Consider the following 115343-nt stretch of genomic DNA (forward strand, 5'->3'; position numbering starts at 1 on the left):
AGGAGCACCACGACCGCGAGCTGGCCGACGAGGAGCTGCCGCGCCACGCTGCGACGTCGCCGGGTGTTCGTGCTGCTCACGGGGTTCCTCCGGGTTCGACGGTTCTGCTCACGACGTGCGCGTGACCGCTGTACACATGAACGAAATGAACTCATTGGTGACTCGGGTCACGCTCATGGACCACCATTCCATTCAGACAAGCGTGATCCACCTCACGCCACGATCGTAAGGACAACCATGACCGCCAGCATCGACGCCGAACCGTACGACGCGACCCCGCCGCCCAAGAAGAAGCGGGACAAGACCCACTGGCTCTACATCGCCGTCATCATCGCCGTGATCGGTGGTGTCATCGTCGGTCTCGTCGCACCCGAGGTCGGGTCGAGCCTCGGCGTGCTGGGCACCATGTTCGTCGATCTGATCAAGATGATGATCAGCCCGGTCATCTTCTGCACCATCGTGCTCGGCATCGGGTCGGTCAAGGCCGCGGCCAGCGTCGGCAAGGTCGGCGGCCTCGCCCTCGGCTACTTCATCACGATGTCCACCTTCGCCCTCGCCATCGGCATGGTGGTCGGCAACCTGATCCAGCCCGGAACCGGCCTGAACATCGAGCCGAACTCCGGCGCTGTCGGCAAGCTCGTCGAGACCGCGGAAGGTGCCGGCGGCACGCTCGACTTCATCCAGGGAATCATCCCGACGTCGCTGCTGTCGTCGCTCACCGAGGGCAGCGTGTTGCAGACCCTCTTCGTCGCACTGCTCGTCGGCTTCGGCCTGCAGGCCATGGGCAAGCAGGGTGAGGGCATCCTTCGCGGCATCGGCTCGATCCAGAAGCTCGTCTTCCGCATCCTGGCCGGCATCCTGTGGCTCGCCCCGATCGGCGCGTTCGGCGCCATCGCCAAGGTCGTCGGTGACACCGGCTTCGAGGCAGTGGTCCAGCTCGCCACCCTCATGCTCGCCTTCTACCTGACCTGCACCATCTTCGTCTTCGGCATCCTCGGCACGATCCTGCGCTTCGTCTCCGGTGTCTCGATCTTCAAGCTGGTCAAGTACCTGGCCCGTGAGTACCTGCTCATCGTCGCCACCTCGTCCTCCGAGTCGGCCCTGCCGCGCCTCATCGCCAAGATGGAGCACGTCGGAGTGCAGCGCACCACGGTCGGCGTCGTCGTCCCCACCGGTTACTCGTTCAACCTCGACGGCACCGCGATCTACCTGACGATGGCCTCGATCTTCATCGCCGACGCCATGGGCAACCCGCTCGGACTCGGCGAGCAGATCTCGCTGCTCGTCTTCATGATCATCGCCAGCAAGGGTGCGGCCGGCGTCTCCGGCGCCGGACTCGCCACGCTCGCCGGTGGTCTGCAGAGTCACCGCCCCGAGCTCCTCGACGGCATCGGCCTCATCGTCGGCATCGACCGGTTCATGTCCGAGGCTCGCGCCGTCACCAACTTCTCGGGTAACGCGGTCGCCACGATGCTGGTCGGCACCTGGACGAAGACCATCGACAACGAGCGCGTCAAGGACGTTCTCGGCGGCAAGCTTCCGTTCGACGAGACCACGATGGTGGACGACGGGCACGGCGAGGCCCGCGATCCGGAAGCCAAGCCCGACCTCGTGAAGAACTAGCTCCACACGCACGGATCGACCGCGGGCGCATCCTCCGACACCGGAGGGTGCGCCCGCTCTCGTGTTCACGGGTTACCGGCCGGTACTGTGAGCCCATGACAGAACTGCAGAACGTCGGCATCAGCACTCTCGGCGGCGCTCCCACCTCGCTCGAGGAGTACAGCGGCCGCGCGGTGCTCGTGGTCAACGTCGCCTCGAAGTGTGGCCTGACCCCGCAGTACACGACGCTCGAGAAGCTGGCCCGCGAGTACGCGGACCGCGGACTCTCGGTCGTCGGTGTTCCCTGCAACCAGTTCGGTGGCCAGGAGCCCGGCTCGGCCGAGGAGATCGAGACGTTCTGCTCCACGACGTACGACGTCACTTTCCCGCTGACGGAGAAGGTCGACGTCAACGGCGAGAACCGGCATCCGCTCTACGAGATCCTGACGCAGACCGCGGACTCCGAGGGCAACGCCGGGGACGTGCAGTGGAACTTCGAGAAGTTCCTCGTCTCGCCGGACGGTGAGGTCGTGGGGCGCTTCCGTCCTCGCACCGAACCCGACGCCCCCGAGGTGCTCGCGGCGATCGACAAGGTACTGCCCGTTCCGACTCTCTGACGTCGCCCGGCGTTCACGCGGGACGAGACCGTCGTACACCTCGGTGTGCGACGGTTTCTTCATGAGTGCACGTCTGATCGTGTCCGTGTCCGGTATCCGCGACGAGACCCGCGACGCCGCCGCCGAGTTCGCCGCGGAGATGGATCGCCGCGACATCGAGCTGTCCCTGCTGGTGGCCCCACGATTGAAGGACAAGTACCGCCTCACGCGCGACGCCGAGACGCAGGAGTGGCTGCGGGCGCGTCGGGACCATGGTGACGCCCTGGTCCTGCACGGGTACGACCAGGCGGCCACCAAGCGGCGTCGAGCCGAGTTCGCGACCCTCCCCGCTCACGAGGCGCAGCTGCGGCTGCGCGCCGCGGACCGGGTCATGGAGGAGATCGGCATGCGTACCCGAGTGTTCGCGCCGCCGCGCTGGGTCGCCTCACCGGGCGCGGTCTCGGCGCTACCCACGGTCGGGTTCCGCGTGTTCGCCGCGCTCGCCGGCATCCAGGACCTCGAGCGGGGCACCACGGTGCGCGGTCGAGTGCACGGCATCGGAGAAGGCTTCGGCACCGGATCCGGCGGTTACGTCTGGGAGCCCGGTTCCACGGAACCGTGGTGGTGCCGCGCGCTCGTCATGGGTGCCGGCCGTACGGCTCGCCGCGGCGGCGTCGTGCGACTGTCGGTGAGCGCCAAGCAGCTCGGCCGTCCGGGTCCTCGTGCCGCCATGCTCGACGCGGTGGACCTGGCGCGCTTCCACGGTGCGACGTCGGCCCGTTACGAGTGGGTTCCGCGTTCACGCACCGCTGTCGCCTGACCCGGCCGCGACCTGCGCGTCGTACAGGTCGTAGGGATCCGCTATCGACATCCCGAGGGCGTCGGACAGGGTCTCCGCCGACCAGCTCGTCCCCTCGACCTCGGTGTTCACGGCGCCGTCCGAGGTGAGGTTCGACCGGAAGATGCCCGCGGCGGATGCCGGCAGGAAGTCCTCGTAGACAACAGGTTCGAGACCGCAGGCTGTTCTCACGTAGTAGGCCAGGCCCCGCTCGGCCAGCTCCTCGTCGGTGGCGGGGAAGTGCCGCGCCCACTCCCGGGCTGCGGCCTCGCCGGACATGCCGTCGACGCGTGCCATCGCGGTGTCGTAGACCTCCCGGCCGCGGCGGGTGAGGGCGACACCCCGTGCCTCCACCTCACCGAAGCGCACGCGGAGCCGATCCGAGAACGTGGCACCGGACGCGTCGCGACAGAGTCGAGGTTCGGCGAGAGCGCGGAACGACGTCTGGCGCAACAGCACCGGCGGTCCGGCCCACCGCGGGGGCCCCTGGATGCGGTCGATCATCTCGATGCCGCGATCGACCATGCGGCGGTACAGGTCGTCGATGTCGAGCACCCGCGGCGTGAGGTGGTTGACGTGTGTCGAGCTCACACCGCCGATGTCCGCGGCCACCGAGGACACGGCCTCGAGTTCGTCGTACCAGGCGCGATCGACAGGATCGGTGCCCAGTTCGAAGACGGCGACGGCGTCGTTCACCAGGGTGGTCGCCTCCGGTTCCGGTGACCCGCCGTCCTCGGCGGCTCGGACCGCGAGGCGCACCAGGTCGGGTGGGACGAGCGTGCGCGCCTCGAGTGCATTGGTGAGTCGCCGCTCCAGATCGGCACTGAAGAACCGGCGGTCGTCGACGACAAGCATGGAGCAGAACACCCGAAACGGGTTGCGGGCGAGTTCGACCGGATCCACGGGCCGGAATGCTGTGGACACCACCGGGATCGGGGTGGCGGCGTCTCGTAGGTCGTAGAAGCCGACGGGGTGCATGCCGAACCCGCCGAACAGTCTCGCCACGTCCCGCATCTCGGCGATGGTCCCGACTCGGATCGCGCCGTGCCGTTCCGCCGTCACGCGGTCGAGGGTGCCGAGGCGCTCGGCCTCGGCACCCTCGCGCGCCACCACGTCCGCGTTCACCGCGGTCGCCACCTCCACCAGCGTGGTGTAGGCCGGGACCTCACGCCCGTACATCGCCGACAGAGCGGCTGCGAAACGAGCGCGGAGATCGGACGCCGGGATCATGCGTCGACGCTATCGCTGTACGACCCGTTCCGGCACCCGGACAGCAACCAGGATGTCGTCGGAGACGTGCGGGGTTCCGGGTGCCGCGTCCACCAGGCGAGGACGTGTCTCGTCGACCGTGACTGTCCACTCGGCCGGGTCGAGGGACTCGGCGACGGAGTGCGGGCTGTGGAAGTCCGCCGGATCGAAGCCGGCCCACCGGTGCCCCGGCGACGGGGTGTGGCCGACCATGAGCAGCGTGCCGCCGGGCGCGACGGTGTCGACGAGGCGCGCGAGGCCTTCCTCCGGGCCGGATCGCAGGATGCCGAAGTAGTGCAGGGTCAGCAGATCCGTGGAGTGCGGCGGCAGCGGGTCGGTCAGCAGGTCCCGGGCCAGCCACGTCACACCGTCGTGCAGTCCGCGTGCTCGCTCGACGGCCACCTCGGAGATGTCGACGCCGGTGACGGTCCAGCCGCGGTCGGCCAACCACACGGCGTCGGCGCCCTCGCCCGATCCGACGTCGACGGCGCGCCCGGGGGAGAGGTGTTCCGCGTACTGGACCAGTGTCGGGTTGGAGTTGCCGCTCCAGCGCTTGTCCGACTCCCGGTACAGCTCGTCCCAGAAGTGTCCGTCCAGGGCCGGTCGGGGGCGCGTTGCCTGGACCGCCTGGTCGAACTCCTCGCTGATCAGGCTCGCGTTCACGTGGGCACCGGCGAGGGCGCCCTGGGCCGTCGCGGCGATCACCGTGGCCGACGGATCCGCGACGTTGCCCGCCGCCCAGATACCCGGAACCGTCGTGGCTCCGAAGGCATCGACCTCGAGGACATCGCCCAGGCCGGTGGCATGCGGCACTGTGGTGAGGCCGAGTGACCCGAGAAGTTCACTGCGGGCGGTGAAGCGCAGTCCCACTGCGAGAGCGTCGACCTCGACCTCACTGCCGTCGGCCAGTCCGAGCGCACGGAGTCGATCGTCGTCGACCAGCACCGCGGTGACCTTCTCCTCGACGATCTCGATGCCGCGCGCGGTGAACTTCTCGCGGTCCTCGTCCGTCAGGGGTCCGCCGTCGGTGAAGAAGGTCAGATTCTCACTCCACTGCCGCCACATCGAGGCGTGATGGACGCTGAACGGCCCGGTGCTCAGGACACCGATGCGGCGATCCTGGATCTCCCACCCGTCGCAGTAGGGGCACTGCACCACATCGCGGCCCCACCGCTCCGCCAGACCGTCGACGGGCGGGAGCAGATCGGTGAGTCCGGTCGTCACCACGATGCGCCGCGCCGAGAAGGTGCGTCCGTCGTGCGCGTTCCGACCGTCCTCCGGACTGCCCGCAGTGGTCGCGGAGAAGTGCCCGACGTGACCGCCGAGTGCGGTGACCGTGGCGTCGACGATGGTCACGTCGTAGCGCTCGAGGTCGGCGCGCCCGTTCTTCAGGTAGTCGAGTGGCGAGGTGTGGTCACGGCCCAGCACCCCGTGCATGTGGGAGGCGGGTGCGTTGCGCGGAGTTCCGTTGTCCAGAACCAGGACTCGCCGGCGGGCACGGCCGAGCATGAGCGCGGCGGACAGTCCGGCGGATCCACCGCCGATGACGATGACGTCGGCGTCGACGTGGTGGTGTGAGGTCATGCGGACACTGTGCACCCGAGTCTGCGGATTTGACAAACAAATTTGCGGAAACTGCAATATGTCGCATGGACGACTTCGACGGAGTGATCAGTGCGATCGGACCGCGCCTGCGCGCTCTCCGGGTCACGGCGGACGTGACTCTCGCGGCGGTGTCCGAACGGACGGGCATCCCGGTGAGCACCCTCTCCCGGCTCGAATCGGGACAACGCAAGCCCAGTCTCGAGCTGTTGCTGCCGTTGGCGAAGGTGTACGACGTCCCGTTGGACGACATCGTCGACGCCCCCGAGACGGGAGATCCGCGGGTGCAGTTCACACCTGTCACGACGAATGGCGTGACTGTCGTTCCGCTGACGCGCCGGGCGGGCGGGTTGCAGGCGTTCAAGCAGATAGTTCCCGGAGACCGCTACGAGGAGAACCCGCGATTGGGGTCCCACGAGGGGTACCACTGGATCTACGTGCTGAACGGGAAGCTTCGACTCATCCTGGGAGACAAGGACTTGGTGCTGGGTCCGGGAGAGGTGGCCGAATTCGACACGCACCTTCCGCACTGGTTCGGTAGCGCCGACCGTCGGCCCGTCGAGTACCTGGGAATCTTCGGACCGCAAGGCGAGCGGATGCATGTGAAGGCGACCTATTCGGGGCGCTGAGGGCCCCCGTGGTGGGGGACGTGCAGGAGGCGGCCGACGACCTCACCCATCAGGTGCGGAGGCACGATGCCCGGCTGGGCGAGTTCCTCGACGGCCAGACCGTTGCTGAGCGCCAGGATGACGAACGTGACCCACTCCGCGGGAACGTGCAGCTCCGCTCCGGAGCTCTCGGTGACGCTGACGACGGCGTCGGTGACCGCCGCACGGACTTGCGCCCGGTGCTCGGCGAAGCGGGCGCCCACCTCCGGATCACGCAGGGCCCTCGACCAGTAGTCCATGAACAGCAGGTGCCAGTCGCGGTTGCTCGAGATCGCCTCCGTGAGGCGGATGCTCAGCACGCGCTGGGCGTCCCGCAGGTCGGAGGGGAGCTCGGCGAGGAGGTCGACCGACATGCGGGCCCTACCGAGCACCTGCCGGTCCATCAACTCGTAGAACAGCCCTTCCTTGGAGCCGAAGTTCGAATAGACCGCGCCCTTGGTGAACCCGGCCTGCTCGGCGATGGCATCGAGGGTGGCGTCGGCGTACCCGCGTCGACCGAACTCTGCCATCGCAGACTCGATGATCCGCTCGCGGACCTCGCTGCGAGGGGGGCGGGTGGTCGGCTCGGTGATGTTCGGGTCGGGGGTACTCACTCGGGAATTGTACCGCTCGATACCGACGGTATCGAAAACGTGGATGTCCGTATACGGTGAGGTCATGGGGATACGAGAGTGCGATGTCGTCGTGGTCGGTGCGGGTCTCGCCGGACTGGTCGCGACCGCGGAACTTGTCGAGGCGGGCAAGCGGGTGATCCTGCTCGATCAGGAGAACGAGGCGAACCTCGGCGGCCAGGCGTTCTGGTCGTTCGGCGGACTGTTCCTGGTGGACAGTCCGGAGCAGCGTCGTCTCGGCGTCAAGGACTCCTACGATCTCGCTCTGCAGGACTGGATGGGATCCGCCGGCTTCGACCGTCCCGAGGACGCGTGGCCGCGCCAGTGGGCCGAGGCCTACGTCGCGTTCGCGGCGGGGGAGAAGCGCTCCTGGCTGCGGGAGCGCGGCTGGAAGATCTTCCCGGTCGTCGGGTGGGCCGAACGCGGCGGCTACGGCCCCACCGGGCACGGCAACTCCGTGCCGCGGTTCCATCTCACCTGGGGAACCGGGCCGGGACTGGTCGAGATCTTCGAACGCATCGTGCGGGACGGTATCGACCGCGGCAGCGTGATCCCCGCCTTCCGGCACCGGGTCGACGAGGTGGTGGTCACCGACGGTGTCGCGACCGGGGTACGCGGCGCCGTCCTCGAGCCGACCGACGTCGCTCGTGGCGTGACCTCCTCCCGCACCGTCGTCGGCGACTTCGAGATCCGGGCCGGCGCGGTACTCGTGACCTCCGGTGGCATCGGCGGCAACTGGGACCTGGTGCAGAAGAACTGGCCGAAGCGCATGGGCCGCACCCCCTCTCACATGCTCTCGGGCGTACCGGCGCACGTCGACGGTCGGATGCTGGAGATCTCGCGTGCCGCAGGCGGGAACATCATCAACGAGGACCGCATGTGGCACTACACCGAGGGCATCACCAACTGGGACTCCGTGTGGCCGAACCACGGCATCCGCATCCTGCCGGGTCCCTCGTCGCTGTGGCTCGACGCGTCGGGTCAGCAGTTACCGGCGCCGCTGTTCCCCGGCTTCGACACGCTCGGCACTCTCGAACACATCGTGTCGACGGGACACGACTACACGTGGTTCCTCCTCGATCAGAAGATCATCGAGAAGGAGTTCGGACTCTCCGGGCAGGAACAGAATCCGGATCTCACTGGCCGCGATCTGCGCAAGCTTCTCGAGCGAGTTCGTCCCGGCGCTCCCGGCCCCGTCGAGGCCTTCAAGCAGAACGGCGTCGACTTCGTCGTCGCCGACACGGTGGCCGAACTGGTCGCCGGCATGAACAAGATCGGTGACGTCGCGCTCGACGCCGCCGACGTGGAGAAGTTGGTCGTCGCGCGAGATCGCGAGATGGACAACGACTTCAGCAAGGACCTTTCCGTCTCGGCGATCCACGCGGCGCGCCATTACCGAGGCGATCGCCTGGCGCGCATCGCCACGCCACACAAGCTGCTCGACGAGACCGGGCGTGCCGCAGCTGGTCCGCTGATCGCCGTCAAGTTGCACCTCCTCACACGGAAGTCGTTGGGCGGGTTGCAGACCGACCTGAACTCCCGGGTGCTCCGAGCCGACGGCACGCCGTTCCCGGGGCTCTACGCGGCCGGCGAGGTGGCCGGCTTCGGTGGCGGCGGCGTGCACGGGTACCGCTCGCTCGAGGGCACGTTCCTCGGGGGGTGCATCTTCTCCGGACGCGCTGCGGGACGAGCCCTGCGGCGCTAGGCGTACTGCAGCGAGGGGGTCATCCCAGCGACCACTGCACGTTCACCGAGACGCTGACGGTCTGCTGTCCCGGCTCGATCGGCACCGCGGACGAGGCCGAACTTCGATCGAAGCTCGGCGCCGACTCCTGGCCGGTGATGTTCTCGGTGATCGACAGGACCTTGCCGAGGTCGCTCCCCGCCAGGGACGCGTACTGCTCGGCTCGGTCGCGAGCATCCGCGAATGCCCGTGACCGAGCGTCGGCGATGAGGTCGGAGTCGTCGTCGATGCGGAAGGACACTCCGGACACCCGCGTCGCATTCCCACCCGCCCGGGTGGCGTCGCCCAGCACCGTCGACGCTCGCGACAGGTCGCGCACGGTCACACCGAGGGTGTTGGACGCCCGGTAGCCGGAGATCGTGGAGGTGCCGCCCCCGAACCCGTCGGCATACTGCGGGTCGATGGACACCTGGCGGGTCTGGATGTCCGCGCGGTCGACGCCGGCAGCGGCGATCGCCTCGGTCACCGCCGTCACCGCGGTGTTCGCCTCGTCGATCGCCGTCGTCACGTCGTCCGCCGTCGTCTCGACACCGATCTGAGCGGTGAGAGTGTCCGGGGTGCCCTGGATCTCGCCGACCCCGGACACGGAGATCCCCGGCGGTGTGTCGGTGGCCGACGCACCGGACTCCCCGGTCCCGCATGCCGCGGTCGCCGCCACGACGGCCAGCAGGGCGGCAGATCCGATGGCCTTCGAGGTACTCCTGGTCCATGTCATCGGGTCAGTGTCCACGACGGTCCGGGAATGTCTAGAGCGACGTTCCCGTCTCCTCCTCGAGGGCGCGGAACTCCGTCCCCTCACCCGCGAGGCCCGACAGCATGCCGTAGTAGATGCCGCGGGCGTCCGGCGCGACGATGGCCTGGTGGATGGGAACGGCCAGTCGCGGAGAGACCGCGCGGAGGAAGTCGATACCCTCGCCGATCTTCATCCACGGGGCCGCTGCCGGAAGTGCCAGCACGTCGATCTCCACGTCGGGAACGAACAGCGAGTCGCCGGGATGCATCAGCTGCCCCGGCTGATCCGGCGTGCCGAGGAGATAGGCGATGTTGTCGATCAGCGGGATGTCCGGGTGGATCGTGGCGTGCGTGCCGCCCGCACCCGTCACCTGCACGCCGCCGATCGAGAAGACGTCGCCCGCGTTCACGGCGGTCCATCTGTTCCCGAGCTGTTCGGCCGTCTGCGGGTCCGCGTACAGCGCCGCGCCGGGGTTGGCCTCGAGGAGCGCCGGCAACCGATCGGTGTCGACATGGTCCGCATGCTGGTGCGTGATCAGGATGGCGTCGAGGCCGGTGATGCCCTCGAACCCGTGCGAGAAGGCGCCGGGGTCGAACAGCACCGTCGATCCCGCCATCGACACCTGAATGCACGAATGTCCGAAGTGAGTCAGCTCCATGGTTCCCAAGTATGCGCCGGATTCGTGGAGTGGTTCGGGACTGGGTAAAGTGCCTGCTGGATCTGCCCTCTTAGCTCAGGAGCTCTCACGTGGCCCGTGTGGTTGTCGACGTCATGCCCAAAGCGGAAATTCTCGACCCCCAGGGGCAGGCCATCGTGGGGGCGCTGCCGCGACTCGGGTTCGCCGGTGTCTCCGACGTCCGTCAGGGCAAGCGGTTCGAGCTCGAGGTCGGCGACGACGTCGACGACGCGACGCTCGACCAGATCGCCGAGACCTTCCTGGCCAACACCGTCATCGAGGAATGGAAAGTGACCCGGCTGTGACTCGCCTCGACAACCGACCGGCCTCCGGCCTGCCCGCCCGGATCGGTGTGATCACCTTCCCCGGCACGCTGGACGACATCGACGCCTCGCGCGCGATCACGCTCGCAGGTGGTGAGGCCGTCAGCCTCTGGCACGGCGACGCGGACCTGAAGGGTGTCGACGCCATCGTCGTCCCCGGCGGTTTCTCGTACGGCGACTACCTGCGCGCCGGCGCCATCGCGCGCTTCGCGCCCGTCATGGGTGCGGTCATCGACGCCGCCAAGGGCGGAATGCCGGTGCTGGGCATCTGCAACGGCTTCCAGGTGCTGTGCGAGGCGGGGCTCCTGCCCGGTGCCCTCACCCGGAACGCGAACCTGCATTTCACATGTCGTGATCAGTGGCTCACGGTGGAGAGCACGTCCTCGGCGTGGTCCTCGCGGTACGAGTCGGGCGCCGAGATCCTCGTGCCACTCAAGTCGGGTGAGGGTCGCTTCCAGGCGTCCGAGGCGGTCCTGGACGAGCTCGAGGGCGAGGGACGCGTCGTGTTCCGCTACTCGGGTGACAACCCCAACGGTTCGCAGCGGTCCATCGCAGGCATCTCGTCCGCCGACGGACGCATCGTGGGACTCATGCCGCACCCCGAGCACGCCACCGAGGCCCTCACGGGCCCCAGCGACGACGGCCTCGGCCTCTTCTACTCCGCGTTGGACGCGATCGTCACGGCCTGACGGTCTCGGACCCGGGGAGACGTCACAGAGAGAATTCGGCGATCTCTGCGTAGTGTCACAGCGATGAATGCTCTCGCTCTGCGATCGCGTTCCCCGGGGGGGATCCGTGCAGCCTCGTTGTGTCTGACGCTCGCCGTGGTGACGGCGCTGCTCTCGCTCGTCGCGTCCGGGCAGTCACCCGCGCGCGCGGACGACGCGACCGCCGAACCGCATGTCACATCGTTCGAGCGCGTCGAGCGCAACCGATGGTCGCTGACCGTCTTCTCGCCCGCGATGGGCCGCGACATCCCACTCGACGTCCTCCGTCCGTCGTCCGGTGGGTCGGCGCCGACGCTGTACCTGCTGAACGGGGCCGGCGGCGGGGAGGACGGCGCGACGTGGGGGGCTCAGACCGACGTGGAGTCCTACTTCGCGGACGAGAACGTCAACGTGGTCGTGCCCGCTCGAGGACTGGGCAGCTACTACACCGACTGGGTCTCCACCGATCCGCTCGTCGGTAAGCCGATGTGGCGTACGTTCCTGACGCGCGAGTTGCCCCCGGTCGTCGACGAGCTGTTGGAGACCACCGGCCGAAACGCCGTGGCAGGTATCTCGATGTCGGCGACCTCGGTTCTCGACCTCGTCGTGTCCGCGCCCGACGTGTACGACGGGGTGGCATCGTTCAGCGGGTGTGCTCGCACCAGCACCATCGAGGGCCAGGCCGCTGTTCGAGGCGTGGTCGCGCTCGCCACCGGCGCCGACGCCACCAATATGTGGGGTCCGTGGGACTCACCGGAATGGATCGCTCGGGATCCGTACGTACGGGCAGAGATGTTGCGTGGCAAGGAGATCTATCTGTCGAGTGGCTCCGGGCTGCCCGGCCCGTTCGACACTCCGGATGCGCCCCGTCCGCCCGGGTCGCCCCCACTGGAACAGCAGCTCGTGGTCGGGGGTGCGATCGAGGCGGCCGCGCGAGGGTGCACCGAGGCCATGGCCGGACGACTGTCGACGCTGGGCATTCCGGCCACGATTCACCTGCCGCCGTACGGAACACACTCGTGGTTGTACTGGCAGGACGAGCTGCATCGGGCGTGGCCGCTGTTGCGTGACGCGCTCGGACGAGATCGTGTTCCTCCCGCGATGCCACGATGACTCCGACGGTGGTCGCCGTGGTGACGGCGTTCGACCCGTCGTCGTCGCTTCTCGACACCTGTGACGCCGTCGCGCCGCAGGTGTCCCGCGTCGTCGTCGTCGACGACGGTTCACCGGGTGACGTCAGCGCACTGCTCGAGGACTGTCGCCGTCGGGGCCATCTCGTGCTCGAGTCGGCGGTGAACTCCGGAATCGCGCACGCCCTCAACCGGGGTGTCGAGGCCGCGCTCCGGGAAGGCGCCGACGCGGTCCTGACTCTCGATCAGGACACCGTGGTGGCGGACGACTACGTGCGACGGGCCGTCGATCATCTGATTCTGGCGAGGTCTCTCGGACTCGACGAGGTCATGCTCTCCACCGCCACCATGAACGGGCTCGTGGCCCCGTTCTGGTTCGCGGAGAAGGGATTGACGCTCGCCTTCGAACCGATCCAGTCCGGGATGGTGGTCACCCGGTCGCTGTTCGACGCGGTCGGTCTCTTCGACGAGGGTCTCTTCATCGATTGTGTCGAGACGGAGTTCTATCTCCGCGCCAGGGCGCACGGGGCGCATGCGCTCGTCGTCCCGGGAACGTCGATGACACACAGCATAGGACGTCCCATGGTGTGGGCACCGCGTTGGCCGGTGCGGCTGGCGCTGCGGCGATCGGCCGGGCGTGTCGAGTTCCACGGTGACGCAGCGTTCCGGCACTACTACATCATGCGAAATCGGTGGATCCTGTACCGGCGGTACGCACGTCGCGAACCACTGTGGTGCGTGGTGTCCGTACTCAAGGACACGCTCGCCCGGGGCGGACTGTTCCTGATGGGTGACCACCGCCTCGCTCGTGTCCATCTCACCCTCAGTGGACTGCGGGCCGGCATGCGCGGCGAGACGGGGAAGATCCCCGACCGTGTCCTGCGGCGCGCGAGACTCGGATGACCGAAGGAGATTCGGTCGGAGTGTCGGTCATCGTGCCGACGCGGAACGCGGTGTCGACCATCGACGATCAACTGGACGCGCTGTCGAGGCAGACGTACGACCGCCCCTTCGAGGTGTTGGTGTGCGACAACGGTTCGGTGGACGGCACGGTCGAGCACGTGTCGTCCAGACCACCGACGGACGCCTACGTCTTGCGGTGCATCGACGCGTCCGCCGTGTCCGGTGCGTCGTACGCACGCAATGCCGGCGCGGCTGTCGCGCGCGGTGACTTCCTGGCCTTCTGCGACGCGGACGATCGGGTCTCGCCGGGGTGGTTGGCGGCGTTGACCGCTGCCGCCCGGCACGCCGACGTCGTGTCCGGAGCTCTGGAGACCGAGACCTTGAACTCGCCTCTGGTCCGCACGTGGCGAAGCGCACCACCGCGCGAGACCCGGCAGGAATGGCCGAAGTTCCTGGCGCTGATGACCGGGGCGAGCTTCGGCGTGACGGCCACGGCCTATCGCGCGGTCGGAGGCTGCGACGAGTCCTACGTCGGCGCGGCGGAGGACACCGATCTCGCTTTTCGTCTCCAACTCGCCGGCTACACCCTCGTTCACGCTCCAGATGCGGTGATCGCCTATCGGTTACGGGGCACCATGCGGGGACTGTGGCGACAGTCGGTGACCTGCGGTCAGGGTGATGCGCGCCTGTTCCACGATTACCGTGCCTACGGCATGCCGCGCCGACACCCGATCACGACCGTCGATGTCATCGCGCTGGTGGTGCTCCGTAACCCGTTGCTGCCGACCTGGATCACGCGACTGGAGCGCGGCCGGTGGGTGTTCTGGGCGGGTAATCTCGTCGGCCGGATACGCGGTAGTCGGTCGCACCGGGTGTTCTACGTGTGAGCAGCTAGGTCTGCGACGCTCGCCGGTAGCCGCGAACCGCCGGTACCGCGAAGACCGCGAGGATTCCGATGCTCCACGCCGCGGTCGCGAGAAGAGGCTGCGCCACCGACGTTCCGGTGGCGACACCGCGCATCGCGTCGACAGCGCAGCTGAGCGGTTGCCACCGGATGATCGGCTGCAGCCATGCCGGATACGACGCGACGGGAACGAATCCCGAATTGAAGAAGAGCGCCACATTGGTCCCGACCGCCGTCCACTCGACGACCTTGGTCTTGGACCCGCGCAGCGCGAGAGCGGTGACCATGATCGAGAAGCTCGTGCCGAACACGAGGGCGATGATCAGCACCCCGGCCAGGCCGACGGGACCAGTGGTGACGCGGAACCCCACGATCACGCCGACCGCGAGGATCAGGGACACGGTGACGGCGACACGCACCAACTCGGCGCACAGACGACCCACCATCGCCGACGCCCGATGAGCGGGAAGGACCCACATCTTCGCGAGCTGCCCGTTGTCACGCTCGCGTTGCAGTCCGATTCCGCTGATGGAGGCGCCGGACATCGCGCCCACCAGGGCCACCATGGGAACCATGCCCGTCACCGGTGACGTGCCTGTCGCCTGCGACACGGATCGGTCGAGCACGAGCCAGAAGAGCAGCACCATCAACGCCGGGTAGAGCAGAGCCTGCGCGAGTGTCACCGGATCGCGCAACCACTTCACGAGTATCCGCGAACACTGCAGTCCCGATCCACGCACCAGCGAGGCGACGGACGATTCGCGGAGGTAGCCGTCCCGCGCCGCGAAGGCGACGGCGAACGACGTCACAAGCTCTTCCGTTGCGCTCGAACGGCCAGGGGGACGAAGACGGCTGTGAGACCCGCGAGCCAGAGCGCCGCCGGTAGGAAGGTCGAGAGGTGGGGGGTTCCCTGCGCCAGCTCACGGAGTGCGGCGGCGAAGTGCGAGATGGGCTGGTTGCGCGCGAACGGTTGCGCCCACTCGGGAAAGCTGGACTCCGGGGCGAATCCGGTCGACAGCAGTCCGAGCACGAGTTGGGGGAGCACCAGGAGTTGCGACGTGGCTTCGGGATTGCGGGCGAGCAGCCCCAGAGCGTCGGCCCCGAGAGAGAACACCGCGCCGACGAGGAGGGCGAATCCCACGAACATGACCGGGTCGAGAACGGATCCGCCGAAGCGGAAGCCCAACACCGAGCCGTACAGCACGGCGGCGACGACCGACACGATCGAGCGGACGGTGTTGGTCACCATGCGCGACGTCAGTGGGACGAACGACCGGACCGGCATGACGGACAGCCGACGATTCATTCCTCGCATCGCGTCCAGGGCCGACCGCTGTGCCGCGCTGACCGCCGTGAACGCGGACGTCTGCAGAACGATGATCGGCACCAGGAACTGCGCGTAGTCGAGGCCGCGTTGTTCCATCACGGACTTCAAGGGCAGGTACAGGCCGAGTGCGAACACCGCCGGCATCACCACCGCGATGAGGAACTCGTTCTCCACGCGCGCCGATCGGACGGCACGTGCCGTCATGGCCGCACACTGACGCCATCCCGCCGAGCGTGTTCGCGAGTTCGGCGCCTCGTCCGGCCACTGCAGGTGCACCCCGGCGCGGTCGTCCGTCGCCGCAGCCGACGTGCTCACACCGTGCCTGCAGTGTCGGCGGGACGAGCACTCGGTGAGGTCAGTGCCAGGAAGACGTCGTCGAGAGACGGAGTGCGCAGCCGTGCGTCCTGCAGACGAATCCCGTGTCGGGAGGCGACGGCGAGAACGTCCGCGAGTGTGTCGACACCGGCGACGGCGCTCAGTCGGACGGCGCCGCTGTGCACCGTCACCTGCAGATCCGGCCCCCATTCGTCCGAGACGGCAGCCGCCAACCGCTCGACATCGTCCAGCGTCTCGGGAAATGCCTCGCAGACGGTGTCACCGACACGAGCTTTGAGTTCCGTCGGGGTTCCCTCCGCGACCACCCTCCCGTGATCGATGACCACGATCCGATCGCTGAGCTTGTCCGCCTCGTCGAGGTACTGCGTGGTGAGGATGGTGGTGATGCCGTCGAGTTTCAGTGATTCGACGAGATCCCACACGCGCTGTCTGCTGCGCGGGTCGAGGCCGGTCGTCGGTTCGTCCAGGAACACGACCTCCGGCCGGGCGACCAGCCCGCACGCGATGTCCAGCCGCCGACGCATGCCGCCGGAGTAGGTCGACACCGGGCGATGACCGGCCGCGGACAGATCGAACAGATCGAGCAGGTACCGCGCCCGCTCCCGCGCGGAGGCTCGCCGGAGTCCGACCATGCGGGCGAAGAACACCAGGTTCTCGCGTCCGCTCAACGTCTCGTCGAGCGCCGCGTACTGGCCGGTCATGGAGATCCGTTCCCGGACGTCGGCGCCGCGGGACACCACATCGAAACCGCAAACAATCGCATTCCCCGAATCCGGGGTCGAAAGCGTACACAGGATCTCGATCAACGTGGTTTTCCCGGCGCCATTCGGGCCCAGAATGCCGAGAACGGACCCGGGCGCCGCCGAGAAAGACAATCCGTCGAGAGCGGTGACGGTGCCGAAAGTCTTGCGCACATTCGACACCACAACTGCGGAACCGAGCTCGGACGGGTCGGCCATTCGACGGACAGCACTCCTGGGTCAGGGATCGGCGTCATCACGGTGCCGAGGACATATCTCACTGTGCCACAGTCAGCTTCGCAAGGTGCATCGAGGACGGTGTCGAGTTCGGTGGGCACCGTACCGGTTCTCGGAGAATGCGCGGTCGGAGGGCGGGCGCATTCGGTTCCACCCGGTGTCGGCGATATCCCGGTGTTACGCTCTGCGCCGTGTGCACGTGGGTGGGCTATGCAATTTCGAGCAGGGCCGTCACCGATTCGAGTGAGCGTTCAGAGAATGCATGAATCGGACGACCGGAGCTTCCCGCTCTCTGCGGCTCAGCGCAGTATCTGGTTCGCGCAGGAACTCGATCCCGAGACGCCACTGAGCATCGCGCAGTACGTCGACGTTCACGGTCCCCTCGACACGGCCGTCCTGGAGAAGGTCGGGCGCCTCGTCGCACGCGAGTTCGACACCGTGATGGTGCGCCTCGTGGCCGGCGACCCGGAACCGCGTCAGATCGTCGACGATTCTCTCCGTGACACGATCGCGCACCTCGATTTCCGAGACGAGACCGACCCGGTCGCCAGTGCCACGGCGTGGATGCGGACCGAGGTCGCGACACCCGTGGACATGTACGAGTCCCGCCTCATGGAGGTGGCGACCCTGCGTGTCGCCGACCAGCGATGGTTCTGGTACACGCGAGTGCATCACGTCCTCCTCGACGGGTACGGCGCCGCGGTGTTCGCCGATCGTGCTGCCGAGCTGTACGACTCCCTCGTCACGGGTGCCGGCGCGTCCACCAACCGCGCCGGCCGCGTCGCGCAGATCGTCGCCGACGAAGCCGCGTATCGAGCGTCGCCGCGTTTTCTGCGTGACGCCGAGTACTGGACCGAACGGTTGGCGGGACTCGGGGACCCGGTGCGGCTGGCGGAGGCGAGTGGGCGACGAGACGTGCGATCCCTCGTGGTCGGGGAGTCCGTCGACGTCTCCTTGCTCGGCAGGATCGAGAGTGCGTGCGCCCGGTGGTCGACCTCGACACCGGCCCTGATCAGCGCCGCCACCGCGTTGTACTACGCCCGCATGGCGGACGTGACGGACGTGTCCCTGTCGCTTCCGGTGTCCGCGCGCACGAACGCTCTGCTGCGCCGCTCGGGTGGCATGGTGTCGAACGTGGTGCCTCTCCGGGCTCACGTGGGCCCCCGCACGACGGCGTCGCAACTGGTGAACGCGATGGGTCGCGAGATCGTGGGGGCGTTGCGTCATCAGCGGTACCGCTTCGAGGACATGCGGGACGGCGGGTCCGCCTCGACGGGAGGTGCGGGTACCGGACGCGGCTTCTTCGGCCCACCCATCAACATCATGACGTTCCGCAACGACACCGTCCTGGGTCCGTGCACCGGCCGCGCACACATCCTGACGACGGGGCCGATCGACGATCTCGCGGTCAACGTGCACACCGGTGGCGGAGGTCTGCGCATCGATCTCGAGGCCAACCCGACGGTCTACTCCGTCGACGAGGTCGCCGACCATCGCCGTCGGCTCCTGCACCTTCTCGGATCGCTCGTCGACGCGGGCGACGACGATCGGGTGCTCGATCTCGATCACGGTCTCCGTGTCGTCGGAACGGTGTCGGGCGAGCCCACCGCGGAGCCGGTCGCGCTGCCCGACGTCTTCGACCGGACGGTGCGCCACCACGGAGATCGGACTGCCATCGTCTCCGACGATCGGCGATTGACGTACCGCGAGTGGGACTCTCGCGCCAACCGGCTCGCTCGCATGCTGGTGGCCCGCGGCGTCGGCCCGGGGACCTTCGTCGCGGTCGTGCTGACGCGCGGCATCCATTCGGTGGTGGCCCAGATGGCGGTGAGCAAGGCGGGCGGCGCCTTCCTGCCCGTCGACCCCGCGCTTCCCGACGATCGCATCGACTTCCTGCTCGCGGACAGCGGTGTGACGCTGGGCATCGTCGACGAACCGCGCCCCGACCACGACGTCGTGTCCTGGATCGACATCGGCGCACGCGACGTGGTCGACGAGTTCTCGCGGCAGTCCACCTCGTCCGTGACCGATGCCGAACGACGTCGGCCGCTCCGCATCGATCACCCCGCGTACATGATCTACACCTCCGGGTCCACCGGATCGCCGAAGGGTGTGGTCATCGGCCACCGCGGCATCGCGTCGCTCGCGGCCGAGCAGATTCGCCGCTACGACCTCGACAGTCGCTCTCGCACCCTGCATTTCGCCTCGCCCAGCTTCGATGCGTCCATCCTCGAACTGCTGTTGGCGATCGGCTCGGGCGCCACGATGGTGATAGTGCCTCCCGACGTCTACGGCGGCGAGGAGCTCGCTCGGCTGCTCTCGAACGAGCGGGTCACACACGCCTTCGTCACCCCGGCGGCTCTCGCGTCGGTCGAGCCGGGGGACGCGTCCTACCCGTCGGTGGTGATCGTGGGCGGAGAGGCCTGTTCGCCTGCGCTGGTGGGGAGATGGGCGCCGGGTCGCCGGATGTTCAATGCGTACGGCCCCACCGAGTGCACCGTGATGGTGACACTGGCCGGTCCTCTGGAACCCGGGCGACCGGTCACCATCGGCGGTCCGGTGACGGGGACGAGCGTGATCGTGCTCGATCACCGTCTCCGCCCGGTGCCGGAGGGCGCTGTCGGCGAGCTCTACGTCGCGGGGTCGAGCGAGGGCCTGGGATACCACGATCGCGCGCCGCTGACGGCGACTCGCTATCTCGCGAATCCGTGGGGAGAGAGTGGTTCCCGCCTGTACCGGACCGGCGACGTCGTTCGGACGAATGCCGATTCGACGCTGTCCTACCTGGGCCGATCGGACCACCAGGTGAAGGTCCGTGGTTTCCGGATCGAGCTGGGTGAGGTGGACGCCGCGCTGCACGGAGTGCCCGGTATCGCCCGGGCAGTGTCCGCCGTACGTGAGGTGGCGGGGCACCCCGCTCTCGTGGCGTACGTGCAACCCGTCGCCGCCGACGTTCGCCGGAGCGAGAGCGCGGTGGCGGAGGACGTCGTGTCCCGACTGCGCGACCTCCTGCCGGCGCACGCCGTGCCCTCCTTCGTGATGGTGCAGGACCAGATCCCGTTGACCTCGTCCGGGAAAGTCGACAGGACTGCCCTGCCGACGCCCATGGTGCGGGCATCGGTGCACGTCGCTCCTCGCACTGCCACCGAGGTGATGGTCGCGGACGCGTTCGCCACCGTTCTCGGTCCGCGCACCGGACCGGACGGCGCCGGATACGGCACCGGCGATCACTTCTTCGAGCTCGGCGGAAACTCGCTGATCGCAACCCGATTGACGTCCGTGCTCGGAGCTGCCGCGGGTACGCGGGTGCCGGTTCGCGCCGTGTTCGAGTCGCCCACCGTCGGTGCTCTCGCGACGCGGGTGGACGCGGCCGTCGACGAGGCCCCCCGGGTACCGCTGACCAGGGTGGCCGACGACTCGTCGGCGATTCCGCTCTCACCGGCGCAGCACCGCATGTGGGTGCTCAATCAGTTCGACATCCACCTGGCGACCTACAACGTGCCGATCGTGCTGCGGCTGCGGGGGACGGTCGACGTGGAGGCGATCGGCGCCGCGGTGTTCGATCTCGTGGCGCGACACGGCAGCCTGCGCACCAGCTATCCGGACACGCCGGACGGACCGATTCAACTCGTGCACGACATCGACGAGATGCGTCGGATGCTCGACGTCACTCCACGAGTGATGACGGCGGCCGCGGCCGCCGATCGGATCGTCCAGGTGGCGTCCACCGGGTTCGACGTGAGTGCGACCGTCCCGATCCGCGTCGAGATCCTGCAGGTGGCCACCGATCACGTCGTTCTGGCGTGCGTGGTGCACCACATCAGTGCCGACGGTTCGTCGACGTTGCCGCTGGCGCGCGATCTCACGATCGCCTACCGGGCGCGGACCCTCGGCGTGGCGCCGCAGTGGGATGAGTTGCCGGTCCGCTACATCGATTACACCGTCTGGCATCACGACCACATGGGCTCGGACAGCGACCCGGGGTCGGTGACGTCCCGCCAGCTCGCCTTCTGGTCCGAGAGGCTGAGCGATCCACCGGAGCGGCTGGACCTCCCGTTCGATCGTCCGCGGCCGGCGGTGTCCTCGCTCGCAGGGGGCCGAGTGGTGCGCTCGGGCGGCCCGGAGACGCCGGCGAGACTCTCGGCCGTCGCGGCCGAGCACTCCGTGACTCCCTTCATGGTGTTCCATGCCGCCCTGGCGATCCTGCTGGCCCGATGGTCGGGAACGGTGGACGTCTCGGTCGGGACCCCGGTCGCGGGCCGCGACGACCCCGCGACCGAACATCTGGTGGGGATGTTCGTCAACACGGTCGTCCTGCGTACGCGCGTCGACGGCCACACACCGTTCTCGCACTTCCTGCGGGACGTCCGAGACCGCGATCTGGAAGCGTTCGAGAATGCCGACGTCCCGTTCGACCGCCTGGTCGAACTCGTCAATCCGGTGCGCACGGCCAATCACCACCCCCTGGTCCAGTACGGGTTCTCCTATCAGAACCTCGCCCCGACGGTGTTCGATCTCGACGGCGTGAACGTCGAGGTGGTCGAGCCCGAGATCGCGGTGGCGAAGTTCGATCTGCATCTGACGGTGGTGGAAGGTCCCGCAGGACCGGAGATGCAGTGGGAGTACGCGACCGACTTGTTCGATCGAGACACCGTCGAGCGCATCGCCGACGACTTCGAGTCCGTTCTCGATGCCGCGCTCCGAGCATCCACCACCCCGGTGGGCGACCTCGCCGTGCCGCGACTCTCCCCGATCCACCCCGCCCCGTTGCCTACCGCCCTGTCGCCTACCGCCCTGTTGCGTACCGCCCCGTCTCCCGATGGTCCCGTGGGCACGGTCGCGGATCTCCTGGAGTCCGGACTCGCGGCCGGCGCCGACGACGCCGTCGCTCTCGTCGAGGACGAGTCCGCGCGTCGATGGACGTTCGAGGAGACGCGCGGTCGCGTCCGGAGACTCGCGCGACTCCTCATCGCTCGGGGCGTGGGGCCGGACACTCGTGTGGTCGTCGCGATGCCGCGGTCGGCCCTCCTGGTCGAGACGCTGTGGGCGATCGTCCTCGCCGGTGGAACCTATGTACCCGTCGACCCCGAGGCCCCCGTCGATCGAGTGGCCTCGGTGTTCCGGACATCCGGCGCCACCATGATTCTGACGACCACGGCGGAACAGCCGGGCCGTGAGGGCGTCGACGTGGTGGACGTCCGGAACCTGGACACGTCGTCGTTCGGCTCGGGACCGATCGTCGACGCGGAGCGACCCTGGCCGCTGCGCGAGGCGAACGGCGTCTACGTCATCTACACCTCGGGTTCGACAGGTGCGCCCAAGGGCGTCGCGCTCTCGCACGGCGCCGTGGCCACTCAGCTGCGGTGGAAGCGCGAGCGGCACCCGATGACGGCCGGGGAGTTCGGTGTTCTCCGGACGCCCGTCACCTTCGACCTCTCGGTGTGGGAGCTGATGGGACCGGTTCTGTGGGGAACCGGGACCGTGATCGCGCGCCCGGACGGACACCGTGACCCGCGCTATGTCGCCGACCTGATCGGACGTCATCCGGTACGCACCGTCCACTTCGTCCCGTCGTTGCTCGAAGCGCACCTGGACACGGACCCCACCGACCTCGATCGCGTCCTCTGCATCGGTGAGTCCCTCGCGCCGCGCACGGCCGAGCGAGCAGCGCGGTCGACCGGTGCCGCGGTGGAGAACCTCTACGGACCGACCGAGGCAGCGGTCGCGGTCACGGTTCACTCGTGGCGTTCGACCGGATCGGACCGCGACGACGGGTTCACCCGCGGCAGCGACCCGTCCGTCCCCATCGGTCGGCCGGTGGCCGGGACCGGCATTCACGTCCTGGACCGCCGGCTCCATCCGGTGCCTCGTGGAGTGCCGGGCGAACTGTATCTCTCGGGGCCACAGCTGGCCTCGTGGTACGAAGGGCGTCCCGACCTCACGGCGGAACGTTTCGTCGCCGATCCGGCCGACGTCGGCGGACGCATGTACCGCACCGGCGACCTGGTCCGGGTGCTGTCCTCCGGTGACCTGGAGTTTCTCGGGCGCAACGACTTCCAACTCAAGCTCCGCGGACAACGAATCGAACTCGGGGAGATCGAGGCGGCGCTCTCGAGAGACCGACGGATCGCCTCGGTGGCCGTGGACGTGCACCGAGGTCAGCACCTGGTGGCCTACGTCGTCGCCGCTGCGGGCGCGGACACCGACACGCTCACACCGGAGTCGATGACCGCGCCGCTCTCGCAGTGGTTGCCGGGGTACATGATTCCCTCGTCGGTCATGCTGCTGCCGGCCTTGCCCACCACCGTCAACGGGAAACTCGATCGCGCCTCCCTGCCGGAACCTGCAGCGCTCGTGCCCGGCTCCGCCGCCCCCACCACGGCGACGGAACTGCACGTGGCGGCGGTCGTGGCATCGGTGCTCGACACGGATGCCACGATCGGCGTCGACGACGACTTCTTCCGGCTCGGCGGCAACTCGCTGGCGGCCACCCGTGTCGCGGCCAGGCTCGGCACCGACTTCGGTGTGGACGTGCCGGTGTCGGCGGTGTTCGCGGATCCGACGGTACGTGGACTGGCCCGCGTGGTGGATGCCGCGGGCCGTCTCCCGCGCCCGCCCCTGACTGCCGGGCCACGTCCGGCGGTGCTCCCGCTCTCGCGCAGTCAGTTCCGCATGTGGATCATCAACCAGCTCGACACGGGATCCCCGCTGTACAACCTGCCCCTGGCGATCCGACTGACCGGCGAGATAGACGTGGAGGCTCTGTCGGATGCCGTCGGCGACGTGATCGAGCGGCACGAGGTGCTGCGGACGGTCTACCCGACGACCGACGGGCAACCAGCACAGCGTGTTCTGGCCGCGTCGGTGGTGACACGACACGTCGGCGACGCGGAGACCATGGTGAGCAGAGGGTTCGACCTCTCCACGGAGCCACCGGTCCGGTGGACCCTGCGCGTGGACTCCTCGGACGACGTGACCCTGGTGATGGTGGTGCACCACATCGCCGCCGACGCCGGGTCCTTCCGGCCCTTGGTCGCGGACGTCGTCTCGTCGTACGAGGCGCGGGTGCAGGACACCGCGCCGTCGCTCCGTCCCCTGCCGGTCCAGGTCGCCGATCATGCACTGTGGCAACAGGATCTGCTCGGCGGCGCGGGCGGCGAGCCCCATGCGAGCATCGCTCCGCACTATCGGTACTGGGCACATGCTCTCGCCGATCCACCCGGTCCCCTTCCTCTTCCCACCGATCGCCCACCGCTACCCGTTCCCACCCGGGCCGGCGCCACCGTGCGTGACGAGGTGAGTGCGGACGTTCTCGAGGCGGTACGCGATGCCGCGGCGGCCGAGCGCGCGACGGTCTTCATGGCCGTGCACACGGCACTCGCCGTGACGCTCGCCCGCGTCACGGGAGCGGACGACATTCTGATCGGGACGCCCGTCGACGGGCGGGGGCGCCCGGAACTCGACGACCTCGTCGGCATGTTCGTGTCCACGGTCGTGCTGCGCACGAGGATCGATGTCGACGCGCCGCCGACTCGGCATCTCGCGCAGTCGAGGGACACTGTCGTCGCTGCGTTGGCAGCGTCGGACGTTCCCTTCGAGGACGTCGTCGCGATGACCTCCGTGGATCGGTCGAGCCCCGACCACCCGTTGTTCCGAGTCATGCTGGGCGCGCAGGACGCACTGCCCACCGCGTGGGAGCACGCGGGTCTGCATCTCGAGGTCCGGCCGATCGACCTGCCGGTGGCGAGGTTCGACCTGCACGTGACGATCGACGAGCCGCCGTCCGGGAGTGGCAGGCCTCTCGGTGTCACCTGGACGTACGCGACCGACCTGTTCGACGAGTCGACGATCGTGCGGATGAACGCGACGTTCCGGCAGGTGCTGGACGCGCTCGTCCGCCGGACGCCGGTGGCGGTCGGCGACCTCGAGGTGATGACTCCCTCTCGGCGCGCTCTGATCGACGTCTGGACCGAGGGCCCGCCCCGGACCGGACAGGACGGCGAGAGTTCGTCGGAGACGGTGGTCGACCTGCTGGACCGGGCAGCGCACCGTCACACGGGAACTCCGGCGATCACCGTCGGGGCGACGACGACGGAGCGCTCGGCCTTCGCCGCCATGGTGGCACGCGCTGCCAGGCACCTGATCTCCGTGGGCGTCGGCCCCGAGACGGTGGTGGCCGTCGCCCTACCGCGGTCCCTGGAGATGATGGTCGCCCTGCACGCGGTGGTCACCGCAGGCGGCGCAGCGCTGCCGCTCGATCTCGACCAGCCGGCCGCGAGAGTGTCCGCCATGCTCCAGCGGGCACGGCCCCTCGTCGTTCTCGCGGACGACCCGTCCGCGGTCCCCGGAACGTTCGGCGCACGGATGCTCTCCGGATCGGACCTGATGACGGTCGAGCACTCGGATCGGCCTGTGACGGACGAGGATCGACTCTCTCCGCTCCGGCCGCAGCACCCGTGCTACGTCATCTTCACGTCGGGCTCCACGGGCGAACCGAAGGGGGTCTCGGTGCCGCACGCGGGCATCGTGAACCGTCTGCGCTGGATGCAGGCCTCGTACCCGATCGGTGTCGGCGACACCGTGCTGCACAAGACACCCGTCACGTTCGACGTCTCGGTGTGGGAGCTGTACTGGGGGTTGATCACCGGTGCTCGGACGGTCGTGGCCGAGCCGGACGCCCATCGCGATCCGGCACGGATCGCGGCTCTCGTCGACGACGAGAGGGTCACCGTCGTGCATTTCGTACCGTCGGTTCTCGACGTGTTCCTGGCCTCGACCGACACCGGCGCTCCGTCCCTGCGCCTCCTCTTCACCAGCGGCGAGGCGCTGATGTCGTCCACCGCGAGTCGCGCTCTCCGCCGGATGTCCGCCTCGATGCACAACCTGTACGGGCCCACGGAAGCATCCGTGGACGTCACGTCACATCCGGTGTCGGATCGTTCGACGGACCACCTCGAGTCCGGTGCGGTCCCCATCGGTCGGCCCGTGACGGGAACCCGCACGTACGTCCTCGACGCCCGACTGCACCCGGTCGACGCGGGTATCGCCGGTGAGTTGTATCTGGGGGGAGTGCAACTCGCACGCGGTTACGTCGGTCGAGGGGCGCTGACCGCCGCCCGATTCGTCGCGGACCCCTGTGTTCCCGGCGAGAGAATCTATCGCACAGGCGATCTCGTTCGCTGGTCGACGACGGAACCCGGTGTGCTGGAGTTTCTGGGCCGCACGGACTTCCAGGTCAAGATCCGGGGGCTGCGGATCGAGACGGGGGAGATCGACGCCGCGATCAGGAGTCATCCCGCGGTGTCGCAATGCATCGTGGTGGTGCGAGACGAACTCGTCGCCGCGGGTGAGCTGGTGGCGTACGTGGTCGCCGAGCGCGGCCGCCACCTCGACCACGAGGTCGTGATCGGGCACGCGCGCACCCTCGTCCCCGATCACATGGTGCCCGCACGCACAGTCGTTCTGCAGGAGCTTCCGACCACCTCGGCCGGAAAGGTCGATCGCCGTCGACTCCCCGTACCGGCGAGGACCGCGCGTACTCGCACGGCACCACGTACGCCGACCGAGGCCGTCGTTCTCGACATCCTGCGAGTTGCCACGGGCGACGTTGCCGAGGACCTGGGTGTCGACTCCGATTTCTTCGACGTCGGTGGCAACTCGCTCACCGCCGCGACGGTCATGTCCGCCGTCTCGGAGCGGCTGGGCGTGTCCGTCGGGCTCCGTGCGATCTTCGAGAAGCGCACGGCGTCCGGGATCGCGGCGCTCGTCGATTCCCTCCCACGCACCCGAGTCGACTCGGCGGTCGGCGCGGTGGCGACGAGCCCGGACCAGGAGAGCGGATCCGATCTCATGACCGCGGCTCAGATTCGGATGTGGGTCCACAACAGACTCGATCCCGCGTCCGCCGCCTATCACATCGTCCTTCCCGTCTCGCTCGACGTGGTCGCAGCGAGCAGTGTCGATGTCGCACACGTTCGATCCGCCGTGCGCGACGTCGTGGCGCGGCACGAGGCCCTGCGCACCGTGTATCCCGACACCGGAGACGGGCCGCGCCCACGACGGGTGAGCGCCGAGGTGTGGAGCCGTGCCGAGATCCTTCGGGACGACGTCGCCGCAGCCGACGTGACGGCGCGCGCTCTGGAGGGTTTCGATCTGACCACCGATCTGCCCGTCCGGGTGGTCATCGACGCGCAGGTGTCGATGCTGGTGCTGGTGGTCCACCACATAGCTGCCGACGGGTGGTCCATGCGCGTGCTGGCCGAGGATCTCGGACACGCGGTCGCTGCACGACAGCGCGGGGAGGAGCCCACGTGGGATACGCCCGCGCCGACCTTCGCCGACGTTCTCCTCCGGCGACATCGGAGGTCGGAGCACTCCCGCCGGGCGCACCTCGATCACTGGGTCCGGGTGCTGGCCGGAGCGCCCGCACTGGGAGTGCCCGCGCCCGACCGACCGCGACCCGATGCGCCCTCCTACCGCGGCGCCGTCGTCCGCACTCGCGTGCAGGGAGTCACACGAGCCGCACTGTCCACGGTGGCCGCACGCGCGCACGCATCCGCGTTCTCCGTGTTCCACTCGGCGCTCGTGGCGACCCTGGCACGGTCGGGTGCCGGTGACGACATCGTGATCGGGCTCCCGACGGCCGGCCGGGAGGACCCCACCGCTCATCGCACGGTGGGCATGTTCGTCACCATGCTCGCTCTGCGGACCCGGTATCGCCCGACGAGCACCTTCACCGAGGGCGTGGCCGAGTCCCGCGACGTCCTCCTCGAGGCACTCGAGCACGCCGACGTCGACATCGAGGACGTGGTCGATGCCATGGCCGCCACGCGCGAGCCGTCGCACCACCCGGTGTTCCAGACGACCCTCGATGTGGACGACTCCGATCCGCACGCCACGTCGTCCGCGAACTCGATGGTGTCCTCGATGGCCGAGATGGATGTGGCCGTCGCGCGCTTCGATCTCGAATTCACCGTCCACTTCCGCGGCGACGAGGTCGAACTGACCGTCGTGCACCGGACCGACATCTACGAGACCGACACGGTCCGAGCGCTTCTCGATCGCTGGGCGCTCGTGCTCCGCTCGGCGGTGGCGATGCCGGATCGACCGCTGCGCACTCTCGACGTCCGCCTTCCCGACGAGCTGATCGAGTCGTCCGGGGGAGGGTACGACGACCTCGTACCCGTGCGGTCGATCGCGGACATCTTCGCCGGTGTCGGCGATCTGGTCGACGGCGGTGGCGGGGAAGGGCTGTCCGCGGAGGAGGGTCGCGCCGCAGTGCATCGACTGGCCCGACTGCTGCGTGGTCGAGGCATCGGCGTCGGAGACGTGGTCGCAGTCTGTGTCGGGCGGTCGATCGACTCCGTCGTCGCCGTTCGCGCCGTCGCGGACGTGGGTGCGGCCTTCGTCCCGATCGATCCGTCGACTCCACCGGACAGAATCGCGCTCATGGTCGCGGATTCGGCCGCGCGGGCCGTGCTGACCACCTCTGCCGTCGCTGCCGGATTCGATCCGGAGTCGACCATCGTCCTCGACTCCTCCGACGTGCAGCGTCTGCTCGCCGGTGCCCCGTCCGATCCGTCGACCGACGGTGCCACGCCCACACGGGCAGATGCGCCCGCGTATCTGATCTACACGTCCGGCTCGACGGGCACTCCGAAGGCAGTCGTCGTCACGCATCGCGGACTCTCGGCGTTCACCGAGGAACTCTGCGACCGTCTCGATGTCCGACCCGGGCATCGAGTGCTGCATGCCGCATCGCCGAGCTTCGACGCGTCGATCCTCGAGATGTCGATGGCCGCGGGACGCGGTGCCCATCTGGTGATCGCACCGCCCGACGTGTTCGGCGGGGACGAACTGATCGCTCTCCTGAACCGTCAGCGGGTCACGCACGCGTTCCTCACACCCGGTGCGCTCGACACGGTGCGAATCGAGTCGCGGTCCGCGCTGCCCCACCTGCAGGCCGTCGTCGTGGGGGGCGATGCCTGTCCTCCAGAGCTCGCCCGACAGTGGATCGCACTCGGCTTCCGTCTGTACAACGCGTACGGGCCGACGGAGATCACGATCGCGGCCACCCTCGCGGGGCCGCTCACGACCGCCGACCCGCGGGTGTCCATCGGAACGCCGATCCGGGGAGCCACGGTGCGCGTTCTCGACACGAGCCTGTGCGAGGTCCCGCCGCGAGTGGTCGGCGAGATGTACCTGGGTGGGGTCGGTGTGGCGGCCGGCTACCACGGTCGGCCGGCGCTGACGGCGAGTACGTTCGTGGCCGACCCGGACGGGCCGGCGGGGTCGAGGCGGTTCCGCAGCGGCGACCTGGCACGTCGCGGGCGTGACGGCTTCGTCCATCACGGTCGGATCGACGCCCAGGTCAAGATCAGAGGGCACCGTGTCGAGATCGGTGAGATCGAGACGACGCTCCGTCGCATGCCCGAGATCGAGTCCGCGGCCGTGCTGGTGCGTACCCTTGCCGCGACCCCCGACATGTCGAGCGCTCGGGAGGTACTCGTCGCGTACGTGACCGCGGTCCCGGACGCGACCATCGACGCCGATCTCGTCCGGAGCCGACTCGCGAAGTCGTTGCCGCGCTACATGGTTCCCCCCTCGATCATGTGCCTGCCCACTGTTCCGTTGACCGTCGCGGGCAAGATCGATCGCGCCGCTCTACCCGAACCGGCCATGCCGGCACGCACTCGAGTGTCCCCCGAGGGTGAGTGGGAGATCCTCGTCGCGGCGACCTTCGCGGACGTTCTCGGGCGCCACGACGTCGGGGCCCTCGACGACTTCTTCGACAGCGGCGGCGATTCGCTGTCCGCGACCCGCGTGGTGTCGAGGATCCGAACGCAGACGGGCCGGGCCGTTCCGGTGCGCGCGTTGTTCGATGCCCCGGACGTCAGGTCCTTCGCGCACACGGTGTCGGAAGCGGCGCACGGCGACGGCCCGGAACCCGGCACCCTCCCGTGGCCGGACCCGATTCCGCTGTCCCTGGCCCAGCAGCGGATGTGGTTCCTCAACAAACTCGATCCGTCGTCGACGACCGAGAACATTCCTGTCGTGCTTCGCCTGGTCGGCGTGCTGGACGAGGCCGCGTTCGAGGCCGCGCTTCTCGATCTCGTACGACGACACGACGTTCTGCGCACCGCGTACCCCGACTCGGTCGACGGTCCGCGGCAGGTGATCACTGCGCGGGAGAGCGTTGCGCTGAAGCTCTCGACGCAACTCGCGACCTCGGACTCGTGGAAGACCCTGCTGCACAGAGTCGTTCATTCCCCGTTCGACGTCAGTTCGGAGCCCCCGGTCCGAGCGGAACTGGTGCGCATCGAGGATCCCCGCGATCCGGCGGTGCCGGAACACGTCTGCGCCATCGTCGCCCACCACATCGCGGTCGACGGCGTGTCCGTCGTGAGGCTGGCCGCACAGCTGGCCGAGGCGTACGCGGCGCGTGTCGCCGGCGTCGCGCCCACGTGGCCCCAGGACGATCTGCGCTACGTGGACTACGCGCTGTGGCACCGTGCGACACTCGCCGACGGATCGGCCCGTTCGACCGAGGAGGCGCGGTACTGGCGGGCCGCTCTCGCGAACGTGCCTGCGGCAGTCGATCTCCCCTTCGACCGGCCACGGCCGAGTCGGCGTTCGGGGCAGGGCGCGAGTGTGGCCTTCACCATGGACGCGGACGTCCATCAGCGGATGGCCCGGTTCGCGTCGGCATCCGGCTCGAGTGTGTTCATGCTCGCGCACACCGCACTGGCCGTCCTGCTGGCGCGGGTCGGGGACAACGCCGACGTCGTCATCGGAACGCCGGTGTCGGGCCGCGCGCACGACCGTTTCGACGAGGTCGTCGGCATGTTCGTCAACATGCTCGCCCTGCGGACCTCGATCCCCGCGGACGCGACGGGCAGGGAGGCGCTCGCGCTGGTACGTGCGGTGGACCTCGATGCCTTCGCGCACTCCGAGACGCCGTTCGACCGTGTCGTCGCGATGGTGGAGCCGCCGCGCACCCGCGCACACCATCCGGTCTTCCAGGTCGCGCTGTCGTTCCAGAACATCGGCTGGACCGGTGTCGAGCTACCCGGTCTCACGATCGAGGTGACGGATGCCGACACCGAGGTGGCCGAGTTCGACCTTCATCTCACACTCACTCCGGTCCCCGACGGCACTCTCGACGCCCGCATCACCTACGCGACGGACGTCTTCGACCGATCGTCCGTCGTGACGCTCGCCGAGAGGTACGAGACGGTGCTGAGGACACTGCTCGACGCTCCCGACCGGTCGGTGGGCGATCTGGACGTCGTGGGCGCGGCGGAGTCGGTGGTGCACCACGCGTCCGACCACGTCGGCTCGGCCTCGACGCTCGGTTCGGGTTTCGTGCACCGTGTCGCGGTCGCGCCGGACACGATCGCCGTCGTGGACGGCGATCGTGCTGTCACCTACGGAGAACTGGCCTCTCGCGTCGGGCGGATCGTGTCGGCTCTCACCGAACGCGGAGTGGGCCCGGACTCGACGGTCGCGGTCGTGCTGCCGCGTGGCATCGAGCAGATCGCCGCGCTGTACGCGGTGGTGCTCGCCGGCGGCGCCTACGTGCCGGTGGCGCTCGGTGACCACGCGCGCGCCGCCACGATCCTCGGGGTGGCGGATCCGCTGGTGGTCCTGACGTCGACGACGCACGTCCACGCACCGGAGCTGCACGGACGAACGGTCGTCGCCGTCGATGCGACGGCGGCGACGTCCGCGGACCCGACCCCGGCCGCGGTGTCCTCCGACGCCCTGGCCTACGTGCTGTTCACCTCGGGCTCGACCGGGGTGCCGAAGGGCGTCGGTATCACGCACCGCGCGGTGTCGACGCAGCTGGCGTGGATGCAGAGCCGGTTCACGCTGACGGCCGACGACGCCGTCCTCCTGCACACGTCGGCCGGTTTCGATCTGTCCGTGTGGGAGTACTGGTGGGCCCTGCAGACGGGCGCCCGCCTGGTGGTGGCTCCCACCGGGACCGAACGCGACGCCGACGCGACGATGTCGGTGATCACCGAGGGCGCCGTCACGGTCCTCTGTGTCGTACCGACCGCACTGGCGATGCTGGTCGAGCGCGGATCGTTTCCGGCGTCGGTGCGGTTGGTCCTGTGCATCGGTGAGGCGCTGCCCGCCGATCTGGTCCGGCGACTGGCCGCGGTCTCGGACGCAGCGGTACACAATCTGTACGGACCCACGGAGACCGCGGTCAGCGTCACGTCCCACGAGGCCGTGGACCTCGACGAGGCAACGAGCGTCGTTCCGATCGGACGGCCGCAGCCGGCCGTCGGGATCCGGGTTCTCGACCGCCGACTGCGCCCCGTTCCGACGTCGGTGGTGGGCGAGCTCTACCTGACCGGTGTGCAACTCGCCAGGGGATATCACGCCGCGAGCGCACGCACCGCGGACGCGTTCGTGGCCGATCCCCTGGCGGAACCAGGATCGATCGGGACGCGGATGTACCGCACGGGCGATCTGGTGCGTCGACGCGCCGACGGCGAGTTGGAGTACGTCTCTCGGGTGGACCGGCAGGTCAAGATCCGTGGGTTCCGCATCGAACCGGGGGAGATCGAGGCGGCCCTGCGCGCCTGCGACGGAGTCACCGATGCCGTGGTCGTCGTCGTCGAGGCGGGAACTCCGGGAGCTCGCCTGGTCGCCTACGTGGCGGGGTCGGACGTCGACACGGAGGCTCTGCCCGACCGGATTCGCGGCGTGGTGCCCGATCACATGGTTCCGCGCCGGATCGTGCTGCTCGAGTCGATCCCCGTCACCGCGAACGGAAAGGTCGATCGCGCCCGGCTGCCCGACGCGGGTCGAGTGACACGGGAGCATCGCGCGCCTCGCACCCGCCACGAGGTCGTCGTGGCCGAGGTGATCAGTGAGGTCGTCGGAGCGCCGGCCGTCGGGTTGGACGACAACTTCTTCGACCTCGGCGGCAACTCGCTGGACGCCACCCGAGTGGTGGCGGTGCTCGAGGCGCGACTGCAGCGACCCGTCCCGGTCCGGCTTCTCTTCGAGTGCGACAGGATCGAGGACCTCGTCTCGGCGATCGAGCAGCTGGTGGAGACGAACGCGGACGACGGGCTGCCGCTCCTGCGACGGCGCGAGGACGGCGGCGACGTGGCGCTGGCGCCGTCGCAGCGCAGAATCCGGGACGCGGTGGATCGACGTGCGGACGGTGACTGGAACGTCCCCTTCGCCCTGCAGTTCGACGGACCTCTGGACGTGGACGCGGTCCGCGGTGCGATTCGGGACGTCGTCGAGCGGCACGAGTCGTTGCGAACCCTGTACCCGGCGGGGCCGGACGGCTGGTTGCTGTCCGTCACCGAGACAACACCGGAGATCGACCTCGTCCGTGTCTCGCGAGCCGAGCTGGCCGGTGCCACGGGCGAATTCGGGTGGCGCGCCTTCGACGTCGCCGCGGAGATCCCGTTCCGGGCACGGATCTTCGATGTCGACGACGGCACCGCGGTCCTGGTGGTGGTCGTCCACCATCTCAGTGCCGACGGTGGTTCGACGGGTCCGCTCGTGGGCGACATGCTGACCGCCTTCGGCGCGCGCAGTGCGGGGACGATGCCGCGGTTCGAGGACGTGGTCGTCCGCTTCCGCGACCACGCGTCGTGGCGCTGGGACGTACTGCGGTCCGGCGACGAGATGTCGAGGCAGCTCGACTCGTGGCTCCCGCGATTCACTCGCACTGCGCCGAGGCCGAGGCTCCGAACCGATCGACCACGGCCGCCGATCTGGGACTCGACCGGTGCCGCAGTCGATGTCGAGATCGACGCCGAGTTGCACGGGCGACTCGACCGTCGCGCCCGGTCCTCGGGGAGCGGACTCTTCGCCGTGCTGCAGGCCGCCTTCGCGGTCGTGCTCGCAGACCTGGCCGGCGACCCCGATGTCGCGGTCGCCACTGCCAACGCGAACCGGCCACACCCTGTGCTCGCCACAGTCGTGGGCAACTTCTCGGAGGATGTGCCGATGCGACTCGACGTACGAGCCGAGGTCGGTTTCGGTGACCTGGTCCACCAGGTCCGAGATCAGCTGGCTCTGGGCCTGTCGGCTCCGGACATCTCCGCGCCCGTACTGCTGGAGGCGATGGGAGTGTCGCCTGCGCCCGACGAGAACGTGCTCTTCCCGGCCACGCTGATCCTGCAGGACGCGATCGAACTCGGACAGCACATCGAGATCGGCGGTGTACGCATCAGTCCCTACGCAGTACCGGGTGTCGTGGCCAAACACGAGCTCGAGGTCACGGTGCGCGAGCGCCGCGTCGATCGCCGGCCCGACGGCCTGGCCGGAACGGTCATCTACCCGGTGGCGCTCTTCGACGCATCGACGGTGGAGTGGGTGGTGCGTGCGCTCGTCTCCGTGTTGCGGCGCGTCGCCGAGGAGGGGCCGTGGCCGACGGTCGGCGAACTCGGAGGCTCGCTCTCATGACGGGAGTATCGGTGGTCATCGCCGCGTACCGTGCCGTTCCGGACATCGGTGAACAGCTGTCGGCCCTGGAGTCGCAGACCTACGACGGGCCCGTCGAAGTGATCGTGAGCGACAACGAGGGCAGTGCGGATCTCGCGACCTTCGTCCGGTCTCACCCCGCGAGTCGCGCCCTGTCGATCCAGGTGGTCGAGGCGTCGGGCACGCCGGGAACCTCGCACGCGCGCAACGTCGGCACTCGAGCGGCGCGGTACGACCTCATCGCCTACTGCGATCAGGACGATGCGGTGCACTCGACGTGGTTGGAGGCGCTGGTGGATGCCGCGGAATCGGCCGATCTGGTCGGTGGACCGCTCGAGCGCGACACCCTCAACGACGCGGTGGTGGCCTCGTGGCGTGCGCTTCCGGATCCGGACCGGCCCGTGGTACTCGGTCGCTACCTGCCGATGAGCTTCGGCTGCAACCTCGCGGTGCGGCGCCGCGCGTTCGACTCCGTCGGAGGCTGGGACGAGTCGTACCCCACTGCCGGCAGCGACATCGACTTCTGTTGGCGCGTCCAGGAATCGGGCCACGACTTCGGATTCGCGCCGGGAGCGATGGTCGCCTACCGATTCCGCACGGGCATGATGGACTCCTTCCACCAGGCCTCCGAGTACGGGTGTGCCGAAGCCAGGGTGGCTCGGCAGCACGGGGCGATCGGTCGGCAGTGGTGGTGGTTCCCGGTGCACTGCGCCGTGGTGCTCGGCACCGCACCCGTGTGGCCCTGGGGATGGTCCCGAGGGCGGCGCGGAGCGTGGATGTGGGTGACGGGCAACCTGATCGGCCGGATACGAGGCAGCGTCCGGTACCGCATCCTCTACTGGTGAGGACGCGGTACCGGAACCGTCACGGGCTGAGGGTCACCGCCCAGGAGTGCGGCCGGAGTTCGTCCTGCACTCCGTCGGCCGCGGCGACGATCTCCCCGGCCGGCCGCTGCACGGGTGCGTCGCCGAGATTCGCCGTCAACACGAGCGTCGTCGTGCCGTCCGTCGCGGTGAGGGTGATGGCGGTGTTCTCGAGACCGGACACCTCTGCACGAGCACGATGAAGCCACGCGAACCGTCGTCGCATCGCGATCAGAGCCTGGTGGCGCCGGTAGTGCGGCCATCCGTACGGAGCCAGATCGTCGGGCGTCGCCGGGAACTCGGGCCGGATGGCGTCGTCGCCGCCCACCCTCTCCTCCTTGATGCCGCGGAATCCCTGTTCGTCGCCGTAGTACACCGTCGGCGTCCCCGCCACGAAGAAGAGCAGTGCGGCCGCGATGTCGGCGTCGTCGTCGTCGAGGGTGGACGCGATCCGGGTGACGTCGTGGTTCCCGACGAACGTCGCCGGAACGAACGTGGGCAGCAGCTCGTCGTGACGCCCCAGTGCGTGAGCGAACTCGAAGAAGTTCGCGTCCTTCAAGGCGCTCCACGTCGCCTTCCACAACTCGTACTGGGTGATCGAGTCGAGCCCGGACTCCCGCACGTACGACGCGTAGTCCCCATGGATCATCTCGCCGACGATCCACGCATCCGGATGCGATTCCCGAACTCGGGGGAGCACGGTCGCCCAGAAGGCGGGCGAGACGGCGTACGCCGCGTCGAGCCGCCACCCGTCGACACCGTGGTCCAGCCAGTGCGTCATGACCTGCGCGACGTGCTCCTGCACCGCCGGCTCGTCGTGATTCAACTCGACCAGGAGATCGTGGCCCTCGAACGTGCGCGGCCGGCCGTCCTTCCACCGGAACCAGCGGCCCGCGTCCGAGTCGGGACCGTCCTGTTCCGCACGGACGAACTGCGGGTGACTCCTGCCGACGTGGTTGAAGACCCCGTCGAGCAGGACTCGGATGCCCTTGGCGCGTGCCGCGCCGATGAGCGCATCCATGTCGCTCTCGGTCCCCAGACGGGAGTCGATGCGAAGGTGGTCGACGGTGTCGTACCCGTGGGTCTCCGATGCGAACACCGGGCCGAGTGCGAGGCCGTTGCACCCGAGCTCGAGCAGGTAGTCGAACCACCCCTCGATCCGGTCCAGTCGGTGCTCGGTACGGTCCACCGCCTCGGCCTCTGCGCCCACGAAACCGAGGGGGTACACCTGCCAGAAGATGACGTGATCGACCCAGTCCTGCATCGCTTCTCCCCCTTTTCACCGGTCTCGACGAGGGTTCGCCGAGCGACGGTCTGCTTGTCGAATCGCACAATTCGATTCCGGTCGCGTAGTGACTGTCACTATGAGTGACTGACGTCGGCGGACGACCGTTCGTCACCATCGTGCCAAAGGAGCCCCCGTGTCCTCTGATCTGACCGACCTGTTCCAGAACCTCGCCGGCATCGTCGGCGCACTCGGATCCATCGTCGACGGCTTGTCCTTCTTCAGCTGATCCGAGGTACCTGTGGGGCGGACTCCCGACGAGTGTGCCCCACGGGTATGTCCGGATCGGGACGGGTGGCGCCGTTCCGTCGATCCTGGTGACAATGGTCGTTCCGGGCGTCAATGTTGCAGATGATGCAACGATCGGCTCGTGAGTCGGTTCCTGTCACCGAATCGCGATAATTTCTGGGTTGCGAGCCATTCTTTTGTGTGGATTACTTAACACCGCGGGCACACAGCCCACCAACCTCACAAAGGGAGAACACCATGGACCTCACTCAGATCATCGAGACCCTCGGCGCGATCGCCAAGATCTTCGGCGGCTCGGGCGACTTCCTCGAGGGCTTGAGCTTCTTCAGCTGAGCTCCACTCGACTCGTGATGCCGGGCCCACCCTCGCGGTGGGCCCGGCATCGCTGTCTCCGCACCCCTTCTCTCTACGATCGGTGACCATGGCGTCCCTCACCTCCGCGACCGCGGCCGGCCTCTGCTCCTTCGTCGACGCGTCCCCGTCGCCGTTCCACGTCGTCGAGACGGTGGTCTCGGAACTGACGGCACACGGGTTCACCGCCGTTGCGGAGACGGACGCGTGGCCCTCCGAGCCCGGCCGGTACCTGGTCGTCCGCGGTGGTTCGATCATCGCGTGGTCCACCGAACGCGCGCCCGACGCGACGTTCCGCATCGTGGGCGGGCACACCGACAGCCCCAACCTCCGCGTGAAGCAGAACCCCGACCTCGACGTAGCCGGCTGGCAGATGGTCGCGCTCGAGCCGTACGGCGGCGCATGGCTCAACTCGTGGCTCGACCGGGATCTCGGGATCTCCGGCCGTCTCGGTGTGCGTGACGGCGGATCCGTCCGTGAGGTACTCGTGCGCGTCGACCGGTCCATCCTGCGCGTACCCCAACTGGCGATCCATCTGTCCGAGGATCGCAAGGGTGTGCACCTCGATCCGCAGAACAACGTCAATGCGATCTGGGGCGTCGGACGATCTCCCCACTCGTTCATCGGGTTCCTCGCCGACGAGGTCGGGGTCGACCCCGGCGACGTGCTCGGCTGGGAGCTGATGACCCACGACCTGAATCCCGCTGCAGTGGTGGGTCTCTCGGACGATCTGGTCAGCTCGCCCCGCCTGGACAACCAGGGCACCTGCTACGCCGGAACCGAAGCGCTGGTCGTCGCGGCGGCGCAAGCCGACGACTGCATTCCCGTGCTCGCACTCTTCGACCACGAGGAGGTGGGCAGCATGTCGGACCGCGGTGCCTTCTCCGACCTGATGAACACGGTGCTCGAACGCATCGTGCTCGCCCGCGGCGGTGGCCGCGAGGAGTTCCTGCGCGCGATGGCCGGGTCGATCCACGCGTCGGGCGACATGGCCCACGCCACCCACCCCAACTACGTCTCCCGGCACGAGCCCGCGCACCGCATCGAGGTCAACGGCGGCCCGGTGCTCAAGGTCAACCAGAACCTGCGCTACGCCACCGACGCCGCCGGTGCCGCGGCCTTCGCGTTGGCCTGCGAGCGCGCGGACGTTCCACTACAGCGCTACGTCCACCGGGCCGACCTTCCGTGCGGTTCCACCATCGGCCCCATCACCGCCTCCCGTACAGGCCTGTCCACCGTCGACGTGGGTGCACCCCAACTGGCCATGCACTCGGCCCGCGAGTTGATGGGTGCTCACGACGTCGACATGTACGCCGACGCCTTGGCTGCGTTCCTGGGGGCGTAGTCGCGGGGGTCGGCTGCGCCGGGCGCCGGGTTGCGCCGGGCGCTGCGCGCGGCGGTCTGCGCAGGTTGCACACTGCGCGCATGGTCGGGCGCTGCGCGCGGCGGCGGGGGGCTGCACCCTCGATAGTGCTGAGCACCCTCGATCGGCAGTGCGCGACGGCAATTGCAGTGCGCGCCAGAAGTTCGGCGCTGCGCGCGGCGGTCAGCGCACTTTGCAACCTGCGCGCATGGGCGGGCGCTGCGCGCGGCGGCGGTGGGCACCCTCGACGTTCGCTCCCGCCGCCCCGGACGAGTTCGCCGGACAGCTCACCATCGGATCGAAGTGGCAGGACAGCGAGAACATCACTGTGCTCGTCGAGTCGGTCGGAGGTCCTGCTTCCGCTGTAGTCGGTGACTGCCCGTGATGAGTCCCGGCGCCGTCTACGGTCACTCCTGCAGGACGATCGGCGATCGGCGCCGGTTCTTCACGAGGGCGGTACACGATGCGTGCGGTGACGGCAGGGCTCTTCCACTCGGTGGACGGTGTGGTCGAAGCTCCCGACCAGTGGCAGTTCGACAGCTTCGACGACGAACTCGGCCAGTCCATGGGCGGATTCATGAGCAGGACCACCACCGCCGTCATGGGTCGGGTCGCCTACGAGTCGTGGTCGGAACACTTCGGCAACGCGGGGGCGGACGACCCCTTCGCCGGCTTCATCAATCCGGTGGAGAAGTTCGTCGCCTCACGCACGCTCACCGGAGATCTCGCATGGCAGAACTCGACGCTCATCGACGGCGATCCGGTGGAGTTCGTGCGTCGACTCAAGCAGACCGACGGTGGCGACATCGCGCTGGTGGGTGGCGTCTCTCTGGTGCGCCAGCTGTTCCTGGCCGGTGTACTCGACACCCTGACCCTGATGACGCACCCCGTCGTCGTGGGCAAGGGCCGGCACCTGTTCGAGCCCGGCGACCCGTTGACCCGCCTGGTGCTGAAGAACGCCACCATCACCAGTGAGGGCAACGCCGTGCTCGATTACGGCATCCGCACCGAGTAGGGAGCGGGCAGGCCGGAGGCCGGTCGGAGAGAACTCGGCGATGCACATAGAATGACCTCGACATTCTGCCGAGGGAAGGACCCCATCCACCGTGTCTGTCGAGTCCACTCCTCAGGTCGACGCCCTCCCCACCCCTCCGGTCGACACCGTCTCCGCTGCGGCCGAGTCGCCCGACGTCGCTCAGCCGTGGGCGGAGCTGGGTCTGAAGGAGGACGAGTACGCCCGCATCCGGGAGATCCTCGGCCGCCGCCCGACGGATGCCGAGTTGGCGATGTACTCGGTGATGTGGAGCGAGCACTGCTCGTACAAGTCGTCGAAGGTGCACCTGAAGTACTTCGGTGAGACGACGACGGACGAGATGCGGTCGGGAATGCTCGCCGGTATCGGTGAGAACGCGGGCGTGGTCGACGTCGGCGACGGCTGGGCGGTCACCTTCAAGGTGGAGAGCCACAACCATCCGTCGTACATCGAGCCCTACCAGGGTGCGGCCACCGGCGTCGGCGGCATCGTGCGCGACATCATGGCCATGGGTGCTCGTCCGATCGCGGTGATGGACCAGTTGCGTTTCGGTGCGGCTGATGCGCCGGACACGCGCCGGGTGCTCGAGGGCATCGTGCGCGGCGTCGGCGGTTACGGAAACTCGCTCGGCCTTCCGAACGTGGGTGGCGAGACGGTGTTCGACGCGTCCTACGCCGGCAACCCGCTCCTCAATGCGCTGTGCGCCGGTGTGATGCGCACGGAGGACCTCCACCTGGCATTCGCGTCGGGCTCGGGCAACAAGATCATCCTGTTCGGTGCCCGTACGGGCCTCGACGGGATCGGCGGCGTGTCGGTGCTGGCGTCCGAGACGTTCGACGAGAAGCAGGGCCGACGCAAGCTCCCCGCGGTGCAGGTGGGCGACCCGTTCACCGAGAAGGTGCTCATCGAGTGCTGCCTCGAGCTGTATCAGCAGAAGCTCGTCGTCGGCATCCAGGATCTCGGCGGTGCCGGATTGTCCTGCGCCACATCGGAGCTCGCATCCGCGGGCGATGGCGGCATGCACATCGCGCTGGATCGGGTTCCGTTGCGGGCCACCGGGATGACGCCCGCCGAGGTGCTCTCGAGCGAGTCGCAGGAACGTATGTGCGCCGTCGTGTCTCCCGAGAACGTCGACGCCTTCATGGCTGTCTGCGCGAAGTGGGACGTGTTGGCGACGGACATCGGTGAGGTCACCGACGGCGACAACCTCCAGATCACCTGGCACGGTGACACTGTCGTGGACGTTCCGCCGAAGACGGTGGCGCACGACGGCCCCGTCTACGAGCGCCCGGTGCAGCGGCCCGCGTCGCAGGACGCTCTGGTCGCGAACACGACCGAGGGACTGCCGCGTCCGACGACGGGTGTGGAGTTGCGCGAGACGCTCCTGACGATGATCTCGTCGCCGCAGCTGTGCAGCCGTCGCCTGATCACCGAGCAGTACGACCGCTATGTCCGCGGCAACACGGTTCTGGCGGAGCACGCCGACGCCGGCGTCATCCGCATCGACGAGAAGACCGGTCGCGGAATCGCTCTCGCGACCGATGCGTCCGGTCGCTACACGGCGCTGGACCCGTACCGGGGCGCGCAACTCGCTCTCGCGGAAGCGTTCCGCAACGTCGCGACGACGGGCGCCACACCCAAGGCCGTGACGAACTGCCTGAACTTCGGCTCGCCGGAGGATCCGGGTGTCATGTGGCAGTTCCAGCAGGCCGTGCGAGGTCTGGCGGACGGCTGTGTGCAACTGGGCATTCCGGTCACCGGCGGCAACGTCAGCTTCTACAACCAGACCGGATCGACGCCGATCCTGCCCACGCCCGTGGTCGGCGTGCTCGGTGTGCTCGACGACGTCCATCGCCGGATCCCGACAGGGATCGGCCTGGAACCGGGCGAGACCCTGATCCTGCTGGGGGAGACCCACGACGAGCTGGACGGGTCCATCTGGTCGCAGGTCGTGCACGACCATCTCGGCGGGGTTCCGCCGAAGGTCGACCTGGCTCGCGAGCAGTTGCTGGCGGACATCCTCACCGCGTCGAGCCGCGACGGTCTGGTCACCGCAGCGCACGACCTGTCCGAGGGCGGACTCGCGCAGACGGTCGTCGAGGTCGCGCTGACCGGTGAAACCGGGTGCCGCATCTTGCCGCCGGAGGGAACAGATCCCTTCGTCACCTTGTTCTCGGAGTCGTCCGGGCGGGTACTCGTTGCAGTCCCTCGGACCGAGGAGACCAGGTTCACGGGGATGTGCAGTGCAAGGGGGATGCCATGGGTGCGTATCGGGGTGGCCGACGAAGGGTCGGACGAGGTGGAGTTCCAGGGGCTGTTCAGTGTCCCGCTGACCGAACTCCGCGAGGCGTACGAGGGGACGCTCCCGGCGCTCTTCGGCTGACCGACCTGGTACCGATACGGCCGGCCTCCGGCCTACCCGGCCCGGTACCGATACGGCCGGCCTCCGGCCTACCCGGCTCCGTCCGATGACCGACACCGATACTCGGTCGTCGGACGAACTGCAGCGCCCCCACAGTTTCGAGGAACTGCCGGCGTACGTCCTGAGCTCGGCGACCCGCACGGTGCGCAAGCACCCGGCGTGGGTGTGGGCATGGGGTCTGCTGCGGCTCGACGTCACCGGGATCGCCTTCGGTGCTCTGTTCTTCTGCTGGTCGCTGACGCCGTCTCTGCTGCCACGCGGCTGGCTGTTCCAGGGCATCGTCAGCGGCATCACCGCGGCCATCGGGTACGGGGTGGGCGTCGCCGTCGGCTGGATTCTCCTGCGCACGGTGCTCCGTCAACAGCCGTGGTGGCCGCTGCCGATCCGTGTGGAGCGCGCACTCCTGGTCGCTGTCCCGGTGATCGCGACCGTCGCCGGCGCGGTCATGCTGTACGCCTCCGCGGACTGGCAGCGTCAACTCGCCGCGCTCATGGGCGCCGAGGGGCTCACGTCCACGGGATTCATCCGCACCGGCATCATCAGTTTCGCGGTGTGCGCCGCGCTCATCGGCCTCTGGCGGGTCATCCGTGACATCCGACGCTTCGTGGTGCGCTCGATTCTGCGTCTGATCCGACTCCCGCAGTGGGTGGCCAACCTCGTGGGGTTCCTCCTCGTCGTGACGGTGCTCGTCACACTGGTGCAGGGTGTGCTGTTGCGCGGCACCATGACCGTCGCCAACTCGGTCTTCAGCACTCAGAACAGCAACACGCGTGAGGGTGCCGAACAGCCGACGGTGCCCGAGCGTTCCGGTGGTACCGGCTCGCTCGTCGGCTGGGACACACTGGGATTCGAGGGCAGGAACTTCGTCTCGGGTGGATTGTCGGCCGACGAGATGACCCGAGCGACGGGCCGCACGGGCACGGAGGCGATCCGCGCGTACGTGGGACTCGAGAGCGCGGAGACGGACGAGGAGCGCATGGATCTCCTGGTACGCGAACTCGATCGAACCGATGCGTTCTCCCGCAAGGCCATCGTCGTCATCCCGACCACGGGAACGGGGTGGGTCAATCCCACCGCCGCCCGGGCCGTGGAGTTGATGTACGACGGGGATGTCGCGCTCGTGGCGTCCCAGTACTCGTACCTTCCGAGTTGGATCTCCTTCCTCGCCGATCGCGAGAAGGCGGCGGCCGCGGGGAAGTTGCTCATCGACACCGTGCACCAGCGATGGGAGCAGGAGCCCGAGGCGACCAGGCCCACGTTCTACGTGTACGGAGAGAGTCTCGGAACCCAGGCCGGCGAAGGCGCGTTCGCGGACATCGCCGACATCCGGGACACCGTCGACGGAGTGCTGTGGGTGGGCCCGCCGAACTCCAATCGCATCTGGGACACCTACGTCAGCCGACGCGATCCGGGAACCACCGAGGTGGAACCCGTCTACGCCGGCGGACTGCTGATGCGGTTCGCCGACAGCACCCGGGACGTCGAGGCACTGAGCGGGGACTGGCCCTATCCGCGCGTGCTGTACATCCAGCACCCGTCCGACCCCATCGTGTGGTGGACGCCGGATCTGATCTTCCAGCGTCCGGATTGGCTCGCCGAGCCGCCCGGGTACGACCGACTGCCCAGCATGCGGTGGTTCCCGTTCGTCACCTTCTGGCAGGTGAGTGCCGACCTCACGAACGCGGCCGGCGTGCCGGACGGGCACGGCCACAACTACGGGACGACGGTGCTCGACGGCTTCGCCGCTGTGGCCGCCCCCGACGGGTGGACGCAGGCCGACACCGAACGCATCCGCGTCGTCATGAACGAGTACGCCGACGCCGACGGTCCCGAGAAGTGACCGGACTGGCCCGATGGGTGCTGTTCGACATCCCCATCGGGACAGTCCTACCCGAGGAGTTCCTGTTCCGCGGCGTCGTCGACACCGTGGCCACTGCCGTGGTGGGTCCGCGCGCCGCACTCGTGTTCGGCTCCACGGCATTCGGGGTCTGGCACTGGTACGACTCGGGCAGGTCGATGCCCGTCGTCCTGTTCACCGGGGCGGCCGGTGCGCTGTTCGTCGAGTCGAAGCGGCAAACCGGCACCATTCTCACGCCCATGGCACTGCACTGGGCCGCCAACTCGGTCGGTGCGATCGCATCGACGTGGTGGCGCTCTACTCGAGGTGACAGACCGCCTCGAGGTTGATGCCGTGCCTCAGTATCCACAACTCTCACGAATCGACGGGATCCCGTCGATCAGAGCGTCCTGTGGACGGTGAGGCACGGCCTGCGGGCCGTATCAGCGACGCACTGCCGACCGCCCGGTGAATGCCCGGGTGTACTGGGGCGGGTAGGGCACCGGATCGCCGAGTTCGGCCGCCGCGCGCTGAGCCCACACCGGGTTGCGCAGCAACTCGCGAGCGAGGAACACCGCGTCGGCGCGACCCGACGACACGAGCAGGTCGGCGTCGGCGGGATCAGTCACGAGCCCGACGGTCGCCGTCGGGATGCCCGTCTCGCGCACTCGCTCCGAGAACGGCACCTGGTAGCCGGGGCCCACGGGAATCGGAGCGTCGGCGGCGATGCCGCCGGTCGACACGTCGATCAGGTCTACGCCGTGATCTCGGAGCAGCGGGGCCAGTCGCACACTGTCCTCGATCGTCCACCCGGGTCGAGGGTCGTCCGTGTCGCCGGCGAGCCAGTCCGTCGCCGAGAGCCGGAAGAACAGCGGCCGGTCCTCCGGCCACGCGGCGCGCACCGCGTCCACCACCTCGAGGGCGAAGCGTGCCCGGGCGTCGAAGTCTCCGCCGTACTCGTCGGTCCGCGTGTTGGCATGTGGGGACAAGAACTGGTGGATCAGATAGCCGTGTGCACCGTGCAGTTCGAGGACGTCCACTCCCGCTCGTGCGGCGCGTGCGGCGGCCGCCGCGAAGTCCTCGACCACCTCGGCGATCTCCGTGGTGCTCAGCGACGAGGGCAGAGGGAGGGCTCCGAACGATTCCGGACTGGGACCGACTCGATCCCACAGAGTCTCGACGTGATGGGTGCCGTCCCACGACGGCCCCGACCACGGCCTGCCGGTGGCGGCCTTGCGTCCGGCGTGCACCAGTTGGACACCCAGTGCGGCGCCGTTGCCGCGGGCGAACCGCACGATGCGCTCGAGCGCGTGCTCCTGCACCGACGTCCACAGGCCCAGATCGAACTCGCTGCTCCGCCCGTCGGGAGAGACGGCGGTGGCCTCCATCATGGCCAGACCCACGCCGCCGACGATGCGGGCGGCGAGGTGCTGGAAGTGCCAATCGGTGGCCGCGCCGACGGCGGGACCGGACGGTTCGGCGGCGAACTGCATCATCGGCGACATCCAGATCCGGTTGCGCATCGTTCTCCCGCGCAGGGTCAGCGGCTCGAACAGTGCGCTCACGACGACACCGCCACCGAGGCTGCAGCCGACTGCTCTGTGCTGCGACGCGATCCGCCCAGGAACGCGAGTCCGTTGTCGTGCAGCGCGCGACGGTCCACACCGGCCGACTCGAGGAAGGCCGAGGGCGCCGATTCCGCCATGTCGAAGGGGTAGTCGGTACCGCACAGGACGTGATCGCTCGACGCGTGTTCTCGCAGCAGCGTCAAGGCGGCCACGTCGTGAGTCACGGTGTCGAACCAGCACTGCCGGAACGCGTCCCGAGGGTGCGTGTCGGTGTGGTGGACGTCCGGCCGCGCTCCCCATGCGTGGCTCCAGCGACCCAGGAGCGCCGGCGCGCACCCGCCGCCGTGCACGAAACACACTCGCAGCGAGGGCAGTTCGTCCAGGACACCACCCAGCACGACGCCGGCGACGGCGGTCGCCGTCTCGACGGGGTTGCCGATGAGGTTGGCCAGGTAGAGCGAGCTCCACTCCGGGCGGGGCAGCTGCATCGGGTGCACCAGAACCGCCAGGTCGAGCCGCGCCGCGGAGCGCAGGATGTCGCGCAGGACACCGGTGTCGAGCGAGGTGCTGCCCACCAGCGGCGGGATCGCGACGCCGGACACCACGCCCTCGGAGGCGAGGCGTGTCATCTCCCTCGTCGCCGCGTCCGCATCGTCGAGACGCACGAGGCCCAGGCCGGCGAGTCGACCACCGGAGTTCGCGACCAGACCCGCGAGTTCGACGTTGAAGCTGCCGATGTAGTCGTCCGCACCCGAGTCGGACGTCGTCGGGAAGGCGAACGGCGGGGGTGACAACGCGCGGACCCCGATGCCCTGCGCATCCATGTCGGCGTAGACGGCATCGACGTCGCTCATGGCCTCGGTGGCGATCGACAGCGGGAGATCTCCGAGATGCAGACGCCCCTCCCGATCCTGCATCGGTGCGAACGGCGATCCGGGCGGTAGGCCGAAGTGCGAGGCGGGCAGCCAGTGCGCGTGGACGTCCACGAGGTCGATGCCGGTCACGAGGTCACCACCGGCAGAGCGTCGTTGGCGGAATCGAGGTGCTCGACCGTGGTGAAGACGAGCGGTGTGTCGCCGACGTTCTCGATGTCGTGCAACAGGTATTCGCCCGGTCCGAAGGTGAAGTGGCGCGTCTCGCCGGCGTCGTAGGAGACGTCGCGAGTGGTCCCGTCGAAGGTGTGTTGGCGAGAGGTGCCCGCGTTCACGGCCGTCCAGAAGTAGTCGAGAACGTGGCGGTGCGCGTGCCACCGCTCACCCGGTGCGAGCCTGATCTCCCAGACCCGCACCCGGTCGGTGCTGCTCAGCAGGCGCGACCCCACGGCGCCGTCGAAGGCGTGAGACTCGAACTCCGCGCGGAGGTCCGGAGACCAGCCGTCGAAGTCGGTGCCGACGACGGTGCCGGCGAGAGGGAGGTCCTGGAGGAACGTGTTGGACATGACCGTGCCTTTCATATTGTGGGGGAGGGGACTAGCGGCCGGGGCCGTACAGGCCGAAGCGGAGGTCCGGATCCCCGGGCGTCCAGGTGTTGCTGAACTGGGACCGCTCGCCCATCGCCTGGACTCGGGCGAGCAGGGCGCTGCTCAGTTCGAGCTGCCCCGGTTCCCACTTCTCGAGTGCCTCCGCGATGTTCCCGGCAGCGGAGGTGAGTGCGTCGGCGAGCGCCCACGAATCGGCAGCGGCCTTGGCGGTTCCGGCGGCGGCGTGAGGGCGTGCGGCACAGGCTGCGTCGCCGATGAGGGCGACGCGTCCGGACGCCATCCGGTTCACCCGCGAGTCCCACACCACCTGGATGAATGGCTCCTCGGTCGCGGTGACGACCTCGGCGGCGGCCGGTGACAGACTGCGCCGCGCGGTCTCCCGCATCTCGTCGACGTAGCGATCCTGCACCTGGCCGGGATGTACGGACACCTTGCCGACGAATCCGCGCTTGTCGGTGAGCATCTCGGTGAGATCCGGGCCCTCCGCCACGTTGCGGTACCAGACGTAGTTCATGAGGCGGTCGCCCACCTGAGTGCCTCGCGCGCTCGGGATCGGATACATCGTGATCTGCGAGTGAGGGATCACGTCGTACGTGATCGCGTCGTGCAGCAGGTCCGCGGTGCGGGTGGACAGCACCCGCTCGTCGACGGTGCCGCGCCATCCGATGTACCCCGAGTACTCCATCGTCACGTCGGGGTCGATCCGCAGACGGTTGGCGGAGGTGACTCCGTCGGCGATGACGACCAGGTCGGCTCGTTCGCGCCGGCCGCTGACGAATCGCACGTCGACATGATCGTCGGTCTGGTCGAAGCCGCAGGCGAATTCACCGAGGTGGTAGTGCTCGCGTCCGAAGTCCGAGAGTAGTGCGCGGTAGAACGTGCCCCACGAGGTGTGGGACCACGCACGCTCGTCCCGGTGCACGATCTCGTCGTCGGATCCGAGGTACTGGACCCAGCGAGTCGTCGTACTGACGTCCTCGGGGCGCTGGGTGCTGCGCTCGCGGAACCACCGCAGGGTGTCGGGCTGGAGGACGATGCCACCGCCGCGCCCGTCGAGATCCGAGGGGGTGCGTTCGAAGACGTCGACCTCGAAACCGAGGTCGCGCAACAGGAGTGCGGAGGTGAGGCCCCCGATGGAGCCGCCGATGACGACGGCGCGGGCTCCCTGGTAGTGGTTCATGCGGACGTTCCCTTCATGATCGGTGCGGAGGTCGCCTCGGGGGCGGACTCGGTCGGTGTGTCGGTGGGGAGTGCGGCGCCACGGGTCTCGGGTGCGAACCACAGGCCGACGAGGGCGATGACACCCGTCGCGGCGAGCACGGCCGTTGCTGTTCCGAGGTCTCCGCCGAACCAGGAGGTGGCGATGACGCCGGCCACGAGCGGGCCGGCCGCGGTGATGTAACGACCGATGCTGTTCGCCAACGCGATTCCCGATGCCCGCATGCTGGGCGAGAACATCTCGGGTCCGTAGACGAAGTTGCCGGAGAGGGCTCCGAACAGTCCGAATCCGACGAGGGGGATGACGAGCAGGTAGGTCGTGTAGCTGTGCTCGAACGGGAAGAGGTACGCGATGCTCACGGCGGAGCACACGAAGCTCACCATGAACGCCTTGCGGCGGCCGATGGCGTCCGCCAGGAACCCCCAGGTCGCGTAGCCGATGATGCCGCCGGCGTTGAACAGCATGGAGGTGATGGCGACCCGGTGGTTGGCGACGTCGGCCGACAGCGACTCGGCGGTGGCCATCGTGCGGATGATCTGCGGATACCACGTCGAGACGCTCCAGAAGGCGAGCAGCGACCCGGTGGCCAGCGCGGTGCAGATGAGCGTGGCACGCAGGTGCGGCGGGGAGAGGAGCCGCTTCAACACGAACTGGTCCTCCGGGCGGGTGGACGACTGCCGCTTGCGCTCCTTGCGGGTGGCGATGACGGTGGTGATCTCCTCGGGCTCCGGGACGTAGCGACGCAGGAACCACACGAGGAAGGCGGGGACGACGGCCAGGACGAGCATGAACCGCCAGCCGTGGGTGCCGAGAAGTCCGTATGCCAGTGCGGCGATGAAGAACCCGCCGGCGTAGCCGGACATCATCACGCCGCAGGCGCGAGCCCGGTACTTGTTACGCCACACCTCGGCGACCAGCGCGGCGCCCACAGGAGCCTCGACGCCCGATCCGAGGCCGGCGATGAAGCGCAGGACGCCGAGTTGCCACCAGGTGTCGGCGAAGGCGGCCAGGGCGGTGAAGACGGCGTAGGTGACGATGCCGATGGACAGCACACGCACTCGGCCGAAGTAGTCGGCCAGGACGCCGAACAGGATGCCGCCCGTGGCCCATCCCGCCAGGAACAGCGCGACGGTCAGACCGCCGTAGAGTCCGATGTGATCGGCATCGACCGTCAGTCCCGAGTTCGGGAGCAGTTCGGTCATCGCCGGTCCGAGCACCAACGCGTAGAGGCTGCCGGCGAAGCCGTCCAGCGCCCATCCCATCGTGGTGCCCAGCAGTACGAGCCACTGGACGCGCGTGATCTGCGTTCTCCAGCCCGGCTCCGTGGCAGTGGTGTCGTGCACGGTGTGTTCTCCTCTGTGCGTGGGGTTGTGGTCGACAGGCCGGGTGCTCAATTGAGCCGTCCGGGGGTGTCGGAGCCGTACCAGTCGACGTCGGACTCGGCGATGCGGACCACGACGGTCTTGATCCAGGTGAAGTCGTCGAAGGACTCGGTGCCGGCGTCCTTGCCGGTGCCCGACTCCTTGGTGCCGCCCCAGGGGAGGGACGGCTCGAGGCGGTGGTGGTCGTTGATCCAGACCATGCCCGACTCGAGTGCGTCCGCGACGCGGTGCGCGCGGGCGAGGTCGCGGGTCCAGACGGCTGCTCCGAGCCCGAACCTGTTGTCGTTGGCCATCTCCACGGCCTGCGCCTCGGTGTCGAACGGCACCACCACGGCCACCGGCCCGAAGATCTCCTCCTGCGAGACCCGCATGGAATTGGTCGCGTCGGCGAAGACGGTGGGGCGAAGGAAGAATCCGCCCTGCAGTGCGTCCGGCAGCTCCGGCACGCCGCCTCCCGCGACCAGTCGTGCGCCGTCCTGGTGTCCGATGTCGATGTAGGACAACACCTTCTGACGCTGCACGGCACTGATCAGGGGACCCATCTGGGTGCTGGTGTCGGCGGGATCGCCCAGCCGGATGGCGTCGGCGCGAGCCGCGAGTGCCTCGACGAACCGGTCGTACACTCCTCGCTGGACGAGGAACCGGGCGCCGGCGACGCATGACTGACCGGACGCGACGAAGGCGGCGAACGCCGCGCCCTCCGCGGCGACGACGGGGTCCTGGTCGTCGAACACGACGACGGGGGTCTTGCCGCCCAATTCTGCCGTGATGCGGGCGAATCGGCCCGCTGTCGCGACGGCCGCGGACCGGCCGGCCTCCGTGCCACCGGTCAGGGTGATCTTCGCGACATCGGGATGCTGGGTGAGCCGGATGCCGGCCTCGCGTCCGCCGGTGACGACGTTGACGACGCCGTCCGGCACGCCGGCCTCGGAGACGATGCGCGCGATGGCGAGCGTCGTGAGGGGAGTGAGTTCCGACGGCTTGATCACGACGGTGTTGCCGGTGGCGAGGGCCGCCGACAGGCTACGCGCGAGGATGAGCGCCGGGTGGTTGAACGGAGTGATGATGCCGCACACGCCGAGCGGGGTGCGTCGCTGATAGGTGAGGTACGGGCCGTCGCTGGGCAGGACACCGTCGCGCTGGGCGGCGAGCAGGCCCGCGTTGTAGCGGAACCACTCCGGCACGCGGGACAGCTGGGCGCGCGTCTCGGTGATGGGCCGACCGTTGTTGCGGGTCTCGAGCGTGAACAGCTCCTCGGACGCGTCCTCGATGGCATCCGCGGCGCGGAGCAGGATGCGAGCGCGCTCCGTGCGGGTGGTCCGCGGCCAGGGACCGTTCTCGAACGCGGTGCGCGCCGCGGCGACCGCGCGGTCCACGTCGACCGCGCCGCCGTCGGGAACCTCGGCGAAGGACGCGCCGGTGGCCGGATCGACCACGGCGAGAGTGTCGCCGGACTCGGACGGCATCGACTTGCCGTCGATGAACATCAGGTGCTCTGTCATGTCTTCTCGCTTCTCGTCGTGATGCAGTGCCTCGATGGAAGAAGTCTGCGATCTACGTCACGTTCGCGATATGTTCGTGGAGACACAAAGGGCGCCGTGCACTGTGGCGCGGGACATGGAGGGCCGCATGACCGAGCTGTCGGAGCTTCGACGGTGGATGGCCGGCATCCACGACGTCACAGCGGCTGTCGCGTCCGACGACCCGCCGTCCGTCGTGCTGGACACCATCGCCGGGATCGCGGTCGCCCTGATGGACTACGACTTCTGCGGAGTTTTCCTGTCCGACGACGTCGGCAGCATGTTGACCATCGAGGGATCGCACGGGTTGTCTGCCGATTACATCGCCCGGATCAACGCGGACCGTCCGGTGCGACTCGATCAGGACCCCTCCGTGGAGGCGCCGTCGAGCAGGGCGTTCCGGACGGGTGAGCCCGTCGCGATCGACGACATCGTCGCCGCACCGAACTTCGGGCCGTGGGGCGGCGTGGCGCGGGAGCAGGGATACCGCTCGATGGTGTCGGTCCCGCTCATCGGATCGACGGGAGCGGCGATCGGAACTCTGAACTGCTACCGGCGCGGCGTACACGTGTTCGACGACAACGAGATTCAGCTCCTCAGCATGCTCGCGACCCAGGCATCCATCTCGGTCACGATCACGCGCCTGCGCGCCGAGGAGGCGCAGCGCACCTCGGACCTGCGGACGCTCAACGCCGAACTGCAGCGTCGACGGACCCTGCTCGAGAAGTCCGAGGAGATCCACCGGCGCCTGACCACCATCGCGTCACGAGGTGGTGGGGTCGACGGCATCGCGACGGCACTCTCGGTGCTGGTCGGCCGGTCGGTCACCATCGAGGACGTGCACGGCGGGGTGCTCGCACAGTCCTCGCGCGGGCCGCAGTCGACGTCCGCTCATCGGGAGGACGTTCTGCTGTCGGGGGAGCGGGTGGCCTGCCTTGTCGTGGAGGGGGATCCGGCCACCCTGTCGACGCTCGACCGCCGTGCCGTCGAGCACACTGCCGTCGTCGCCGCGTTGGAGCTGCTCCGTGCGCGCACCGCGGAGGACGTGCAGTGGCGACTGCAGGGCGAGGTGGTCGGTGACCTGCTCGGTGACGACCCGGTGGCAGCGGCGTCCGCTGTCGAGCGCGCGGACCGGCTGGGCCACGACCTGACGGCACCGCACGTCGTTGCCGTGATCGACCTGCCGTCGACCGGTGACGTCGACGCGTCGCTGTCGCGCGCGGTGCGATCGATCGCGGCCCGCGCGGGAGCCGGTCCGCTGGTGGCCGCGCATCAGCACCGTGCGGTGGTGCTGTGGCCGGTGAGTGCAGGGATGCCGATGGACGCGGTGGTCGCGCAGATCGACCGCGTGCGCGCCGGCACGGTCGCCGAGGGCCCGGTCACCGCGGTGGTGGGGTCGCCGTGCACGGAGGTGGCCGACTACCGGGCGGCCCACCGCGCGGTGCGAGGAGCCGTGCGGCTGATGATCCTGTGGGACCGTACCGGCGCCACCGTGTCACTCGACCAGCTCGGCGTTCCGGGGTTGCTGCTGCAGTTGAACGACCCGGACCAGGTGGCGCGCTACGCGGATCGCACGCTGGGTCCGGTGCGCGAGCACGACGCGTCGCGCGGCACCGACCTCGTCGGAACGCTCCGCGCGTATCTCGGCCACCGGCAACACGTCGGGGACACCGCCGCGGCCCTGCACGTGCACCCCAACACCGTCGGCCAGCGACTCCGCCGCGTTCAGACACTCACGGGGCTGGACCTGGCGAGACCGGACCACGCCATGGACGTCGCCATGGCGCTGACCCTCCGCGACATCGCCGCTCCGTGACCGTGAGGCACGGCTCGGGGCCCGCCGCGCTCGGTGGGACACTGAACGGCGTGGCACCCTCGAAACCCGTCGACCCGGCCGAGCTACGGAGCGCACTGCAGACCGTGTCTCCGTGGCTCGACGACCCCGACCTCCCGAAGCCGCCGCGCGCCGATCTCGCCGCCGCGGTGCGGCTCAGTGCGCGCACCATCGAGCAGACGGCGCCGGGCTCGAGTGTCGAGGTGCGCGTGCCGCCGTTCGTCGCGGTGCAGTGCATCGTCGGGCCCCGTCACACCCGAGGCACGCCCCCCAACGTCGTCGAATGCGACCCGCGGACATGGCTGTTGTTGGTGACGGGGCGCGTGGCGTTCCACGACGCCGTGCGCGGAGCGGGCGTCACGGCCTCGGGCGGCCGCGCCGGCGAGGTGGCGCACTGGCTTCCGCTCGTGCGAATCTGACTCTCACCGCCAGGGCTGCACCGGCGGCTTCACCCACAGGATCTTCTCGCCCGAGTGCGCTCGGCCGGCCGCGTCGTGATCGGGGTGATCGCGCGCCCACTCGGCCTTCTCGCGCAACAGCGTCGAGACCACTGTCCATGTCTCGTCGGAGCTGGGCGGGTTGATGTCCGCGGCCCGGGCCACCTTGCGTCGGACGTCCGCAGCCATCGCCGCGAGATCGTCTGCAGAGATGTCGCGGTCCCACAGATACCGCGCGAGAGCGACGGCCTTGTCGCGCCGGGACTTCTCGGCCGCGTCGGAGTGGCTGTAGAAGTTCTTCTCGGCCACTACCAGCCCCAGCTCCCGGCGATGCCCTTGAACGGTCCGACGACGTCGCGGGTGATCCACCCCGCGTAGAAGCCGCCCTCCTGCGGGCGTGCCACCTCGCCGTCGAGCTCGCACGTCAGGGACACGGGAGAGAAGGAGAGCGCGCCGGCGATCGGTGCGAAGGACGGGGTGGGGTTCTCGTAGCTCCAGCCGCCGGCCTCCAGCACGGCGCCGTCGTCGCCCACGATGTCCCAGTAGGTGGCGGATCCCTTCCATTCGCACATCGTCGATCGCGCACTCGAGCGCCGCAGTCGGCTCTCGTCGACGTCGGCCCGCGGGATGTACCAGGTGGGCGGATGGCTGGTCTCCAGGACGCGGTGGGCCGCGTGACTGTCGGCGACGATCACGTCGCCGAAGCGCACCACGAGATGCTTCGGGGACGCCTCGAGGGCCGGCGGACGCGGGTAGTCCCACACCGATTCCTGCCCCTCGCCGGGCTGTTCGGGGGTGACGCCGTACGGAAGTCTGCTGGCCATGTCTCCATCATGGCACCGCGCCGCGAGTCGTGGATCACAGCTCACCGCGGTATCGGTGCCTGCCGACGGCTTGTTGATCGCGGGGTTGCCCGTAGACTCCCCGAGTGTGCGTGCAGCGTGGCCTGCACCCCACCCCTCCCGGCTTCTAGGAGAGCGCGTCGTGACTCGTGACCCCTCGGTCCACAGCCCGAATCTGCTCGATGACACATCCGGTCCGGAACTGGACATCAACGAGAACGAGCCGCGGGAGGAATGCGGCGTCTTCGGTGTGTGGGCCCCCGGCGAGGACGTCGCGAAGATGACGTACTACGGCCTCTACGCGCTGCAGCACCGCGGTCAGGAGGCCGCCGGCATCGCCGTGGCCGACGGGTCCCAGGTGCTGGTGTTCAAGGACCTCGGTCTGGTGAGCCAGGTGTTCGACGAGCAGACTCTCGGCGCCATGAGCGGCCACATCGCCATCGGGCACTGCCGGTACTCCACCACCGGATCGACGACGTGGGAGAACGCGCAGCCCATCTTCCGCACCACCGCGGCCGGCAGCGGCATCGCCCTGGGCCACAACGGCAACCTCGTGAACACGGCCGAGTTGTCGGAGCGGGCACGCGACGCCGGCATCATGGGCCGCCCGCGCGGGACCGGTGCGACCTCCGACTCGGACATCGTGGGCGCACTGCTGGCGCACGGCGCCGCGGACAGCACCATCGAGCAGGCGGCCATGGAACTGCTGCCGACGCTGAAGGGTGCCTTCTGCCTCACGTTCATGGACGAGCACACCCTCTACGCGGCGCGTGACCCCCACGGTGTGCGCCCGTTGTCCCTGGGTCGTCTCGACCGCGGCTGGGTCGTGGCCTCGGAGACCGCCGCCCTCGACATCGTCGGCGCCTCGTTCGTCCGCGACATCGAGCCGGGCGAGCTGCTCGCCATCGACGCGGACGGTGTGCGATCCTCCCGCTTCGCCGCGCCCGAGCCCAAGGGCTGCATCTTCGAGTACGTCTACCTCGCGCGCCCCGACAGCGTCATCGGTGGCCGGTCGGTCCACTCGACCCGCGTCGAGATCGGCCGCCGCCTGGCCGAGGAGCACCCCGCCGAGGGCGATCTGGTGATCCCGGTCCCGGAGTCGGGAACGCCCGCCGCCGTCGGCTACGCGCAGGGTTCGGGCATCCCGTACGGCCAGGGCCTGATGAAGAACGCCTACGTCGGACGCACGTTCATCCAGCCGTCGCAGACCATCCGTCAGCTCGGCATCCGCCTGAAGCTCAACCCTCTCCGCGAGGTCATCCGGGGCAAGCGCCTCATCGTGGTGGACGACTCGATCGTCCGCGGCAACACGCAGCGGGCCCTGGTGCGCATGCTGCGCGAGGCGGGCGCGCTCGAGATCCACGTGCGCATCGCGTCGCCGCCGGTCCGCTGGCCCTGCTTCTACGGCATCGACTTCGCCTCGCCCGCGGAACTGATCGCCAACGGCATGGACTCCGAGGACGGCATGCTCGAGGGTGTGCGCCAGGCCATCGGCGCCGATTCGCTGGGCTACATCTCGATCGAGGGCATGATCGCCGCCTCCGAGCAGCCCGCGACGCGGCTGTGCTCCGCCTGCTTCGACGGCAAGTACCCCATCGAGCTCCCCAAGGAGACCGCCATGGGCAAGAACGTCCTCGAGGGCATGTTGGCGACCGCAGCGGGCATCGCGATGCCCGCTGCCGTCGACAACGTGAGCGCTCTCTCGCGCCCCTGACACCCAGATGCTGATCCGGCTCGCGATCGCCGAGGCGATCGCGGCGGGAACGATCCGGGTGCAGTACCGGCGCTGGGCGAAGCGGCGCGTCAAGGCGGGTACGTGGATCCACACGTCGGCCGGTGTCGTCGTCGTGGACTCGATCACCGAGTGCGACCCCGAGTCGCTCACGGACGACGATGCCCGCGCGGCGGGAGAGCCCTCGATCTCGGCCTTGCGCAAGGGGTTTCGGGGCGTCGACGGTGATCCCGTCTGGCGGGTCGAGGTGTCGTTCGGTGGCGGGGAGGCCGGAGGCCGGCCGGATCGGGGCGGGGAGGCCGGAGGCCGGTCGGATCGGGGCGAGGACCCGCGAGTGAGGCTGCGTGCGGACGACGATCTGTCCGACGACGACGTCGCCATGGTGACCACGAAGCTCGATCGCATGGACGAGCGTGCCGACGCGCCGTGGGCCTGGCGCACCCTCGAGCTGATCCGGGAGCGCCCGGCGGTGCTGGCGGCGGACCTCGGCGCCGTGCTGGGACTCGAACGCGACGTGTTCAAGCCGCGCGTGCGCAGGCTGAAGGCGCTGGGTCTGACCGAGAGTCTGAAGGTGGGATATCGGCTGTCTCCGCGGGGCGAAAAGCTGTTGGACATCAGGCGGTCGGACAGGTAAGTACCGGTCATGTTAAAAATTTCGTGTGGTTCGACACATGAACGACATGCGCACTCGGTAACGTGCCGTTCACCGCAAGGCCCGAGCAACACCCGGAACGACCCGGCCGGACGGGGCGCGACGCGCGCCTCCGACACCGCGGGCCCAGACTCACGAAGGACATCCACACCATGAGCGTGCCCTCCCGAGGACGCACGGCGCGGCGCACCGCAGCCGTGTCCATCCTGTCCGTCGCGGCTCTCACCGCGGCAGCGTGCGGCTCCGGCCGCACCGACGACGGCGGCGGCGCAGGCGGTGAGGGCGGCGGTGAGGCGCTCGTCGTCGGCACCACCGACCAGGTCTACTCGCTCGATCCTGCAGCCTCGTACGACAACGGCTCGTTCACGATCATGAACCAGGTCTATCCGTTCCTGATGAACTACGCCCCGGGCAGCGACGAACTGCAGCCCGACGCCGCCGAGAGCTGCGAGTTCAGTCAGCCGACGGTCTACACCTGCACGCTGAAGGACGACCTGACCTTCGCCAACGGCCACGCGCTGACCAGCGAGGACGTCAAGTTCTCGTTCGATCGCATCGTGTCCATCAACGATCCCAACGGCCCGTCCTCGCTGCTGGCCAACCTGGACTCGGTGGCCGCGCCGGACGACAAGACCGTCGAGTTCACGCTGAAGGCCGCGAACGACCAGACCTTCCCCCAGGTGCTCGCCACCAACACCGGGCCCATCATCGACTCCGAGGTCTTCCCGGCCGACTCGATCATGGACGACAACGCGGTCGTGGCGGCCAAGCCCTTCGCCGGCCCCTACTCGATCGACAGCTACGAGAAGAACTCCCTCGTCAGCTTCTCCGCCGCGCCGGACTACAAGGGCGTGCTGGGCGAGCCCAAGACCGGATCGGTCACCCTGCGCACTTACACCAGCGCGGACAACCTCAAGCTCGACATGCAGAACAAGTCCATCGACGTCGCGTGGCGTTCGCTGACCCCGACCGACATCGAGTCGCTCGACCAGGTGGACGGCCTCACCGTCCACGAGGGCCCCGGCGGCGAGCTCCGCTACATCGTCTTCAACCAGAACACGATGCCCGGCGGCACCCCCGAGCAGAAGCTCGCGATCCGCAAGGCCATGGCCGCCTCGGTGGACCGTGACGCACTGTCGGAGAACGTCTACAAGGGCACGTTCACGCCGGCCTGGTCTGTGGTGCCCAGTGGCCTCGAGGGCGCGAACACCGCGTTCAAGGACATCTACGGCGAGGCCCCGAACAAGGACGAGGCAGCGAAGTTCCTGTCCGACGCCGGTGTGCAGACCCCGGTCGCGGTCAACCTGCAGTACAACCCCGATCACTACGGTTCCTCGTCGTCGGAGGAGTACGCGGCAGTCAAGGCGCAGCTCGAGAGCTCGGGCCTGTTCACGGTGAACCTGCAGTCCACCGAGTGGAACACCTACAACAAGGAGCGCGTCGCGGACACGTACCCCGTGTACCAGCTCGGTTGGTTCCCGGACTTCCCGGACGCGGACAACTACCTGACGCCGTTCTTCGCACCGGACAACTTCCTGCAGAACCATTTCGAGAACCCCGAGATCACGGCGCTGATCGACTCCGAGCGGACCGAGACCGACCCGGCTCGCCGCTCCGAGATCATCGGTGAGATCCAGACGCGGATGGCGCAGGACTTCGTGTCCACGCTGCCGCTCCTCGAGGGCAAGCAGATCGCGATCTCGACGGACGAGGTCCAGGGTGTCGACGAGACCCTCGACGCCTCGTTCAAGTTCCGCTTCACCCCGCTCACGAAGGGCTGATCCATGGTCACCACCACGCCCGACGAGGCGTCGGTGGGGAAGCAGTCACGGGCGAGCGCGTCGTCACGCTACGGCGCGCTCGCCCGTTATCTCGTGATCCGGTTCCTGCTGATCATTCCCACGGCATGGATCCTGGTCACGGTCGTCTTCTTCCTCATGCGCGTTCTCGGCGATCCCATCAGTGCTGCCCTCGGTGGACGACTGCCCGCCGACCAGATCGCCGAACGACGCGCCGCGGCCGGATACGACCGGCCGATCCTGGTGCAGTACTGGGAGTACCTGTCCGGTCTGCTGCGGGGAGACTTCGGTCGCTCCGCGACCAGTAACCAGGAGATCAGCGGTGTGCTGATCACCAACGGCGCGGCGACGCTGGAACTCGCGTTCTGGGCGTTGCTCGTCGCGTTCGCCGTCGGCATCCCCCTCGGCTTCTACGCTGCGACCCGCCGCGACTCGATCTCCGACGGCACCCTGCGCATCCTGGCGATCCTGTTCTACGCGGCACCGGTCTTCTTCGTCGGCATGCTGCTCAAGTTGGTCTTCGCCGTGAAGCTCGGATGGCTGCCGGTGGCGGGCCGGGCCAGCACGAACGTCGAACTGGCACTGCAGAACGTGTCACCGAAGACCAACATCCTGCTGATCGACTCGATCCTCTACGGCGAGCCGAGCTACACCGTCGATGTGCTGAAGCACGCCGTGCTCCCCGCGGTCGCGCTCGGACTCCTCACCGCCGGCGTGTTCCTGCGCCTGGTACGGGTGAACCTCCTGCAGACCCTGCAGTCCGGCTACGTGGAAGCTGCGCGCGCACGCGGACTCTCCGCGCGCGTCGTCGCCCGGCGGCACGCCTTCCGCAACGCGCTCATCCCGGTCGTCACCGTGATGGGGCTGCAGATCGCGATGCTCCTGGGCGGCGCGGTGCTCACCGAGACGACGTTCGAGTGGCAGGGGCTGGGCTATCAGCTCGCCCGCTACCTGCAGGCGCGCGACTTCATCGCCGTCCAGGGCATCGTCACGTTCCTGGCCATCGTCGTCGCCGTCGTCAGCTTCCTCACCGACGCCATCGTGGCGATCGTCGACCCACGAGTGAGGTTCTGATGAGTATCGAGGTGAGCGTCGGCGCGATCGAGGCGCCGAAGCGACGTCGCGGTGTGCCCGGCCTGTCGATCATCCGCTCGAGTGCCGGACTGCAGAAGGCCACCATCGTCATCGGGCTCGTGCTGGTGGCGCTGTTCGTGATCATGGCGGTCTTGGCTCCGCTCATCGCGCCGTACACCTTCTCCCAGACCTCGTCGGACGGCGTGGAGTTCGCGCGCCAGGCGGCGCCGAGCGCGGACCACATCTTCGGCACGTCGGTGCGCGGCGAGGACGTGTTCTCCCGCGTCGTCTACGGCGCGCGGACCGCCCTGCTCGTGATCGTGACGTCGTTGGTGCTGTCGATCGTGGTGGGCGTTCCGCTCGGACTGCTCTCCGGCTACGTCGGCCGATGGGTGGACCGGGTGCTGGTGCTCTTCATGGACGCGATGTACGCCTTCCCGAGTCTGCTTCTCGCCGTGGTGGTCTCGATCGTCGTGGCGGGTGGTCAGTCCTCCAGCTTCGGCGGTGTCCTGTCCGCCGCCATCGCGATCACGGCGGTCTTCGTGCCGCAGTACTTCCGGGTGGTGCGCAACGCGACCGTGTCGGTCAAGACGGAGCCGTACGTGGACGCCGCTCGTGTGACCGGAGCCAGTCCGCTGCGCATCATGTTCCGCCACATCCTCGCCAACGTCACTCAGACGCTCCCTGTGATTTTGACGTTGAACGGCGCCGAGGCCATCCTCACGCTCGCCGGTCTCGGATTCCTCGGGTTCGGCATCGAGCCGACGTCCGCGTCCGAGTGGGGATACGACCTCAACAAGGCGTTGCCGGACATCTCCAACGGCATCTGGTGGACGTCGATCTTCCCCGGTACGGCCATCGTGCTCGTCGTGCTCGGCATGACCATGGTCGGCGAATCCGTCAGCGAGACACTCAATCCCGTTCTCCGTACACGTCGCAAGCAGAAGGACGCCTCATGACAGCGTCGACTCCGTCCGATCCCGGCCGGCCTCCGGCCTCCCCGGCCGCCTTGACACTCGAGGCCCTGTCGGTCAGCTTCGCCACCGACGCGGGGCCCGTCGACGCCGTCAAAGGAGTGAGTTTCGAGGTCTTCCCGGGCGAGGTCCTGGCCGTCGTCGGCGAATCGGGCTCCGGGAAGTCGGTCAGCGTCCGGTCCGCCATCGGGCTCCTCCCGGACACCGCCCGCGTACGCGGAACCGTCACCGTGGGGTCCCGCGAGGTGACGTCGCTGTCGGACAAGCAGTGGGCCGACCTGCGCGGCAACGCCGTCGCGATGGTGTTCCAGGAACCCGGCAGCGCCCTCGACCCGCTGTTCACCGTCGGCTTCCAGATCGTCGAGGCCCTGCGAGCGCACGCCGGACCGGACGGGAAGGTGCTGGACAAGAAGGCCGCCCGCCTCCGGGCGATCGAGTTGCTCACCATGGTGGGTCTGCCCGACCCGGAGCGGCGATTCGGCTACTTCCCGCACGAGCTGTCCGGTGGCCAGAAGCAGCGTGTGATGATCGCGATCGCCATCTCGTGCGAGGCGAAGGTGATCATCGCGGACGAGCCGACGACGGCACTCGACGTGACCGTGCAGGCCGAGATCCTCGACCTGCTGCGCGATCTCAAGGACCGTCTGGGCTGCGCGATCGTGCTGATCACGCACAGCATGGGCGTGGTGGCGGACATCGCCGACCGCGTCGTCGTGATGAAGGACGGTGAGGTCGTGGAGGAGGCCCTCGTCCACGATCTGTTCGCCGCGCCGAAGGCCGGCTACACGAAGAAGCTGCTCGCGGCAGTCCCGACGCTCGATCCCGTGGTCACCGATCGGACCGTCTCGGACGAGGTGGTGCTGTCGGTGCGCGATCTCGTCGTGCAGTTCCCCGGTGGCATCGGTCAGCCCGTCTTCCGCGCCGTCGACTCGGTGACGTTCGATCTGCACCGCGGGGAGACCCTCGGTCTGGTGGGGGAGTCCGGTTCGGGCAAGTCCACCATCGGCCGCTGTGTGGCCGCACTGCAGAAGCCGACGTCCGGCTCGGTGGACGTCCTCGGTCAGGACGTGGGCAGGCTGCGGGGATCCGCGCTGAAGAGTCTGCGCAAGCGTTTCGGATTCGTGTTCCAGGATCCGTCCACGTCGCTCAACCCGAGACTGACCGTCGGCCAGTGCATCGCCGAGCCGATGATCGTGCACAAGGCCGGGTCGAAGGCGGACATCGCCCGCACGGTCGCGGAGTGGCTGGACGCGGTCCAACTCCCGAAGGGAACGGAGAAGCGGTACCCGCACGAGCTGTCCGGCGGTCAGCGTCAGCGGGCGTCGCTGGCGCGGGCACTCGTCCTGAAGCCGGATCTGCTGGTCGCCGACGAACCGACCAGCGCGCTCGACGTCTCGGTGCAGGCCGCGGTTCTCGACCTCTTCGAGGAACTGCAGACCGAACTGCACTTCGCGTGCCTGTTCATCAGTCACGACCTCGCCGTGGTCGACCGTCTCGCGCACCGGGTGGCGGTGCTGCGGGGCGGCGCCGTCGTCGAGCTCGGGACGCCCGGACGGATCCTCCGGGATCCCGCGGAGGAGTACACCAAGCGCCTGATCGCGGCCATTCCCAGGCCCGAGGTGACACGAGACCGGAAGGACCGATAGGCCTCCGGTACCGTTAGGGCCGCATCCGACCCTCCCGGGTACTCACACACAGATCAGGCTGGAGCAGTACACCCATGACCGATGACACCCACCAGCCCGGCGCAGGAGCCTCGTACGCAGCGGCAGGAGTGGACATCGAAGCCGGTGATCGTGCCGTCGAGCTGTTCGCGCCCCTCGCCAAGCGGGCGTCGCGACCGGAGGTCATGGGCGGTCTCGGTGGGTTCGCCGGCCTGTTCGCGCTGAAGGGCGGATACCGCGAGCCGCTGCTCGCCGCGTCCACCGACGGTGTGGGCACCAAGATCGCGGTCGCGCAGGCTCTGGACAAGCACGACACGGTGGGACTCGACCTGGTCGCGATGGTCGTGGACGACCTCGTCGTCTGCGGCGCCGAGCCGCTGTTCCTGCAGGACTACATCGCGGTGGGGCGTGTGGTGCCCGAGCACGTCGCGCAGTTGGTCAAAGGCATCGCCGACGGCTGCATCCTGGCCGGATGCGCGTTGCTGGGCGGCGAGACCGCCGAGCACCCCGGCATGATGGCGGACGGCGAGTACGACCTGTCCGCGACGGGTGTCGGCGTCGTCGAGGCCGACCAGGTGCTGGGCCCGGACCGGGTGCGTCCCGGCGACGTGGTCCTCGCGATGGGGTCCTCGGGACTGCACTCCAACGGCTACTCCCTCGCCCGCAAGGTCTTGCTCGACATCAGCCGCATGTCGCTCACCGGCCACGTCGAGGAGTTCGGACGCACGCTCGGCGAGGAGATGCTCGAGCCCACCCGCATCTACGCCAAGGACTGCCTCGCCCTCGCGGCGGAGACGGACGTGCGGACGTTCTGTCACGTCACCGGTGGTGGCCTGGCGGCCAACCTCGCTCGCGTCATGCCGAAGGGCCTCGTCGCCGAGCTCGATCGCGGAACATGGAGCCCGGCTCCCATCTTCGCGATGATCGCGCAGCGCGGACGCGTGGAGCGCGAGGAGATGGACCGCACGTTCAACATGGGCGTCGGCATGGTCGCGATCGTGGCCCCCGAGGACGTCGACCGCGCCCTCGCCGTGCTCACCGCTCGCCACATCGACTGCTGGACCCTGGGAACGGTCAAGAAGTCCGCCGACAGCGGGACCGACGAGCGCGCTGTGCTGACGGGTAATCACCCGCGTTTCTAGGTTCTCGTTTGTCGCAGGACTGGTCGGGCACCCGACCGGCATGACGACGTACGACGGCTTCGACACCCTCCCGATCGCCGGTCAGTGGCGAGTGGGCCGAGACGGCCGCACCGCCGACGACGTGAACCCGTACTCGGGCGACGTCCTGACCACCCTCCCGCTGGCCGATGCGGCCGACGTCGACGCGGCGTTCACCGCGGCGAGCATCGCGCAGCGGGACTGGGAGGCGACGCTCCCGACCGAGCGTGCGGACGTGTTCCACCGCGCTGCGCGCATCATGGAGGACCGCAAGGACGAGATCGTGGACTGGCTCGTCGCGGAGGTCGGCGCCATCCGCCCCCGCGCCGAGTGGGAATGGCTGGCCGTCCGCGCAGTGATGCTCGAATCGGCGAGCTACCCCACTCGATCGGCCGGGCGGATTCTCCCCGCTGCCCTGATCGACGGCAAGGAGAACCGCGTGTACCGGCGGCCCCTCGGCGTGGTCACGGTGATCAGTCCGTGGAACTTCCCGATGCAACTGTCCGCCCGCTCGGTGGCGCCCGCGCTGGCGCTCGGCAACGCAGTGGTGCTGAAGCCCGCGAGCGACACCCCCGTCACCGGCGGACTCCTGCTGGCCAGAATCCTCGAGGAGGCCGGATTGCCCGCCGGCCTGTTGTCCGTCCTCGTCGGCAAGAGCAGTGAGATCGGTGACGCCGTGACCTCGCATCCCCTCACACGGCTCGTGTCGTTCACCGGCTCGACGCCTGTGGGCTCGGGCATCGCGGCGTCGGCGCCGCTCACCAGGATGTCGCTCGAACTCGGGGGCAACGGGCCCCTGGTCGTGCTCGAGGACGCGGACGTCGAGGCCGCCGTGAATGCGGCGGTCTTCGGGTCGTTCTTCCACCAGGGTCAGGTGTGCATGGCGACCAACCGGGTGATCGCGGTCGATGCAGTGCACGACGAGGTGGTGGACCGGCTCACCGAGCGGGTCCGGTCGCTGCGCACCGGCGACCCCGCCGATCCCGACACACAGATCGGCCCGATCATCAACGACGCGCAGGTGGAATCGATTCTCGACCGGATCTCTCGCGCGGAGTCGGACGGCGCGGAGATCCGCGTGCGGGGAGAGCGTTCGGGACCGGCCGGGCGGGTGGTGGGCCCGCATCTCGTGCTGGGAACGAACGGTGTCGCGACCGCCGCCGAGGAGGTGTTCGGACCCGTCGCCACGGTGATCCGCGCCGACGGGGAGGACGACGCCGTCCGGATCGCGAACGACACCGAGTACGGGCTCTCCAGTGCGGTGTTCTCGCGCGACGTCGAGCGTGCGGTCCGGGTGGCGACGAGACTCGACGCCGGGATGACACATGTGAACGACACCACGATCAACGACGAGCCGAACACGGCCTTCGGCGGTGAGAAGAACTCCGGTATCGGACGATTCGGCGGCGAGTGGGCAATCGACGAGTTCACCACGGACCACTGGATCAGTGTCCAGCACACGCCACGACGGTATGCGATCTGACGTCGGCGACGTGACACGCACACACGACCGTGCGGGGCATCCCGGTGTCGGAACGCCCCGCACGGTCGCGCGAGATATGTGTGTTTCCCCTGTCAGGGGATGCGGTCAACGCCGCCAGTCGTCGTAGTCCTCATCGTCGTGTCGGGACGGCTCCCGATCGGCGATGCCGTTGCGGTGCGAGTCGGGGGAACCTGTGAGCTCTCGTTGGAGACTCTCGAAGTCCGTGGACGGTGAGCTGTACTTGAGCTCACGTGCAACTTTGGTCTGCTTTGCCTTAGCCCGGCCGCGGCCCATGGCTAACCCCCTCGCGAGTAGCGGGGCGGCCTGGGAATTTTTGGCGGCCCCGTCTGATTGTGTGTTCTTCCTGCCCACACTCTAGCGTGTGAATCGGGTCCGCGCTTCCACCGCAGTCGGTGTCACACGGCCGGGCTGCGTCGTGTTGCTCGGGCCGCCATGTCGCGGGCTTCGCGGTAGACCTTGGGCGCCAGATCGGGGGTGTTCAGAAGGATCTGCATCGCCTCCGCCGACACCCCTGTGAAGAGGTCCCGCACGGTGACTCCGTGGTCGGGAACGGACACGATCTCGATGTCGTCGCCCGCCGAGAGCGCGCCGACTCGCACGACGCGCAGGTACGCCCCGACATCGCCCCGCGCGGTGAAACGCTTGACCCAGGTCTTCTCGCCCGTCCACCGCGCGAAGGCCGCACACGGGCGCCGCGGAATGGTCACCTCGAGTTCGGCGGTGCCCACCGACCAGCGCGTTCCGACGACCGCATCGGTGACGGGCAGTCCGCTCACGCGCAGGTTCTCCCCGAACCACCCCGCGGGAACCTCTCGGCCGAGTTCTTCGGCCCACCTGTCGGCCTCGGCCTCGTCGTACGCGTAGACCGCCTGGTCCGCGCCGCCGTGGAAGGTGACGTCGCACGAGCGATCACCGTGCAGACCGAGCTCGGTGACGTGGACCGGTCCGGACACCGCTCGCTTGTCGATGGCAGAGTCGACCACCGTCGGCCGAGAGATGGGGTGGATGGTGTGCACGACGCACACCGACAGCACGCGTCCCGCCGGGGCCGGCTGCGTCACCGGCCGCGCAGCCGATCCACCGCGGCGCGGCCCGCCTGGACCGCGGTGTCCAGGACGTAGGAATCGGGATCGATCGAGGCGGCACACGGCCCGGCGTCGAGCGTGGTCTCCACCGGCACCGCGCGCTTGATCTGAGCGAGCGCGATCGGTCCGAGCTCGAAATGATCGACGACGGTGCCGATGCGGCCCACGGACCGGCCGCCGACGGTGACGTCGTCGCCCGTCTCCGGTCGACCGTCCGCGGAGCCGTCGAGGTGCAGCAGGACCAGTCGGCGCGGTGGCTTGCCCAGATTGTGGACGCGCGCCACCGTCTCCTGTCCGCGGTAGCACCCCTTCTCGAGGTGGACGGCCCCGAACTCGGTGACCCCGCCGATCCAGCCGACCTCGTGGGGAATCGTGCGGTCGTCGGTGTCGAGACCGAGGCGTGGTCGACCGGACTCGACGCGCAGCGCCTCGAACGCCCAGCTGCCCGCCTCACGCGCACCCGCCACGACGAACTTCGCCCACCACTCGTCGAGACGGTCGGCGGGGACAAGGACGTCGAAGGAATCGGTGCGGGTCGGCCACGGCATCCGACGGACGAGACCGGCGTCGGGGTTCGCGGCGTCGAGCGGAAGGGCGTCGTACGGCATCGCGGGCACCTCGGCGCCCACCGCTCGCAGGATGGAGCCGGCCTTCGGGCCGAGCAACGACACGACGACCCGTTCGCTGCCGCGGCGCGGCGCGGCCTTCGACCAGAACACCATCTTGGACAGGAAGGCGAGAAGGTCCGGTCCGCGGTCCGCCTCGGTGTCGATCCAGGTGGTGCCGTCGAGGTCGGTCATGACCATGTGGTGTTCGACGCGTCCGTTGACGTCCAGGCTCAGGTTCTCCGCGGAGGCTCCGTCGGCGAGTGTCGCGACGTGCTGGCTGGAGATGGTGTGCAACCAGGTCAGTCGTTCCTCGCCGGTGATGGCGATGACGAACCGGTTCGACCGATCGACGACCGCGGCGGTCGTGACGGCCGCGCGCTGCTCACCCAACGGATCCCCGTAGTGCCAGGCGGTTCCGTGATCGGGACCGTCCTGCGGTGCGGCCACCGCGCCGGGTCGAGCCAGAACGGGGGAGGAGTACAGGCCAGGGGTCTCGGACACACCACCATTCTAGGAGCGGACTGCCCGGTCCGGCCACGGCACTACCCTCGGGACCATGACTTCACGCGTGGTGGTGACCCTGGACGGTGCGGTACTCGATCCGACCGAGCCTGTTCTGCATGCCGACGACCTGGCGGCGGTGCGCGGGGACGGGATCTTCGAGACCGTGCTGATCCGCGAGGGCCGGGCGTGCCGACTCGACGCGCACCTCGCCCGCCTCACCCGATCAGCGGTGATGCTCGACCTCGCGGAACCGGACGTCGACGCATGGCGGCGCGCCGTGGACGTGGCACTCGCGCAGTGGGAGAAGACCGGCGGCGGCGAGGGTGCGATGCGGCTGCTGCTGAGCCGGGGGCGTGAGGGGGCGGACGGTGCCGAGACGGCGCTCGTCATGGTCTCCGCCGTCGCCGATCGCGTCACACAGGCGCGCGCGGAGGGCGTGTCGGCCCTGACCCTGAACCGGGGATTCTCCATCGACGCGACACAGCAGTCGCCGTGGGCGCTGCTCGGTGCGAAGACTCTGTCCTACGCCTCCAACATGGCGGCCCTGCGCCACGCGGCACGAGAGGGCTTCGACGAGGTCGTGTTCCGCAGCATCGAGGGACAGGTACTCGAAGGGCCGCGGTCGAGCGTGCTGGCAGTGGTGGACCGCCGCATGATCACGCCGCCGGTGGAGCACGGGGTGCTGCGCGGCACCACGGTGGACGCTCTCTTCGAGGTCGCGGGCGACGCCGGCTTCGACTGTGCGCACGAGCCGTTGCGGGTGGCCGATCTGATCCTGGCCGACAGCGTCTGGCTGATCTCTTCCGTCACGCTGGCCGCGCGCGTGCACACGCTCGACACCACGCACCTGAAGGAGATGCCGTCCGACCGCCTGGTGCGCGAACTGGTGGACACCGCGGTCGCGCACTGACAGGTCCCGACGGGCGTTTCGCGTGATGACCGTTCGCGCTGAGCTGGAGGTGTGTTCGCTCACGGAAAAAGACGTTGCCGACCCGGCCGATCCGCGCGTAGCGTCGTCCGTACACGAGAGAGGAGGTGGTCTGGAATTGTATGACTCTTGGACGCGTGAGGTGGCTGCCCGCTAGCCGCAACCGCTGACGGTTCTTCTCTCACCGCGCGAGCGGCGGGCGAATACCAGGCAGCTACCCGACCCCCGAGCCCTCGGTCCGTCCAGACCGAGACCCGTACTCCTGCAACGGTGTACCGGTAGGGCTCGGGGGTCGTCCCATGTCCGGACCAGGATCGCGCGCCTGGTCTTTCCCGTTATGCCGAGCAGACCCCTTCGCCTGTGTCACTGTGGGGGACATGACGAGTGACGAGCAGACCGACACGACGAACACCGACGACACGTCCTCCGACACCGGTTCGGCGAACGAGGAGACCGTGGGCCCCGAACTGACGCAGGAGGACCTCGATCGCGCCGGCGAGAAGATGGACGGCCTCAATGCGCGCTACGAGACCGGTGCTCGGGAGACCGTGACGCTGCCCGGCACCGGCGGCACCGTGTCCGGCACCGCGTTCGCGGACTTCGACGAGGACGGCGCCTCCCAGAATGCCGACACCGAGAATGCCGACACCGAGAAGTCTGATGCCGCTTCCGGGGATGACGCCGAGAGCGAGAAGGGCGAGCGTCAGCCCACGTAGCGCTCGAGGCGGGCGGACAGCCGGGGCTCGAGATCGCCGTCCGGTCCGACCCGCTCCTCGACGTACGCGAGGTCGCCACCCTCGACGATGCCGTACAGGCGCTTGGCGCCTCCCACCAGAGCCGCCGACGTGCTGCGGATGACGACGTCGGTGGCCAGCTCCCAGGACGACTGCGTCAGTGCACGGCCGTAGTAGAGCTCGATGAGCCCGCTCGCGTGGGTCAGCAGGAGCTCGAGGGTCTCCTCGCCGTCGTCGCCGGGCTCGCCCGTTCCGCTCACTCGCCAGAAGCCGGACTCGCGCAGGTCGCGACCCGCGTAGGCGCCGTTCTCGTCGACGCGCCAGGTGCGGGACTCCCACGAGAGATAGGGACCGCCGTCGTGGCTCACGACGATCTGCTGTCCCAGCGCGTAGTCGCCCTCGGCGTCGTGTCCCTCACCGGTGCCGCGCCACACGCCGACCAACGGCAGTAGAGCCAGCATGGAGTGCGAGATGTCGGGACCCTGCCGCAGGTTCGCGGTGTCACCGTCACCGGGCAGGTCCGGGAGAAGCGGTATGTTGCGCCCGGCCGTCTCCTTGGCCCGTTCCTCTGCACGCGCGACCGCGGCGTCACCGCTCAGGCGGGGCGCCGGGGTGTCGAACTCGTCGGTCACGACTCGTCGGTGACCAGGCGATAGACGACGTACAGCGAGAACCAGGCGATGAGAATCGACGCCAGGATGAGGAGTGCTTCGAAGAATAGGACCACGCACCGATTGTAGACCGGCGGTCCCGCAGATCCGCCACGGGCTGCGCTCACCGTCGGTCGACGCAGGAAGTGCTCAGACTGTGTGACGGATGACAACCTGTGCCGGGTCCGGTGACGCGAATCATTGTTTAGGGTCGTGAGGTTCAGGAATCGAGAGACGAGGGTGATTCATCCATGCTTCGTGTGACCGGGGTCGACCCGACCGGACGTCGGCGGACCGGGCCGGCGAGGATCGTGACGCGCGCAGCGACCGCCGCGCTCGCGGCCCTGGTGCTGTGCGCGATCCCCGGAGGGTTCGCCGGGGCGGCACCGGTCACCCCCTCCGATCCGCTCGGTCTCGGTGACGACCCCGTCGAGTCGGTTCTCGACACGTTCGGACTCGGCGCGAAGGTCGATCAGGATCCGAACAACTACGCCTACGACTGCCCCGACGTGCTCATCGTCGCCATCACGGGCGCGACGGACTCGGAGTCGGACCGCAATCCGGTCGACGAGGTCGACCGGCTGCCCTGGTCCAACTGGGTCGGCAACGTGACGGTTCCCACCGGCGAGGCCGCAGCGTCGACGCCCGGACGAGTCGGGTGGGTGTACGTGCCGTACGCGTCCCAGTACGGGGTCGCCGTGACGGACGCGGTACCGACGTACCAGGAATCGGTCAGTGAGGGCCTCGCGACCATGAGGCGCATGATCGACGACAACAAGACCGCCTGCGGGACGTCGACCAAGTACGTGCTGCTCGGTTACAGCGTGGGCGCCGAGGTGGTCGAACGCCTCGCCGTCGACATCGGCTCGCGACCGTCCACGGCGCACGTGTCGTCGGACGACATCGCCGGGATCGCACTGGTCGGGGATCCTTACCGCCCCGCCGGTACCGCGTCCGTGGACAAGCCCGGTCCGCCCGGTGGTGGCTTCATGTCGTCCGAGCCGAAGGACTACGGGGCGCTCACGAACAAGATTCGCTGGGCGTGCCGACCGATGGACATCGCATGCGATGCCCCGCAGAACCTCGGGGTACTGCCGTTGGCGCTCAACGTCTTCGGGCGGATGCACTTCACGCTGCTCGATCCGGGCCGCACGGTCACCGACTTCGTCGCGGTGTCGTCCGACGTAGCGGCTCGTACCATCGCGTACGTCTTCAGCGACCCGGAGTTCGCGACGTCCGACGAATCCCTGCTCGACGTCATGCTTCGCGTGTCGGACCGTACCCAACCGCTGCCGGACCAGCCGTCGCCGACGCCGCGCGAGATGTACGACGCCGTGAACTGGGCACTCGGACCCGGTCGGCCCGTCGTGGAGGCCAAGCTGCAGGCGGAGGCGGTGGGCTTCGACGAGGACAATGCCGACATCGCGCAACTGCTCGACAGGCCGTACGTCGAACTCGGCTTCCTGCAGCATCTCTACTACTGGGACAACTTCCCCGACAACGGCCGGGACTGGGAGAGCGAGAAGCTGATCCGGTGGATCACCGACCTCGCTCGGGAGCAGAGCGAGGCCCCGCCGGCCGCCCCGGCAGAGCCCACCGCGGGTGATGCTCCGGCCGAGCCGCGCGCGATTCCCCCGGTGAACCCCGGCTACCTCGCGCCTCCGGCGCAACCCATGGAGACGGTGCCGTCGACGTGGGAGGAAGTGCTGAAGTCACTCGGCCTTCCGCCGGAGCCGGGCAAGTAGTACCGCGGTTCCCCACCGTCGGACCGCACACGCTTCACGACGACAACACCCTCCCCAGCACGCTGGGGAGGGTGTTGTCGTCGATCAGGCGGGGTGTCGGTCAGGCGCCGATCGAGATCTCGGCCTCGTGGAGGCCGGCGGACTCGGGCGAGATGGTCACGTCGCCGTTGCCGGACGCGGACAGCGCGCGCAGCGTCCAGGTGCCGGGAGCTGCGAAGAAGCGGAAGTCTCCGGTTCCGGACGCGACGACCTCGGCGGTGAACTCACCCGTGCTGTCGAGCAGGCGCACGTACGCACCACCGACGGGCTGACCGTCGGACGCGGCCAGGACGCGGCCCGTGATGACCGTCTCCTTCTCCACGTCGACGCCGGCGGGAAGGGTCTGTCCCTGAACAGGTGCTCCACACATGATTACGCTCCCAACTCGATAGGTGCTCCGACGAGGGAGCCGTACTCGGTCCAGCTGCCGTCGTAGTTCTTGACGTTGTCGTAGCCCAGCAGCTGCGTCAGTGCGAACCAGCTGTGTGACGAACGCTCGCCGATGCGGCAGTACGCGATGGTGCCCTTGGCGGGATCGATGCCGACACCGTCGTAGAGCTCCTTCAGTTCCTCGTCGGACTTGAAGGTGCCGTCCTCGTTCGCTGCCTTGCTCCACGGCACGTTGACGGCGCCGGGGATGTGTCCGGGACGCTGGCTCTGCTCCTGCGGGAGGTGCGCCGGCGCCAGGATCTTGCCCGAGTACTCGTCGGGGGACCGGATGTCGAGGAGGTTCTTGGTGCCGATGGCGGCAATGACCTCGTCGCGGAACGCGCGGATCGACAGGTCGGGCGCCTCGGCCCTGTAGGACGTTCCCTCGCGGGAGACGGACTCGGTGCTCAGCGGGCGGCCGTCGAGCTCCCACTTCTTGCGACCACCGTCGAGGAGACGAACGTCCTTGTGGCCGTACAGCTTGAAGTACCAGTAGGCGTAGGCCGCGAACCAGTTGTTGTTGCCGCCGTAGAGGATCACGGTGTCGTCGTTGGCGATGCCACGAGTCGACAGCAGGTCCGAGAACTGCTCCTGGTTCAGGAAGTCACGAAGGACCGGATCCTGGAGGTCGGACTTCCAGTCGAGCTTGACGGCACCCTCGATGTGGCCGGTGTCGTAGGCGCTGGTGTCCTCGTCGACCTCGACGAACACGGTCTTGGGAGCATGCAGGTTCTGCTCGGCCCAGTCGGCAGTGACCAGGACGTCGGAGCGAGCCATGTGGTTCCTTTCGATTCTTCTCTGACAGGTGGTGGGTGGTTCAGGTGGTGGCATGTCGAGCCGGCAGGAGCCGACTCGCGAGTGGGTAGATCTTGCAGCCCAGGCAGATTCCGAACGCCGCGTTCAGCACGGCGGCGAACAGGGCCAGACCCGTGGCGACGGTGCCGACGGCCGTCGAGGACAGCGCGAACCCGAGGGTTCCCACGATCGAGAAGGCGAATCCCAGTCCCTGCGCGAACCGCAGGGGGGTCGTCGGTTCGGTCTCCGATACCGGGCCCAGGCGCGGTGCGACGACGGCGCGGAACACGCGTCCGTAGGGATGCGCTGCCGGCCCGGCAGCAGCGCCGTACGCGAAGACCAGCGTCTGCAGGCCCAGGAGCACCGCTGCAGCGGTGAGTGACACCGTCGACACGAGCAGCGTCACGACGAGGACGCCGGTGGTCACCCAGGCGACGAAGCGGGGACCACGAACGTCGACCTGCGGGGGGATGGATGACATCGAGATGCTCCTGGAGTGGAGGAAGGGGGACCGAGCGGATGCGCGTGGTCTCCGGCGATCGTCGAGCGGTCCGAGGTCGGTACAGCACGGCTGTACCCGAGCGGACGGGTCGACGAGGGGAGGACCGTCGTCAGCGGCAACGGCAGCAACAGCCACCGAGGCGGCACAGGTCCACTGTGCGGCGTCGGGTGAGCAAGAGCTCGTGGCTGGCGGTCACGTCGGCCATGGTACCCACGCCGGTCCCGATCCAGAAGTTCCGGGTGTCGCTCGTCACTCCGACGAGGGTGAACCGGAGGCCGAGAGCACGGCGGCCCGCAGGTCCTTCGGCGACGGAACACCCGACGCGCGTGACCGCTCCCGCATGGCCCCGTCGAGCACGAAGGTGGTGGGGAGAGACATCACGCCGAAGTCGCGGGCGAGCTGCGGGTTCTCGTCCATGTCCACCTCGACGTCGGACACGCGGTGCCCCGCCGACTCGAGGTCGGTCACCACGGCGGACACGACGCGTCGCACCGCCGCACACGGGCCGCACCAGGTGGCGGAGAAGTGGAGCACGGTCACCGCCCCGTCGGCGACACCGGCTGCGCGCAGAGCGTGAGTACGAGAATCCGAGGCCGCACCGCGACCCGACGTGCGGACGGCGCCCTCGCGGCGACGGACCCACAGGCCCACCACGGCGGCGAGCGCCAGGACGAGGACCAGGACGACGACGGCACTCACGGCGTTCGGATCTCGTCGAGGTCGATGGTGACGTCCTCGGCGCTGCCCTCGATCACGATTTGTCCGCCCTCGGCGTAGACCGACGTGGGGAGAATGCCGAACGGCAACTGCTGCGCGTCGATCGTGCGGGTGAACAGGCCCAGGACGGCCGGCTTCAGGAAGTCGGGGATCGTGAAGTCGGCCTGCCCCTCCGGCCCGAAGTAGAGGTCCGACGCGACGATGGACACGCCTTCGCCGTCGAGCTGCAACTCGGCGGTGACGCTGACGGCGGTGTCGAGCGGGCCGACGGCCACCGTGCCCGTCAGAACCACCGCGCCGGCGGTGGTCTCACCGGAACCGCCGGAGCCACCGGTGCCGTCGGAACGATCGGCGGGGGGAGCGGACACCTGGAGATCGGGGATGTCGAGGAACCGGCCGAGGTCGGTCGCGTCGATGCGGACTCGCGCGTCGAGTTCGTCCATGGGCACTGTGCGCACCGACCCGTCCAGCAGGTCCGACGCCGGGATGCGGACCCCGCGCAGTGTCGCCTCGATGGTCGTCTTCTCGACGTAGTCGGTCGGGACGTCCTGCGCTCGGATCTCCACGCGCCCGTACCTGCCGTCGGCGGCCTGGGTCAGGAACGGGAATCCGTGGATGGTCACCTGTGGATCGGACACCAGATCTCCGCCGTCCCGCAGCGACCGTGACACGCGGTACTCGGCGTAGGCGGCGGTGCCGAAATCGGCGGCCAGGGCGAGCGCCAGGACGAAGACGAGCCCGACGATCAGTTTTCGCACGGAGTTCCTCTCGGGCGGTTCGGTGTCCTGCGGGCGGTCCACAGGCGGGGCGGTGACGACTCACAGCCGACTGTCCTGCCTTCCGACAGGTTAGTCTGTGACCGACGAACAACCGGACCTGCCGGTCGCGGACCCGCTGGAGGGTGCGCCGGCCGGAGAAGAGCGGACGAGGAGGCCTTGTGGAGTTGCTGCTGCTGACCTCCGATCCGGATCCGGAGGCGGTTCTCCCTTCCCTCGCGCTCCTCGCACACACGGTGCGCCCCGCACCGACCGAGGTCTCGTCGCTGCTCGAAGCCGGGAGTGCGGACATCGCTCTGGTGGACGCCCGCACCGATCTGGCCGCCGCGCGTGGACTCTGCCGACTGCTCGGCAGTGCAGGCTCGTCGGTACCCGTGGTCGCCGTGCTCACCGAGGGCGGTCTGGTCGCGGTCAACGCGGAGTGGGGTCTCGACGACATCCTGCTTCCCACCACCGGCCCCGCCGAGCTCGACGCCCGGCTTCGGCTCCTCGTGGGTCGGCACGGCGGCGTCAGCAGCCCCGAGGCGTCGGGAAAGATCACTCTCGGAGAACTCGTCATCGACGAGGGCACCTACACCGCCCGTCTGCGCGGGCGTCCGCTCGACCTGACCTACAAGGAGTTCGAACTCCTCAAGTACCTCGCCCAGCACGCGGGCCGGGTCTTCACCCGAGCCCAGCTGCTGCAGGAGGTGTGGGGATACGACTTCTTCGGCGGTACCCGGACCGTGGACGTCCACGTGCGGCGTCTGCGCGCGAAGCTCGGAACGGAGTACGAGTCGCTCATCGGCACCGTGCGCAACGTGGGATACAAGGCCGTGCGTCCGAGCCGGGCGGGCAAGGGCGCAGCGGCCGGGGACGACACGCCGGGCCTCCCGGCGGACGGCGACCTGGACATCGAGAACGACACGGCGACATCCTCGTTCGCCCCTGCTGATCGGACGGCATTCTGACGTGAGCGACGTGATTCGACTCGAGGCACGGCGACCGGTCGGCGACGAGGGCGACAGCGTCCGCGAGGCGATCGCGGCCGCCACGACCGCCGACGGGACGCCGCCGCTGTCGGAGCAGGCCGAGCGCGCCGTGGACGCTCCGCGGGACGACGAGCACGTGCTGGCGCTGGACGGCGACCATGTCGTGGGGTACGCGACGCTCTCGCCCGCGCGCGGTGACGCGCCGGTCATGGTGGAGGCGGTCGTGCATCCCGATCATCGGGGTCGTGGTGTCGGCACCGCACTGATCGACCGAGCGCTCGCAGCACCGGGGGCGCGCGTGTGGGCCCACGGTCGGCTGCCCGCCGCCGATCGCGTCGCCGGGAGACTCGGTCTCGAGGTGGTCCGCGAACTGCTCCAGATGCGCCGCCCGCTCGGTGGCCCCGACGCCACCGCCCTGCCCGAACTGTCCGTCCCGGACGGCATCACCGTGCGGACCTACCGTGAGTCGGACGACGCCGAGATCCTGCGCGTGAACAACGCCGCGTTCTCGTGGCACCCCGAGCAGGGTGGCTGGACGCAGGCGGAGATCGACGAGCGCCGCGCGGAAACCTGGTTCGACCCCGAGGGGCTGTTCGTGGCCACGTCGACGGACGACCCGGACACCGTGCTGGGGTTCCACTGGACCAAGGTGCACCCGCCGACCGGAGACGATCCAGAACTGGGTGAGGTCTACGTCGTCGGCATCGATCCGGCGGCCCAGGGCAGGGGGCTCGGCCGGACCCTCACGCTCGCCGGCCTGCGGTATCTGGCCGATCGCGGCCTCGCCGGCGTGCTGCTGTACGTCGAGTCGGACAACACGGCCGCCGTGCACACGTACGACCGGCTCGGCTTCGCCACCTTCCACGTCGACGCGGCGTTCGCGCGCGCCTGACGCACGCCCCGGGTCGTAGGGGTTCGGTGCGGTCCCTGAGACGCGCATCGCGTCCCGATCCGGGTTTTCGGTCTGTCTGTTCACCCTCCGTTCACAAAGGCGCGGTGAACCGTCCACCACCGGCGCTTACGTTCTCCCACGGGTAGCGCACGCTGCCCGTTGCGGTACGACGTCACCGCATCTTTTCTCGCCCGCCGACCGATCGGTCGCCGACGGGCAGTTTCTGGAGGAGACAGGTGAAGCTCGAGCGCAGCATTGCCCTCATGGGTGTACTGGCTGTCGGCGGATTGACGCTGGCTGCATGTGGTTCCGACGCGAACGTCGAGGCCACCGGCAGTGGTGACTCCGCCGCGACGTGCGAGGGCAAGAGCCCCATCACCGGCGAAGGATCGTCGGCGCAGCAGAACGCGATGTCCAACTTCACGTCCGTCTACTCGGGTGTGTGCTCCGGCAAGGCCGTGGAGTACACCGTCAGCGGATCCGGCAACGGCCGGACCCAGTTCGTCGCCGGTCTCGTCGACTTCGCGGGCTCGGACTCGTCCATCAAGGAAGAGCAGGCCGACGCGGCCGCCACCCGCTGCGCCGGCAACCCGGCGTGGAACCTGCCGCTCGTGTTCGGTCCGGTCGCCGTGGCCTACACGCTCGACGGTGTGGACGACCTGGTCCTGACGCCCGACGTCATCGCCCAGATCTTCACCGGCAAGATCACCACGTGGAACGATCCGGCGATCGCCGCGCTGAACGAGGGCGCCTCGCTCCCGACCACCGCCATCACGCCGATCTACCGCTCCGATTCCTCGGGCACCAGCGACAACTTCCAGCGCTTCCTGTCCGACGCCGCACCGCAGTCCTGGACGCTGGACCACAGCTCCGACTGGGCCGGTGGAGTGGGCGAGGGCGCCAACGGTTCGTCGGGCGTCGCGCAGGCAGCTGCCGCCACCCCGGGTGCCATCACCTACGTCGAGAAGGGCTTCGCCGATCAGGAGAACCTGACCGCGGCGCAGATCGACTTCGGCGCCGGTGCCGTCGAGCTCACCACCGAGACCGCCGCCAAGGCGATCGACACGGTCACCTTCTCCGGTGACGGAAACGACCTCGCGCTCGACACCGACGCATTGTTCGCCAGCAAGGAAGCCGATTCCTACCCGCTGGTCCTGTCGACCTACGAGATCGTCTGCTCCAAGGGCTACGACGCGGAGACCGCCGCCGGCGTCAAGTCGTTCCTGCTCAGCGCTGCCAACGAGGGCCAGGAAGGCCTCGAGGCTGCCGGTTACGTGCCGCTCCCGGACAGCTTCAAGGAGCGTCTGGTGACGGCGATCAACGCCATTTCCTGACACACTGGTTCTCGCCTGCATCACCCCCGAAGACCATTCACCGGGTGATGCAGGCGATGCCGTACCACCCCACACGAGACAGTGAGCGGTATGAGCGACACCCATTCGATCAGCGACGTCACGCCGGCCACCACATCGGCCGTGAGCGCCGCTCGCAAGACGGAAGCGCCGACACCAGTGCCCGACAACAAAGCCTCAGGTACGGTCACCCGCCCGGGTGACCGCATCTTCTCGACGCTCGCCACCGGTTCCGGTGTCTTCGTCATCGTCCTGATCGCGGCGATCGGTGGGTTCCTCCTGTGGCGGGCGATCCCCGCTCTGCAGAACAACACCGTCAACTTCTTCACCTACAACGGGCAGTGGAGTACCTCGGACACGTCCGCCATGCTCTTCGGCGTCCGCGACCTGTTTCTGGTCACGGCCACGGTGTCGGTGGTGGCTCTACTGATCGCCATGCCGGTGGCACTGGGCATCGCGATCTACCTGACGAACTACGCCCCGAAGCGTCTGGCAGGCCCGCTGGGCTACGTCATCGACCTGCTGGCCGCCGTGCCGTCCATCGTCTTCGGTCTCTGGGGCCTGTACGTTCTCGCGCCGGTCATCTCGCCCGTCGCGGAATGGCTCAACACGAACCTCGCGTGGTTCCCGCTGTTCGCCACCGGATCGGTCTCCATCGCCGGCGGCGGCACCATCTTCACCGGTGCGATCGTTCTCGCCGTCATGATCCTGCCGATCATCGCCGCGGTCACCCGTGAGGTGTTCGTCCAGACGCCCCGCGGCCAGATCGAGGCGGCTCTCGCCCTCGGCGCCACCCGGTGGGAGGTCGTGCGCACCACGGTCATCCCGTTCGGCAAGTCCGGCTTCGTCAGCGGCTCGATGCTGGGCCTCGGCCGCGCTCTCGGTGAGACCATCGCGCTCTACATCATCATCCGCAGCACCCAGGAGACGTTCGGCTGGACGCTGTTCGACGGCGGCAACACGTTCGCGACCAAGATCGCTCTGGCCGCGGGTGAGTTCAACAACCAGCTGCAGGCCGGCGCCTACATCGCCGCGGGCCTGGTGCTGTTCGTCCTCACCTTCGTCGTCAACGCCGGCGCGCGCGCCGCCATCGCTGGAAAGAAGGACTGACCCATGGCCGACACCACGTCCGGCGGAACCGCCACCATGGATCGCCCCGTCAAGGAGCCGACCTTCCAGGGTGTCAGCGCCCGTCGCAAGGCATCCGACTCGATCGCGACCGTGCTCGTGTCCCTCGCGGTTCTCGTCGCTCTCGTCCCGTTGATCTGGGTTCTCTACACCGTCGTCTCCCGCGGCATCGGCGCCGTCGCCACGGCCGACTGGTGGCAGTACTCCCAGGCGGGTGTGACCCCCTTCAAGGAAGGCGGCGGCGCGTATCACGCCATCGTCGGAACGCTGCTGCAGGGACTCTTCTGCGCGGTCATCTCCATCCCGATCGGCATCTTCGTCGCCATCTACCTCGTCGAGTACGGCGTGGGCACGCGGCTCGCGAAGGCCACGACGTTCATGGTCGACATCCTCACCGGTGTCCCGTCCATCGTCGCAGCGCTGTTCATCTACTCGCTGTGGATCGCGACGTTCGGCTTCGACCGGTCGGGCCTGGCGGTCTCGCTCGCCCTGGTCCTGCTGATGATCCCGGTGATCGTGCGGTCGGCGGAGGAGATGCTGCGCATCGTTCCCCAGGACCTGCGCGAGGCGTCCTACGCGCTCGGTGTGCCCAAGTGGAAGACCATCGCCAAGATCGTCGTCCCGACGGCGCTCTCCGGCATCGTCACGGGCATCATGCTCGCTCTCGCCCGCGTGATGGGTGAGACGGCGCCGGTGCTGATCCTGGTCGGATCCGCGACGGCCATCAACTTCAACCTGTTCGCCGGTCCGCAGACGTCGCTGCCGCTCATGATGGTCGACCTCCAGAAGGCCGGAACCGCTGCCCTCACCAGCGAGCGGATGTGGGGTGCCGCCCTCACACTCATCCTCATCGTCGCGGTGCTGAACATCGGCGCGAAGCTGGTCTCCCGCTTCTTCGCTCCCAAGAACTTCTGACAGAAGGATCTCGACATGGCAAAACGACTCGATCTCAAGGACGTCAACATCTTCTACGGCAAGTTTCATGCCGTGTCGAACGTGACACTCTCCGTTCCTCCTCGTAGCGTCACGGCCTTCATCGGACCGTCGGGCTGCGGCAAGTCCACGGTGCTCCGCTCGCTGAACCGCATGCACGAGGTCACCCCGGGTGCCCGCGTCGAGGGTTCGGTGCTGCTCGACGGCGAGGACATCTACGGTTCCGGTGTCGACCCGGTCGGCGTCCGCCGCACCATCGGCATGGTCTTCCAGCGTCCGAACCCGTTCCCCACCATGTCCATCCGCGACAACGTCGTGGCCGGCCTGAAGCTCCAAGGTGGACGCAGCAAGAAGCAGCTGGACGAGGTCGCGGAGGAGTCGCTCAAGGGCGCGAATCTGTGGAACGAGGTCAAGGACCGCCTCGACAAGCCGGGCGGCGGCCTGTCCGGTGGTCAGCAGCAGCGACTGTGCATCGCCCGTGCGATCGCGGTGCAGCCCGACGTCCTGCTCATGGACGAGCCCTGCTCGGCTCTCGACCCGATCTCGACGTTGGCGATCGAGGACCTGATCGGTGAGCTGAAGAAGGACTTCACCATCGTCATCGTCACGCACAACATGCAGCAGGCTGCGCGTGTGAGCGATCAGACCGGATTCTTCAACCTCGAGGCGACCGGCAAGCCGGGCAACCTGATCGAGATCGACGACACCGAGAAGATTTTCTCCAACCCGTCGCAGAAGGCCACCGAGGACTACATCTCCGGCCGCTTCGGCTAGACCTCAGCTCGCGCGTCCACACACGAAAGGGCGCCCTCCCCGCGGGGAGGGCGCCCTTTCGTGTGTCCGGGTACCGAGTGGAAGAACGCCGAGTGGAAGAACTAGGACACGTGCTGCGCGGGAGGCGTCGGCAGGTCGCTGGGCAGGCTGCCGGTGACCAGGAAGATGACCCGGCGGCCCACCTCGACGGCGTGGTCGGCGAAGCGCTCGTAGAAGCGGCCCAGCAAGGTCACGTCGACGGCTGCGGCGACGCCGTGCTTCCACTCCTTGTCCATGAGGACGCTGAACAGATGACGGTGCAGGTCGTCCATCGCCTCGTCCTCCTCGCGGAGTTTCGCGGCGCGCTCGGGGTCGCGGGTCTCGAGCACCTCACGTGCGGAGGAGCCGAGGGCGACGGCGATACGTCCCATCTCGGCGAAGTACCCGTTGACCTCCTCCGGCAGTGCGTGCTGGGGGTGGCGACGACGCGCGATCTTGGCGACGTGCAGGGCGAGAGCCCCCATCCTGTCGATGTCCGCGACGATCTGGATGCCGGAGACGACCGAGCGGAGGTCGCCGGCGACGGGTGCCTGCAGCGCGAGCAGCGCGAAGGCGCGCTCCTCGGCCTGGGCACTGAGGTCGGTGATCTTGTCGTGCTCGCCGATCACCTGCTCGGCGATCCGGAGATCTGCCTGCAGCAGGGACTGCGTGGCGCGCTCCATTGCACTACCGGCCAGGGCGGCCATCTCGCCGAGCAGGTCGGCGAGTTCTGTCATCTGTTCGTTGTAAGCCACGCGCATGGCCCGATTTTACTCGGCCGGAGGTGGGTTCAGGGCATGCAGGCGGTGAACGGGCGGTGAATGCGGAGCAGCGATTCACACACAGGACTCGTCGGCGCCGTTCGTGACCGTCAGATCGCTCGGAAGGGCAGCATCCGTGGAGGCTCCGGAGACCCCGGTTGCAAAGGTCGGCAGCACCTCGCCGGCGAGGGTCGGCGCCGTCAGGAACCCCTCGAAGTCAGTTCCCAGCACCACCTCGACGATGCCGCCGAGAGTCGGTGTCTCCTCGAGGACGGCTCCCGGGATGGTGCTGGCCACGGTGGCCGCGTCGGCGATCGATCCGGCGCCGTACCGCACGACGGTCGCCGCGGTGCCGGTGGTCTCCGCATTGCCGGTACCGACGATCTGGAAGCCGTAGGCCGCGAGTTCGTCCGCGGTGGTGGCGGCCAGTCCGCTGGTGTCCGAGGCGTTGGACAGCTGAACCGACACCAGGGACGGATCGACCGCGATCTGCGGTTCGGTGACGACCGGCGGCGCCACCTCGGGTGTGGTCTCCGGAGCACGCTCCTCACCCGGAAGCGGCTGGTCGTCGATGATGGCCTGGAAGATCGCCTTGATGTCGTCGGTGCGGGGGATCTCGTTGCCGTAGTCGGTGGTACCCGAGGTGGGGACGGTGAGGAACGTGACCGCGCCCGCCGCGACGCCGCGCAGCGACTTGCCGAGCGTCAACAGGTCCGCCGTCTTCACGTTCTCGACGAACGTGTCGCGAGTGAAGGCCGTGACGAAGCCGTTGAGGGCGCCCGGATCGAACAACACACGGTTGCTCAGCACGGAGCGCAGAAGCGAGGAGAGGAAGAGCTGCTGACGCTTGATGCGCCCGTAGTCTCCCGTGCCCTCGGCGTCCACCTTGCGCGCACGGACGTAGTTGAGCGCCGTGCGACCGTCGATGCGTTGCTCCCCCGCGGTGGCCAGCACGGTGCCCAGCTCTTCGTCGACCAGCGGTACGGGAGAGCACACGTCCACCCCGCCCACCTCGTCCACCATCGACTCGAAGCCGGCGAAATCGATACCCACGAAGTGGCCGATACGCAGTCCGGAGATCTTCTGAATGATCTTGACCAGGCATTTCGGTCCGCCGAGAGCGTAGGTCGCATTGAGCTTGTCGCCGTCGGCGGCCGGATAGATCTCACCTGTGTAGTCGCCGGTGGTGCTGTCCCAGGCTTCGCACTCGGGACGCTCGACATCGAGGTCGCGGGGGAACGACACGGCGACCACGCGACTGCGATCGGCCGGGATGTTGATGAGCATGACGGTGTCGGAACGCGCGCCCTCGGCGTCGGCCACCGTGCCTGCGCCGAGGGTGCCACTCGCCCCGGCGCGGGTGTCCGTCCCGACGATGAGGTACGTCTCGTCGCCGTACTGGCCGGGCGCGTCGACGACGTCGGCGGACTCGGTGTCCAGTGCCGCGACCTGCTCGAACCCGCGGTCGGTCGCACGGAGGTATCCCCACACGACACCGGTGACGAGGAGCGCCACGATCGAGATCATCGAGACGCCGACGCGGCCGGCGACCCGCATCCGCTTCCGCTTGCGCGCGCGACCGAGGGCGAGCCGCGTGAGGGTCGGAGGTGCGATGGGGCCCACCGCCTCGGGTGCCGGACGGTCGGTGGTGCGGCGCTCGTCGGCGACGGGATCGATCACCTCGGTGGGCGGCTCCGCGTCCTCGCGAGGTCGAACGGGCGGAGTCGGCGGTGCCGCGGGTGCAGACGGTGCCGGGGGGGACGGCGGGGGACCGGGAGCAGCGCCCGCGCGGTCGTCGGCATCCGAGGTAGGCGACTCGTCGTGGCCCGCCGCGCGTCCTCGGTTCGATCCCATGCGGGAGATCCGGTCCACGACCTCGGCCACCGAGAGTCGCCGGTCCTGGTCGTCGGAGGAGGACGGCGGAGTCTGGTCCGGCGCGGGTCGGTCTGTCGATGGGCGCTGCTCCTGCGCCGGGACGTCCTGCGCAGAGCGTTGCGGCGGTGACGGAGGTTGTTCGGGCGACGCGGCCGCCGTCTCGGAGTCACGGTCGGAGCGCGGTACGCGTGAGATCGGACGCTCCCACGGGGCGCGTCGTCCGGGTGTGGGTGACCCGGGTTCGTTCTCGTCACCCACTGGTCGTTCCGTCTTTCTCTCGGCCGTCGACCACGGGTCGACGGATCGACGCCATAGTACTGATCATCCGCCCGAGTGCATCAGATCAGCGCCTGCCGGCACCGCGCAGTCGTCGGGATCGTCGAGCCAGCCGTCGGGCAGCGACACGGTGCCGGGGGAGCCCTGGCGACCGCGGGGGCCCTCGGCGTCGGCCGGGAACGGTACGGACGGATCCAGGCGTGCCAGCAGCTCGTCGAGCTCCGCGAGCGTCGAGACGGTCGCCATGCGCACCCGCAGGTCCGAGCCTGCCGGGAAGCCGCGCATGTACCAGGCGACGTGCTTGCGCATCTCCCGGAGCCCTCGGCCCTCACCGTGGTGGTCGGACAGCAGTTCCGCATGCCGACGCATGATGACGGCGACCTCGCCCAGCGTGGGCGGTGTCGGCGGAGTGGTTCCCCGCAGAGCGGCGGACAGCTCGGCGAACAGCCACGGGCGTCCGAGGCAGCCGCGGCCGACCACCACGCCGTCGCAGCCGGTCTCGGCCATCATCCGGGCGGCATCGGACGCGTCGAAGATGTCGCCGTTGCCCAGGACGGGGACGTCGCGGACGTGATCCTTGAGGCGCGCGATCTCGGACCAGTCGGCCGTACCGGAGTAGCGCTGCGCTGCGGTGCGGGCGTGGAGCGCGACGGCCGCTGCACCCTCGCCGGCGGCGATCCGTCCTGCGTCGAGGTGAGTGTGGTGCTCGTCGTCGATGCCGATCCGGAACTTGACGGTCACCGGGATGTCGGTCCCTTCGGTGGCCTTGACCGCCGCGGCGACGATGCGCCCGAACAGCGATCGCTTGTACGGCAGGGCAGCGCCGCCGCCCTTGCGGGTGACCTTGGGCACGGGGCAGCCGAAGTTCATGTCGATGTGGTCGGCCATGTTCTCGTCGACGATCATCTTCGCGGCGTCGTACGTCGTGTCCGGATCCACGGTGTAGAGCTGCAACGAGCGCGGCGTCTCGGTCGGGCCGAACGTGGTCATGTGCAACGTGGCGGGTTGCCGTTCGACGAGGGCGCGCGCGGTGACCATCTCGCAGACGTACAGCCCGGAGGTGCTGCCCGTCAGGTTCTCCTCGAGCTCGCGGCACAGCGTGCGGAACGCGACATTGGTGACCCCGGCCATCGGAGCGAGCACGACGGGACTGCGCAGGGTCAGAGATCCGATCTGCAGAGTCATGGCCAGTGTCACCCGTCAGTAGTGGAAACAGCGATGTGCCCGGCATCCGCAGACACGGTTGCCGGGCACATCGAGAGTATCCGCCGAGTCCGAACTCGGCCAATCACACCGTCGGCGTGAGTGGGGTCAGGACGCCTGCGCGGCCTGGCGCTTGGCGGCCTCACGAGAGAGCATGCGATCGCGCTGCTCCTCGAACTTGAGAACGTCCTTCTCCAGCTTCTCGAGGAAGGCGGCGAGTTCCTCGCGCGTCTGCTCGCCCTCGGCGGTGAAGTCGGTGCGATCGAAGATGCTCCACTTGCGCAGCACCGGCATCACGACGTCCTCGAGGTGCTGACGCAGATCGTAGATGCCGTGCTTGGCCATCAGCACACCGTTGCGGCGGAAGTTGGGCATGCCGGCACCGGGCATCTGGAAGTTCTGCACGATGTCCGCGATGGCACGCAGAGCCTGGTCGGGCGAGATGTCGAGGGCTGCGCCGCACAGGTTGCGGTAGAAGATCATGTGCAGGTTCTCGTCGGCCGCGATGCGCTGGAGCATGCGATCGGCGATGGGGTCGTTGCAGACCCTGCCGGTGTTGCGGTGGCTCACTCGCGTGGCCAACTCCTGGAACGTCACGTACGAGACGGAGTGCAGGAATCCCATCTGGTCGTGGCCACCGGCCGCGGCGGAGGAGAACCCGTTGGTCATGTGCTCCATACGAGCCTGCTCCAGCGCGACGGGATCCACGCCACGGGTGACCACGAGGTAGTCGCGCATCACGATGCCGTGGCGGTTCTCCTCGGCGGTCCACCGACCCACCCAGGTGCCCCAGGCGCCGTCCTGCGAGAAATTCTCCGCGATCTCGCGGTGGTACGACGGCAGGTTGTCCTCCGTGAGGAGGTTGGTGATCATGGCGGCCTTGGCCACCTCGTCGAGTCGCGACTGCTCGGGTGACCAGTCCTCGCCACCGAGCGCCGCGAAATTGCGCCCCTCGTCCCAGGGGACGTAGTCGTGGGGGTGCCACTCCTTCGCCATGGAGAGATGCCGGTTCAGATTCTCTTCCGCAACCGGCTGCAGCTCTCCGAGCAGCTCCAGTTGTGTCAGATCCCGTGCCATGCGTGTCCTCCAGAATGGTGTTCGGCTCACTGCTTCCGCGCGATGACCGCGCTGCCTCGTACTGTGAGGGCAGCCTACGGCACCGTAACTTCGATGTGAATTGCTTCGACGGGCCGCCGCGAGGGATGCGTACCGTCCGGTAGACGTCCATCGAGCGGGGCGACAGTTCGTTACGCCCGTTCGTCGTCGACCTCCCCCAGTATATGCCTCGGGGTACGGGGTCCAGGTGTTGTGACTTCTGCGAGAAACGAACTCCAAGTACTGTGCGTCACTCTCCGGTCGGTGACCGGTGGTGGATCACCGGAGCCCCTGTGCAGACGGCCGTTGTCTGCCATTCTGTCTGCCGTGGCGCAACTGAGAACCGAGGGACACCGCGTTCTGGTCGTCGACCTGCACGGGGACAGCGTGCGGGCGGTCACCGGATCGATGATCGCGTACGAGGGTCAGGTGACCTTCCGGAACGCCGGCATGGGCGGTGGCGGTGGACTGCGGGCCGCCTTGAAGCAGAAGGTCACCGGCGAGTCGCTGTCCCTGATGGAGATGGCGGGACAGGGGACGGTGCGCCTCGCGGTCGACGCGCAGCACGTCGTCGTCGTGCCGCTGGCGGGTGACGCACTCCACGTCGAGTCGTCGCAGTTGCTGGCTCTGTCCGGCGGACTACGGTCCGACGTGGCCTTTGCCGGGCTCCGCGGCGCCTCGTCCGGGCAGGGTCTGTTCACGACGGTCGTCAGGGGGCAGGGCGAGGTGGGGCTGCTGTCCGCCGGCGGACCGCTCATCGCGCTCGAGGTGTCGCCGCAGTACCCGTTGGTGGTCGATCCGGACGCCTTCGTCGCGCACCGGGGTCAGGTGACGCAGAGCTTCGTCACCGACGTCACGTGGCGGTCGGCCGTCGGTGGTGGGAGCGGCGAGGCCTTCTCCCTCCGTTTCGACGGCACCGGCGTCGTCTACATCCAGCCGCAGGAGCGCTGACATGTTGGAACTCGTCAACAGCAAGGTCGTGAAGTCGACCGTCGCCCCGGGCTCGCCCACGCTCGCGCGCCGCGGATCCATGCTGTTCCACCAGGGCGACGTCCGCTTCGTCCCGCACACGATCGGCGGCGCCGGCGGCATGCCGGGAATGGGTGCCGCCGCGGGGATGGCCGGCCGGATGATGTCGGGCGAACACGTTGCCATGATGGCCGCCGAGGGGTCCGGCACCGTGCACTACGGCCACGCCGGGCTGCACGTGTCGATCATCGATCTCGACGGGACCGGCCTCCTGTCGGTCGAGGCGTCACGGTTGCTCGCGCACAGCGGGCCACTGTCCACGTCGGTCGTACCCCTGACGCAGCAGGGTGGGGTCCGCGGAGCGGTGCGCGGGGCGATGACGGGGCAGGGCATGTTCACGACACAGGTCGCCGGCCGTGGGCAGGTGGCCGTGCTGTCCCACGGTGGGACGGTCGAGATCGAGGTGGGTCCGCACCGGCCGCAGGTGGTGGTCGATCCGCAGGCCTACGTGTGTCACCGCGGCACTCTGACCGTCGACATCTCCGCGAACGTCGGGTGGCGTGACGCCGTGGGCCGCGGTTCGGGCGAAGCTGTGCAACTCGCGATCGGCGGCGCAGGGACCGTGTGGGTCCAGGCGTCCGAGCAGAAGTTCTGACGAGAGGGATCGGACATGACCGACGTCGTGCACAACCCCCACACCCTGCCGGTGAACGACAACGTCCCGGGGAACGCGTACGCATTCTGTATCGAACTCGCGGGGCAGCCGTGGTTCACGGCGAAGGGCGCGATGATCGCCTACTACGGGTCGGTGCAGTTCGAGCCTCTCGGACGGACGTCGATGGCCGCCGTCGTGGCGTCGCGTTTCTCGTCGCCGCTGTACGCGAACGACTGGGTGCTCGCGACCGGGCACGGCAAGGTGGTGCTCGGCGATCGGGGGTTCGACATCAACTCGTTCGACCTCGACGACGGCAACCTGACCATCCGTGCGTCGAACCTGCTGGCCTTCGAACCCGGCCTCGAGTTGAAGCAGTCCATCGTGCCCGGTTTCCTGACGCTGCTCGGCACCGGGAAGTTCCTCGCCTCGTCCAACGGTGCGGTCGTCTTCGCCGAACCGCCCGTTCGCGTCGATCCGCAGGCGCTCGTCGGCTGGGCCGACTGCCCTGCTCCGTCCCATCACTTCGACGCACAGTGGATGCAGAGCTTCCTGGGTGCGGCGCAGGGGATGCTCCTCGGAGCGCAGACGGGGGAGGAGCGGCAGTTCGACTTCACCGGTGCCGGAACGGTGCTGATCCAGTCCTCCGAGAAGGTGGTGAGCGACGCGCATCTGCTCCGGCACATCGAGTCGGAGACCGTGGCGCTGGGCCAGAACGCGTTGCGGACGCTCCACCAGAGCATCGGGGCCCGGCTGAGTCGGAACTCCTGAGCGCCGGGTGTGGGAGCAGCGTGTGTGCCCTCAGCTGTTGTGCCCTCAGCTGTTGTGCCCTCAGATGTTGTGCCCCCAGTAGGGCTCGAACCTACGACCTGCGGATTAAAAGTCCGTAGCTCTACCAACTGAGCTATAGGGGCAGTGCTCGACGAGTGTAATGGACCACCACCGGATGCCCTCGACCTGGCCTCGGCGCCGAGAGTGACGCATTCACCATTCACCTGTTCCCTATGAGTCATCACCATTCTTTACGGTCGACATTCGGGTCGAAGCCGAGGAGATGTCCGACAAATCGGTCATCGGAACGCACGACAGGCTGGTGGAGCCGTCCGGACACGCTGGGAGAACCCGCTCGAGCTCGATGTTTGCGGCCACGTCCGAGGGGATTCTCAGGTTTGTCGGCTAACCTTCACTCAGTATCAGGGCCCTTCAGGGTGTTCAATTTCGGAGGCAACAGCGCAATGGCACAGCAGGAACGTGCTCGACGCACCCGGGCCGCGATCGTCGAGGCGGCCGCGTACGAGTTCAGCAAGCGTGGGTACACCGCGGCGTCGGTCAACACGATCCTCGAGGGATCGCGCGCCACGAAGGGTGCGATGTACTTCCACTTCAGCTCGAAGGAAGAACTGGCCCGCGCCGTTCTGCAGACGGCGATGGAGAAGTACGTCGCGATCATGGATGTGGAGCGCCCGAGCGGCATGGACGCGCTGGAGTGGCTGCACGACCTCATCATCCAGCTCGCCCGGTCCTTCGACGAGAACGTCGTCGTGCGTGCGGAGTTCCGACTCGTCGTCGAACCCGAGTTCCACGCGAGCATCCGTGAGGGAGCGGGCGCCGTGTGGGGCCGTACCGCCCACAAGCTCGCGGCCGAGGCGCACGAGACCGGTCTGCTGCGTCCCGACATCGATCCGCGCATGTTCACGCGCGTGCTGGTGACCTCGCTCGCCGGCCAGCGGTACATGGCCGATCTGACCGCCGAGGACACCGATCTGGTGGTGCTGTTCGAGGAGTCCCTGGAGGTTCTCCTGATGGCGATGGCGTCTCGGGAATGGCTCGACAAGTGGCGCGTCGACGGGTGGCCCCGAGTCGACGCCGTGAGCGTCGAAACATAGCCTGAACTGCGGATTTGTACAATCCCAAAGCGGTGTCCTAAGCTATCCAAGCTCCCAACGGAACGCCGTTGGGGTACGGTCGGAGCGATTCGACGGGCCCCCTTCGTTTAGCGGCCTAGGACGCCGCCCTTTCAAGGCGGTAGCGCGGGTTCGAATCCCGTAGGGGGTACGTTTCAGCGAGTGACGACGCTGCAACGGGTAGTGGTAAGAAGTAGGACGAAGATGCAGTAGGGTCTTCCACGCAGTACATGCTTCACAGCATGGCCCTGTGGCGCAGTTGGTTAGCGCGCCGCCCTGTCACGGCGGAGGTCGCGGGTTCGAGTCCCGTCAGGGTCGCAACACCTCAGAGGTCGCACAGACCTCAGTGATGCGATGATGAACAGCACCGAGTAGTACAGCATCACCGGTACCCGTACGGGTGCCCACGGCCAGGTAGCTCAGTCGGTACGAGCGTCCGCCTGAAAAGCGGAAGGTCGCCGGTTCGATCCCGGCTCTGGCCACCGAGGAAGTAGTCGTCACCGAGAACCACCTGCCTGCGCAGGTGGTTTTCTTCGTTTCCGGGCCTGCCGTGCAAGGGCGACGACCGTCGGATGGTATCGATAGATCATGGCTGACATCGATGCGGACGTGATCGTGGTGGGGGCGGGTGTCGCCGGTCTGCGGTGCGCCGCCGCGCTGCGTCGTCGCGGGTTCACCGTCCGCGTGGTGGAGGCGGGGGACTCGCCGGGTGGGCGGATCCGCACCGACGTCGTGGACGGGTTCCGGTGCGATCGCGGGTTCCAGCTCCTCAATCCCTCGTACCCGGCCGTGAAGCGCCACGTCGACGTGACTGCTCTCGATCTGCGGGTCGCCGGTCGCGGTGTGCGCATCGTCGACGGCTCGGGGCGACCGCACACCGTCGCCGACCCGACACGGCACCCGGGCCTCCTGCCCGGGACGGTGCGGTCCGCGGCTCGGTTGGGCATACTGCGCCCGCGCGCCGTCATCGGCGCCGCACGCTGGGCGTTACCTGCTCTCGGATCGGTGCGCCGGCTGGCCGCCGCCCCCGACGCCGCACTCGCCGACGACTGGGACCGGCTCGGCCTCCGCGGTCCGCTGCGTTCCGCGCTGCTGGCCCCGTTTCTCAGCGGCGTCCTCGCCGACGGCGTCGGTGACACCTCGGACCGCTACGTCCGGCTGGTGCTCCGGAGTTTCCTCCTCGCGACGCCCGGTGTGCCGAACAGCGGGATGCAGGCGTTCCCCGAACAACTCGCCCGCGATGCCGGGGTCGACATCGCGTACTCCTCGCGCGTCGAACAGGTCGTCGACGGCGCGGCACCCGCGGTACGGATCGCCGACGGGTCGGTGCTGCGGGCCCGCGCCGTGGTGGTGGCGACGGACGCGCGAGGCGCGAACGACCTGACGGATACCCGGGCCTCTGTCATGCGCGGGTTGTCGACATGGTGGTTCGAGGCCGACACCGCGGAATCCGACCGGTTCCTGCGCATCTCGGGAGTGGGCGGGGTGGTGGTCAACACCGCCGAGATGAGCTCCATCGCACCGGGATACGCACCTGCCGGGAAGACGTTGGTGCAGGCGACCACGCTCTTGGACGACACCGGGCACGCCGAGGAACACGTCGTGCGCGCCGCACTCGATCGATTGTGGGGCCGGTCCACCGCGTCGTGGCGGGTGATCGTGCGTCACGACGTGAGGCATGCGCTCCCGGTCCAGGCAGCCGGGATGCCGCTCCGACGATCGCTGCGGGTCGGTGACCGCGTGCTGCTCGCCGGCGATCATCGCGACACTCCGTCGATCCAGGGTGCACTCGTCTCGGGTGGGCGCGCGGCCGCCGAGGTGGCGCGGCTCCTCGGCTGAGAGATCCCGCGGCGATCTCCACGGAATCTTCACATCGCGTCCCCGAGACCCGCACATGATGCCGTTACGGTCTGTTTCATGGACCGACGACGAATTCTGGTGGTCGAGGACGAGAAGGCCCTGGCCGATGCGATCGCCGCGCGGCTGCGGTCCGAGGGCTTCGACGTCGACCTCGCCGCGACCGGACCGGCCGCCGTGGAGACGGTGGCGCTCACGAAGCCCGACCTGGTGGTCCTCGACGTGATGTTGCCCGGGTTCGACGGTCTCGAGGTGTGCCGACGCATCCAGTCCCGCCCCGAGGGCGCCGTCGCCGTCCTCATGCTCACGGCGCGGTCGGACGAGACGGACCAGCTGGTGGGCCTCGGGGTGGGTGCTGACGACTACATGTCCAAGCCGTTCTCGATGCGCACCCTGGTGGCCCGCGTGCATGCCCTGCTCCGGCGAGTGGAGCGCCATCCGGCGCCGACGCCGGCCGTGGTGCACGAGTTCGACGACGTCCGGGTCGACGAGCACGCGCGACGGGTGTTCCGTGACGGTGACGAGGTCCACCTCACGCGCACGGAGTTCGATCTGCTGCTGTTCCTGGCTCGGCGGCCGGGCGCGGCATTCGCACGAGATCGGTTGCTGTCGGACGTGTGGGGATGGTCGCGCGACGACTCGATGACGTCGGTGCCGTCCCGCACGGTCGACAGCCACGTGAAGGCGTTACGGCGCAAACTGGGCTCCGACGTCGTCCGCACGGTCCACGGCGTCGGCTACGCGTTCCGGGCACGCGGATGATCCGCCCCCTGGACTCGCTGCGCTCGTTCAAGGTCAAGACCGGCCTGGTGGTGGTCATCGCACTGTTCGCGGCATCGGGCACCTTCTGGCTCGCGGCCCAGCAGCCGTTCCGGTACGCGTTACTGCTCGCTCTGGTCGTCGCGTTGGTCGTCACACAGATCGTCGCGCACGGGATGACCTCGCCGCTGCGCGAGATGACCGCGGCGTCGCGAGCGATGGCGAACGGGGACTACACGCACCGGGTCCGTGCCACGTCGCGGGACGAGATCGGCCAGCTGGCCGTCGCGTTCAACACGATGTCGGCAGACCTCGCAGAGGCCGACCGCTATCGGCGGGAGCTGATCGGCAACGTCTCGCACGAACTCCGGACACCGATCGCGTCGCTGCAGGCCGTGCTCGAGAACATCGCCGACGGGGTGCAGGAGGCGACCCCGGCGACGGTGGGAGTCGCCCTCGAGCAGACCGAACGTCTGGCTCGGCTCGTCGACGACCTCCTGGATCTCTCCAAGCTCGAGGGTGGCGCAGTCGGTCTGTCGCGCAGCACGTTCGACCTCCGCAAGTTCCTGACCAGCGTGGTCACCCAGAGCACGGCGACCCGGTTCTCGGTGTCGGTCGAGCCTCCCGGTGCGACGGTGACCGCCGACGAGGAACGGGTACGGCAGGTGATGGCCAATCTGGTCGAGAACGCCGTGCGACACGGTCCGCCCGACGGTGCAGTGGCCGTGTCGGCCGTGGTGGGTGACGACACGGTGCGCATCGACGTGGTCGACGAGGGCGACGGGATCGCGCCGGCCGATCGCGCTCGGGTCTTCGACCGGTTCGTCCGCGGCGGGTCGACCGACGGCGGCACCGGCATCGGGCTCGCCATCGCTCGTTGGGCCGCCGAGTTGCACGGCGGCACAGTCGATGTGGTCGACGTCGGCGCCGGGTGTTGCTTCCGGCTCACCCTTCCCGTCTGACCCCACCGTCCGCACTCGGCACGTGACACCGCATCCGGTGCTCACGTGATCATCCCTGCCTGAAAGAGGTTCACGATGACCACCGACCTACTTCCCGATCCTGCGGCGCAGTCGCCGATCCGTACCGTCACCGAGTCTCCGCGTCGCTGGGCAGTGGGCTCCGCCGCAGCGGTCGGCGTGGTCGGCGGCATCGCGCTGACCGACCGGCCGTCGGTGGCCTACCTCGTCGTCGGCGTCGCGGCCGTCCTCGCCGCCGGGTTTCCGGACAGAGTGCTGCCGGACCGGCGATCCTGCTGGTCCGCGGCATGGATCAGCGCCGCGTTCGCGCTGCTGCTGGTCCCGTTCGTCCGGGATTCGGGATGGCTCGCCGCGTCGTCCGTCGGACTTGCCGTGTGGTGTGTGGCTCTGTCGACCACGAGATCGACGACCTTCACCGCGACGCTGCTGGCCCCTCTCATGCCCGTCGCGGCGCAGGGAGCCGTGGTGCGCTCGCTCGGATCCGGTGCCGCCGGGCTGACGCTCCCGTCGCGGCGGTCCGCGGCGCGCGCGCTCCGCGTCGTGGTGAGCACGGCCCTGCTGGTCACCGTGTTCACGCTGCTGTTCGCGGGCGCCGACGACCGCTTCGCCTCGCTCGTCGACTCGGTGATCCCGACCGTGTCTCTCGACGTCGACCCACGGGGGCCGGTCGTGGCTCTGGGCGTCGCGCTGTGGATTCTGGGTGTCGCCCACGCGAGACGGCACGCGGCGGAACTCGACTCGCTAGCGCTCGGCGCCGGTCGACGACGACCGACATGGGAGTGGGCGGTGCCCGTGTCGGCGCTCGTCGTCGTGTTCGCCGCGTTCGTGGTGGTGCAGGCGGCCACGTTGTTCGGCGGACACGACCATGTGATGACCACGGACGACCTGACGTTCGCGGACCACGCTCGATCCGGGTTCTGGCAGCTGATCACGGTGACCGTCGGCGTGCTCGTCGTGGTCGCCGTGCAGGTACGCAAGGTCGACGCCGAGGTGCGGCGCGACCGGGTGCTCGCGCGCGTCGCGTTCGGGTCGCTGTGCGTCCTGACACTGGTGGTCGTCTGGTCGGCGGTGTATCGAATGTCCTTGTACGAGCAGCAGTTCGGTCTCACTCGACTCCGCGTCGGTGTCATGGCCGTCGAGGTGTGGCTGGGCGTCGTCGTGCTCGCCGTCATCGTCGCCGGTGCGCGATGGTCCTCGCGCCGTCTGCCCGCCGTGATCGTCGGTACGGCGGCGCTGGGCGTGCTGGTGATGGCGGTGGTGAACGTCGATGCCCTGGTCGCGGAGCGGGCAGTCGAGCGCTACGAACGGACCGGACTGATCGACGTCGACTATCTGTCCACGCTGTCCGCGGACGCGGTGCCGGCGGTGTCCACTCTGGAACCGGAGTTGCGCGCCTGCATCCTCGACGAACCCGGGAGCGACCCGTGGTGGAACGCGAACCTGGCACGCAGGGAGGCCGCCGCTATCGCGGCGGACGCCCCTCCTTCAAGGTGCGTTCCGCAAGCTCGCGCAGCGGACCGGTGAGCGCCGAATCGCCGGTCTCGCACGAGTGCTCCCCGATCTCGAGGCGCCACCGGAACCCGTCGCGCACCGACGTCGACGAGTCGTCGAGCGAGGAAAGCAACGGGAGAGCGCGCTCGACCAAGTGTTGCCAGTCGTCGCCCGCGGTGGTGGTGTCGACGCTTCCGCGGCGGGTCATCCCGGCCACGCCACCGCTGCGCACCACCACGATGACCATGTCACGTCCTCTTGCTCGCCTCGTCCGCCGCGTCGGACGCGGATCCCGTTCCGGCCGGCTCGAGTCCCACGGTAGTCCACCCGCCGACGACGGCACGGTGAACGTCGGACCCCGATCCGTAGCGAGCCGTCGCCGCGGCGACCGTCGCCGCGGAGAAGGAGGCGAAGTCGGCGGTGGGCGTCAGGGTGCCGGAGGTGAGGGTGTCGAACCAGACCTGCCCGAGCCGATCCCAGGCCGGCCCACGAAGCGCCACGGCGGCTTCTGCGAACGCGCGGTTGGGGATACCGGAGTTGATGTGCACCCCGCCGTTGTCCTCGGTGGTCTCGACGTACCCCGCCATGTCGGCGGGCTGGGGATCTTTCCCGAGGACGTCGTCGTCGTACGCGGTACCGGGAGCCAGCATGGAGCGAAGGGCGGTGCCCTGCACGTCGGGGAGGAAGAGCCCCTCGCCGACGAGCCAGGACGCGTCCTCGGCGTTCTGCCCGCGCGAGCGCTGTTCGGCGAGTACGCCGAACACGTCGGACACCGACTCGTTGAGGGCGCCGGACTGGCCGGCGTACTCGAGCTGTGAGGTGTACTGCGTGAAACCGTGGGCCAACTCGTGCGCGATGACGGACAGCGACACCGTGAAGCGGGTGAACACCTCGCCGTCTCCGTCGCCGAACACCATGCGGTCGCCGTCCCAGAACGCGTTGTCGTACTGCTCGCCGTAGTGCACGGTGGCGTCGAGGGGGAGTCCCTTGCCGTCCAGGCTCGCCCATCCGTAGACCTCGTCGAACAGGGCGTACGTCAGCCCCAGCCCGTCGTAGCTCTCGTCCGCTGCGGCATCGCCGACAGCAGGATCACCCTCGCGCCGGACGACGTCGCCGGGAAGGGTCTGCGTGTTCTTCGCGTCGGCGATGGTGCGCTGCAGTCGATTCGCGACGGCGCCGCGGGGGGCGGTGGGCGACACGGTGGACCGCGTCGAGTCGCGTCGGCGCCGCATCTCGTCGTCGAGTTCCAGCGTGCGGCTCGCGACGGACGGGGCGGTGTCGAGGCGGGCACTGCGTTCCGCGGGGGCCGACGCGAGGCGCTGCAGGAGATAGGGCGGAACGACACCCTGGCAGCAGGGCGTGGTGCGCGAGACGGGGTGGGTCGGCACGATGACATCCTTCCGAGGGGGAACGATCGTCACGCTAACCCCGATCACCGACAGCCCGCGCACCTCGCCGAGCTCGTCAGGTCAGGGGCAGGCGACCTTCGCCTGGTCGTAGATGCGACCGGCCTCGTCGACGCCGGGCTCGTTGCCGTTGTTGGTGGCCTGCGACCGGATGTCGGTGACCACGGCGTCCTTCTCCTTGCCGTCGGTGATCTGCTGGCAGATGCTGCCGAGCAGCGATTCGATGTCCTCGTCGGACTTCCCCTCGGAGAGCGCGGAGAACTGTGCCTTGTAGGCGGCGACGAAGGTCGCGCGCTTGGCGTCGTCGAACACGGTGCCGGCATCGTCGGCCAGGCTGCCGGCACTCGACTGGATGCCGGGTGCGGCCGACTGGGCGGAGCTGAGCGCGCCCTGGGCCGCGTCTCCCACCGATTCCGCGGCGTTGTTCGCGGTGTCCTGTGCGGACTGCTGATCCTCGGAGCTGCATCCACCCAGGACCAGGGCGAGGGTGGCGGCAGCGGCGAGCGTGGCGGGAAGGAGTCTCATCGCACGAACTTTACCGTGACGGACCACGGACCCGACCGCGAAGATCGTTTGTGAAGAACCACTGTCGACGCCGCCCGCCACAGAACGAGACGGGCCCCGCGACGAATCGGACGGGATCACGGGGCGGACAGCGAGAGGGTCCGCCGCGACGCGAAGTGGCGCGGTTCGCCGGTGAGTGGATCGGTGAAGTCGATGCTCCGCGCCAGCAGCTGCAGTGGGTTCCGGTAGTCGTCGACCGCGACGTCCCGCGGTAGCGGGTACAGCGAGTCGCCGATGATCGGCAGACCGAGAGAGGCCATGTGCACGCGTAGTTGATGGGTCTTGCCCGTGCGCGGATGCAGGCGGTAGAGCGCCAGGTCGCCCACCGTGTGCACCTTCTCGATCACGGTCTCGCTGTTCGGCTCACCCGGCACCTCGGTCGCCTGCAGTGATTCGCGATCCTTGACCATGCGGCTGATCACGGTGCGCGGGAACGAGATCGGTGAATCCGGGGCCACCGCTTCGTAGACCTTGACCATGCTGCGATCCCGGAACATCTCCTGGTAGGCGCGCCGGACGTCCTGTCGCGCGGTGAAGACGAGCACGCCCGCGGTGAGGCGATCGAGGCGGTGCGCCGGGGACAGTGCGTCGTTTCCCAACTCGCGCCGCAGCCGGGTCAGTGCGGTTTGCACGACGAAGCGACCCCGCGGAGTCGTCGCCAGGAAGTGCGGCTTGTCGACCACCACGATCGCGTCGTCTCGATGCAGGATCGGGGCGGCGAACGGCACCTCGGGTTCGACGGGTGGATCCCGGTACAGATACACGTCGGCGCGGGGAACCAGGGGACTGTCGATCGACACGGGCCGTCCACCGGCATCGACGACCTCGCCGCCCGCCACCTTCGCGCGCAGGGCTGCCGCATCGTTCGGGAACCGTGCGACGAGGTACTCGACGATGGTCCCGTGCTCCGCCGGCGGGTCCGGCATCCGGATCCGCGTCGGATTCAGGCCGTCTCGGATGGGCAGCGGTGCGGGCACCGGATCCAGCGTAGTGCGCCGGTACCCTCGAACGCGGTCGGCCGCGGCGAGTGGCCGAGAGAAGTCTCAGGGGGAAGCGCATGGCACAGACGTCCGCACACAAGTGGGTCGAGACCGATGTACCGGATCAGACCGGCCGGACCTTCGTGGTCACGGGGGCCAACAGTGGGCTCGGCGCAGAGGCCGCGAAGGCGCTCGGGCGCGCCGGCGCGACGGTCGTGCTGGCCTGCCGGACCGTGGAGAAGGCGAAGCCGATCGCGGACGAGATCGGTGAGCGAGCCGAGGTACGTCGACTCGACCTCGCGGATCTGAGTTCGGTGCGGGAGTTCGCCGAGAACACGCCCACCGTCGACGTGTTGATCAACAACGCCGGCGTCATGGCGTTGCCGCTCAAGCGGACGGCCGACGGCTTCGAGATGCAGTTCGGCACCAACCATCTCGGTCATTTCGCGCTGACGGGCCTTCTGCTGGACAGGATCACCGACCGCGTGGTCACCATGTCCAGTTTCATGCATCAGGTACCGGGACTGAAGCTGTCGGACCTGAACTACGAGAAGCGTCGCTACAGCCGGTGGGGTGCCTACGGGCAGTCGAAGCTGTCGAATCTGCTGTTCGCGTACGAATTGGATCGGCGTCTGCGCGCGGCGGGATCACCCGTGCTGTCGCTGGCGGCGCACCCCGGCTACTCGAGCACCGAGTTGATGGGCCGGACGGAGAGTGTGCAGGACGCGTTCATGTCGCTCGGCAGGGTCTTCGCCCAGTCGGCCTACATGGGGAGCCTGCCGGAGCTCTACGCCGCGACGGCGCCGGGGCTGCAGTCCGGCGGCTACTTCGGGCCGGACGGGTTCCAGGAACTGAGCGGACACCCGAAGAAGGTCGGATCGAACAAGGTCTCGCGGGACGAGGCGAAAGCCCGTGAGCTGTGGACCAGGTCGGTCGAGCTCACGGGCGTCACCTACCCGATCTGACGCTGTCAGTCGTCGCTGACCGTGATCTGCACGTCGATGTTGCCGCGGGTCGCGTTGCTGTAGGGGCAGACCTCGTGGGCCTTGTCCGCGAGGGCCTGCGCCGTGTCGTGGTCGAGGTTGGGGAGGGTCACCTCGAGGACGACGGCGAGCTGGAAGCCGCCGGCGTCGTTGGGGCCGATGCTCACCTTCGCGCCGACGGACGAGTCCGAGACGTCGGCCTTCTGCTGGCCTGCGACCATGCGCAGTGCGGAGTGGTAGCACGCTGCGTAGCCGACGGCGAACAGCTGCTCAGGATTGGTTCCCTTGCCGTTGCCGCCCATCTCGGTCGGGATCGAGAGGTCGACGTCGACCTTTCCGTCGGTGGTGCGCCCGTGGCCGTCGCGGCCTTCTCCGGTGGCCAGTGCCTCTGCGGTGTACAGCGTCTTCATGGGGAACCTCTCGTGGTGGGGATGGATGGGTCAGGCGGAACGAAGCGAGGCGGTGGTCTTGCGGACGAGCGCGAGGAGTGCCGTCGTCTCGTCTTCGGTGAGGCCGGCCGCCGTGACGATGCACTCGGGAATGTGCGCGGCCGCCGAGCGAAGAGCGCGGCCCGCCTCCGTCAGGCGGATCTCGACGCGTCGTTCGTCCTCCGGTGAGCGGTCGCGAGTGACGAGCGACAGCGCCTCGATGCGCTTGAGCAGAGGAGACAGGGTCCCGGAGTCGAGGTCGAGTCGATCACCGAGTTCCGAGACGCCGAGTCCGTCCCGCTCCCACAGCGCGAGCATCACCAGGTATTGCGGGTAGGTGATGCCCAGGTCGTCCAGCAGTGGCCGGTAGACCGCGGTGGTTGCCCGCGACGCCGAGTACAGGGCGAAGCAGACTTGCTTGTCCAGTGTCAGCGCGTCGTTCACCTCAGAAACATAGCGCACAATCAAGTTGTGCACAACCTATCGAGGTGGACGGAAACGCCCGCCCCGGAGATCGAGGCGGACGTCAGCGTGCGAACAGGAACATCGCGAGGGTGCGTAGGACGCCGGGGTTGTCGTCCCGCGCCGGTGTGCGCGCGGCTGCGGGACGGAGCGGTGTCATGGGCACGGAAGGGAACGTGCTCTCGATAACCGGGGCGGCGGTGGTTTCGGCGGGAACATGCAGAGTAATTCCCCGATTATGCACCATCGTGCAGAAAAAAGCCCGCGAAACAAGGTACAAGTTTGTTCGGCGTCACAGAAGTGGCAGCGTCACATCCGGGCGTGCCGGGCCAGGACGACGGCGTAGACGCCGTAGAGGGCGATACCGACCCCGGCGAGGACGAGCAGGATCTGACCGAACGGTTGCGCCCCCAGGGTCTTGACGGCGCCGTCGAGACCCGTCGCCTTGCCGGGGTCCGCGGTCAGCACGGCGGCGGCCACCAGCACACCGACACCGACGAGGGCGAGGCCCTTGGCGGTGTACCCGACCACGCCGATGACCCGGACCGGACGCCCGACGTGACCCTCGAGGTCCTTCTCGAACTTCGTGGAGATGCCCTTGTAGACGTGATAGACGCCGACGCCGATGATCACGGCCGCGGCCACGACGAGAACGACCTTGCCGATCGTCGATTCCATCAGGCGTGCGGTGAGTCCGGCGTTCTGCTGCCCGCTCGACTGTCCGGCGCCGCGGGCGAAGTTCAGTGCAGACCAGGCGAATGCGAGATACACGACGGCGAGCGCCCCGGCCTTGACCCGGTCTGTCGCACTGCCGGAGTCCGCCTCGGTCTTCTTGCCCACCACCGCCTCGAGGATGCGCCACGCCGCGAGGGCCAGGAAGGCGACGACAGCGATCCACAGCATGACCGCGCCGCCGGGCTTGGAGGCCAGCTCGCCCAGCGCGCCGGACTGGTCGGCGTTGCCGCCCTGTCCGAAGGCGAGCCGCACCGCGATGTATCCGATCAGGAGGTGCAGCACTCCGCTCACGAGATGCCCTGCGCGGGCGGCTCTCTCGAACGCCGTGCTGTTCTGGATGCGTTCCCCGTCAGAGGTGTCGATCGCCATCGGGCCATGATCCCACGCCGAGGGGGAAGAATGTCCGCTTCCGCTGCCCGGGTGCGGCGGTACGGCCATGCGCTACAGTTTCCCCGTGCAGCGAGCATATTTTTGGTTCAGCAGGCCGGCCCTCGGTGGTCCGGTCAGCGGAACCATGCGCTGACCCACTCCATCCGACGAGCCGGCAGGACCGGCTCGCGTGGAATGCGTGTCCCGGTCGTGACGTCTCACCCGACCGCCCCGAGGACTCATCGTGACTCTCGCACTCGACACTCTTCCCGACCTGTCGCGGACAGGTCCGCTGGTCTCGCCGCGTGCGCTGCGGGACGCGGAACCCGCGTCCGCCGACGCGGCTCTCCGCGTCGCCGACAGCCGTGACGCCCTGCGCGCCATCCTGACCGGAGCCGACGACCGCGTGGCCGTCGTGGTCGGCCCGTGCTCCGTGCACGACCCGATCGCGGCGCTGGACTACGCCCGCCGGCTGGCCGTCCTGGCCGACGAGGTGGGCGATCGGCTCCAGGTGATCATGCGGGTCTACTTCGAGAAGCCACGGACGTCGGTTGGCTGGAAGGGTCTGCTCAGCGACCCCGGCCTCGACGGCTCGGACGATCTCGACGCCGGGCTTCGGGTGGCGCGGCGCATCTTGGCCGCCATCGTCGACAGTGGCCTGCCCACGGCGACGGAATTCCTCGATCCTGCTCTGTCCGGCCATCTCTCGGACCTGGTGACGTACGGGGCGATCGGTGCCCGCACCGCGTCGTCGCAAGTTCACCGCCAGATGGTCAGCGGTCTGCCGATGCCGGTGGGCATCAAGAACGGAACGGACGGCGACGTGCAGGTGGCCGTCGACGGGGTGCGCTCGGCGACGTCGCCACACGTGTACGCCGGGGTCGACGACGACGGCCGACTGGCTGCCGTGCGCACGACGGGCAACGAGGACGCGCACGTCATCCTCCGGGGTGGGTCCTCCGGCCCGAACTACGACGCGGCCTCGGTGTCCGACGCGGGGGAGCGGCTCCGGCGCTCGGGCGCGGACCCGCGGGTGGTGGTGGACGTCAGCCACGGCAACAGTGCCAAGAACCACCGACGCCAGCTCGACGTGCTGGGCGACCTCGCCGACCGGATCGCCGGCGGCGACCGCGGCGTCGTGGGGGTGATGGTGGAGAGCTTCCTCGTCGAGGGCCGTCAGGACCTCGGCACGCCGGGGGAGCCGCTCACCTACGGCCAGTCGATCACCGATGCCTGCCTCGGGTGGGCGGACACCGAACGCGCCGTGCGGGCGCTGGCCGACGCTGTCAGCGCACGCCGTGCGGTCGGAACTGGACGCTGATCCGGGGCCCCGTGGCGCGCGTGCTCTTGGGCACGCAGTGCTCCCAGGTCCGCTGGCAGGACCCACCCATGACGATCAGATCACCGTGTCCCAGAGTGTGTCTCACCGAGGGACCGCCGCCGCGCGGTCGCAGCATCAGCGGCCGTGCGGCGCCGAGGGACACGATGGCGACCATGGTGTCCTCGCGCGCTCCGCGTCCGAGGTCGTCGCCGTGCCAGGCGACGCTGTCCTTGCCGTCGCGGTAGAAGCAGAGTCCGGCCGTGGCGAAGTCCTCGCCCAGTTCCGTTCGGTAGTGCTCGCTCAGCTGCCGACCGGCATCGACGAGGACGGGGGAGGGCAGCCGCTCGGGGTCGGGGAAGAAGGAGACCAGGCGCGGGACGTCGACGACGCGGTCGTACATCGGTCGGCGTTCCGACCGCCACGGGACCTCGTCCACCAGCCGGTCGAAGACGGAGTCCGAGCCGCTCACCCAGTTCGGCAACACGTCGATCCACGCGCCGTCGGTCAACACCGTCCGCCGGACGGAGGTGAGGGAGCCGAGCGACGGTCCGTCCGCGCCGTCGTCGAACAGGGACGCCTGGAGTGCGTAGGTCACGTGTCCATCCTAGCGCGGACATTCGAACACATGTTCTGGTTCGAGCGACCGCCGTCAGCGAGCTCGGGCGAGCTCCGCCGCCCGCAGACCGACGTACAGTTCGGCCGCATCCACCGGATTCGTGTGATCGCGGCCCGTGAGGTCGTGGATGCGGCGGAGCCGGTAGAGCACGGTGTTGCGGTGGTAGTGCAACCGGTCTGCCGCCGCGGTGGTGGAACCGGCGGCCGCGAACCACGCGTCGAGGGTCTCGAGCAGGCTGTCCCGGTCCGCGAGCCGGTGTGGACCGTCGGCCGCCGCGAGCGGACCCAGGATCTGCCGGGCTGCCCGCGCGGCCGCGTCGGGAGTCGAGACCAGCAGCAGCGGAACCGGACACGCGTCGTAGCGACTGATGCGCGCGCTCCCCGGCGGTGCGCACCGGCGAGCCGTCCGGGCCTGCGCCACCGCCGTCGGGGTGGACAGCGACCGCTCGTAGTACGTGCCGACACCCAGTCGGGTGCCGTAGAGCCGGCCCAGGGTGTCCACCGCATCGTCGAGCACCGCCGGCGCGGAGGCGACCAGCAGTCCCAGGTGACCGTCCGCATCGGTGTCCCACACCGACTCGACACCGAGCGGCAGGATGCTCTCGCGCGCGCTCCCCGGAGTGGCACCCCGGTCGACGGTGGTCTCGGCGGACACGACGGCGAAGTGGCCCGCGTCCGGGACACGGAAGGCGCGCAGGGCGTCCTGCGCGGCGGCGGGATCCGAGGCGGTCTCGTCGAACAGCGCGCGCAGCACCATGCGGCGCGCATCGGCGTCGTCGAGTGCGAGCCGGTCCGCGGCGTCGCGATACGCCTCCGCGGCCGCGTCGGAGTAGGTGTCCACCAGAGCCCACACCTCGGTCGCCATCGCGAGCAGCACCTCCGGAGCCCGGCCCGCGGCCGCCGCGGTGAGCTCGGCCCAGATCAGACGACCGCCGAGGCGGAACGCGTGCAGCAACGCCGCCAACGGCACCGCGTTCTCGGCCTTGATCCGGCCGGCCGCGCGTGCGGGTTCCAGGTCGCCGCTCGCGCCCGTGGTCAGAGCGTCGAGCATGGAGCGAAGATTGCCGGTGCACACCGTGGCGAGCTCGTCCCGCGTGAGCGACGTGGCCTCGAGGTACGACTGTTCGGCGACCAGGATGTCGAGGACGAGTCGCTCGCTGAGCTCGCCGACGTGCTCTCCCAGCAGCGCGGCGAGGGCCTGTGAGGTCAGCGGTTCCGGTGCGGAGCGGCGTACGGCCACGGGCGTCGACATCACACCACCGTACGGGTGTCCGGTGACGGCCACCACAGGGCGGCTGTGCCTCGGCACAAAGCGGGACCGTGAGCGCCCGACGTCGGCCTATGGCCACCCGATGTAGTACAGGTCACAATCAACGGTATGACCACAGGCGAACTCACTCCGAGTACCACCGGCGCATCCGCCTTTCCCGAGGTCGACGCGGCTCTCCGCGACCTCGCGCAGGGCGAGGATTCATGGGGCCGTGCCTCGCTCGGCGATCGCGCGGACCTTCTCGACCGCGTCGCTGCCCTCACGGCGTCGAGGGCGCAGGAGTGGGTCGACGCGGCTGCCCGGTTCAAGAAGCTGCCGGCGAACTCCGCGCTCCTCGGCGAGGAATGGCTGTCCGGGCCGTACTCCGTCGTCACCGCGTGCCACGTGCTCGCGCAGAGCCTGCGGCAGCTCGCCGCCGGGAAGAGCCCGCTCGCGGACGCCCGGATCGGCTCGGGTCCGGGCGGGCGCACCACCGTGCAGGTGCTGCCGTCGAACATCTTCGACACGCTGCTGCTCAACGGGTTCTCCGCGGAGGTGTGGCTCGAACCGGGTGTCGACGCGGACACCGCCCGCCGTGACGCCGGACTGGCGCAACGGAACCCGACCGAGACCGGGGGCATCGGTGCGGTGCTCGGCGCCGGCAACATCACGTCCATCGCCCCGCTCGACACGCTCTACGAACTGGTCGCGCACAACCGCGTCGTCGCGCTGAAGCTCAACCCGGTGACGGATCCGATGGAGCCGGTGCTCCGCGCCGTCTTCGCTCCGCTGGTCGAGCTGGGTGCGGTGCGCATCCTCACCGGTGGCCCGGACGTCGGTTCGTACCTCGTGCACCACGACGCCGTGGCGCACGTCCACATGACCGGCAGCTCGATCACGCACGACGCCATCGTCTTCGGCACCGGCGAGGAGGGGGCCGAGCGGAAGAAGGCGAACACGCCGTTGCTCGACGTGCCCATCTCGAGCGAACTCGGCGGCGTCTCGCCCGTCATCGTGATCCCCGGCGAGTGGTCCGATGCGGACATCCGATTCCAGGCCGAGCACGTGGTGACCCAGCGGCTGCACAACGGCGGCTACAACTGCGTCGCGGCGCAGGTCGTGGTGATCTCCTCCGAGTGGCCGCAGCGCGACGCGTTCCTGGCGGCACTGCGCACGGCACTCCACGAGGCGCCGGACCGCGAGCCGTACTACCCCGGCAGCGCCACCCGCGTCGCCGGTGCCCGAGCGGACTACCCGGGCGCGGAGTCGCTCGGCCCGTCCGGCGGCCGCACCCTGGTGAGCGACCTCGATCCGGACAGCTATCGCGCTCTGCTCACCACCGAGTACTTCGCACCGGTACTCGGTGTCATCGAGATCCCGTACACCGGGCAACGTTTCGTGGACGAGGCCGTCCGCATGTCGAACGAGGAGTTCGTCGGCACGCTCGGCGTCAACGTGATCGCGCATCCCGACACGCTGTCGTCGCTCGGCACCGCCGTCGACGAGATGCTCGAGGACCTGCGCTACGGCACCATCGCGCTCAACGCGTGGACCGGCGTCGGCTTCCTCACGGCGGCGGCGACCTGGGGTGCGTTCCCGGGCCACACGCTCGACGACGTCCAGAGCGGAATCGGCGTCGTGCACAACGCACTGCTCATCGACCGACCCGAGCGCACCATCGTCCGCGGGCCCTTCCGACCCGCGCCGCGCTCGATCCTGAAGGGCGAGTTCACCCTGTCGCCGAAGCCGCCGTGGTTCGTCACCAACCGCACCGCGGCCACCACCGCGAAGCGGTTCACCGCGTTCGCCGCGGCTCCGTCCTGGAAAGCCCTGCCCGCCATCTTCGCGTCCGCTCTGAGAGGTTGACATGACCGAGACTTCCACCGACTACGTCGTCGTCGGCGCAGGATCCGCAGGATGCGTCGTCGCGAATCGGCTCAGTGCCGCGTCGAACACCGACGTCGTCGTCCTCGAGGCGGGCCCGGAGGACAAGGACAAGTTCGTTCACATTCCCGCCGGGTTCTCGAAGCTCTTCCGTTCGGAACTGGACTGGGACTACGACACCGAGCCGCAGGCCGAACTCGCCGGCCGACGGATCTTCTGGCCCCGTGGGCGCATGCTCGGCGGCTCCTCGTCGATGAACGCCATGATGTGGGTGCGCGGATTCGCCGCGGACTACGACGACTGGGCGGAGGCAGCGGGATCCGGGTGGTCGTTCGACAACGTGGTGGAGACATTTCGCCGCATCGAGAACATCGAGGGCGCAACCGAATCCGACGAGGGCAGCGGTGGACCACTGCACGTGTCGAAGCAGCGCAGTCCGCGGTCCATCACGGGCGCGTACCTGGAGTCCGCAGCGGCCCTGGGCCTGTCGACGGAGCGGGCCAACCTCCCCACGCCCAAGGGTATGACCGCGACGATGGTCAACCAGAAGCGCGGCGCCCGGTGGAGCTGCGCCGACGCCTACCTGCGACCGGCCATGTCGCGGCCCAACCTCACCGTGGTGACGGAGGCGCAGGCCACTCGCGTGCTGTTCGAGGGCACCCGCGCAGTGGGTGTCGAGTACTCCAAGGACGGTGCGCTGCACACGGTTCGGGCCTCCAAGGAGGTCATTCTGTCCGGCGGTGCCATCAACACTCCACAACTGCTGATGCTCTCGGGGATCGGTGCGCCGGACCATCTCGCCGAGCACGGCATCGCCGTGGTGCACGCCGCCCCCGAGGTGGGCGAGAATCTCATGGACCACCTGGTGTCCGCCCTCGGGTACGGGGTGCAGTCGGACACGCTGTTCACGGCGGAGAAGATCCCGGAGCTGATCAACTACCTCGCGCGTCGTCGCGGCATGCTGACCTCCAACGTCGCGGAGGCGTACGGCTTCGTCCGTAGTCGAGACTCGCTCGACCTTCCGGACATCGAACTGCTCTTCGCTCCGGCACCGTTCTTCGACGAGGGCCTGATTCCCGCGGACTCGCATGCGGCCATCCTGGCGTCGATCCTGCTCAAGCCCGAGAGCCGCGGACGCATCTCGTTGCGGTCGTCCGCACCGTTGGACAAGGCCATCGTGGATCCGCGCTACCTGTCCGACCCGGGCGGTGTGGATCGTGCGGCGATGCTCAGCGGGCTGCGCTACTGCGCCGACATCGCGCAGACGGAGCCGCTGAAGTCGCGACTGGGGGAGATGGTGCGTCCGGTGCTGCGCAACAGCGAGGCACTCGACGAGGCTCTGAGCGAGTCACTGGAAACCATGTCCCACACCCTCTACCACCCGGTGGGTACCGCCCGGATGGGCTCGGACGCTGCGTCGGTGGTGGATCCGGAGCTGCGCGTGCGCGGAGTCGAGGGTCTGCGCGTGGCCGACGCGTCCGTGATGCCGACGATCATCCGTGGCCACACCCACGCACCGTCGGTTCTCATCGGGGAGAAGCTGTCGGAGTTCGTGCTCGCGTCACGGGTGTGAGCGGTACGACCCCGGCGTCATCCCGGTCCACCGTTTGAAGGCGCGGCGGAAGGCGCTGGGTTCGGAGAAGCCGAGACGCGAGGAGATCTCCTCGGCCGTCTCGCCTCGTTCGAGCCCGGCGACCGCCGCGTCGCGCAGCACCTCGTCGCGCAGCTGACCCAGTGACGTGCCCTCCTGGCGGAGCAGGCGGCGCAGGTGCGGGACGCTGATGGACAGCATCGTCGCGATGTCGGTGGTGGTCGAGGCGCGGCCCATCGCTCCCAGTGCGAGGGCGCGCCGCACCACACTCGCCGCGCTCGAGCCGTAGTCCCGCTCCGAGAACAGGCGATTGGGCGACTCGCGGAGGTACTCCTCGAGGGTTTCCTCGGTCTGCACCAGAGGGGACGCCATGATGGCATCGTCGAATTCCAGTGCGGCGACGTCGGATCCGAACGTCACGTGCACACCGAAGATGTCGTCGTACACCCGCGGCGCTGGATGCTGCGGTTCGGGGAAGGGCACCTGCACGGACAGCAGTTTCACGCGCCGACCGATGAGCCACGCCGAGAATCGGTGCCACAGGATCAGCAGGAACTCGATACGGATGCGCTGCGCCGCCTCGGCCGCCTCCGGGGAGAGCTGATCGGCGATCATCGTCGGGGAGTCGACGAGTTCGAGCCGGGCGCGCCCCCCGCCGCGCATCAGCACGCCGCGCGGGACGCCGGGAAAGGCCCGACCGACGTCCACCATCCGCTCGAGCGCGCTTCCCAGATCAGGGCGGTGGATCATCGTGAGGCTGAGTGCCCGAAAGGTGCCGCGGCGCACCGGAGCCGACCCGAGACCCATCAGCTCGTCACCCGTCATCTGCCACAGTGCGCGGGTGAGGCGCGTGACCTGGTCCGTGGTGAGGCGGGCGCCGGGTCGGTCGAGGACGTGCGGGTCGATGTCCGCCTCGCGCAGACAGGCGGACAGGTCCACACCCGTCTCCCGCGCGAGCGTCACCGCCGTCCGGACGAACTCCACCGAGATGGTCGGCGGCGCCACGGTCTCGGTCGTCATGGGGTGGCGGACAATCGGGCCAGTCGCGACGCCGCGTCGGTGAGCACGTGATCCTGTTTGCAGAAGGCGAAGCGCACCAGCGTGTCCCAGCCCTCGCGGTGATCGACGAACGCGTCCACCGGAACGCCGACGACGCCGATACGTTCGGGCAACGCGCGGCAGAAGCTGTCGGCGTCGGACTCGCCCAGTGGAGTGATGTCGGCGCAGACGAAGTACGTGCCCTCGCTGCGCTTGACGTCCAGCCCGGCATGCGCCAGCGCTGCGGAGAGCGCGTCCCGCTTGGCCTGCAGTCCTGCTCGCAGGGCGTCCACCCAGGCACTCTCGTGATCGAGGGCGTGGGCCACCGCCGGCTGGAAGGGGGCGCCGCCGACGAAGGTCATGAACTGCTTGGCCGCCTTCACCGCGGCGATCAGAGGTGCGGGTCCGCAGGCCCAGCCCGTCTTCCACCCGGTGGCGTTGAACGTCTTCGCCGCGCTCGACACCGTGATGGTGCGCTCTGCCATGCCGGGGAGTGTGGCGATGGGGGTGTGGACGGCGTCGTCGAACACCAGACGCTCGTACACCTCGTCGGTGAGGACCAGGAGGTCGTGCTCGCACGCGACCTCGGCGATCGCCGCCATCTCCGGTGCGGTGAACACGGTTCCGGTGGGATTGTGCGGGGAGTTGACGACGATCATGCGGGTGCGCGGACCGACCGCGGATCGCAATGCATCGACGTCGAGTGCGAACCGATCACCGTCGGGGACGAGGGGGACGGTGCGCCGCTGCGCCCCCGCGAGCGCGACGGCGGCCGCGTACGAGTCGTAGTACGGCTCGATGAGCAGCACCTCGTCACCACTCTCGACGAGGCCGAGCATCGCGGCGCTGATCGCCTCGGTGGCGCCGACGGTGACCAGGACCTCGGAGTCCGGGTCGTACTCGGTGCCGTAGCGCCCGGCCCGGTCCCGCGCGACGGCCTCGCGCAGCACCGGCATGCCCGGTCCGGGCGGGTACTGGTTCAGTCCCGACGCGATGGCCTCGCGGGCCACCTCGAGCATGCGCGCGGGACCGTCGGTGTCGGGAAAACCCTGTCCGAGGTTGACGGCGTCGTGTGTGGCCGCCAGTGCGGTCATCTCCGCGAAGATGGTGGACGCGAAGGGGCGCAGTCGGGCGACCGTGCGGGAAGGCCGGAGGCCGGCCGGATCTGAAGCGCGGTCGTTCGACGTCACAGCCATGAGGGGGAGCCTAGCGTTCGAGTCACGAGTCCCTCGACGCGTCAGTCCGCGCGCTTCTGCAGCAGTTCCTCGGGCAGGTCGTGGGGATCGATGAGGAGCTGATCGTTCTCGGCCGCCCGCACGGTCTCCGACACGGACAGGTTCTTTCGCAGCAGCTTCCACTCGACCGGGTCGATGGCGTCGATGGCCGTCCGCAGCACGGTCCTGTCGCGGGTACCCCAGGCGATGGGCATGGGGCTGACCATCTGCCAGGTCTCGGAGATGGACTTGGCGCTCCGGTCGGACAGCACGGCCACGGACGGGACGCGTTCACCCTCGGTCATCGTGTGTCCGGGGAGCGCCCGCACGTTCCGCACGACGAGTGCGTAGTGCGGGACGGTGGTCTCCGGCTTGGCGATGTCGATGAGCGCGAGGATCGTCGCTCCCCGCGGCCGCGTCTCGGACACCATGGCCGGCACCAACGCGCCCGAGGCGTACAACTCGTCGATGGACCCGACCTTGCGGGGTGCCCACACGGACACCCACAGCGACATCAGCGCGGCCACGGCGAGCACCGCGCACAGAATGTAGGACCACGCATGGTCGAGTACGAACAACCAGGCTGCACCGCCCGCGAGAAGCACGGCGAACACGATGGACGAGATGCGCAGCCGCCGCACGTCGCCGAGGGTCTCGTTCACCGACCGGGCGTGCGCGCGGTCGACGGGGAAGTCGAAGGTACGCATCTCAGATCGCCGGGCCCAGGAGGTCGTCGGCGTCGGTGATGCGGTACGCGTAGCCCTGCTCGGCGAGGAAGCGCTGGCGGTGAGCCGCGTACTCCGCGTCGAGGGTGTCGCGTGAGACGACCGAGTAGAAGTGCGCCTGTCCGCCGTCGTGCTTGGGTCGCAGCAGTCGGCCGAGGCGCTGGGCCTCCTCCTGCCGGGATCCGAAGGTGCCGGAGACCTGCACGGCCACCGAGGCTTCCGGGAGGTCGATGGAGAAGTTGGCGACCTTGCTCACCACGAGGGTCTTGATCTCGCCGCGTCGGAACGCGTCGAAGAGCAGCTCGCGTTCCTTGTTCTTGGTCGAGCCCTGGATCACGGGCGCGTCCAGGGCCGCGCCCAGCTCGTCGAGCTGGTCGAGATACGCACCGATGACGAGCGTCGGCGAGTCCTCGTGCCGCGCCAGGATCGACTTCACCACGGCGATCTTGGTGTGGGCCGTCGAGCACAGTTTGTAGCGCTCCTCCGGCTCCGCCACGGCGTACGACATGCGTTCCGCGTCGGTCAGGGTGACGCGCACCTCGATGCACTCGGCCGGGGCGATCCACCCCTGCGCCTCGATGTCCTTCCACGGTGCGTCGTAGCGCTTGGGGCCGATGAGCGAGAAGACGTCGCCCTCGCGGCCGTCCTCGCGCACCAGCGTCGCGGTGAGTCCGAGCCGACGGCGCGACTGCAGGTCGGCGGTCATGCGGAACACGGGAGCGGGGAGCAGGTGCACCTCGTCGTAGATCACCAGGCCCCAGTCGCGGGAGTCGAACAGCTCGAGGTGCTTGTACTCACCCTTCGTGCGGCGCGTGATCACCTGGTAGGTCGCGATGGTGACCGGGCGGATCTCCTTGCGCTCGCCGGAGTACTCGCCGATCTCCTCCTCGGTCAGCGAGGTGCGGGCGATGAGCTCGCGCTTCCACTGCCGACCGGCGACGGTGTTGGTGACGAGGATCAGTGTGGTCGCGCGGGCCTTGGCCATCGCCGCGGCGCCGACCATGGTCTTGCCGGCACCACAGGGGAGGACGACCACTCCGGATCCGCCGGCCCAGAACGAGTCGGTCGCCATCTGCTGGTAGTCGCGCAGCTCCCAGTGACCACCGGAGAAGTCCAGATCGATCGGGTGCGCCTCGCCGTCCACGTACCCGGCCAGATCCTCGGCCGGCCAGCCGACCTTGAGGAGCATCTGCTTGAGCCGCCCGCGCTCACTGGGATGGACGAGCACGGTGTCGTCGTCGACCTGCGCGCCCAGCATCGGCGCGATCTTCTTGTGTCGCATGATCTCGGTGAGCACAGCGCGGTCGAGGCTCACCAGGGACAGCCCGTGCACCGGGGACTTGACCAGCTGAAGCCGGCCGTAGCGGGCCATGGTGTCGACGATGTCGACGAGCAGAGGCTGCGGAACCGCGTAGCGGGAGAAGGTCACGAGGGCGTCGACCACCTGCTCGGCATCGTGGCCCGCAGCGCGCGCGTTCCACAGCGCGAGGGGCGTGATGCGGTAGGTGTGGACGTGCTCGGGTGCGCGTTCCAGCTCGGCGAACGGAGCGATGGCCGCGCGGGCCTGCCCGGCGAGCTCGTGGTCGACCTCGAGCAGCAGGGTCTTGTCGGACTGGACGATCAACGGTCCGTCGGTCACGGTCTCTCCTTCACGCGCCCCGCATGGACGAACCGGGGCGCAACCAGTCCATTGTGCCTTGCACCGGGGACACGTGCCCTGTGCCGGGGCACCGGCGACCGCCAGGTGGGACCGCGGTCGTTCAGGCGAGCAGGGCCACCGACGTGATGCGGTGCAACGTGAAGTGACGCATGACACCGGCGTCGGGGTCCCACGCGTCGAGCTGGCCGCCGCCGACGGTCACCGGTTCGACGACGCGGTTGCTCGAGACCCCGGCGGCGTCGACGTAGCCGATGCTGATCGGTGACCGGGACAGGGCCGCGCGCTGGAGCAGCGCGATCGTCGCGGCCCCGGACGCGCGGGTGCCGTCGGACCGCACGCGTTCCCGTTCGGTCCGGCGCACGTCTCCGGCTCGGGTGCCGGCCCGCATCTCCGAGACCAGTCGCCCCAGCTGCTCGTCGGTGGGGACGGCGGGCGTGCGGTAGGGCGAGCGACCGCGACGGGGGACGACGCGGGCACCGCGATCGCGGACGTCCACGATGGTGCCGGAGGAGTCCTCGCCCGCGGGAGCGAACCCGGCGGCTCGCAGGCCGGCGAGCACGTCGGCCAGTGGCGCCTGCGAGATCGCGACGGTGGGAGCCAGTGCCCGCAAGGCCAGGGCCTCGGCGGCGGGGGAGGAGAGCACCTCCGCGAGCAGAGCGGGGTCCTCGCAGCGGACGAAGGACGACGCCACCCCGGCGCGCAGGCGTCCGTGGCGTCGGGCGACGTCGTCGATGAGGTAGGTCAGCGACTGGGGGACGGGCGTCCGCGAGTGGGTGGCGAAGAGAGCGTGGAGTTCCGCGGCGGTGGTACCGCCGTCCAGAGCGCGGCGCAGTGTCCGTTCGTCGATGCGGTACATCGTCGCGGCACCCGCCGACTCGACGTCCGCGACCGTCGCCATCCGCTGCGCGAGCTCGGGAGTCAGCGGCCCGGGTGCGACGACCGTCAGGTCCGCCTGGACCAGAACGTGGTCGATGGGCTCGGGCAGGACGCGGTGCATCGCCGCCGCGGCGGAGGAGGGGTCGCCGATCAGAGCGCGTCCGGGCGTGGACAGCGCTCCGCGGCCGACGACCCCGAGAGCGCCGGCCTCGGCCAGATACCGGGAGACCGGGCCGATGCCCAGGCGAGCGGCGAGGCGCGGCCGTCGCCACGTGGCCACCCGCACGACGTCCTCGGTGGCGAGGGCCTTCCCCGAGGCGAGATCGGCGAGAACGCCCAGCACGACTCGTCGGTCGCGCGGCGCGGCGACGGAGCGGGCCTCGTCGGACAGTGCGGCGATGGGCTTGTCGTTGGCGTCGCGCATGCCGATCAGCCAGGGCACCCGCGGAAGGTCGAGCCAGGCACCGGCCAGAGTGGCCCAGCGCTGCGCCGGCGAGGCGGTGACCCAGGCGTCGACCGCGGGGGTGGGTGTCCACATGTCGTCGATGTCGGTGAGCGGCCCTGGATCCGGCAGCCCCACCGCGATGAGCCCGGCGCCCGCCAACACCTCGACCAGCAGTCCGACCCGCGCCTCGTCGAGATCGGCCGTCTTCGCGATGCGCCGGATCTCACGGACGCCGAGTCCGCCCGCCTTGAGTGCCGGTGCCGGTGTGCGGGAGAGCGAGTCGACGATGTCCTCGCAGTGCCGCAGCAGCTCGAGGGCCTCCCCGGCTGCGGCCGCGTCGACGTCCGCGACCCCGACGGCGGTGGTCGCCGCCGCGGGCGGAGCCAGCGACACCGGATCGGTGACGGGCTCGCCGCGCAGCACCTGTGATACCTGGGGCGGCAGTTCGACCGTGTTGTCGTCGAGCCAGGTCAGCAGCCCGGCGGCGAGCAGACGCTGGACGGGTCTGTCGGCGGGTGTACCCGGTGCGGCGTCGCGCGTCCGGCCGATCGAGGACGAGCGCGTCAGCGTCGTCAGCAGCTCACGGCTGCGATCGTCGATCTCCGCGAGCTTCGTCCCGACCACCTCGGCGGTGAGCGAGGCGTCGACGTCGAAGAACCGCCCGACCCGCCACGGCACGGCATCGCGTGCGGCCGCGACCAGGGTCAGTGTCGTCGTTCCGCGCGCCAGCGCCCGCGCCCGCAGGACCGCGAGTGCCGCGTCGACGGACTTCTTCGTCGCCCGGCGGCCGATGACCTCGTCGAGACGCGCGCGGGCGACCGGGGTGGTGTCGGCGCCCTCGTGCGCGAGCAGCTCCACGACCGTCAGACAGGTGGTGTCCAGATCCTCGGCGGCGCGAAGGACCGAGGCCCGCTGTTCGGAACGGCCTGCCAGGACCTCCAGCGTGGGCGGTGGCGGGATCGTCAGGTCGGGGCGGAGCCGCAGCAGTTCGGCCAGTTCGTCGTCGCTGCGCGCGGACAACCACTCGGTGAGTGTGTCCGCCGGCGCGCCCTCGTTGTCGGTCATCGAGGTCAAGCGTAGAGACCGGTCCGGGGACCTGGACTGGCAGAGGCGCTACTCCGGATGGTGGAATGAACCATGGCGAACTCAGAGAAGAAGCGATATGTCGACCCGGGCTGGCCCCACAGCGCAGACGACGACGATCATCCCGTCACCGAACTGACGTCGGCGCGTGCCGGAAACCTGTCCCCGTTCGGCGAGGAGACGGAGTTTCCGTTGCCGGTGGACTCGCTGCCGTACGCGCACCCGCACACGGTCATCAATCGCTGACCTGAGAGACACGAGAAAGGCCCCCACCATCCGGTGGGGGCCTTTCTCGTGGTGCGGGTCAGCGGGGCAGGAGGTCCTGGTTCGCTGCGATGAAGCTCGCCACCTGCGGATCCGCGGTCGCGGCCTGGACGAAGCCCAGGATCGCGGGATCGTTGGTGAAGTTCTCGACGATCTGCGTCAGTCCCTGCACGGCCTGCTCGGTCGACGGGATGCTCGTCAGATCGGGAAGTGCCGGTGCCGACGGAGCCGTGGCCGCCGGGGCGTCGCGCTGCGTCGCGCCGCTGCTCAGTCCGAGCTGCGAGGAGCAGGACGGCCAGGCGCCCCAGCCCTGCGACTCGAGCACGCGCTCGGCGACGACGATCTGCTCTTCACGGCTGGCCTGGTTCGCGGTGGCCGCGAACTCTCCGCCGCCGTGGCCGGTCCAGGTGCTCGGCGAGAACTGCAGGCCGCCCTGGAAACCGTTGCCGGTGTTGATGCCCCAGTTGCCGCCGGCCTCGCACTGCGAGAGACGGTCCCAATCGGAGTCGGGAGCTGCATTGGCCGTGCCGCCGAATGCGAGACCTGCGGTGCCGACCAGTGCGCCGGTGACGGCGACCTTGGCGACGGTCTTGCCCGTGGTGCTCGGCTTGCGATGACGTCCGCTCATAAGGGTAGAAATCCTCTCCACACGCGCCTGCGAGGTCAGCTGTCGGATTCGGGCTGAGAGGTAGCCCGGCCTCGGTGCGCTCCTGGCTGGAGCGGAGAGGCTTCACCCCTAGGTCGACCCCTCGGTGCCCGGTAGGGCGCCGCGAGAGTCGGCCGGATATCTACGAAGGACGTGTGGGTCCCCCGCCCTCGTCCCTGATCATGTCTGTGAGGGATGTCCGGTACCCGCGGGACGAGGTTTGGCGCGGCGGGCCGGACGTCGGCCGAACTTCCGGCCGAGATGGACAGTATTACGAAACGGGTGTCCATGTCACTGTTCGATAACTTCCCCTGGTGCGCGCGTCGCGCCGCGTTGTGAGGTGTGGGAACAGGTCGTCGCAGCTAGGACGGCGAAGACGTGCTGACCACCGTCTCGTCACCCGTTCGTGACCGCTTCGTTATGTGTCCGACGTCACATGTCCGCAGCATCACAGCCACCACGACGAGCACGAGAACGCCCGTCGTCGGGTAGACGGTCTGCAACGCCACGCCTTCGAGTCGGTTGGACGGCGGGAGCATGAAGGTGCCGATGGCGTAGACGTCGCCGGGCGCCACCCAGAACCAGGCGATCTGCGGCAGGCTCGCGACGAGGGGCAGCAGCCAGGCGAGCGGGTTCGAGGCGCGCAGTGCGACGTCCATGCAGACGATCGCCAACGGCAGGAGCCAGACCCAGTGGTGGCCCCAGGAGAACGGGGACACGAGGGGCGCGGTCAGGCCGACGACGATGAGGCCGAGAAGGGGCAGTCCGCGGCGG

The 115343-nt window shown here is 68.8% G+C and carries 97 protein-coding genes, 4 tRNA genes and 1 riboswitch (2 of these 102 cut by a window edge); of the genes, 53 read left to right on the forward strand and 48 right to left on the reverse strand.

Features of this window, described 5'->3' with window-relative positions; genetic code table 11:
• A protein-coding gene (locus HQ325_RS05420) for a sensor histidine kinase (RefSeq protein WP_308014262.1) crosses the window boundary here: on the reverse strand, window positions 1–80 show its beginning. It extends 1474 nt beyond the left edge of the window; only the first 80 of its 1554 coding nucleotides appear in the window; the start codon lies at window positions 78–80; its stop codon lies beyond the left edge, outside the window.
• A gap of 157 nt (window positions 81–237) precedes the next feature.
• Between HQ325_RS05420 and HQ325_RS05425 the strand changes: the two genes are divergently transcribed.
• From HQ325_RS05425 to HQ325_RS05435, 3 genes are all read left to right on the forward strand, one after another.
• Window positions 238–1623 (forward strand): cation:dicarboxylate symporter family transporter, encoded by a 1386-nt coding sequence (locus tag HQ325_RS05425; RefSeq protein WP_222627095.1) that lies wholly within the window; start codon window positions 238–240, stop codon window positions 1621–1623.
• Between the two features lie 95 nt (window positions 1624–1718).
• Entirely contained in the window at window positions 1719–2219 is a 501-nt protein-coding gene (locus HQ325_RS05430) for a glutathione peroxidase (protein ID WP_204866175.1), read from the forward strand.
• Window positions 2220–2280: 61 nt separating this feature from the next.
• Window positions 2281–3018 (forward strand): DUF2334 domain-containing protein, encoded by a 738-nt coding sequence (locus HQ325_RS05435; protein ID WP_222627097.1) that lies wholly within the window; start codon window positions 2281–2283, stop codon window positions 3016–3018.
• On the opposite strand, the gene HQ325_RS05440 is transcribed toward HQ325_RS05435, so the two are convergent.
• Window positions 2998–4266 (reverse strand): VOC family protein, encoded by a 1269-nt coding sequence (locus HQ325_RS05440; protein WP_222627099.1) that lies wholly within the window; start codon window positions 4264–4266, stop codon window positions 2998–3000. The genes HQ325_RS05435 and HQ325_RS05440 overlap by 21 nt on opposite strands.
• Window positions 4267–4275: 9 nt before the next feature.
• Window positions 4276–5868, reverse strand: coding sequence for a bifunctional NAD(P)/FAD-dependent oxidoreductase/class I SAM-dependent methyltransferase (locus tag HQ325_RS05445; protein WP_222627101.1), 1593 nt, complete (start codon window positions 5866–5868; stop codon window positions 4276–4278).
• A 65-nt stretch (window positions 5869–5933) separates the two neighbouring features.
• On the opposite strand from HQ325_RS05445, the gene HQ325_RS05450 reads away from it, so the two are divergent.
• The gene (locus HQ325_RS05450) at window positions 5934–6515 is read left to right on the forward strand and encodes a helix-turn-helix domain-containing protein (RefSeq protein ID WP_222627103.1); all 582 of its coding nucleotides are present in this window, start codon (window positions 5934–5936) and stop codon (window positions 6513–6515) included.
• Here HQ325_RS05450 and HQ325_RS05455 read toward each other — a convergent pair.
• Window positions 6500–7147: a TetR/AcrR family transcriptional regulator gene (locus tag HQ325_RS05455; RefSeq protein WP_222627105.1), complete on the reverse strand. Its 648-nt coding sequence runs from the start codon at window positions 7145–7147 to the stop codon at window positions 6500–6502. The two genes, HQ325_RS05450 and HQ325_RS05455, sit on opposite strands and share 16 nt — an antisense overlap.
• A 43-nt stretch (window positions 7148–7190) precedes the next feature.
• Here HQ325_RS05455 and HQ325_RS05460 point away from each other — a divergent pair, with 43 nt between their 5' ends.
• Entirely contained in the window at window positions 7191–8870 is a 1680-nt protein-coding gene (locus HQ325_RS05460) for an FAD-binding dehydrogenase (RefSeq protein WP_222627107.1), read from the forward strand.
• Window positions 8871–8889: 19 nt separating this feature from the next.
• On the opposite strand, the gene HQ325_RS05465 is transcribed toward HQ325_RS05460, so the two are convergent.
• Both HQ325_RS05465 and HQ325_RS05470 read right to left on the reverse strand, forming a co-directional pair.
• Window positions 8890–9624: an SIMPL domain-containing protein gene (locus HQ325_RS05465; RefSeq protein WP_222627109.1), complete on the reverse strand. Its 735-nt coding sequence runs from the start codon at window positions 9622–9624 to the stop codon at window positions 8890–8892.
• Between the two features lie 31 nt (window positions 9625–9655).
• Window positions 9656–10300 (reverse strand): MBL fold metallo-hydrolase, encoded by a 645-nt coding sequence (locus tag HQ325_RS05470; protein WP_222627111.1) that lies wholly within the window; start codon window positions 10298–10300, stop codon window positions 9656–9658.
• Window positions 10301–10389: 89 nt separating this feature from the next.
• On the opposite strand from HQ325_RS05470, the gene purS reads away from it, so the two are divergent.
• The 5 genes from purS (at window position 10390) to HQ325_RS22360 (ending at window position 14268) form a co-directional block, all read left to right on the forward strand.
• The gene (purS, locus tag HQ325_RS05475) at window positions 10390–10623 is read left to right on the forward strand and encodes a phosphoribosylformylglycinamidine synthase subunit PurS (protein WP_027504302.1); all 234 of its coding nucleotides are present in this window, start codon (window positions 10390–10392) and stop codon (window positions 10621–10623) included.
• Window positions 10624–10652: 29 nt separating this feature from the next.
• Window positions 10653–11330, forward strand: a complete 678-nt coding sequence (gene purQ / locus HQ325_RS05480; RefSeq protein WP_222628924.1) for a phosphoribosylformylglycinamidine synthase subunit PurQ — start codon at window positions 10653–10655, stop codon at window positions 11328–11330.
• A gap of 63 nt (window positions 11331–11393) precedes the next feature.
• Window positions 11394–12461 (forward strand): alpha/beta hydrolase family protein, encoded by a 1068-nt coding sequence (locus HQ325_RS05485; RefSeq protein ID WP_222627114.1) that lies wholly within the window; start codon window positions 11394–11396, stop codon window positions 12459–12461.
• The gene (locus HQ325_RS22355) at window positions 12458–13381 is read left to right on the forward strand and encodes a glycosyltransferase (RefSeq protein ID WP_261777691.1); all 924 of its coding nucleotides are present in this window, start codon (window positions 12458–12460) and stop codon (window positions 13379–13381) included. Before HQ325_RS05485 ends, HQ325_RS22355 begins: the two co-directional genes overlap by 4 nt.
• Window positions 13378–14268, forward strand: a complete 891-nt coding sequence (locus tag HQ325_RS22360; protein ID WP_261777693.1) for a glycosyltransferase family 2 protein — start codon at window positions 13378–13380, stop codon at window positions 14266–14268. The genes HQ325_RS22355 and HQ325_RS22360 overlap by 4 nt, the downstream gene beginning before the upstream one ends.
• A 4-nt stretch (window positions 14269–14272) precedes the next feature.
• On the opposite strand, the gene HQ325_RS05495 is transcribed toward HQ325_RS22360, so the two are convergent.
• The 3 genes from HQ325_RS05495 to HQ325_RS05505 are packed head-to-tail and all read right to left on the reverse strand — an operon-like array spanning window position 14273 to window position 16907.
• Window positions 14273–15094 (reverse strand): ABC transporter permease, encoded by an 822-nt coding sequence (locus HQ325_RS05495; RefSeq protein WP_222627116.1) that lies wholly within the window; start codon window positions 15092–15094, stop codon window positions 14273–14275.
• Window positions 15091–15927: an ABC transporter permease gene (locus tag HQ325_RS05500; protein ID WP_308014263.1), complete on the reverse strand. Its 837-nt coding sequence runs from the start codon at window positions 15925–15927 to the stop codon at window positions 15091–15093. Before HQ325_RS05500 ends, HQ325_RS05495 begins: the two co-directional genes overlap by 4 nt.
• Window positions 15924–16907, reverse strand: a complete 984-nt coding sequence (locus tag HQ325_RS05505) for an ATP-binding cassette domain-containing protein (protein ID WP_222627118.1) — start codon at window positions 16905–16907, stop codon at window positions 15924–15926. Before HQ325_RS05505 ends, HQ325_RS05500 begins: the two co-directional genes overlap by 4 nt.
• 276 nt (window positions 16908–17183) lie before the next feature.
• Between HQ325_RS05505 and HQ325_RS05510 the strand changes: the two genes are divergently transcribed.
• Together HQ325_RS05510 and HQ325_RS05515 are read left to right on the forward strand one after the other, a co-directional pair.
• A complete protein-coding gene (locus HQ325_RS05510; protein ID WP_222627120.1) occupies window positions 17184–34367 on the forward strand; it encodes a non-ribosomal peptide synthetase in 17184 nt (5727 codons plus the stop codon).
• Entirely contained in the window at window positions 34364–35230 is an 867-nt protein-coding gene (locus HQ325_RS05515) for a glycosyltransferase family 2 protein (protein ID WP_222627123.1), read from the forward strand. Before HQ325_RS05510 ends, HQ325_RS05515 begins: the two co-directional genes overlap by 4 nt.
• Before the next feature lie 19 nt (window positions 35231–35249).
• On the opposite strand, the gene HQ325_RS05520 is transcribed toward HQ325_RS05515, so the two are convergent.
• Window positions 35250–36512, reverse strand: coding sequence for an alpha-amylase family protein (locus tag HQ325_RS05520; protein ID WP_222627125.1), 1263 nt, complete (start codon window positions 36510–36512; stop codon window positions 35250–35252).
• Window positions 36513–37203: 691 nt separating this feature from the next.
• Here HQ325_RS05520 and HQ325_RS05525 point away from each other — a divergent pair.
• From HQ325_RS05525 to HQ325_RS05550, 6 genes are all read left to right on the forward strand, one after another.
• Entirely contained in the window at window positions 37204–38478 is a 1275-nt protein-coding gene (locus HQ325_RS05525; protein ID WP_222627127.1) for a M18 family aminopeptidase, read from the forward strand.
• A 148-nt stretch (window positions 38479–38626) separates the two neighbouring features.
• Window positions 38627–38881, forward strand: a complete 255-nt coding sequence (locus HQ325_RS22960) for a hypothetical protein (RefSeq protein ID WP_222629224.1) — start codon at window positions 38627–38629, stop codon at window positions 38879–38881.
• Window positions 38882–38968: 87 nt separating this feature from the next.
• Window positions 38969–39511 carry a dihydrofolate reductase family protein gene (locus HQ325_RS05535; RefSeq protein ID WP_222627130.1) on the forward strand — a complete coding sequence of 181 codons (543 nt, stop codon included), beginning with the start codon at window positions 38969–38971 and terminating at the stop codon, window positions 39509–39511.
• A gap of 91 nt (window positions 39512–39602) precedes the next feature.
• Window positions 39603–41912 (forward strand): phosphoribosylformylglycinamidine synthase subunit PurL, encoded by a 2310-nt coding sequence (gene purL, locus HQ325_RS05540; protein ID WP_222627132.1) that lies wholly within the window; start codon window positions 39603–39605, stop codon window positions 41910–41912.
• 85 nt (window positions 41913–41997) lie between these two features.
• Window positions 41998–43791, forward strand: a complete 1794-nt coding sequence (locus HQ325_RS05545) for an alpha/beta-hydrolase family protein (protein WP_222627134.1) — start codon at window positions 41998–42000, stop codon at window positions 43789–43791.
• Window positions 43788–44138 carry a CPBP family intramembrane glutamic endopeptidase gene (locus tag HQ325_RS05550; protein ID WP_222627136.1) on the forward strand — a complete coding sequence of 117 codons (351 nt, stop codon included), beginning with the start codon at window positions 43788–43790 and terminating at the stop codon, window positions 44136–44138. The genes HQ325_RS05545 and HQ325_RS05550 overlap by 4 nt, the downstream gene beginning before the upstream one ends.
• Window positions 44139–44231: 93 nt before the next feature.
• On the opposite strand, the gene HQ325_RS05555 is transcribed toward HQ325_RS05550, so the two are convergent.
• Genes HQ325_RS05555 through HQ325_RS05580 form a run of 6 tightly spaced genes read right to left on the reverse strand, consistent with a single transcriptional unit; the run spans window position 44232 to window position 50939 of the window.
• On the reverse strand, window positions 44232–45353 hold the full coding sequence (locus HQ325_RS05555) for an NADH:flavin oxidoreductase/NADH oxidase (protein WP_222627139.1): 1122 nt from the start codon (window positions 45351–45353) through the stop codon (window positions 44232–44234).
• Window positions 45350–46360, reverse strand: a complete 1011-nt coding sequence (locus HQ325_RS05560; RefSeq protein ID WP_222627141.1) for an amidohydrolase family protein — start codon at window positions 46358–46360, stop codon at window positions 45350–45352. Before HQ325_RS05560 ends, HQ325_RS05555 begins: the two co-directional genes overlap by 4 nt.
• A complete protein-coding gene (locus HQ325_RS05565; RefSeq protein ID WP_261777697.1) occupies window positions 46357–46794 on the reverse strand; it encodes a hypothetical protein in 438 nt (145 codons plus the stop codon). The genes HQ325_RS05560 and HQ325_RS05565 overlap by 4 nt, the downstream gene beginning before the upstream one ends.
• Window positions 46795–46825: 31 nt before the next feature.
• On the reverse strand, window positions 46826–48016 hold the full coding sequence (locus tag HQ325_RS05570) for an FAD binding domain-containing protein (RefSeq protein ID WP_222627145.1): 1191 nt from the start codon (window positions 48014–48016) through the stop codon (window positions 46826–46828).
• Window positions 48013–49398: an MFS transporter gene (locus HQ325_RS05575; protein ID WP_308014264.1), complete on the reverse strand. Its 1386-nt coding sequence runs from the start codon at window positions 49396–49398 to the stop codon at window positions 48013–48015. Before HQ325_RS05575 ends, HQ325_RS05570 begins: the two co-directional genes overlap by 4 nt.
• A 47-nt stretch (window positions 49399–49445) precedes the next feature.
• Window positions 49446–50939 carry an aldehyde dehydrogenase gene (locus HQ325_RS05580; RefSeq protein WP_222627147.1) on the reverse strand — a complete coding sequence of 498 codons (1494 nt, stop codon included), beginning with the start codon at window positions 50937–50939 and terminating at the stop codon, window positions 49446–49448.
• Window positions 50940–51066: 127 nt separating this feature from the next.
• On the opposite strand from HQ325_RS05580, the gene HQ325_RS05585 reads away from it, so the two are divergent.
• Window positions 51067–52773: a helix-turn-helix domain-containing protein gene (locus tag HQ325_RS05585; RefSeq protein WP_222627149.1), complete on the forward strand. Its 1707-nt coding sequence runs from the start codon at window positions 51067–51069 to the stop codon at window positions 52771–52773.
• 50 nt (window positions 52774–52823) lie between these two features.
• Window positions 52824–53210: a sterol carrier family protein gene (locus HQ325_RS05590; RefSeq protein ID WP_222627151.1), complete on the forward strand. Its 387-nt coding sequence runs from the start codon at window positions 52824–52826 to the stop codon at window positions 53208–53210.
• A gap of 3 nt (window positions 53211–53213) precedes the next feature.
• Here HQ325_RS05590 and HQ325_RS05595 read toward each other — a convergent pair whose 3' ends face one another.
• A complete protein-coding gene (locus HQ325_RS05595) occupies window positions 53214–53537 on the reverse strand; it encodes a hypothetical protein (RefSeq protein ID WP_222627153.1) in 324 nt (107 codons plus the stop codon).
• Window positions 53537–54052: a DUF427 domain-containing protein gene (locus HQ325_RS05600; protein WP_222627155.1), complete on the reverse strand. Its 516-nt coding sequence runs from the start codon at window positions 54050–54052 to the stop codon at window positions 53537–53539. The genes HQ325_RS05595 and HQ325_RS05600 overlap by 1 nt, the downstream gene beginning before the upstream one ends.
• A 160-nt stretch (window positions 54053–54212) precedes the next feature.
• On the opposite strand from HQ325_RS05600, the gene purF reads away from it, so the two are divergent.
• The 8 genes from purF (at window position 54213) to HQ325_RS05640 (ending at window position 64608) form a co-directional block, all read left to right on the forward strand.
• The gene (gene purF / locus HQ325_RS05605) at window positions 54213–55784 is read left to right on the forward strand and encodes an amidophosphoribosyltransferase (protein ID WP_056446723.1); all 1572 of its coding nucleotides are present in this window, start codon (window positions 54213–54215) and stop codon (window positions 55782–55784) included.
• A gap of 7 nt (window positions 55785–55791) precedes the next feature.
• A complete protein-coding gene (locus HQ325_RS05610; protein WP_222627157.1) occupies window positions 55792–56436 on the forward strand; it encodes an ASCH domain-containing protein in 645 nt (214 codons plus the stop codon).
• A 170-nt stretch (window positions 56437–56606) separates the two neighbouring features.
• Complete coding sequence (locus HQ325_RS05615) at window positions 56607–58235, forward strand: ABC transporter substrate-binding protein (RefSeq protein WP_222627159.1); 1629 nt, start codon at window positions 56607–56609, stop codon at window positions 58233–58235.
• A 3-nt stretch (window positions 58236–58238) separates the two neighbouring features.
• On the forward strand, window positions 58239–59327 hold the full coding sequence (locus HQ325_RS05620; protein WP_081821062.1) for an ABC transporter permease: 1089 nt from the start codon (window positions 58239–58241) through the stop codon (window positions 59325–59327).
• Window positions 59327–60286: an ABC transporter permease gene (locus HQ325_RS05625; RefSeq protein ID WP_222627161.1), complete on the forward strand. Its 960-nt coding sequence runs from the start codon at window positions 59327–59329 to the stop codon at window positions 60284–60286. The genes HQ325_RS05620 and HQ325_RS05625 overlap by 1 nt, the downstream gene beginning before the upstream one ends.
• Window positions 60283–61947, forward strand: coding sequence for an ABC transporter ATP-binding protein (locus tag HQ325_RS05630; protein ID WP_222627163.1), 1665 nt, complete (start codon window positions 60283–60285; stop codon window positions 61945–61947). The genes HQ325_RS05625 and HQ325_RS05630 overlap by 4 nt, the downstream gene beginning before the upstream one ends.
• A 74-nt stretch (window positions 61948–62021) precedes the next feature.
• Window positions 62022–63107, forward strand: a complete 1086-nt coding sequence (purM, locus tag HQ325_RS05635; protein ID WP_027504286.1) for a phosphoribosylformylglycinamidine cyclo-ligase — start codon at window positions 62022–62024, stop codon at window positions 63105–63107.
• Window positions 63108–63147: 40 nt separating this feature from the next.
• Window positions 63148–64608 (forward strand): aldehyde dehydrogenase family protein, encoded by a 1461-nt coding sequence (locus tag HQ325_RS05640; RefSeq protein ID WP_222627165.1) that lies wholly within the window; start codon window positions 63148–63150, stop codon window positions 64606–64608.
• A gap of 105 nt (window positions 64609–64713) precedes the next feature.
• Here HQ325_RS05640 and HQ325_RS05645 read toward each other — a convergent pair whose 3' ends face one another.
• The 3 genes from HQ325_RS05645 to HQ325_RS05655 form a co-directional block, all read right to left on the reverse strand.
• Window positions 64714–64902, reverse strand: a complete 189-nt coding sequence (locus HQ325_RS05645) for a DUF3073 domain-containing protein (RefSeq protein WP_222627167.1) — start codon at window positions 64900–64902, stop codon at window positions 64714–64716.
• Between the two features lie 122 nt (window positions 64903–65024).
• Window positions 65025–65690 carry an MOSC domain-containing protein gene (locus HQ325_RS05650; protein ID WP_222627169.1) on the reverse strand — a complete coding sequence of 222 codons (666 nt, stop codon included), beginning with the start codon at window positions 65688–65690 and terminating at the stop codon, window positions 65025–65027.
• On the reverse strand, window positions 65687–66823 hold the full coding sequence (locus HQ325_RS05655) for a folate-binding protein YgfZ (protein WP_222627171.1): 1137 nt from the start codon (window positions 66821–66823) through the stop codon (window positions 65687–65689). The genes HQ325_RS05650 and HQ325_RS05655 overlap by 4 nt, the downstream gene beginning before the upstream one ends.
• A gap of 55 nt (window positions 66824–66878) precedes the next feature.
• On the opposite strand from HQ325_RS05655, the gene HQ325_RS05660 reads away from it, so the two are divergent.
• Complete coding sequence (locus tag HQ325_RS05660) at window positions 66879–67736, forward strand: aminodeoxychorismate lyase (RefSeq protein ID WP_222627173.1); 858 nt, start codon at window positions 66879–66881, stop codon at window positions 67734–67736.
• A 395-nt stretch (window positions 67737–68131) separates the two neighbouring features.
• Window positions 68132–68470 carry a hypothetical protein gene (locus tag HQ325_RS05665; protein WP_222629226.1) on the forward strand — a complete coding sequence of 113 codons (339 nt, stop codon included), beginning with the start codon at window positions 68132–68134 and terminating at the stop codon, window positions 68468–68470.
• Here HQ325_RS05665 and HQ325_RS05670 read toward each other — a convergent pair.
• Window positions 68458–69120 carry an FABP family protein gene (locus HQ325_RS05670; RefSeq protein WP_222627175.1) on the reverse strand — a complete coding sequence of 221 codons (663 nt, stop codon included), beginning with the start codon at window positions 69118–69120 and terminating at the stop codon, window positions 68458–68460. The genes HQ325_RS05665 and HQ325_RS05670 overlap by 13 nt on opposite strands.
• A 329-nt stretch (window positions 69121–69449) precedes the next feature.
• Here HQ325_RS05670 and HQ325_RS05675 point away from each other — a divergent pair, with 329 nt between their 5' ends.
• Window positions 69450–70883, forward strand: coding sequence for a cutinase family protein (locus tag HQ325_RS05675; protein WP_308014265.1), 1434 nt, complete (start codon window positions 69450–69452; stop codon window positions 70881–70883).
• A gap of 100 nt (window positions 70884–70983) precedes the next feature.
• Here the strand turns inward: HQ325_RS05675 and HQ325_RS05680 are convergent, their stop codons facing one another.
• From HQ325_RS05680 to HQ325_RS05700, 5 genes are all read right to left on the reverse strand, one after another.
• Window positions 70984–71292, reverse strand: a complete 309-nt coding sequence (locus tag HQ325_RS05680) for a DUF1416 domain-containing protein (protein WP_222627180.1) — start codon at window positions 71290–71292, stop codon at window positions 70984–70986.
• Window positions 71293–71294: 2 nt separating this feature from the next.
• Complete coding sequence (locus HQ325_RS05685; RefSeq protein ID WP_222627183.1) at window positions 71295–72128, reverse strand: sulfurtransferase; 834 nt, start codon at window positions 72126–72128, stop codon at window positions 71295–71297.
• A gap of 40 nt (window positions 72129–72168) precedes the next feature.
• On the reverse strand, window positions 72169–72627 hold the full coding sequence (locus tag HQ325_RS05690) for a DUF4395 domain-containing protein (protein WP_222627185.1): 459 nt from the start codon (window positions 72625–72627) through the stop codon (window positions 72169–72171).
• A 270-nt stretch (window positions 72628–72897) separates the two neighbouring features.
• Window positions 72898–73347, reverse strand: coding sequence for a thioredoxin family protein (locus tag HQ325_RS05695; protein ID WP_222627187.1), 450 nt, complete (start codon window positions 73345–73347; stop codon window positions 72898–72900).
• A complete protein-coding gene (locus tag HQ325_RS05700) occupies window positions 73344–74123 on the reverse strand; it encodes an LmeA family phospholipid-binding protein (RefSeq protein WP_222627189.1) in 780 nt (259 codons plus the stop codon). The genes HQ325_RS05695 and HQ325_RS05700 overlap by 4 nt, the downstream gene beginning before the upstream one ends.
• A 179-nt stretch (window positions 74124–74302) precedes the next feature.
• Here HQ325_RS05700 and HQ325_RS05705 point away from each other — a divergent pair, with 179 nt between their 5' ends.
• The 6 genes from HQ325_RS05705 to pstB all read left to right on the forward strand — a co-directional run bounded on the left by HQ325_RS05705 (window position 74303) and on the right by pstB (window position 80191).
• Window positions 74303–75091, forward strand: a complete 789-nt coding sequence (locus HQ325_RS05705) for a response regulator transcription factor (RefSeq protein ID WP_222627191.1) — start codon at window positions 74303–74305, stop codon at window positions 75089–75091.
• 1 nt (window position 75092) lies between these two features.
• On the forward strand, window positions 75093–76004 hold the full coding sequence (gene mshD, locus HQ325_RS05710) for a mycothiol synthase (protein WP_308014266.1): 912 nt from the start codon (window positions 75093–75095) through the stop codon (window positions 76002–76004).
• A 236-nt stretch (window positions 76005–76240) separates the two neighbouring features.
• Complete coding sequence (gene pstS, locus HQ325_RS05715) at window positions 76241–77338, forward strand: phosphate ABC transporter substrate-binding protein PstS (protein WP_027504269.1); 1098 nt, start codon at window positions 76241–76243, stop codon at window positions 77336–77338.
• 90 nt (window positions 77339–77428) lie between these two features.
• Window positions 77429–78466 (forward strand): phosphate ABC transporter permease subunit PstC, encoded by a 1038-nt coding sequence (gene pstC / locus HQ325_RS05720; protein ID WP_222627193.1) that lies wholly within the window; start codon window positions 77429–77431, stop codon window positions 78464–78466.
• A 3-nt stretch (window positions 78467–78469) separates the two neighbouring features.
• Complete coding sequence (pstA, locus tag HQ325_RS05725) at window positions 78470–79399, forward strand: phosphate ABC transporter permease PstA (RefSeq protein ID WP_222627196.1); 930 nt, start codon at window positions 78470–78472, stop codon at window positions 79397–79399.
• 15 nt (window positions 79400–79414) lie between these two features.
• On the forward strand, window positions 79415–80191 hold the full coding sequence (pstB, locus tag HQ325_RS05730; RefSeq protein WP_027504266.1) for a phosphate ABC transporter ATP-binding protein PstB: 777 nt from the start codon (window positions 79415–79417) through the stop codon (window positions 80189–80191).
• Between the two features lie 101 nt (window positions 80192–80292).
• On the opposite strand, the gene phoU is transcribed toward pstB, so the two are convergent.
• The 4 genes from phoU to HQ325_RS05750 form a co-directional block, all read right to left on the reverse strand.
• Entirely contained in the window at window positions 80293–80970 is a 678-nt protein-coding gene (gene phoU / locus HQ325_RS05735) for a phosphate signaling complex protein PhoU (protein ID WP_027504265.1), read from the reverse strand.
• Window positions 80971–81045: 75 nt separating this feature from the next.
• Complete coding sequence (locus HQ325_RS05740; RefSeq protein ID WP_261778976.1) at window positions 81046–82824, reverse strand: LCP family protein; 1779 nt, start codon at window positions 82822–82824, stop codon at window positions 81046–81048.
• 342 nt (window positions 82825–83166) lie between these two features.
• Window positions 83167–84306 carry a tRNA dihydrouridine synthase DusB gene (gene dusB / locus HQ325_RS05745; protein ID WP_222627200.1) on the reverse strand — a complete coding sequence of 380 codons (1140 nt, stop codon included), beginning with the start codon at window positions 84304–84306 and terminating at the stop codon, window positions 83167–83169.
• A gap of 126 nt (window positions 84307–84432) precedes the next feature.
• The gene (locus HQ325_RS05750) at window positions 84433–85401 is read right to left on the reverse strand and encodes an acyl-ACP desaturase (RefSeq protein WP_222627202.1); all 969 of its coding nucleotides are present in this window, start codon (window positions 85399–85401) and stop codon (window positions 84433–84435) included.
• A 354-nt stretch (window positions 85402–85755) separates the two neighbouring features.
• On the opposite strand from HQ325_RS05750, the gene HQ325_RS05755 reads away from it, so the two are divergent.
• Genes HQ325_RS05755 through HQ325_RS05765 form a run of 3 tightly spaced genes read left to right on the forward strand, consistent with a single transcriptional unit; the run spans window position 85756 to window position 87811 of the window.
• Window positions 85756–86370 carry an AIM24 family protein gene (locus HQ325_RS05755; protein WP_374107208.1) on the forward strand — a complete coding sequence of 205 codons (615 nt, stop codon included), beginning with the start codon at window positions 85756–85758 and terminating at the stop codon, window positions 86368–86370.
• A gap of 1 nt (window position 86371) precedes the next feature.
• A complete protein-coding gene (locus tag HQ325_RS05760) occupies window positions 86372–87043 on the forward strand; it encodes an AIM24 family protein (protein WP_222627204.1) in 672 nt (223 codons plus the stop codon).
• A 15-nt stretch (window positions 87044–87058) separates the two neighbouring features.
• Window positions 87059–87811 carry an AIM24 family protein gene (locus HQ325_RS05765; RefSeq protein WP_222627206.1) on the forward strand — a complete coding sequence of 251 codons (753 nt, stop codon included), beginning with the start codon at window positions 87059–87061 and terminating at the stop codon, window positions 87809–87811.
• A gap of 70 nt (window positions 87812–87881) precedes the next feature.
• Here HQ325_RS05765 and HQ325_RS05770 read toward each other — a convergent pair.
• Window positions 87882–87954 (reverse strand) — tRNA-Lys (locus HQ325_RS05770).
• Between the two features lie 321 nt (window positions 87955–88275).
• Between HQ325_RS05770 and HQ325_RS05775 the strand changes: the two genes are divergently transcribed.
• The 8 genes from HQ325_RS05775 to HQ325_RS05810 all read left to right on the forward strand — a co-directional run bounded on the left by HQ325_RS05775 (window position 88276) and on the right by HQ325_RS05810 (window position 94064).
• Complete coding sequence (locus HQ325_RS05775; RefSeq protein WP_222627207.1) at window positions 88276–88926, forward strand: ScbR family autoregulator-binding transcription factor; 651 nt, start codon at window positions 88276–88278, stop codon at window positions 88924–88926.
• Window positions 88927–89022: 96 nt separating this feature from the next.
• Window positions 89023–89095 (forward strand) — tRNA-Glu (locus HQ325_RS05780).
• Between the two features lie 93 nt (window positions 89096–89188).
• Window positions 89189–89262 (forward strand) — tRNA-Asp (locus HQ325_RS05785).
• A 90-nt stretch (window positions 89263–89352) separates the two neighbouring features.
• Window positions 89353–89426, forward strand: a tRNA-Phe gene (locus HQ325_RS05790).
• A gap of 106 nt (window positions 89427–89532) precedes the next feature.
• On the forward strand, window positions 89533–90783 hold the full coding sequence (locus HQ325_RS05795; RefSeq protein WP_222627209.1) for an FAD-dependent oxidoreductase: 1251 nt from the start codon (window positions 89533–89535) through the stop codon (window positions 90781–90783).
• Between the two features lie 78 nt (window positions 90784–90861).
• Entirely contained in the window at window positions 90862–91563 is a 702-nt protein-coding gene (locus HQ325_RS05800) for a response regulator transcription factor (RefSeq protein WP_222627211.1), read from the forward strand.
• Window positions 91560–92522, forward strand: coding sequence for a HAMP domain-containing sensor histidine kinase (locus HQ325_RS05805; protein WP_222627213.1), 963 nt, complete (start codon window positions 91560–91562; stop codon window positions 92520–92522). The genes HQ325_RS05800 and HQ325_RS05805 overlap by 4 nt, the downstream gene beginning before the upstream one ends.
• Before the next feature lie 75 nt (window positions 92523–92597).
• Complete coding sequence (locus HQ325_RS05810; protein WP_222627215.1) at window positions 92598–94064, forward strand: DUF4153 domain-containing protein; 1467 nt, start codon at window positions 92598–92600, stop codon at window positions 94062–94064.
• Here the strand turns inward: HQ325_RS05810 and HQ325_RS05815 are convergent.
• The 4 genes from HQ325_RS05815 to HQ325_RS05830 all read right to left on the reverse strand — a co-directional run bounded on the left by HQ325_RS05815 (window position 94003) and on the right by HQ325_RS05830 (window position 96927).
• A complete protein-coding gene (locus tag HQ325_RS05815; protein WP_222627217.1) occupies window positions 94003–94278 on the reverse strand; it encodes a protealysin inhibitor emfourin in 276 nt (91 codons plus the stop codon). The two genes, HQ325_RS05810 and HQ325_RS05815, sit on opposite strands and share 62 nt — an antisense overlap.
• 1 nt (window position 94279) lies before the next feature.
• Entirely contained in the window at window positions 94280–95419 is a 1140-nt protein-coding gene (locus HQ325_RS05820) for a M4 family metallopeptidase (RefSeq protein ID WP_308014267.1), read from the reverse strand.
• Between the two features lie 81 nt (window positions 95420–95500).
• Window positions 95501–95962, reverse strand: coding sequence for a hypothetical protein (locus HQ325_RS05825; protein WP_222627219.1), 462 nt, complete (start codon window positions 95960–95962; stop codon window positions 95501–95503).
• 116 nt (window positions 95963–96078) lie between these two features.
• Entirely contained in the window at window positions 96079–96927 is an 849-nt protein-coding gene (locus tag HQ325_RS05830) for a pseudouridine synthase (RefSeq protein WP_222628936.1), read from the reverse strand.
• Between the two features lie 131 nt (window positions 96928–97058).
• On the opposite strand from HQ325_RS05830, the gene HQ325_RS05835 reads away from it, so the two are divergent.
• Window positions 97059–97946, forward strand: coding sequence for an oxidoreductase (locus tag HQ325_RS05835; RefSeq protein WP_222627221.1), 888 nt, complete (start codon window positions 97059–97061; stop codon window positions 97944–97946).
• A gap of 5 nt (window positions 97947–97951) precedes the next feature.
• On the opposite strand, the gene HQ325_RS05840 is transcribed toward HQ325_RS05835, so the two are convergent.
• From HQ325_RS05840 to HQ325_RS05850, 3 genes are all read right to left on the reverse strand, one after another.
• Window positions 97952–98374 (reverse strand): organic hydroperoxide resistance protein, encoded by a 423-nt coding sequence (locus HQ325_RS05840; protein ID WP_056070367.1) that lies wholly within the window; start codon window positions 98372–98374, stop codon window positions 97952–97954.
• A gap of 30 nt (window positions 98375–98404) precedes the next feature.
• Entirely contained in the window at window positions 98405–98836 is a 432-nt protein-coding gene (locus tag HQ325_RS05845; protein WP_222627223.1) for a MarR family winged helix-turn-helix transcriptional regulator, read from the reverse strand.
• A gap of 327 nt (window positions 98837–99163) precedes the next feature.
• Complete coding sequence (locus tag HQ325_RS05850; RefSeq protein ID WP_222627225.1) at window positions 99164–99958, reverse strand: DUF1206 domain-containing protein; 795 nt, start codon at window positions 99956–99958, stop codon at window positions 99164–99166.
• A 244-nt stretch (window positions 99959–100202) separates the two neighbouring features.
• Between HQ325_RS05850 and HQ325_RS05855 the strand changes: the two genes are divergently transcribed.
• Window positions 100203–101279, forward strand: a complete 1077-nt coding sequence (locus HQ325_RS05855; protein WP_308014269.1) for a 3-deoxy-7-phosphoheptulonate synthase — start codon at window positions 100203–100205, stop codon at window positions 101277–101279.
• On the opposite strand, the gene HQ325_RS05860 is transcribed toward HQ325_RS05855, so the two are convergent.
• Both HQ325_RS05860 and HQ325_RS05865 read right to left on the reverse strand, forming a co-directional pair.
• A complete protein-coding gene (locus HQ325_RS05860; protein WP_222627227.1) occupies window positions 101245–101874 on the reverse strand; it encodes an alpha-ketoglutarate-dependent dioxygenase AlkB in 630 nt (209 codons plus the stop codon). The genes HQ325_RS05855 and HQ325_RS05860 overlap by 35 nt on opposite strands.
• A 54-nt stretch (window positions 101875–101928) precedes the next feature.
• Complete coding sequence (locus HQ325_RS05865) at window positions 101929–103146, reverse strand: CdaR family transcriptional regulator (protein ID WP_222627229.1); 1218 nt, start codon at window positions 103144–103146, stop codon at window positions 101929–101931.
• Window positions 103147–103272: 126 nt separating this feature from the next.
• Here HQ325_RS05865 and HQ325_RS05870 point away from each other — a divergent pair, with 126 nt between their 5' ends.
• Both HQ325_RS05870 and HQ325_RS05875 read left to right on the forward strand, forming a co-directional pair.
• Window positions 103273–105009: an aldehyde dehydrogenase family protein gene (locus HQ325_RS05870; protein ID WP_222627231.1), complete on the forward strand. Its 1737-nt coding sequence runs from the start codon at window positions 103273–103275 to the stop codon at window positions 105007–105009.
• Window position 105010: 1 nt separating this feature from the next.
• A complete protein-coding gene (locus HQ325_RS05875; protein ID WP_222627233.1) occupies window positions 105011–106600 on the forward strand; it encodes a GMC family oxidoreductase in 1590 nt (529 codons plus the stop codon).
• On the opposite strand, the gene HQ325_RS05880 is transcribed toward HQ325_RS05875, so the two are convergent.
• From HQ325_RS05880 to HQ325_RS05900, 5 genes are all read right to left on the reverse strand, one after another.
• Window positions 106589–107638 carry an AraC family transcriptional regulator gene (locus HQ325_RS05880; RefSeq protein WP_261777700.1) on the reverse strand — a complete coding sequence of 350 codons (1050 nt, stop codon included), beginning with the start codon at window positions 107636–107638 and terminating at the stop codon, window positions 106589–106591. The genes HQ325_RS05875 and HQ325_RS05880 overlap by 12 nt on opposite strands.
• Window positions 107635–108852 carry a pyridoxal phosphate-dependent aminotransferase gene (locus HQ325_RS05885; RefSeq protein ID WP_222627235.1) on the reverse strand — a complete coding sequence of 406 codons (1218 nt, stop codon included), beginning with the start codon at window positions 108850–108852 and terminating at the stop codon, window positions 107635–107637. Before HQ325_RS05885 ends, HQ325_RS05880 begins: the two co-directional genes overlap by 4 nt.
• A 41-nt stretch (window positions 108853–108893) precedes the next feature.
• Window positions 108894–109577 carry a DUF3239 domain-containing protein gene (locus HQ325_RS05890; RefSeq protein WP_222627237.1) on the reverse strand — a complete coding sequence of 228 codons (684 nt, stop codon included), beginning with the start codon at window positions 109575–109577 and terminating at the stop codon, window positions 108894–108896.
• A gap of 1 nt (window position 109578) precedes the next feature.
• Window positions 109579–111234, reverse strand: a complete 1656-nt coding sequence (locus tag HQ325_RS05895; RefSeq protein ID WP_027504240.1) for a DNA repair helicase XPB — start codon at window positions 111232–111234, stop codon at window positions 109579–109581.
• Window positions 111235–111355: 121 nt separating this feature from the next.
• Window positions 111356–113641, reverse strand: coding sequence for a helicase-associated domain-containing protein (locus HQ325_RS05900; RefSeq protein WP_222627239.1), 2286 nt, complete (start codon window positions 113639–113641; stop codon window positions 111356–111358).
• Between the two features lie 72 nt (window positions 113642–113713).
• Between HQ325_RS05900 and HQ325_RS05905 the strand changes: the two genes are divergently transcribed.
• Entirely contained in the window at window positions 113714–113905 is a 192-nt protein-coding gene (locus HQ325_RS05905; RefSeq protein ID WP_222627243.1) for a hypothetical protein, read from the forward strand.
• A 58-nt stretch (window positions 113906–113963) separates the two neighbouring features.
• On the opposite strand, the gene HQ325_RS05910 is transcribed toward HQ325_RS05905, so the two are convergent.
• Window positions 113964–114551, reverse strand: a complete 588-nt coding sequence (locus tag HQ325_RS05910) for a transglycosylase family protein (protein WP_222627245.1) — start codon at window positions 114549–114551, stop codon at window positions 113964–113966.
• 8 nt (window positions 114552–114559) lie between these two features.
• A riboswitch (cyclic di-AMP (ydaO/yuaA leader) is annotated at window positions 114560–114766 on the reverse strand.
• 165 nt (window positions 114767–114931) lie between these two features.
• Window positions 114932–115343, reverse strand: the 3' end of a protein-coding gene (locus HQ325_RS05915) for a glycosyltransferase 87 family protein (protein ID WP_222627248.1). Its footprint extends 875 nt past the window's final position; the window shows 412 of its 1287 coding nt (coding positions 876–1287); its start codon lies beyond the right edge, outside the window; the stop codon is at window positions 114932–114934.

The organism is Rhodococcus sp. BP-349, from assembly GCF_019835845.1.
Classification (GTDB): Bacteria; Actinomycetota; Actinomycetes; order Mycobacteriales; family Mycobacteriaceae; genus Rhodococcoides.

Coding starts and splice junctions, on each gene's coding strand:
- HQ325_RS05440 (WP_222627099.1), bottom strand. CDS start 4,266: ATGATCCCGGCGTCCGATCTCCGCGCTCGTTTCGCAGCCGCTCTGTCG.
- HQ325_RS05740 (WP_261778976.1), bottom strand. CDS start 82,824: ATGGGATCGAACCGAGGACGCGCGGCGGGCCACGACGAGTCGCCTACC.
- HQ325_RS05615 (WP_222627159.1), top strand. CDS start 56,607: ATGAGCGTGCCCTCCCGAGGACGCACGGCGCGGCGCACCGCAGCCGTG.
- HQ325_RS05800 (WP_222627211.1), top strand. CDS start 90,862: ATGGACCGACGACGAATTCTGGTGGTCGAGGACGAGAAGGCCCTGGCC.
- HQ325_RS05815 (WP_222627217.1), bottom strand. CDS start 94,278: ATGGTCATCGTGGTGGTGCGCAGCGGTGGCGTGGCCGGGATGACCCGC.
- HQ325_RS05835 (WP_222627221.1), top strand. CDS start 97,059: ATGGCACAGACGTCCGCACACAAGTGGGTCGAGACCGATGTACCGGAT.
- HQ325_RS05465 (WP_222627109.1), bottom strand. CDS start 9,624: ATGACATGGACCAGGAGTACCTCGAAGGCCATCGGATCTGCCGCCCTG.
- HQ325_RS22360 (WP_261777693.1), top strand. CDS start 13,378: ATGACCGAAGGAGATTCGGTCGGAGTGTCGGTCATCGTGCCGACGCGG.
- pstB (WP_027504266.1), top strand. CDS start 79,415: ATGGCAAAACGACTCGATCTCAAGGACGTCAACATCTTCTACGGCAAG.
- HQ325_RS05610 (WP_222627157.1), top strand. CDS start 55,792: ATGCTGATCCGGCTCGCGATCGCCGAGGCGATCGCGGCGGGAACGATC.
- HQ325_RS05505 (WP_222627118.1), bottom strand. CDS start 16,907: ATGGCCGACCCGTCCGAGCTCGGTTCCGCAGTTGTGGTGTCGAATGTG.
- HQ325_RS05690 (WP_222627185.1), bottom strand. CDS start 72,627: ATGTCATCCATCCCCCCGCAGGTCGACGTTCGTGGTCCCCGCTTCGTC.
- HQ325_RS05515 (WP_222627123.1), top strand. CDS start 34,364: ATGACGGGAGTATCGGTGGTCATCGCCGCGTACCGTGCCGTTCCGGAC.
- pstA (WP_222627196.1), top strand. CDS start 78,470: ATGGCCGACACCACGTCCGGCGGAACCGCCACCATGGATCGCCCCGTC.
- HQ325_RS05900 (WP_222627239.1), bottom strand. CDS start 113,641: ATGACCGACAACGAGGGCGCGCCGGCGGACACACTCACCGAGTGGTTG.
- HQ325_RS05485 (WP_222627114.1), top strand. CDS start 11,394: ATGAATGCTCTCGCTCTGCGATCGCGTTCCCCGGGGGGGATCCGTGCA.
- HQ325_RS05775 (WP_222627207.1), top strand. CDS start 88,276: ATGGCACAGCAGGAACGTGCTCGACGCACCCGGGCCGCGATCGTCGAG.
- HQ325_RS05445 (WP_222627101.1), bottom strand. CDS start 5,868: ATGACCTCACACCACCACGTCGACGCCGACGTCATCGTCATCGGCGGT.
- HQ325_RS05750 (WP_222627202.1), bottom strand. CDS start 85,401: ATGGCACGGGATCTGACACAACTGGAGCTGCTCGGAGAGCTGCAGCCG.
- HQ325_RS05865 (WP_222627229.1), bottom strand. CDS start 103,146: ATGTCGACGCCCGTGGCCGTACGCCGCTCCGCACCGGAACCGCTGACC.
- HQ325_RS05625 (WP_222627161.1), top strand. CDS start 59,327: ATGAGTATCGAGGTGAGCGTCGGCGCGATCGAGGCGCCGAAGCGACGT.
- HQ325_RS05880 (WP_261777700.1), bottom strand. CDS start 107,638: ATGACGACCGAGACCGTGGCGCCGCCGACCATCTCGGTGGAGTTCGTC.
- HQ325_RS05875 (WP_222627233.1), top strand. CDS start 105,011: ATGACCGAGACTTCCACCGACTACGTCGTCGTCGGCGCAGGATCCGCA.
- HQ325_RS05905 (WP_222627243.1), top strand. CDS start 113,714: ATGGCGAACTCAGAGAAGAAGCGATATGTCGACCCGGGCTGGCCCCAC.
- HQ325_RS05680 (WP_222627180.1), bottom strand. CDS start 71,292: ATGTGTGGAGCACCTGTTCAGGGACAGACCCTTCCCGCCGGCGTCGAC.
- HQ325_RS05425 (WP_222627095.1), top strand. CDS start 238: ATGACCGCCAGCATCGACGCCGAACCGTACGACGCGACCCCGCCGCCC.
- HQ325_RS05765 (WP_222627206.1), top strand. CDS start 87,059: ATGACCGACGTCGTGCACAACCCCCACACCCTGCCGGTGAACGACAAC.
- HQ325_RS05850 (WP_222627225.1), bottom strand. CDS start 99,958: ATGGCGATCGACACCTCTGACGGGGAACGCATCCAGAACAGCACGGCG.
- HQ325_RS05660 (WP_222627173.1), top strand. CDS start 66,879: ATGACTTCACGCGTGGTGGTGACCCTGGACGGTGCGGTACTCGATCCG.
- HQ325_RS05545 (WP_222627134.1), top strand. CDS start 41,998: ATGACCGACACCGATACTCGGTCGTCGGACGAACTGCAGCGCCCCCAC.
- HQ325_RS05565 (WP_261777697.1), bottom strand. CDS start 46,794: ATGTCCAACACGTTCCTCCAGGACCTCCCTCTCGCCGGCACCGTCGTC.
- HQ325_RS05430 (WP_204866175.1), top strand. CDS start 1,719: ATGACAGAACTGCAGAACGTCGGCATCAGCACTCTCGGCGGCGCTCCC.
- HQ325_RS05630 (WP_222627163.1), top strand. CDS start 60,283: ATGACAGCGTCGACTCCGTCCGATCCCGGCCGGCCTCCGGCCTCCCCG.
- HQ325_RS05600 (WP_222627155.1), bottom strand. CDS start 54,052: ATGGCCAGCAGACTTCCGTACGGCGTCACCCCCGAACAGCCCGGCGAG.
- HQ325_RS05825 (WP_222627219.1), bottom strand. CDS start 95,962: ATGAGACTCCTTCCCGCCACGCTCGCCGCTGCCGCCACCCTCGCCCTG.
- HQ325_RS05645 (WP_222627167.1), bottom strand. CDS start 64,902: ATGGGCCGCGGCCGGGCTAAGGCAAAGCAGACCAAAGTTGCACGTGAG.
- HQ325_RS05885 (WP_222627235.1), bottom strand. CDS start 108,852: ATGGCTGTGACGTCGAACGACCGCGCTTCAGATCCGGCCGGCCTCCGG.
- HQ325_RS05890 (WP_222627237.1), bottom strand. CDS start 109,577: ATGCGTACCTTCGACTTCCCCGTCGACCGCGCGCACGCCCGGTCGGTG.
- HQ325_RS05840 (WP_056070367.1), bottom strand. CDS start 98,374: ATGAAGACGCTGTACACCGCAGAGGCACTGGCCACCGGAGAAGGCCGC.
- pstC (WP_222627193.1), top strand. CDS start 77,429: ATGAGCGACACCCATTCGATCAGCGACGTCACGCCGGCCACCACATCG.
- HQ325_RS05640 (WP_222627165.1), top strand. CDS start 63,148: ATGACGACGTACGACGGCTTCGACACCCTCCCGATCGCCGGTCAGTGG.
- HQ325_RS05620 (WP_081821062.1), top strand. CDS start 58,239: ATGGTCACCACCACGCCCGACGAGGCGTCGGTGGGGAAGCAGTCACGG.
- HQ325_RS05810 (WP_222627215.1), top strand. CDS start 92,598: ATGACCACCGACCTACTTCCCGATCCTGCGGCGCAGTCGCCGATCCGT.
- HQ325_RS05585 (WP_222627149.1), top strand. CDS start 51,067: ATGACCGAGCTGTCGGAGCTTCGACGGTGGATGGCCGGCATCCACGAC.
- HQ325_RS05685 (WP_222627183.1), bottom strand. CDS start 72,128: ATGGCTCGCTCCGACGTCCTGGTCACTGCCGACTGGGCCGAGCAGAAC.
- HQ325_RS05910 (WP_222627245.1), bottom strand. CDS start 114,551: ATGAGCGGACGTCATCGCAAGCCGAGCACCACGGGCAAGACCGTCGCC.
- HQ325_RS05760 (WP_222627204.1), top strand. CDS start 86,372: ATGTTGGAACTCGTCAACAGCAAGGTCGTGAAGTCGACCGTCGCCCCG.
- HQ325_RS05510 (WP_222627120.1), top strand. CDS start 17,184: ATGCATGAATCGGACGACCGGAGCTTCCCGCTCTCTGCGGCTCAGCGC.
- HQ325_RS05830 (WP_222628936.1), bottom strand. CDS start 96,927: ATGCCGGACCCGCCGGCGGAGCACGGGACCATCGTCGAGTACCTCGTC.
- HQ325_RS05805 (WP_222627213.1), top strand. CDS start 91,560: ATGATCCGCCCCCTGGACTCGCTGCGCTCGTTCAAGGTCAAGACCGGC.
- HQ325_RS05470 (WP_222627111.1), bottom strand. CDS start 10,300: ATGGAGCTGACTCACTTCGGACATTCGTGCATTCAGGTGTCGATGGCG.
- HQ325_RS05580 (WP_222627147.1), bottom strand. CDS start 50,939: ATGACAGAGCACCTGATGTTCATCGACGGCAAGTCGATGCCGTCCGAG.
- phoU (WP_027504265.1), bottom strand. CDS start 80,970: ATGCGCGTGGCTTACAACGAACAGATGACAGAACTCGCCGACCTGCTC.
- purM (WP_027504286.1), top strand. CDS start 62,022: ATGACCGATGACACCCACCAGCCCGGCGCAGGAGCCTCGTACGCAGCG.
- HQ325_RS05795 (WP_222627209.1), top strand. CDS start 89,533: ATGGCTGACATCGATGCGGACGTGATCGTGGTGGGGGCGGGTGTCGCC.
- HQ325_RS05520 (WP_222627125.1), bottom strand. CDS start 36,512: ATGCAGGACTGGGTCGATCACGTCATCTTCTGGCAGGTGTACCCCCTC.
- HQ325_RS05450 (WP_222627103.1), top strand. CDS start 5,934: ATGGACGACTTCGACGGAGTGATCAGTGCGATCGGACCGCGCCTGCGC.
- HQ325_RS22355 (WP_261777691.1), top strand. CDS start 12,458: ATGACTCCGACGGTGGTCGCCGTGGTGACGGCGTTCGACCCGTCGTCG.
- HQ325_RS05665 (WP_222629226.1), top strand. CDS start 68,132: ATGACGAGTGACGAGCAGACCGACACGACGAACACCGACGACACGTCC.
- HQ325_RS05570 (WP_222627145.1), bottom strand. CDS start 48,016: ATGAACCACTACCAGGGAGCCCGCGCCGTCGTCATCGGCGGCTCCATC.
- dusB (WP_222627200.1), bottom strand. CDS start 84,306: ATGACTCTGCAGATCGGATCTCTGACCCTGCGCAGTCCCGTCGTGCTC.
- HQ325_RS05435 (WP_222627097.1), top strand. CDS start 2,281: ATGAGTGCACGTCTGATCGTGTCCGTGTCCGGTATCCGCGACGAGACC.
- HQ325_RS05870 (WP_222627231.1), top strand. CDS start 103,273: ATGACCACAGGCGAACTCACTCCGAGTACCACCGGCGCATCCGCCTTT.
- HQ325_RS05525 (WP_222627127.1), top strand. CDS start 37,204: ATGGCGTCCCTCACCTCCGCGACCGCGGCCGGCCTCTGCTCCTTCGTC.
- HQ325_RS05460 (WP_222627107.1), top strand. CDS start 7,191: ATGTCCGTATACGGTGAGGTCATGGGGATACGAGAGTGCGATGTCGTC.